This is a genomic window from uncultured Neptuniibacter sp. (assembly GCF_947498015.1).
Taxonomy (GTDB): Bacteria; Pseudomonadota; Gammaproteobacteria; order Pseudomonadales; family Balneatricaceae; genus Neptuniibacter.
Genome location: NZ_CANMIR010000010.1, coordinates 1 through 115,343 on the forward strand (window position 1 = coordinate 1; position 115,343 = coordinate 115,343).

Sequence of the window (115,343 nt, forward strand, 5' to 3'; positions counted from 1 at the left end):
GGAGACTCGAACTCCCACGCCCGTGAAGGCACTAGCACCTGAAGCTAGCGTGTCTACCAATTCCACCACATCTGCGTGTCAACCAAATTGTCTGCGTTTAAAGGGCGCAACCCTTAACTTTCACCACTTCAAATCGATTTGAAGTTGGTGCAGATGGGGAGACTCGAACTCCCACGCCCGTGAAGGCACTAGCACCTGAAGCTAGCGTGTCTACCAATTCCACCACATCTGCGTCAAAAGTGGGGCGCATTATATAGATATGCCTCTACTTTGTGAAGAAAAAGATTTTACTTTTTCACCCGCTATAACCACGCCCAATCTTGGCAAACCGTGATAATGAATGCCTAGTAAGTCCCAGACAAGCTTATCGAAGGCAATGCTCAATACTACGGGTTAACGCCTGCAGATAAGCGGCATACCCAGCATCGACCTGAGCGTCCATAGCAAGAGGATCCAGCTGCCCTAACCGTATAGGAAGCCCCTCTACAATTCGGCGAACCACTGCAGCTTCAAATTGCGGTTCAATAAAGACACACTTAACCCCCGAATCCACAATCAACGACTGGATCTGAGCCAGTTTTCGAGCACCGGGGGCACGTGCAGGATCTACTGTGATATACGCCTGCTGATTTAACCCATAGTGCTCAATCAAACGCCCAAACGCATCATGAAAAACGATAAAACCAATCTGCTTATAAGGCTGTAACAGCGCACGATTTTCATCATCAATCTGTTTCAACTGACTAGCAAAGCGCTCCTGATTCCGCTGAAGTTGAAGCTTATGATCAGGAAATTGCTCAATCAGCTGTTCTGTAATCTCAATTGACGCTGACAGCATAAGCTCCGGATCCATCCATACATGCGGGTCCTCCCCTCCATGGTCATGGTGATGAGCCTCATGCTCCTCTTCCTCATGGTGCTCATGCTCATCCTCTTTGTGCTCCGAGCCGCCCATCAGTTGAATAACTGGCGCATCAGTACTTTTCAGGCTTTTTACCAAAAATCCCTCTAACTCAGGCCCCACCCAAATCGCAAGATCGGCCTGCTGTAACTTCCGAAGATCCGATGGTTTCATACTGTAATGGTGGGGTGATGCTCCTGCAGGAATCAGAGCCTCAACGCTACCGAGATCACCCAGAAGATCCGAGGCGATCAACTGCAACGGTTTGATCGTTGTGACAATCGAGATCTGAGATTGCGCGGATACCGCAGCAGACATGCAGAGTGACAGAAGCAGAACAGCAAGCTTTTTCATTTAAAAAGGGCATCTCTTGAATAATAAAGTTATAATATAACACAAAATATCTGATCGGCAGCCATCCATGGATAATTCTCAGTTAGCGTTTCGCCCCGGGCATAATCACACAGATTGCATCGCACATGCGCTGGAAGATGCACGCCTGTTATGCAAAAACCGAAACCTTCGGTTTACCCCGATCAGAGAACTCGTTTTAAAAACGATCTGGCAAAGTCATAAACCCCTAGGTGCATATGAGTTGCTTCCCGTACTGGCTGAAGCAGGCTATAACTCAGCACCTCCCACGGTCTATCGGGCACTCGAGTTTCTACAGGAGCAGGGCCTGGTCCACCGCATCGCGCTCTTAAACGCCTATATTGGCTGCCCTCACCCCAATGAACAGCATGAAGGCTCCTTTCTGATCTGCCATCTGTGCAATAATGCCGTCGAAATTGATACGCAGGGCATCAGCTCTGAGATCAACAAGCAGGCAGCTCTTCTGGGCTTCACCCCTGAGAAACAATCCATTGAAGTCTTGGGCCTCTGCCCTAGCTGTAAGGCGGGTTCGGCGGCATGACAGAGCAACACACCCCTCTGGTTAAACTTGACCAGATCGATCTGAGTTTTGGACGCAATCACGTGCTGCAGAGCATCAGCACTGAACTCCATCGGGGCTGCATCACAACCTTGATTGGTCCTAACGGCGCGGGTAAGACGACCTTGGTCAGGGTCGTGCTCGGCCTGATCAAACCTGACAGCGGTGAGCTATGGATGGAGAAAGGGCTACGTATCGGCTATATGCCACAGAAGCTTCAGATCGATAACACATTTCCGCTGACCGTCGAGCGTTTCCTGAAAACCGCACAGTGCAGTGACAGAGAGAAGATGCGTTCAGCGCTGGATGATGTCGGTGCGGGCCAACTTTTCAATCAGGCGGTGCACAACCTTTCTGGGGGGGAGATGCAGCGCGTACTCCTTGCCAGAGCACTCTTGCGCGACCCTCACCTTCTGGTGCTTGATGAACCCGTTCAGGGGGTCGATATCAACGGTCAGTTGGAACTGTACAACCTGATCGCCCGCATCCGCGACGAGCGCGGCTGTGGTGTCCTGATGGTCAGTCATGATCTCCATCTGGTGATGGCAGCCACCGATCATGTTGTCTGTATTAACCATCATGTCTGTTGTTCAGGCCATCCAGAACAGGTGACGAATGATCCCTCATTCACTCAACTCTTTGGGATCAAAGGTAGCGAGCAGTTAGCGGTCTATAGCCATCACCATAATCACCGTCACAATGATCACGGTGATGTGATTCATGAACATGACTGCCGGGGAGACTGCTCATGACAGATTTCCTGCTCTTTGCTCTACTAGGTGGCCTCGGGGTTGCCACTGTTGCCGGGCCTCTAGGCTCTTTTATTGTCTGGCGAAGAATGGCCTATTTTGGTGATACCCTCGCTCACTCCGCCCTGCTGGGTATCACTGTCGGGTTTATGCTGGATATCAACCTTAACCTGGCCGTTGTTTTCTGCTGTGTTGCACTGGCACTACTACTCGTTACGATGCAGCGGCAGCGAATGGTCGCCACAGACACGTTACTTGGCATCATGGCGCACAGCGCCCTGTCACTGGGTCTGGTCGCCGTAGCACTGCTTGAGATTCGGGTGGATCTGCTCTCCTACCTGTTTGGCGACCTGCTTGCGGTGGGTGATGAAGACCTTCTCTGGATATACGGTGGCGGCGCACTGGTTCTACTGCTACTGAAACTTCTCTGGCAGCCCTTGCTGGCAATCACTATCAACGAAGAGCTTGCCCATGTCGAAGGGGTCAATGTGCCTTTGACAAGACTGATCCTGATGCTACTTATTGCGGTTGTGATCGCGATTGCGATGAAAATAGTTGGGCTACTTTTGATTACCTCATTGCTAATCATCCCTGCTGCTGCGGCACGACGTTTTGCTCGAACGCCTGAGCAGATGGCTATAGGTGCAGCTCTGATCGGCTATGGTGCAGTAACGGGCGGACTCGGCATGTCCTGGTATCTGGATACTCCTGCAGGCCCCTCAGTGGTTGTGATTGCTCTGGCACTATTCTTACTGCTGTATAGCATCCCGACAAAACAAACATAAACGGGTCAATGATCAGCGTTTCCACAAGGCATTGACCAGCGCCCCGGTCAGAATCAGCGCCCCGCCTATGAGGGTCCAGACCGTTGGAATCTCATCAAAAAAGAGGATCCCCAACAGTGCGGAGAAGATCACCTGCACATAGGCGTATGCACTGGCTTTCCCTGCGGCTTCAGCCGCCATCGCTTTAGTGAGTCCAATCTGCCCCACCTGAGTAAAAATACCCACCAGCAATAATAGCAATAGCGCCTCTGCACCGGGCATAACGAAATCACTTCCCAGCATCAGTAGTGAGGCCGGTAGCGCCACCAACGGGAAGTAAAAGATGATAACGGAGCTGTCTTCCGTCTGACTTAATTTACGGACAATGACGTAGGCAGCGGCACTTCCCAACGCCCCCGCCAATGCAGCAGTCAGACTCAGCGCCGGGATACCAATCAACGCAACATCACCAAACCCAGGGCGCATCATTACGATGACGCCGATAAAGCTCAATAGAATGCAGAGCATAGTCGCCTGTTTTATCCGCTCCCCCAGGAACAGGAGTGCAAGGAGTGCAGTAAAAGCCGGGTAGGTATACTGCAACACAGTCGCATCAGCCAGGGTCAACGTAGTCACCGCATAATACACACACACCAGCGCCAGAGCGCCTGTGACCCCTCGGGCGATCAAGAGGGGCTTGTTATATCCCCAAACAGATATGCGTTTTCGTTTCACATCCAGATAACTCAGGAACAGTGAAACGATGGCTCGCGCGGCAACAATCTCCAGCACAGGAATACCATACTGCCCTACCGCCTTCACACAGGCCGCCATTAAGGAAAAACCCAGTGCGGATAGCAGCATATAGCGGATAGCGGCGGGGATAGAAGCGATCATAGGGTACTCAAGTTCAAGATGGCATTTCAGCGGGATTCACAGCGCGTAATCATACCAGAAATCACTTCCCCTCATGTGAGCCAACCCGAAACCCCGATCCCAGGTGGTGACGATCGCAATGAAGGGCTATGTTTACTTCATAGCAACCGCAAGGCATCAACAATGATTGAGTTTGTTCTTATGTTCTCCCTCTCAGCACCGGCAATAGATCTGGGGCAACTGACACTGCCGGATGATCATCAGATCACCATCGCAGCCCGGGCAACGAATGTGCGTCAGATGGCATTAGGCTCGGATGGCACACTGTTCGCGGGCAGCCGCAAAGAGGGAAAGGTTTACGCCTTTCAGGACAGGGACAACGATGGCCGTTATGAGCAACGCACACTGATCGCTTCCGGCCTGACCATGCCAAGCGGAGTTGCGATTAAAGATAATGACCTATATGTCGCAGCAGTGGATAAAATCTGGCGTTACCGGAACATCACACCGCTTAAAAGCCCACTTCCACAGGCTGAATTACTGTTCGATCAGCTACCCGATAATCGACATCACGGTTGGAAGTACCTTAAATTTGGACCAGACCAACTGCTCTATTTTAATATCGGCGCTCCCTGTAATATCTGCCTGAGTCCCGCCCCTTTTGCCACAATCGCTCGGCTCAATCCGAACAGTACGCTTGAACTGATCGCGCAGGGTGTACGTAACAGCGTCGGATTTGACTGGCACCCCGAGACCCGTCACCTCTGGTTTACCGACAATGGTCGCGATCACCTCGGCGATGACCAACCTTCGGACGAACTCAACCGCCTGACAGCTCCCGGACAGCACTTCGGATACCCTTTCATCCATGCGGCCGATATCCCTGACCCGGATTTTTCGGTCTCATCCATGGATAAGTATCAGCCTCCCGCTTATAACCTGGGGGCTCATGTCGCTCCACTGGGTATGACATTCTACACGGGCAACACCCTGCCCAGAGCGGATCAAAATACCCTTTTTATCGCGGAACACGGCTCATGGAACCGGAGTAAAAAGGTCGGTTACCGCGTTGTAAAGCTACGCATTGCTCAGGGCAAAGTTGTCAGTCATCAGCCCTTCATAAGCGGCTGGCTTCAGGGGGAGGAACACTGGGGGCGTCCAAATGATCTCATTGTGGACAGAGATGGCACCCTACTGATCTCGGATGACTATGCGGGGGTCATCTACCGGGTTTCAAAAAAACAGGGGCCTTAGTAGCCCCTGTATCTTAATGATCTTTGCGTGATGTACCCGGATTAGGGGTAAACAGCAGAGGCTGAGCCCCCTCTTCTATCTGTGGCTTATTTTCGCGATTCACTCGTGTTTCCAGCTCTTCCATTTCAGGTTGGCCATCCAGACGCATCGAATCTTCATAATCACAGCGGATACACTCTTTGTACTCCCGCTCATCATCACGGTAGGTACGGATACAGTCCATCTCACCACATCGGGGGCAAACCGCACCGGCTATAAATCGTTTTATCACTGTCATCGACTTCTACTCTGTAATTCCGCTATGGCGCAATAGTGCATCCACGCTTGGTTCACGCCCGCGGAATGCAACAAACAGCTCCATCGGTTCGCGAGATCCACCCATCTCAAGAATATTATCGCGGAAATCGGCCCCCGTTTCAGTATTAAAAATCCCTTCCTCTTCAAATCGGGAGAAGGCATCCGCAGACAAGACCTCAGCCCACTTATAACTGTAATAACCCGCGGCATAGCCACCCGCAAAGATATGACTGAATCCATGTTGGAAGCGGTTGAAGGAGGGTGGCGTAATCACTGCGACCTGATCCCTGACCTGCTCAAGAACCTTTTGGATAACGGTTTTTCCGGGCTGAAAATCCCGATGCAGGATAAAATCAAACAGCGAGAACTCCAGCTGTCGTACCATCATCATGCCAGACTGGAAGTTACGCGCAGCCAGCATCTTATCCAACAGCTCCTGTGGCAGTGTTTCCCCTGTCTGATAGTGTCCGGAGATCAAAGCCAGTGCCTGCGGCTCATAACACCAGTTTTCCAGAAACTGACTGGGAAGTTCCACCGCATCCCAGGCGACACCGTTAATACCGCTCACATCTGCACACTCAATTTTAGTCAACATGTGATGCAGGCCATGACCAAACTCATGGAACAGTGTTGTCACCTCATTATGGTTTAACAACGCGGGATCATCCCCTACGGGTGAGCTGAAATTACAGACCAGATAGGCAACTGGAAGCTGGAGGGAACCATCATCCAGGCGGCGGCGTACGCGGCAATCATCCATCCATGCGCCACCCCGTTTTTTCTCACGGGCATAAAGATCCATAAAGAAGCGTGCAATCAGTTCACCCTTGCGACGAATCTCGAACAAGCGGGCATCTTTATGCCAGCGATCAAATTGAGCCACCTCTTCGATCTCAATATCAAACAGTTTTCCAGCTACTGCAAACAGCCCGTCCAGCACTTTTGGCAGCGGGAAATAGGGACGGATCTGCTCTTCAGAGATCGCATACTTTGCCTGCTTCAGTTTTTCACTGTAGTAAGCCAGATCCCAGGCCTGAAGATTCTCTACACTATATTCATCTTTGGCAAAGTCACTTAGCTGTTCAAAGTCACGCTGGGCAACAGGCAGGCTTTTCTCCGCAAGATCATTGAGGAACTGCACAACCTGATCAGTATTTTCTGCCATCTTGGTAGCCAATGAGTAATCGGCATAGTTCTCAAACCCTAACAGCAGGGCTAGCTCCAGGCGCAGGTGCAGAATCTCCTCCATCACCTCAGAGTTATCCCACTGCCCGTTACCTGGCCCCTGATCAGATGCGCGAGTTGAAAATGCCGTATAGATCTCTTTACGCAGTTCACGGTCATCCGCATAGGTGATCACAGCCAGATAGGAGGGGAAATCCAACGTGATCAGCCACCCTTTCAGCTCCTTCGCTTCAGCCATCTGTTTAGCTGCAGCCAGAGCCATCGGCGGCAACCCTGCAAGATCCTGCTCTGCGGGTAGTAGCTTGCTCCAGTTATCACTGGCATCCATCACGTTTTCTGAAAATTTAGTGGTAAGTTCTGATAGGCGCTGCTGCAGTTCGGCATAGCGCTGCTTATCCTCATCGTTCAGTGCAATTCCGGATAGTCTGAAATCTCTGAGTGTATTGTTAACCGTTTTCTGTTGAGCCTGATCCAGCTGCTCAAATTGAGCACTCACTGCTAACTGATTAAAGGCTTCATACAAGCCTTGATGCTGTCCCATCTCGGTCCAATATTGTGAGAGCTTGGGGAGGCAAGCGTTGTAAGCATCACGCAGTTCATCACTATTCACAACCGCATTCATATGGGATACCGGAGACCAGGCCTTTGCCAGACGATCATTCATCTCTTCCAACGGTTCAACCAGTGTTTCCCAGCGAGGAGTCGCCAGATTCTGCAGAATCTTCTCTACCATCGCACGGTTATCTGCAAGCAGGTGATCAACAGCAGGCTCTATATGTTCAGCCTTTATCTGACTGAAAACGGGCAGAACCTGAGGTTCAAGCATTGGGTTGCTCATCAATAGGACTCCAGAAGCAAGATAGAATTCTTTAAAGATGGGACTAAATCTTAATTTTTCAATTCCTCTGAGCTATTTCATAATAGAGGCTTACTCCAATTCAAGAGCAGCCAATATGAAAATAAGAACCTATCAGGGCATGACACCTCATCTGGGTGAACGCGTCTTTGTTGATCCCTCTGCCGTAGTTCTCGGTGACGTGGTGCTGGGGGATGATGTCTCCGTATGGCCCCTGACTGTTATTCGAGGTGATATGCACCGGATTAGAATTGGCGCCCGCACTAGTGTTCAGGATGGGTCTGTACTGCATATCACACATGCCGGCCCCTATAACCCTGATGGTTTCCCCTTACTGATCGGAGAGGATGTCACGATTGGCCACCAGGCAATGCTCCATGGTTGCACTATTGGCAACCGAGTCCTGATCGGTATGGGAGCCATGGTCATGGATGGAGCCGTAGTGGAGGATGAGGTGATCATCGGGGCTGGGTCTCTGGTCCCCCCAGGCAAAACCCTCGAAAGCGGCTACCTTTATGTTGGCAGGCCCGCCAAGCAACAGAGAGCGTTAACTGAAAAAGAGCGCTCATTCTTTAGCTATACAGCTGGCAATTACGTCAAACTCAAGGATCAACACCTTGAAGAAGATTACGCTTCTCTGTAGCACGCTGCTGCTGGTTCTCCTGCTCGGGGGGTGTGGCTATAATCTCCACGCCCCCCCACAGAACTGGCTCAAATCAAAACAGCTTTATCCTGTCACCGCTGATAATCATTTAACGCTGTGTCAGGACTTCGGCTGTAGCAAAGTGCAAACGGTTCAGTTTGATCCTGCCAATCTGCAGCCCATCTATAAACTCTTTCATCCAATCTCCTCTACGCCTTCTGAGGAGAGGGCACGTATAGCAGAAGCGGTCGGGCTAATGGAGCAGTTAGCGGGGCCACAACTGCGTACCGAAAATGACCTGCCCAGAAACCAATACTCATTCGACACCCCCACAAACCAGTTGGATTGCATCGCAGAGAGCCTCAACACAACCAGTTATCTATTGCTCTTCGAACAGCATAACCTCCTGCAGTTTCACCGCACCGGCAGCAATATTCATCGCGGCCCGTTAACTCTGAATGCTCCCCACAACAGCGCTACTGTCATCGACAATACAACAAACCAAGCTTACGCCGTAGACTCCTGGTTCTACAAAAATGGTGAGCCCGCATGGGTGATCCCTGTGGATAAGTGGCTCTCCGGTTCAAACCCTCTTTAGTCATCCCTCTATCCATCATATTTAAAAATAATCTATTCATTATTGATATGCATTATCATTTTCATTAAGCTTTAGTAAATTTTGCATCACTCGTTCAAGGAACCCTTTATGAACCTGAGTACTCCATTGAGAGCCTCCATCATTACCGTTTCGGTCTTGAGCTCTGGCTATATGCACGCGGCCGCGCCAACAACCTCCGACATTCTGCAAAACTATGCAGATATTGCTCATGCAACTTACGCAGACTCACTGATCACGGCTAAGGCACTTAACAGCGTAATTGATCAGTTTCTGGCACAACCTACTGCCGCAAATCTGACAAAGGCTCGTAATGCCTGGGTAGCCGCTCGTGCGCCATATCAACAATCGGAAGCATACCGATTCGGTAATGCTCTGGTGGATGCGTGGGAAGGAAAGGTCAACGCATGGCCACTGGATGAGGGCTTGATCGACTATGTAGCAGATTCATACGGCGCCGACTCTGATGAGAACCCTTTCTACACTGCCAACATCATTGCCAATAAAAAGCTGACCATCGGCGGTATTGCAGTTGATGCGACAAAGATCGATAAAAACCTGCTGGCAGAAACACTCCACGAAATCGATGAGGTCGAAGCGAACGTGGCCACCGGGTATCACGCGATCGAATTCCTCCTATGGGGCCAGGACCTGAATGGCACCGCCCCGGGAGCAGGTAACCGTCCAGCAACCGATTATGATCTGCATAACTGTACCGGGGGAAACTGTGACCGCCGCCGTGATTATCTGAAAGCTACCGCAGAGCTTCTGATAGATGACCTTCAGGATATGACAACCAGTTGGGCCGCAAAGGGTGCTGCACGACAGGATCTGCTTGCTAAAGGGCCAGAGGCTGGCCTGGCAACAATCCTTACGGGTATGGGCAGTCTGGCATACGGCGAACTGGCGGGCGAACGCACCAAGCTAGGTCTTATGCTGCACGATCCGGAAGAGGAACATGACTGCTTCTCAGACAATACCCACTACTCCCACTTCTACGATGCTCTGGGTATCAAGAATGTTTACCTAGGCGAATACACACGTGTCGATGGTTCAACAATCTCCGGACCAAGCCTCTCAGATCTGGTGAAAACCGAAGCTCCGGTTGTAGATCAACATCTACGAAATAGATTGGATAACACCCAGCAGGCTGCCCAGGCAATGGTCGACGCCGCGCACAAGGGCAACACCTTTGATGTTCTTATCGGCGAGAACAATCTGGAAGGCAATCAGCTTGTTCAGAGCTTTGTCGACTCACTGGTCGCAGAAGCGGAAGCGATTGAGCATACCATTGCCGTACTCAAGCTGGATAACATTGAGCTGGAAGGATCTGAAAGCCTGGATAACCCATCTGCGGTACTTGCTGAGTAACCCCTAATATCCTAGTGCATAGCTCCGGCAACTAATCCCGGAGCTATATCTGAACAAACAGATGAACAGACAAAGAAGCCCTCACATGCAGTTTCTCTCAACACTTTGCTTACTACTCATCAGCCAGAGTGTTCTTGCAGATAACAACGTCGACAGGTTAGAAGCTGGGGAGATAGCTCAGGGAGGCGCAACGACTCACTCCAAAGCCATCGATGTACATGCATTTACCCACCCTGCCAGCAATGTTCGATTCGAACAACAGCTGGACTTCAAGATGGGTAACGGCATCTTTAAAAAACTCTGGGTTCCGGCACCCTCATCCACAACGGCAAGCGATGGTCTGGGGCCACTCTATAACGCCCGCTCCTGTATGCAGTGCCACCAGCGTGACGGAAGAGGTCATACCCCCAACGGGAACAGACCTGATGATAATGCAGTGTCCATGTTTCTACGTTTAAGCATCCCTCCGCAAACAGCAGAACAGGAACAGGATCTTAAAACTGGGCGGATCGGCTCGGTGCCTGACCCTGTGTATGGGGGTCAGCTACAGGATTTTGCGATTACCGGTCTCAAAGCGGAGGGTCAGATGCATGTGACCTATACCGAGTTTGATGTTGAACTCAGTGGGGGAGAGACAGTTCAGCTACGTCGCCCTGAATATAAGATTGACGCGCTCTCTTACGGCCCGACACATCCCGAGCTAATGCTATCACCCAGAATCGCTCCCGCCATGATCGGTTTGGGCCTGCTTGAAAACATTAAAGAGCAGGATCTACTGGCATTGAGCGATCCTGAAGATCGCAATAAAGATGGGATATCCGGCCGTCCAAATTGGGTGTGGGATCAGGAGCAGGAGCAACTGGTCCTCGGGCGCTTCGGTTGGAAAGCAGGGCACCCAACCCTTAACCAGCAGAATAACGCTGCCTTCAACGGCGATATCGGTATCTCTACACCTTATGTTCCTGATCCTAACGGTGATTGCACTGCGAATCAGCCACGCTGTCTCAACATGCCGAACGGCAACTCCAACCACCTCGAAGGTCTGGAACTATCCAGCAAGATGAACGACCTGTTGCTTTTCTATACGCGTCACATCGCAGTACCTGCGCGTCGGAACGCCGGTACTCCTCACATTCTTGCCGGTAAAAAAGCCTTTTATGATGCCGGCTGCCATCACTGCCATCAACCCAAATTCGTGACAGCGAAAACCCCAGAGCTCCCTTATCTCAGTCAGCAACTGATCTGGCCCTATACAGATCTGCTTCTCCACGATATGGGGGAGGGGTTAGCAGACCACCGTCCCGAATTCCGCGCTACAGGTCGTGAATGGCGTACGCCTCCTTTATGGGGAATAGGGGTGACTAAAACGGTTTCAGGACAGACTCACTTCCTACATGACGGGCGTGCCCGAACGTTACTGGAAGCAATTCTCTGGCATGGAGGCGAAGCTGAAACAGCCAAACAAAAAGTGAAGCAGATGCCGGTGAGCGAGCGGGCAAATCTGATCAAATTCCTGGAGTCCCTGTAATGCCCCCATCAATCACCAAGCACTGGTTTCTTTTAGCCCTGGGATCTATGTTGATTGCCAATAACGCAGCGGCTGAGATTAGCCAGGATAGCTGGCGGCGAATGAACCAAAACATAGTTTCTCAACATATTCTGCCAGGCTATGAAGAGCTTTTATCACAGGCCACCCGGCTCGAGTTGAGTACGACTCAACTGTGTAAAGCACCGACAACAGAAAACCTGGAGACCAGCAGACACGAGTTCCGCTCAACACTGGCGGCCTGGCAGGGGATTCAGCACATAACGTTTGGCCCCATTGAACTCCTGATGCGCAGCTACAGCATCCAGTTCTGGCCAGACAAGAAAAACCTGACCTCAAAACAGCTGAATAAACTCCTACAGGCTGAAGACCCGGACACGCTCACTGATACAGCCTTTCAGACAGCCAGCATAGCGGTCAAAGGGTTGCCAGCTATGGAGCGTATCCTGTTTTCGGACAAGGCAATTGAGCTGATTCAACAATCGCCATTTCGCTGCCAGCTGCTTCACGCCATCAGCAATTACGTAAAAGATCAAAGCGAAGACACCTATAGAGAGTGGCAAGCGTTTCAAACTGAGTTTACCTACCTGGAATCTGAAGAGGGTCAGTATGAGAGCGCACAGGAAGCTTCTATCGATCTTCTAAAGTCCCAGATTGAACCCTTAGAGATTATCCGCGACCTTAAGTTAATACGTCCGTTAGGGAAGCAAAAAGCTAAAACCCGCCGCCTCGAAAGCTGGCGCAGCCAGCACTCCCTCCAGAATATACAGATCAACCTCCAATCCCTTCATCACATGTACAGCGGCTTAGAAGGCGCGAACCTATACGGTCTGTTAAAAGAGCAGGGGGCCATCGATCTTGCCAATAAGATAGAGCAACAGTTTACCGAACTTGAACATCTCATAGAGGGGATCCCGACACCGCTTGAGCAGCATATTCACGATGAAGTTGTTCGAAATAAGCTTCAAATGCTGGCTGAAGGTATCGAGCGTCTGGGCAAATACTTTGAGACGAGCATGAAACATATTCAGATACAGTTGGGGTTCAATAGTCGCGATGGGGATTAACAGACGTCAATTTGGAGCCTTACTGGCCACCAGCCTGTTCGCACCACAACTATTTGCGACCCAAGGCAAACCTCTGATCGCTTCGGCCGCTCAGAATAGGGAGGGTGGCCATTGCCTTGTGATGCTAAACACAGTGGGACAAGAGATCTGGAGCCACCCCCTGCCAGCCCGGGCACATCATGTTGAAGCACATCCAGTTCAACCAGTTATCGCGGTTATAGGCCGAAGACCCGAAACATTTATTGATATTCTGGATTATCAGCAGCAACGCCTGATCAAACGGGTCTACGCAGAAGCAGGGCAGCACTTTTATGGCCATGCCGTTTTTAGCAGTGATGGTCGTTTCTTACTCTCGGCTGAGAATGATATTACCACTGGCAATGGGATGATTTCAGTCCGTGATGTCTATCACGATTATAAAATCATCGGTCAGTTCCACTCGGGCGGTATCGGCCCCCACGAGTTAAAGATGATGAGTGACCGCAAAACGCTGCTGGTGGCAAACGGTGGTATTCTCACCCATCCGGACCAGGGTAGGGCAAAGCTGAACCTTGATAGCATGCAGCCTTCGCTCGCATATATTGATCTGGCCTCTGGGAGAGTGATCGAACAGGTCTATATGCCTGAAGAGCTGCAGCAATTGAGTATCAGACATTTCGATATAAACCCTAAAGACAGGGTTGCAATAGGGCTTCAATATCAGGGAGATAAACGCGACGATGTACCACTAGTCGCATTCCATTCAAGGGGCGAGGCGCTAAGACTTGTCAGAGCCCCGGCCGCTGTCAATTCAGCCATGAAGCAGTATTGTGGCAGCGTACGCTTTGACAAAAGCGGTGAATTTGTTGCGATCTCATCACCCCGAGGTAACCTGATTACATTCTGGGCCCAAGGTAAATCTCAGTACATCGACAAAATAAGCAGTCGTGATGGGTGTGGCATTGCCCGAACCTATCAACCGGGCGAATTTCTTATCAGCACCGGAAGAGGTCACTGCTACCGCTATAACCTCCTAAGGCAAGAGAGGGAAAAGCTATCACTTACTCTGAACACCCCTATCGCCTGGGATAACCATCTACTCAGTTTCTACTAAAAACATCTGCCGTGACCTCATCAGTCACAGAGCATATATCCAACCTCACCACGTTATAACTTTAATTTTTGAAGGGTAAACACTATGAAGAAAACAGTCCTGGCATCACTTATCTCTGCAGCCTTAGCCACTTCAGCACCTGCCGTTGCAGGGGTTTCAGAAGAACTCGCCGCGATGAAAGCACGAATTGCCCAACTGGAGTCTCAGTTAGCTGCACAGCAGGCAACACTCGCTAAGCAGGAAGTCACCGATCAAACGGGAGGCTTCGCCGAAAATGTCTCCGTATCAGGCACCTTAGAACTACTCGCAACCCACGCTGAAGCAGCAGATAACAACTCTTCCAGTGATATTGCTGTAGATACATTTGAGCTGGCAGTTGAAGCAGAGATCAATGATAAGCTATCGATCGCTACACTCATTGAATACAACGGAGACGAGGGTGATATTGAGCTTTCTGAGGCCTTTGCTGTCATCGGTAACGACACAAGCCCGGCTATACTGACAGCTGGTCTGGCCCCTATCCCAGTCGCCGCTATCAACGATGCAGGTTGGACATCGCCTCTGACTGACGATTTCTTTGATATTACTGAAGGGATGGCAATGGTTAGTTTTGGTGGCGAGACCATCGCCGCCGATATTTACGCTTTCAACAATGATGATGGCGATTCCATTAACTCACTGGGCCTGAACCTCTCTGTTACGGCAACAGAAGGTTTCACTTTAGGAGCAGGTTATGTCAGCGATCTCAGTGATGCGGATATGGCTGATCTCGTTGATGGCAATGAAGCTGACGGAGCATGGCGTGTCAACGCGATGGCTGAACTTGGCCCTGCTGCATTTTCAGCAGAATACCTGGAGCTGGATGGTACCAACACTGACCCAACGTTCCTGGCCCTGAATGCAGGCTATAAAGCAGAGCTTGCTACATTTTATCTGGGCTGGAGTGAGATCGATGATACGGATGCTGATGGCGCGGCTGATGCAGAACGAACCGTGCTCGGCCTTGAACGCGAGATCAGTGAGGGCACGTCAATTGCAGCTGAATTTGTGCGAGATGAGGATACAGAGGGATCAGAGACAGATACCGTCAATTTAGTGCTAATCTCGGAGTTTTAAGCGCTACATAAGGCTTGATAATTTAGTGTGACCAACCGGTGGCGAATACCCCTTCAATCATCGCCACCGGTGGTCACAATACTGTTGAGAAGCAGAGTATTGACCTGATTCAGTCTGCTTCTATTTGCGCATCATATCCCCTCATCCCTGATAGGGGAATAGCTACTTTCTGCTGTCACCCCATTGGCTCAGATTAATCCCTGCCCGGTAGATGGTTCCTCTTCTATGACTTATCAGCGCCAGACTTTGCCTGAGACATTTCCCGTAACCGTTTCACCACCTGAGCATTGATACTCCGCTGGGTAAAGCTACCGTCTTCCTTACGCCATCCAGCTTTACGGCCCATCAGTATCTCCAGGCACTGATCCACATGGGCAACCGCATAAACGGAAAACATTCCCTGCCTGACCGCTTCAACAACTTCATCCTTAAGCATCAAATTACGGACGTTTGCCTTAGGGATAATCACCCCCTGCTCCCCATTCAGTCCACGGGTTTTACAAAGATTGAAGAACCCCTCAATCTTCTCATTCACCCCACCAATCGCCTGAACTTCGCCATATTGATTGATAGAACCGGTGGTCGCAAAATTTTGACTGATCGGAATGTGAGTCAATGCGGAAAGTAGGGTACAGACTTCAGCCAGCGAAGCACTATCACCATCCACATAACCATACGACTGCTCCAGGGCGATACTGGCAGAGATAGCCAATTGGAAATCTTGCGCGTAATGATGACCCAGAAATCCAGACAGAATTAACACCCCTTTGGAGTGTATAGGCTGCCCCAAGGTCACTTCACGCTCAATATCCACAATCCCACGGTTACCCGGGTGAACCGTAGCGGTAATACGGGCCGGTGTACCAAATGCGACATCGCCTACCTGCAAAACGGTTAGTCCGTTTGCTTTACCAACCGCTTCTCCCTGAGTGTCGATCAACACGGTTTCATTGAGGATCCCCTCCTCAATTTTTTCAGACATTCGAGACGTTCTGCGCTCTTTAGCATTCAATGCCATCTCAACATGATCCGCATTGATCAGCTCATCTTCCTCTTTTATACGCTTAAAATCAGCTTCACAGAGCAGGTCTACAAGCTCACCGATATGCGCAGAGAGAAGATCCTGATCCTGAGCCTGCCGGGAGCTATGCTCCACCAAACGGGCCACTGCACGTCGAGTCAGAGGGGCTAGATTTTCCTCCTCCGCCAATGTTTTCATCAAACGCGCATAATTACGGATCATCTGAGGGGTACGCTTCACATCCTCATCAAAATCAACCACCACACGGAACATCTTTTCAAAATCATGATCCAGCTCCTGCAGCAGGTAATAGATGTTTCGAGCCCCGATCACCACAATTTTTACGGACAATGGGACCGCCTGTGGCGTCAGTGTGATGGTACTGATACCCGTATACTCACTGGCCGGGCTTTCAATCCGAATCTCATGCGATTTCAACGCGCGTTTCAAGGCACCGTAGACAAAAGGCTGCTCTAACAGTTTCTCAGCCTCAAGGACGAGATAACCACCGTTTGCACGGTGCAGTGCTCCCGGTCGGATCAACTTATACGAGGTCGAAAGTGCTCCCATTTCAGAGGTATATTCAACCCTGCCAAAGAGGTTTTCATAACTAGGATGAGCCTCATAAATGACCGGAGCCCCTTTCACTTTCTCGTTATCAACCAACAGGTTAACGCCGTAGTTACTCTCCATATAACTGCGTCGCGTCGCGTCGGTAACAGGCTCTAAAACTTTCTCTTCACCAACGATCTCTCCGCAGTTCTTTACCAGAGAGGTTTCCATCTCCGTCAGATACTCAGCCGCAGCGGATATATTGGCATACTTATCTTTAAGGGGCTGAAACAGCGGAGAAATCGATTCGCGTGCGGTGTCACGATCAAGGTTTTTCAGTTTTTCTGCAGCTTCCCTACGCCATAGGGGGAGTTCTGTCAGAGCTTCATTCAACTTGTCTTCAAGATCCGAGATCGCTTTTGTGAAGCTGTCACGCACCTCTTCGGGTAGTTGCGAGAAAAGCGCTTCATCCATCGCCTGACCTTCTGCTACCGGCGTAAAACCGATGCTGCCAGCATCACGGTAGACAGCAATACTATGCTCTCGGGCTTCCCGCTCAACCCCTTCGATCGCCTGATCATAATATCGATTCAGATCTCGCTCGATCTTACTCTTTTTCCGTTGATAGGAGGGACTTTCAAAAGCGGCTGGCATCTCGGTCAGAGCCGTACCAATCAGATTTTTAATATCTCGCTTGAACTGTTGGGCTTTACCTGCCGGAAAGGGGATTGCGAGCGGGTTACGATTGTCTTTGAGGTTATTCAGATAAACCCAATCACCCGGTTTTTTCTCTTTTTTGGCAATCGCTTTGAGGTTTTCCATGGCAAATGAAAAACGCCCTGTATGTGGGTTACCCATAACAAACAGGTTGTAACCCGGACGGCGCATGCCAATACCAAAGTCCATCGCCTCAATGGCACGTTCTTGCCCAAAAAAACCAGAAAACGGCTTCAGAGTTGCCGTTGTTTTGAAAGGAAGTAGCTCTGGGTCACAACTACGATAAAGTTGCTCAGTAGAAAGTCGGGTTTCCGTTACCATAAGGTACTCCCGCAGCGGTCTGAAGAAAGTTCACGTTGATACGTGTTTCTTGCAGTTATACGCCGCGAAAGCTCCTCATGCAAGCTTAGAAAAGATAAAGCTCAATGTGGTTACTGCTGTATTAAAATCAAGCAGTTAATGAACTGCGAAGCTGTTGGATAACGGCAGTAGTATCCGGCTCAACCCCCCGCCAGATATAGAATGACTGGGCTGCCTGCTCCACCAGCATACCCAAACCATCTAATGCTTTTACCGCACCTTTTTCGCTCGCCCAACGACAAAATGCTGTCGGCTCAGCCGCATACATCATGTCATAGCACCAGGCATTTTCAGCCAGAATCTGATCAGGAAGGGGAGGCAGCTCACCATGAAGACTTGCAGAGGTTCCATTAATGATCAGATCAAAACATTCCCTGCCCAATGTTTCATAGCCACACCCTTGAACATCGCCAAATTCCTCTACCAGCGCCGCTAATTCTACCGCCTTGGATGCGGTACGGTTTGCGATCACCACCTTTGAAGGCTGCTGCTCCAGAACCGGTTGAAGCACCCCTCGAACGGCACCACCAGCTCCGAGAATTAACACCTTCTTATCTTTGATGATGCCACCGTGGTTGCTGATAATATCCCGGACCATGCCTATTCCATCGGTATTATCACCACAGATTTGACCCTTCTCATTTTGGTAGAGTGTATTTACCGCACCAGCCAGCTCTGCGCGTGGGCTACGCACATCTGACAGCGCCCATGCTCTCTGCTTAAATGGAACTGTAATATTTAAACCACCACCTTCGCTCAGGAAAGCTTTAACCTGCGCCTCAAACTCTGCTTCAGGCACGCAGATCGCTTCGTAAGTCAGCGCCTGCGATGTACTCTCCGCAAAGGCGCGATGAATATCCGGTGACTTTGAGTGCTTAATGGGATTACCAAAGACTGCGTATCGATCGCTCATCGCGACAATGTCCTTTAAGAGTTAAATCCTGGGTTAGATTGCCAGCCAGTTACGTGGCTTCAAATAACGCTCATACAAAACCGCTTCTTCAGTCCCCGCTTCAGGCTTCCAGTCATAGCCCCAACGAACTTCAGGAGGAAGGGACATCAGGATCGACTCAGTACGACCGCCTGACTGCAGGCCAAACAACGTGCCGCGATCAAATACCAGATTGAATTCGACGTAACGCCCTCGTCGATGAAGCTGGAAGTCCCTTTGGCGCTCACCATATTCGCGATCTTTGTTACGTTCTATAATCGGCAAGTACGCCTGAATGTAGGCATTACCGATTGACTGCATCAGCGCAAAGCTTTTCTCAAAACCTAATTCATTCAGGTCGTCAAAGAATAAACCACCGATACCCCGCGGTTCATCCCGATGCTTCAGATAAAAATATTCATCGCACCACTCTTTAAAGCGCGGATAGATATCGGCTCCAAATGGATCGCATGCATCCTTAGCAGTCTGATGCCAGAACTGACAATCTTCATCATTGCCATAATAGGGAGTCAGGTCAAAACCACCACCAAACCACCAAACCGGATCTTCACCCTCTTTCTCTGCGATAAAGAAACGTACGTTCGCATGGGAGGTCGGAATATAGGGGTTGCGAGGATGAATCACTAAAGAAACCCCCATCGCCTGAAAGCTTCTTCCAGCTAGTTCCGGTCGATGTGCGGTTGCTGAACCTGGTAATTTATCACCAAATACATGGGAAAAATTCACTCCCCCTTTCTCAATGATGCCACCATCAGCCAGCACTCGTGTACGTCCGCCACCTCCGGCTTCTCGCTTCCACTCATCCTGGAAGAATGTTCCTTCACCATCAGCTTTTTCAAGTGCGTCACAGATCGCATCTTGCAAACCCAACAGGTACTCTTTTACGGCATCAATATTTGGTGCAGACATAGTATTCACTCACAATTAAATCAGGCACGCACTAAACGATCAGATTGCAGGTCGCGAATCTGTGTAGGCTGGGCCAATTTACCCAAACTTCCCGGAAGAACATAATCAAGCTCATTTCCGAAGTAAGTCTTTACTCTCAATAAATCCCTTGCAGGTTCATGCGCTGCGGGATTTGCAGAAGTCGAAACAAGAAATGAACCATAGGATTCCGTTAGATCCTTAACAAGTGAGTGATCACTCACTCTCACAGCTACAGCGTGATGCTTCCCTTTTATCCAAGCAGGAATTAAGCCTCTACGATCCGGAATAATCCATGTGTAGGGACCAGGCCAGCTAGCCGTCACTTTGTCATATTCTTCAGTCGTGAGATCTTCGAGAAGGAACTCTATCTGCGATAAATTACCGGCAATTAATACCAGTCCTTTATGCATCGGACGCCGCTTAATGTCGAGGAGATGGGACACAGCCTTCTGGTTAAAAGGGTCACACCCTAATCCCCAGACCGCTTCGGTAGGATAGGCGATAACACCACCGCGGCGTATCGCCCTAACTGACTGGTGGACGTGCCACCAGTCGGAAGTCAGATTACAGCTCACCTTTCTGCAGTTTCTCCTGCAAAGCTGCATCTTTAGCAACAACAGCGTCAGTGTTAGCCAGACGCTCCTGCTTCAGTCGTTCAGCCAGATCAGCATCGCCTACAGCCATGATCTGCGAAGCCAGGTAAGCTGCGTTTTTCGCACCAGCTTTACCAATAGCCACTGTAGCAACTGGAATACCACCAGGCATCTGAACAGTTGATAGCAACGCATCCAGACCATCCAAAGAGGAGTTGATTGGTACGCCAATAACAGGCTTAGTTGTGTTCGCAGCAACAGCACCAGCAAGGTGTGCCGCCATACCTGCTGCACAGATGAACACAACAGCACCACGAGCATCGGCATCTTTAACATAGTCGTGAGTCTGAACAGGTGTACGGTGTGCAGAACTAACTTTAATCTCAAACTCAACTTCCAATGAACGCAGAACGTCTACAGCAGCGGTCATTACAGGCAGGTCAGAATCAGACCCCATCAAAATCGCAACAAATGGTTTGCTCATTTTCGTCTCAGATAAATTAATTTAAGAGGGCTGAACACTAAATGTTCAACGCACGATTTGCAACTATTGATAGGTCATAGATATATATAAAAAATCTATAGATAAGCAGGTCGATATTACTTTTTATTTAGCCATGAAAAAACTGTGGATTATTAACACCTTATGTAGCCACCAAAGCTCTGTTCAATCACACCTTTTAGCTCAAGCTCCACCAGACTTACACTTAATGTAGCTATATCAGAGCCGGTGCGCTCACAGAGCGTATCCACTGAGATAGGATCATAGCCCATCTGATCAAGTAGACGCCTTTCCATTTCACTTAATACCAGATCTACAGATCTGCCTAAGGGCTCTTTGGGCTCAGGTGCCATAACTCCCAATAACGACCCAAGCTCACTAACAATATCATCTGCACTCTCAACCAGGTTGGCCCCGGATTTAATCAACTGATTACACCCCCGGCTCATAGGGTTATTCAACCCACCAGGTATTGCAAATACTTCCCGCCCCTGTTCAATTGCCACACGAGCAGTTATCAATGATCCGCTTTTAGGTGCAGCCTCTACCACCAGCACTCCGACACTCATACCACTGATAATACGGTTCCTGCGAGGAAAGTGGCTAGCCAGCGGAGGTGTTTCAGGGAAAAATTCACTGACCCATGCGCCACCTTGCCTAATGATCTCACTCCCCAGACTACGGTTTCGCGCAGGGTAAATCTTATCCGCCCCCGTACCCAACACAGCCACTGTAGGTAGTTTCACGTTTACAGCAGCCTGGTGGGCGGCTGCATCAATACCCAAAGCTAACCCAGAGTTAATGGTGAGCCCTCTCTGAGAAAGGTAGCTGGCAAACTCATAAGCGATTCTAATCCCGCTCGATGAGGCTTTACGGCTTCCAACAATTGCTAGCTGTGGCAGCCCAATCGCTGTGAGGTTCCCCCGGACAAAAAGTAGCGGAGGAGGATCATGAATCTCTTTCAGAAGGGTAGGGTAATCGGAATGAGTGATTGGAATAATGTGGTTGAGGTCACAGCTTTCTGACCACGTCAGAGCTTTACTGATCAAAAGCTCCACTATAGGAGAGGAACCCCACTGTAATTGGTTTAAAGCGGTTATTGTTTCTCTTTTCAGTCCCAGCCGTTGCCAGTCCGCTTCAGACGCATTCAGGAGCGTTTCAGGCGTCCAGCCTTTTTCCCAAAGCCGTTTATATGAAGCAGGCCCCAGATGGGGCAGAGCAGCAACGGCGATCCAGTCCCTTGGATCAGCCGTCATTGTTTATTCCTTAAGGTTCACGTATCTCATCACCGATAGATACGACATCGGTGCTTTCCATAATCAAACCGTAGCTGACCTTTTCAAACACTTTGAAAACCATCAGTTCACCCGAGCGTTCTTGTGGCAGCGTCACCATCTCTTTAGTAATCGGATCCTTGATCACTTCACCCCGACGGTAGATCGCAAATACATGCCCGCTTTCGAGCCCTTCCCGTTCACCACGGTTAATTGCCACTACGTTAAACTGACCCGCATCCTGTACACCGCTCAAGACGGATAAAATGCTGCCACTAACACCTTCAGGTGAAGGTTTAGGATAGAAAATAGAATCGATCCGAGCCTCTTCTGTCGGTACAACACGATCCAGAACCCGGATCTCTTTGTGCGATTTAATCACATCGAGTGTGATGATATCTTCTGCTTGAGTTGCAACATCAGCATCGGCTATTTTCAGCATCTCATAACCCAGAAACTCTTCTGTTTCAGGATCCACATACTCATTTGATGCCCGATAAATTCCCTGTCTCGGTTCATTTTCCAGCAATTTGCCCCGTGCATAGATGCGATCACCGGCACCCGCAATAATACGATTGTTCTGACCGCCAAGCACATACGGAGCATCTTTAAGCAGATCCTCAGACATCACACGGTTGTCGTTCAGGAAGCTATTGATATCTTTCAGAGGGATCGCGGGGATAGGGCGCTCCAATGGAGAAACACGTGCACGTGGGTAGATGTCTCGTTTCAACCCTAAACGCGGTTTGCCATCAACCCATGTTAGGTAGATGATGTCACCAGGGTATATCAGATGAGGATTATCAACCTGCGGGTTCACGCCCCATACTTCAGGCCACTTCCACGGGCTTTGCAGAAATCTGCCGGAGATATGCCACAACGTATCTCCCTTTACGACCACATATTCCTGGGGATGATCATCACGAAGAAGTAGATTGTCTTTCCGTGTTTCCGCCTGAACAGGCGTAAGAGAAATCATCACCAAGGCAAACAAACCGCATAACAATTTTTTCATGTCCAGTTCCCTTATTACCTCAACCCCTAAAACTAGCAGGGGAATGAAGTAACGACAATGCATTGAGCGTTCTAATCAGTATAATAGGCAGAATAATTTATTTCGCTATTGATCTCGATATTATCTTTCGGCTATCAGGCTGAAAAATAGAGCATAAAATCAGAATTCTGCGATGTAGGACTAACTTACCATGTCTTGCACCATGATTCCCATGCAATAGCCCACTGTAACTCGATTAAATAGACTTATCTCATGGCTAAACTGACCATCCTAGAATATCCAGATCCTCGTTTACGCACTATTGCCGAACCTGTTGAATCCGTTGATGACGAGATCCGCAGTCAAATCGACGACATGTTCGAGACCATGTATGCAGCTCCAGGTATCGGCCTGGCTGCAACTCAGGTCAATATTCATAAACGCATCGTCACAATTGATGTTTCTGAAGAACAGAATGAACCACTGGTTCTGATCAATCCAGAATTCGAAGTTCTGGATGATGAGGAGCAAAAATATCAGGAAGGATGCCTGTCTGTACCCGGCTTTTATGAAGATGTGAAACGACCGCAGCGCGTCAAACTCAATGCACTGGATTACAACGGTGAAGCCTATGAACTCGAAGCAGAAGGTCTTCTGGCCGTCTGCATCCAACATGAGCTGGACCACCTGAATGGCAAGCTGTTTGTAGATTATATCTCGATGCTGAAGCGTAATCGTATTAAGAACAAGCTTGAGAAGATCCACAAAATGCAGGAAAAACAGGCGTAAAACTACTTTTAAGCTTTTTAACAGGCTTGCCGGGATTCCAGCAGGCCTGTTTTTCTTTGGAGAAGATTCATGTCGGATAAAGCACTACGCATTATTTTTGCGGGCACTCCAGATTTCGCAGCCGCTAACCTGCAGGCTCTTTTGGATTCAGAGCATGAGGTGATCGCTGTATACACCCAACCTGACAAAAAGGGCAAACGTAAAAATCAGCTGGCACCACGCCCCGTCAAAGAGCTCGCTATTAAACATGAGATTCCCGTTTATCAGCCTGCAACATTAAAAACCGCCGAAGAGCAGCAAGTACTTACCAACCTGAAAGCAGACATCGTGGTTGTAGTTGCCTATGGCATGCTCCTACCAAAAGCGGTTCTGGATATCCCTAGATTGGGTTGCATCAATGTTCATGGATCACTCCTCCCTCGCTGGCGGGGAGCTGCACCTGTTGAGCGATCGATGCTCGCACAAGATAATAAAACCGGTGTCACTATCATGCAGATGGATGAAGGCCTCGATACCGGAGATATGCTTTACAAAGTTGAAACCGCAATTGAAAGCACTGACACAGCAGCCGGCTTGTTCAAACGCCTGGAAACCATTGGGTGTGATGCCCTAATTTCCACCCTAAAACTTTTGCAAACTGATTGCGCTAAACCAGAGCCCCAGGAAGACTCGCTTGCGACATACGCCAGCAAGCTAAGCAAAAACGAGGGCTGCATCGATTGGGAAAACAGTGCCTCTCAGATCGACCTTCAACTCAGGGCGCTCAGCCCACGAATCGCTGTCACCTTTAAACACGGTGACGACCTGATTAAATTACTCGGTTGCGAGATCGTGAATGCGTCAGGCCACCCTGGTGAAATACTCGCTTCTGATAAAAAAAGTATCGTTGTAGCCTGTGGCACAGATGCGATCAAAATGACCCAGCTACAGCTCCCAGGTAAAAAGCCAATGGATACCGCAGCGGTTCTAAACTCCAAACGCGAGCAATTCAGCGCAGGCGTCCGATTAGGGTAACCATAGATGACAACCAATGTTCGCGTACTTGCCGCACAGGTATTAACCCCTTTACTTAAAAATAAAGGCTCACTCAATACGCACTTTGCGGCTGTCGAGCGTCGCTGCCCTGAGAAAGACCGCGGCTTACTACGCGAACTTTGCTACGGCACGATGCGCTATCACCCTCAGCTGAACTGTATTATCAAGCTGTTGCAAAACCGGCCGTTTAAGTTTCGAGATATCGATATTAAAGCGATTGCACTCATCGGTTTGTATCAACTGCAACACACCCGCATACCCGAACATGCTGCCATCAATGAGTGTGTTGAAGCCTGCAAAGAGATTGATAAAGCCTGGGCTGGTAGGGTGATCAATGCCCTGCTGCGCCGCTTTCAACGTGAACAGGATATTCTCGAAACAGAGCTGGCTGAGAATGAATCCTACCGTTATAACCATCCAGACTGGATGATCGCTAAGCTAAAAAATAACTGGCCTCAACACTGGCAACAGATACTTGAAGCTAACAACACACAAGCACCGCTGACACTTCGTATTAATAAGCGCGCCACTGACAGAGCAAGCTACTTAAAACAGCTGCTGCCTATAATCGGAGCCACAGAAACCGAACACAGCTCAGTAGGCATTCGCCTGGATGGCTCTTTAAATGTAGAAAGCCTTCCCGGATATGACGTAGGTGCATTCAGTGTTCAGGATGAAGCTGCACAGCTCGCTACCGAACTTCTTAATCTCCAACCGGGCTTCCGTGTTCTTGATGCCTGTGCTGCTCCGGGTGGCAAGCTGTCTCACATTCTTGAATCCCAAGCCAATCTGAACACTGTTGACGCGATCGAGCTGGAAGGGAAGCGCGCAACCCGTATCAACGAAAATCTGAAACGACTGCGGCTCAAAGCCAATGTTCTGATCGCAGACGCTTCAACACAGGAATGGTGGGACGGTAAACACTATGACCGTATTCTGCTGGATGCCCCCTGTTCCGCCACCGGCGTTATCCGTAAAAACCCGGATATAAAGTACCTGCGGAAAGGAGAGGATATTCATACCATTTCGCAACTTCAGTTTGCTATTTTAAGCAACTGCTGGCCCATGCTAAAACCTGGAGGCCAGCTACTGTATGCAACCTGCTCGATCTTTCCACAGGAAAACGAACGTCTGGTAAAACGTTTTATAGCTGAAACAGATGATGTAACCCATCTGCCGATCAAAGCAGGATGGGGTATTGAAAGAGAAGTTGGCCGCCAACTATTCCCACAAGTGGGTGGTCATGATGGTTTCTATTATGCACTGCTGGAAAAAACAGAGTAAGCTCATAGCGATAGGCTTTACTTTAAGCATCCAAGCAGCAGTAAAAGGCTGATCATGAAGATCATTATTCTTGGTGCCGGACAGGTTGGCGGCACACTGGCTGAAAACCTGGCAAGCGAAGACAACGACATTACCGTCGTCGACACAGACACAGGTCGATTACGAGAACTTCAGGACCGACTCGATATTCGTACGATCGAGGGCAAAGCATCCTATCCATCGGTACTTGATCAGGCCGGTGCCCAGGATGCCGATATGCTGATTGCGGTAACCAACTCCGATGAAGTCAATATGATTGCCTGTCATGTTGGTCAGACCCTCTTCAACACTCCGACCAAGATTGCCCGTGTTCGCGAGCATGATTATCTCAACAAGAACCAGAAGATCTTTGGCGAGAAGGGCATTCCTATCGATGTACGTATCAGTCCTGAGCTTCTGGTAACCAAGCATATTAAACGTCTGATTCAACACCCCGGCGCACTTCAAGTGCTTGATTTCGCCGATGCCAAGGCTCAACTGGTTGCTGTAAAAGCGTATTACGGTGGCCCACTCGTAGGCCGTGAGATCTCCTACCTACGTGCCCATATGCCTTCGGTAGATACCCGTGTAGCGGCTATCTTCAGAAGCGGTAGCCCAATCATCCCGAAAGGGGATACCGTGATCGAGGCGGATGATGAGGTATTTTTCATTGCGGCCCGCAAAGATATCCGTGCGGTGATGAGCGAACTTCGCCGTCTGGATCACCCTTATAAACGTATCATTATCGCTGGCGGCGGTAATATTGGTGCACGCCTGGCAGAGTCCATTGAAGATCACTGTCAGGTTAAGATCATCGAACGCGATATACGTCGCTGTAACCATCTTGCCCGCAACCTCGACAACACCATTGTGCTACAGGGCAGCGCATCAGATCGCGAGCTACTGATTGAAGAGAACATCGAAGACACAGACGTGTTCTGTGCGCTGACCAATGATGACGAGGCCAATATCATGGCCTCTATGCTGGCGAAACGACAGGGCGCTCGTACTGTGATGACCCTGATTAACAACCCCGCCTATGTTGATCTGGTTCAGGGCGGTGCGATCGATATCGCGATATCACCTCAACAAACTACCATTGGCGCACTGCTGACACATGTTCGCCGTGGTGATGTTGTCGCGGTTCACTCTCTGCGGCGTGGAGCTGCAGAAGCACTGGAAGCGGTCGCGCATGGCGACAAATCCTCATCAAAGGTGGTTGGACGTACTATTGAGGAGATTAATCTCCCACCAGGTACAACAATCGGTGCGATTGTTCGTAATGATGAGGTACTCATCGCTCACGATGATGTCGTGGTCGAGAGCGGGGACCATGTAATTCTGTTTCTGGTTGATAAGCGACGTATCAATGAAGTTGAGCGTCTGTTCCAGGTTGGCCTGACATTTTTCTAAGCGGAATCAGCGTAGATGCATTACAAAGTTATCCTTCGTATTCTGGGCATACTGCTGATGATCTTCAGCATCTCAATGTTGCCTCCGCTGGCTATCTCCTATCTGTATAACGATGGCGCTGAACTTGCATTCATCTCAGGGTTTCTCATCACCCTGATGACCGGTTTTTTTATCTGGATACCGGTCTACCGTGTTCGACAAGATTTGCGTACTCGTGATGGCTTCCTGATCACTGTTCTCTTCTGGTCGGTGCTGGGGTTGTTTGGTGCATTTCCGTTTATGCTAACAGAAAGTCCCCACCTCACATTTATCGACGCTCTTTTTGAATCACTCTCAGGTCTCACGACGACGGGAGCGACGGTCATTACCGGAATCGACGCTCTACCTAAATCCATTCTCTTTTACCGCCAGGAGCTACAGTGGCTCGGAGGCATGGGTATTATCGTTCTGGCTGTTGCTATCCTGCCCATGCTGGGAATCGGTGGGATGCAGCTCTACCGCGCGGAAACACCAGGCCCGGTTAAAGATTCGAAACTCACACCCCGTATTACAGAAACGGCAAAAGCCCTCTGGTATATCTACCTCTCACTCACCCTAACCTGTGCAGCGGGGTACTGGCTTGCAGGCATGGATGTTTTCGACGCTATCAGTCATAGCTTTTCGACGGTTGCTATCGGCGGATTTTCAACTCATGACGCCAGTATCGGCTACTTTGATTCTGTTGCGATTGAGCTGATCTGCATCTTTTTTATGACAATCTCAGCAGTCAATTTTGGTTTGCATTTTTTTGCCTGGCGTCAGCATACGCTTATGCATTACCTCAAGGATCCGGAGTTTAAGTTTTACCTATCCACCCTGGCGGGCATCACTCTGATTGCACTGGTCGCTCTGATTGTCACTAACACCTACACTCCGGGCGAGTCACTACGTAAAGCTGCTTTTATGGTGGTATCCATCGCCACTACGACCGGCTTCGCCACTGCCGATTTTGCCCACTGGCCTGTTATGCTGCCTTTTCTATTGTTCGTTGCCGCATTTGCGGGCGGCTGTGCAGGTTCAACCGGTGGCGGAATGAAGGTTATCCGTGTGTTACTGATCCTCAAACAGGGTTACCGGGAGATCCAACGATTGGTTCACCCCAATGCGATCATACCGGTTAAACTGGGTAAAAAGCCGATCTCAGATAAAGTGCTCGAAGCGGTATGGGGGTTCTTTTCGGTCTACCTGATTGTCTTTGTCATCATGCTGATTGTCTTGTTGGCAACAGGACTCGATCAGGTGACGGCCTGGTCAGCAGTCGGGGCAACCCTTAATAATTTGGGGCCGGGGTTAGGTGATGTTTCAGCACATTACGGCGACTTGAATGAACCCGCTAAATGGGTTCTTTGCTTCGCTATGCTTCTGGGGCGCCTGGAAGTATTTACACTACTGGTTCTGTTTACACCCGCTTTCTGGAAGCGTTAAACAGTTTTAGCTTCTGCCACCAACTGATAAGAAGAGTATAGAGATGCGTTACACCGTTTATCTTTCTGGAGAGATCCACACCGATTGGCGCGACAAGATCAAGAAAGCGATCAATCAGAATGGATTACCCATCGATGTTTTAACCCCTAATACCGATCATGGCTCAAGTGACGGCTGTGCTACTGAGATTCTGGGGCCAGAGGCTTCAAATTTTTGGACAGACCACAAGTCCGCAAAGATGAATACGATGCGCCATATGACAGCGATCAAGAGAGCGGATATTGTGATCGTTCGTTTTGGTGACAAATACCGTCAATGGAATGCAGCATTCGATGCCGGTTTTGCTATTGCCAATGGTAAATCACTCATCGTTGAGCATGCCCCCGAACTGACTCACCCCCTTAAAGAGATCGATGCCTGTGCTCACGCTGTCGCAGAAAATACCGAGCAAGTTATCGAAACCCTGAAGTACCTCTGCCTCGATTATTAAGCACCTCCTTCATGGGCAGAACTCCTTTCTGCCCATTATTTCTACAAAAAAGCCTCTATCACCCCTCAAGCCACCACCGACTGGTCATTTTTTGTTGTATAATTGCCGGCTAATTTTTCGGGCTAATCTGGTGCTGTTTCCGCTAATTTTGGGTGATGATAATGGCACTTTTTGTAAAAGGTGAAACGCTGTGACTGACAAGGCGACCCCAGACGTAAGTACATTTCAGGGGCTGATACTTGCTCTGCAGGAATACTGGGCAGAGCAGGGCTGTGTAATCATACAACCGCTTGACATGGAGGTTGGTGCAGGCACCTTCCATCCTGCAACTTTCCTACGCGCAATTGGACCAGAAACCTGGCGCTCTGCATACGTGCAGCCGAGTCGTCGTCCAACGGATGGCCGTTACGGTGAAAACCCTAACCGTCTGCAGCACTACTACCAGTTCCAGGTTGTTCTTAAGCCATCTCCTGACAACATTCAGGAGCTATACCTAGGCTCTCTTGAGCGTATGGGTATTGATCTTGGCGTTCACGACGTCCGCTTCGTAGAAGACAACTGGGAGTCTCCAACACTAGGTGCTTGGGGTCTTGGTTGGGAAGTATGGCTAAACGGCATGGAAGTAACTCAGTTTACTTACTTCCAACAAGCAGGTGGCCTTGAATGTTACCCAGTGACCGGCGAGATCACTTACGGCCTTGAGCGTATTGCCATGTACCTACAAGGCGTAGACAGCGTTTATGACCTCACATGGGCAGTCAACCCAGACGGCACTAAAGTGACTTACGGTGACGTATTCCACCAGAACGAAGTTGAGCAATCTACTTTCAACTTTGAGCACGCAAACGTTGAAGAGCTATTCAAAACCTTCGACAACTGCGAAGCTGAGTGCAACAAGCTACTAAGCTTGGAAACTCCGCTACCGCTTCCTGCATACGAGCAGGTTCTTAAAGCGTCTCACACGTTCAACCTTTTGGATGCGCGTCACGCGATCTCTGTAACAGAGCGTCAACGCTTTATTCTTCGTGTTCGCACACTAGCCCGTGAAGTCGCACACGCATACTTTAATGCCCGTAAAGAACTAGGTTTCCCACTGGCACCTGAAGCCCTACGCCAAGAAGTTCTGGCTAACTGCGAGGAGAGCAAATAATGGCACAACATGATTTTCTCGTTGAGCTAGGTACCGAAGAGTTACCTCCAAAAGCGCTTAAAACCCTTTCTGATGCTTTCACATCGGGCATCACTGCAGGTTTGAAAGAAGCAGGCGTTAACTTTGGCGATGTAAAAAGCTACGCATCTCCACGCCGCCTGGCTGTTTTGATTAGCGCGCTGGACGACAAACAGGCTGACCGCGAAATCGAAAAACGCGGCCCATCTGTAAAAGCACCTGAAAAAGCGGTAGAAGGCTTCGCTCGATCTTGCGGCGTGACTATCGATCAGCTTGAAAAGATCGATACAAACAAAGGTGAGTACTACAACTTCAAGAACACAGAAGTGGGCAACGCGACATCTTCTCTGCTACCTGGGCTTGTAGAAACATCTCTGAACAAACTCCCTATCCCTAAGCGCATGCGCTGGGGTGCATCTCGCGTTGAATTCGTCCGCCCAGTTCACTGGCTCGTCATGCTATTCGGTGACGAAGTTGTAGATTGTGAAATTCTTGGTCTGACATCGGGTCGTAAGACTCGCGGTCATCGTTTCCACTACAACCAAGAGATCGAATTGATCGCTCCATCTGAGTACGCTGAGCGTCTAGAAAATCCAGGCATGGTAATCGCCGATTACGATGTTCGTAAAGCAATGATCAACGAACAAGTTCAAGCTGAAGGCGTTAAGCTGAATGCTGTCGCTCAGATCGACGAAGACCTGCTTGATGAAGTAACCGCACTTAACGAATGGCCAGTAGCATTAACCGGCCGTTTCGAAGAGAGCTTCCTTGAAGTACCAGCGCAAGCGCTAATCTCTTCAATGAAAGAGCACCAGAAGTACTTCCACCACCTGAATGCTGATGGAAACCTGTTGCCTAACTTTACTACGATCTGCAACATCGTTTCTAAAGATCCTCAGCAGGTAATTGAAGGTAACGAAAAAGTCATTCGTCCACGTTTATCTGACGCTGCGTTCTTCTTCGAAACTGACAAAAAGACCACGCTGGAATCTCGTGTTGAGAAACTCAAAACCATCGTATTCCAGAAAGACCTGGGCACTGTTTACGATAAAGCCGCTCGCATTAGCGCACTATCAGGCAAGATCGCTGCGACCCTAAAACAGGATCAAGCGAAAGCAGAACGCGCTGGTCTACTGTGCAAAACCGACCTTCTTACAGACATGGTTTACGAATTCACCGACCTACAAGGTTTGATGGGTTACCACTATGCGCTGAATGATGGTGAAGACCAGGATGTAGCACTCGCTCAGAATGAGCAATACATGCCTCGCTTTGCTGGCGACGAGCTACCTCAGACAGCACCTGGCATCGCTGTAGCAATCGCTGACCGCCTGGACACCCTAACGGGCCTATTCGGTATCAACCAGCCGCCTACGGGCTCTAAAGACCCATTTGCACTTCGTCGTGCAGCGCTAGGCGTACTTCGCATCATCGTAGAGCGCGAATTAGATCTGGATCTGCGTGAGCTATTAAGCATCGCTGCCAACAACCACAACGATCTCCCAGCACGCGAAGGCCTAGAAGATAAAGTTCTAGACTTCATGCTAGAGCGCTTCCGCGCGTGGTACGAAGATGCAGATATCAATGCCGAAGTATTCCTATCTGTATTGGCGCTAAAACCAAGCCGCCCACTAGACTTCGATCGTCGAGTTAAAGCAGTTAACCACTTCCGCTCCCTAGCCGAAGCCGAAGCACTAGCTGCTGCTAACAAGCGTGTATCTAACATCCTGAGCAAGCAGGGTGTAACAGGTACTACCGACGTTAATAACGAACTGCTAACTGAAGCTGCCGAGAAAGCACTGGCTGCCGAGATCGAAGCTCAAAAAGCTGCGCTAGCGCCACTATTCGCAGAAGGTAAATATCAAGAAGCGCTTGAGTCATTAGCCAGTCTTCGCGCATCAACTGACGCCTTCTTCGAAGACGTCATGGTTATGGCGGATGATGAAGCGGTTAAGAGCAACCGCTTGGCTCTTCTTAGCCAGCTACGCGCATTGTTCTTAGGTGTCGCTGACATCTCTGTGCTTGGCTAACTGCCTCATCTAAACATCTAAAGCCGGCCTTTGTGCCGGTTTTTTTTTGTTTCACGTGAAACATCCTTCAGCGAGAACAGAAAAGCCTCGCGCAAGAAATACGGAGGTAAAGAATGTTTGCAGATGGGAGGTCATGGTCATACCCACTCAATCCAAACTTGAGGCAATAGTTATGCGAGATAAAAGCCTGATGATTGAATATCAAGAGGAGAACGAAAACGAATGAAACCACACCTAACTAATATAGATGCACAGACAACAGACCCTGGTAACTGCACTGAAGGAAGAAAATTTACACGAACAAACTATAGGATTTGATGATCGTGGATATTCAACTCAAGAGCCATCAAGTTAAGAGAACGACCGTGAAGCAAGGAAGAATTACTCCTAACAAACGACGCTATTACTGCTGACTTCAAGAGCGGTAAAACCAGGTAGAGCCACCACCCTAGACCCAGGTGCTGACAATCTCATTGCAGGCCCATTCAGGATCACAGCACTAACAGCAGGAATAAAGGCAGCGTTTAGACGAGACGGCCATTAAACAGAAAAGCAGAGCAGACCTAGAACCACCGAACATAGCTCAGGACGACACAGGCAACTCACAACCGCAGTAAGTACAGGGGCCAGGGCAGGCATCTAAAGCACACAGACCCGAGTACCAACTCCTGGTTTCTCCCAACATCAAGATCACATATATAGATTCGATCCTGCTTGGAACTAGGTGCCTCTGGACTTATGGCCACGACGTGTACGAACACATATTAATTCTCATACCGACCGTCAAATGCACATATAGAAATAGATCCAAATAACCTAGCAATCAACGATACCGTCTGGTTGCAGGGTTCAGAACAGATAAGGGAATCCTAACCGCATGAGGACACGTCTAAATCGGCTTTGCACCTTTACTTCCCTCATGCCAAGCAAGACGATTGCATAGGAGTGATTAGCGGCGACCAACTCCTGAATAGCAATCAAATGACTGGATCCAGCAACATAACGAAGAGAATGCACAAACCATCCGGAACGAACATTAGGCCTTCATAGGGTTAAATTAGCGCAATGTGAATTAGAAATTAGCACTCCTAGTATGAGCAGGAGCTTCCTGTTACATGCCAATCAAGCTCGGCTATTGTGCAGTATTTAGATAGAATACGGTAAAACAGATCTTGCTAATAGGCAGCAATATGAACCAAATTGATCCATATAAATTAATTATTCTAGATCGCGATGGCGTTATCAATCAGGACTCTGACGCATATGTGAAAACACTAGATGAATGGATCCCAATTCCCGGCAGCATCAAAGCAATAGCTGACCTCTACAAAGCAGGCTATACAATCTGTATCGCAACTAATCAATCTGGTTTAGCTAGAGAGTATTTCACGCTAGAAACACTGAACGAAATGCACACGGAACTGATCAATCTAGTAGAGAAAGCTGGAGGTAAAATACACTCCATTGAATTCTGCCCACATGGCCCCGACGATAACTGTGACTGCAGAAAACCACTACCAGGCATGTTTAGAAAAATTGCAGACAAGTTTGAGCTTGATGATCTAACCGGTGCTTATACAGTCGGAGACAGCTTGCGTGACCTTGAAGCCGGCAAACAACTAAACTGTACAACCATCTTAGTCAAAACCGGGAAAGGGCAGCGCACTATATCAAGCGGAAAGTCACTGCCTCATGGAACTCTTATTCATGACGACCTACATAGTTTTGCAGCATCAATTATCTAGGTAACATTACTACCAGCAAACAATGTTTCACGTGAAACCACCTGTCTGCACAGCAAAAACAACACAATCATAGTCGCAATAGCCATCCCCAAAGCCTTTCACTTATCCTCAATCCAGAAAATAATTCTTATGCGCTGGATTGAGGTATTAGCCGAAAAGAGACGTACTATTTAAACCGGCCTGACTAGAGCGCTTGAGCTGACACCAACGACGCTTTACAAATCTTTACGCCATCTCTGACCTACATTAGCTGTTATCAATATAAGGCAGTGATATGATGCGGGAAAGCGAAGTCAACACTGAAGAGCTCAGGGAGAAAAGTTAGCAATGAAGCAACTAGCAAAGATCACACTCTGTACAGCAATGCTGGCGACAGTCACTGCACCAGCCGTCGCAGATGAGGTATTTAAAGATGAGATCAATGCCCGACAGGGGTATTACCAGATCATTAAATATAACTTTGGTATTTTGGGTGCGATGGTAAAAGGCAAGAAAGATTACGATGCTGACATTGCGTCAACCGCAGCAAATAACATCTACAATCTGAGCAAACTAAATAACGGCATGCTCTGGCCAAAGGGATCTGATAACAGTCAACTGGATAACACCAAAGCTAAACCTGGTATTTGGGAAAACTTTGCTGATGTCAAACAGAAGCAAAGTGACTGGCAATTAGCTGTTGAGAAATTAGCAAGTGACGCAGGTAATGATCTCGACTCACTGAAAAAGAGTTTTGGCCCTGTAGGTAAATCCTGTAAGTCCTGTCACGACGATTACAAAGCAAAATAAGCTTAATACCCGATAATACCAAGAAGGCCTCAGAAGAGGCCTCTCTTGGTTCTATTAGAGGCTCTCTCAATCATGGACACAATGATGAAAGTCTGGGATCTTCCAACCCGCTTGTTTCACTGGTCACTGGCAATCCTGTTTATCTTTATGATCATAAGCGGTGAAAGTGATGATCTGATGGAGTGGCATTTCTATACAGGTTACCTGCTAACAGGCTTAATCACTTTCAGACTTATCTGGGGTTTCTTAGGAACAAGGTATGCGCGTTTCAGCGCATTTACCCTCAATCCGATAGCATCTATTAGATACACCAATAAACTGCTGAGAGGTCAGCATAAACCGCTATACGGGCACACCCCAGCCGGAAGCATGATGGTCGTTGTATTGTTATCACTATTGGCGGTCCAATTAAGCACCGGCATGCTATCTACGGACGATATTATCTGGAATGGTCCCTTCTATAACTCTATAAGTGAAAGTAGCGCAGAACTGGCAGGTGAGATCCACGAATCCATTCAGCTACTCCTACAGTTCTTAGTCGGATTACACATCCTGGCAATTATTTTGTATAAGGTTAAATTTAAAGAGTCACTGTTACCTGCGATGCTACATGGTAAGAAACCAAAACATGGTAATACTGAGCATAGCAAAGGGGATAAAGCTGGACTGGACGAAGAACGGGAGTCGACCAGCTTAACCAAATTAATAATGAGTACCATACCTGCAGTAGGATTAACCTACTGGCTATTTACCCTGCCAATCTGAGAGATGGGAGTAAAAAATGTTATTCAGCTCATCAGACAGGGTAGAGGTTTTATTCACCTGAATTCGAATAAGAAAGGTATAAAGCATCAATCGAACCTTCGATTACCAGCCCTTAGCAAGTTAGCTATACACTCATAGCTCTAAAACAATATAGGAATTAAAGTGAAAGCGAGTGAAAAATTAGCGACTTGATATAACGCTATACCCTAATCACAAGCCAACCTACAGCTCAAAACTATGAATAAGTCCGATCAGTTCTGGGACAGGAAAGCGGAAGCTTATGCGAAGAGCGCCATCTCAGATGAAGATTCCTATCAGCGTAAACTAGCTGAAACCCAAAAATACTTCACACCCGAGATGCAAATACTTGAGTTTGGATGTGGGACCGGTGCTACAGCTGTCCAGCATGCACCACACGTCAAGCATATAGATGCGATCGATATATCAGGGAAGATGTTGGAAATAGGGCGTAGTAGGGCAGGTGAAGCTTGTATGAAAAATATCACCTTTAGCCAGAATACCCTTGAAGGATTTCAGGCAGAGGCAGAGAGTATGGATGCTGTACTAGGACTCAATGTAATTCATCTTATTACTGATCGGAAATCAGTTCTGGACGAAGTCGCCCGGATACTCAAACCTGGTGGGATTTTTGTCAGTAGTACCGGTTGCCTAGGTAACTCCTACCTACGATTTATCAAATTTCTCGTCCCGCTGGGCAAACGCCTGGACCTGATGCCGGATATATTTATCCTCTCGGAGGAACAACTGACAGAAGAGATCAGAGCGGCAGGCTTTAAGATAGAAACACAGTGGCACCATGGTATAGATAATGTGGATCTATTTATCATTGCACGGAAGATCTGATCTTCATAACAGGGGTACATAGTTCCTCATATGGGAATACCACCCTTGAACCTTAAGAAGCAATAACTATCCCTTACTCTGAATCCATCAATAGCACAGAAACAACACTAAGACCCTTCACAACAAGATTCATGGAGTTTAACAAACTGTCTATTTTGAGGAGCTGACCGTTAGCAACGCTATATTTTTTATGGAGATAATTAATACCGAAAAAAGCCCCGCTATCGCTAGCAGGGCTTTTTTATTGTAGTTTTCTAGAGTCAGTAAGTACTGACAAACAATTATACGTCTAGGTTTGCAACCTGCAGAGCATTGGATTCAATGAAGTTACGACGTGGTTCAACCTCATCACCCATCAGGGTGGTGAACAGCTGATCTGCTGCAATCGCGTCTTCAATGGTGACCTGGAGCATACGGCGTGACTCAGGATCCATAGTGGTTTCCCAAAGCTGTTCCGGGTTCATCTCACCCAATCCTTTGTATCGCTGAATGTAGTGACCACGACGGGAGAGATCCAGCAACCAATTCAGGCCCTCTTCAAAATCAGTTAGCTCCTTGGTGCGTTCACCACGCTGAAGGTAAGCACCATCTTCCAGAAGACCAGACAGGGTATCAGCCATCTTCGACATCTCAGTGTATTCACGTGAAGCGAAGAACTCATCGTTCAGAATGTAATCATGCGCAACGCCGTGCTGCAACATCACCACTTTAGCAACGAAATTGCTGTGTTCTTTATCTTCTTCTACCAGGCACTGATAGCTGATCGCTTTGTCTGAGTAACCAGCAAGGGCATCGTCAAACTGATCACACCAATCTGCAACAGCAGACTGATCCGTCATGTTGTCACGTGGGAACGCAGCTGTATCCAGCAAGGACTTCAGCATCGCATAAGGATAGACACGAGACATACGATTGATTGTGCGAATGACTGCACGATACTGGTAAACCAGCTCCTGTAGTTTCTCACCACCAATACCTGGTGCATCAGCATTAACATGGAGCGTTGTACCATCTAACGCGCCTTGCAATAGGTATGAATCCAGCGCTTCATCATCCTTGAGATACTGTTCCTGTTTGCCTTTCTTGATCTTATACAGCGGCGGCTGAGCAATATAAACATAGCCGCGCTCAATCAATTCAGGCATCTGACGGAAAAAGAAAGTCAGTAGCAGGGTTCGGATGTGCGATCCATCTACGTCGGCATCTGTCATGATGATGATGTGGTGATAACGCAGTTTATCCGGGTTGTACTCTTCACGACCGATACCACAACCCAAGGCTGTGATCAGAGTACCCACCTCTGCAGAGCTAAGCATCTTATCGAAGCGGGCTTTCTCAACGTTGAGTATCTTACCTTTAAGCGGCAGGATAGCCTGTGTCTTACGCGCACGACCCTGTTTTGCAGAACCACCAGCAGAGTCACCCTCCACCAGGTAGATTTCAGAAAGAGCGGGGTCTTTCTCTTGGCAGTCAGCCAGCTTACCTGGCAGACCTGCAATATCCAGTGCACCTTTACGACGAGTCATTTCACGTGCTTTACGCGCAGCTTCACGAGCACGCGCGGCATCAATCATCTTAGAGACGACAGATTTAGCTTCCTGAGGGTTCTCCTGAAGATAGTCTGACAGACGTTCCCCCATAGTCTGCTCAACGGCAGATTTAACCTCTGAGGAAACTAGCTTATCTTTAGTCTGCGAGGAGAACTTCGGATCAGGGACTTTAACAGAGATAATGGCGGTCAGACCTTCACGGCTGTCATCACCAGTCGTACTGATCTTGCCACCTTTATTCAGGCCTTCATTCTCAATATAGGAATTAAGAGAACGGGTTAATGCTGCACGAAAACCAGAAAGGTGGGTACCACCATCACGTTGTGGAATGTTGTTGGTAAAGGAGTGAATGCTCTCCTGATAGCTATCATTCCATTGCATCGCAACTTCAACAGCAACGCCACTCTCATGATCGGCAGTGAAGTGGAATATTTTATTAACTGTTGTCTTGTTGGTATTAAGATACTCAACAAAAGCACTCAGACCACCTTCATATTCGAATACTTCTTCAACGGCTGTACGCTCATCTTTAAGAACGATACGCACACCAGAGTTTAGAAACGAAAGTTCACGCAGGCGTTTAGCCAAAATATCGAACTTAAAGGAGACATTGGTAAAGGTGTCTTCGGATGGCCAGAAACGAACCATGGTGCCACTAGATTCTGTTTCACCTACAACCGCAAGTGGCGCTTCAGGTTCACCGTGGTGATAAATTTGTTCATGCACCCGACCATTACGGCGAATCGTCATCTTCAATTTAACCGAGAGGGCGTTCACAACTGATACACCTACTCCGTGAAGACCACCGGAAACCTTATAACTATTATCATCAAACTTACCGCCTGCGTGCAGAACAGTCATGATCACTTCTGCGGCAGAAACCCCCTCTTCAGGGTGGATATCCGTCGGAATTCCACGACCATTATCCGAAACTGTAATACTCTCATCAGGATGGATAATCACTTTGATTTCACTACAGTGTCCGGCCAGCGCTTCATCGATGGAGTTATCCACGACCTCGAACACCATGTGATGAAGACCGGTACCATCGTCGGTGTCACCAATATACATGCCCGGGCGCTTCCTGACCGCATCAAGGCCTTTTAGTACCTTAATACTTGAGGAATCATAATCTTGATTATCTTCGCCGCTCATCCAACTCTCCTAACTCTTTCGTTACATTGGCGATACAATGTCACCATCTGTGATACGAAAAGTCGCTAATTCCGTTTGCGGATGCCAGAACGCGTTTAGCGAACTGTCATCAACACAGGTTATAAAACACTGGTTAGAACTTTGCTCTAACACTTTACAAAACTGTTCGCCGTGCACGCTATCGAGCTCTGAGGGTAAGTCATCGATCAGATAGATACAGGGCCGGCCGTTCATCCTCTGAAACAACGCTCCCTGAGCAAGCTTCAAAGCACTAACGACTAACTTCTTCTGCCCCCGGGATAAACGTTCAGCTGCATTATGACCGTCAACTTTGAGCCTAATATCAGCGCGTTGGGGGCCGCTCCCAGTGAAACCCTGGCGTAGATCACGTTCAAAGTTGCTCGCAAGAACCTCATCGAGGGGACGCTTTTTATCCCAGCCATAACTAAACCCCAATTGAATATCCATCTCCCCTAAAAGTTGCGAAACAACCGTCTCAAACTCTGGTTTTAGTAGTTTTAGATATTCAATTCTAAGGCGGTTTAATTGCTCAGAAAATGCGATAAATTCACAATCCCAAACCTGGCGTAAACTATTGTCAATCTTACCACATTTCAACAAAGTATTACGCTGTTTTAATACCCGCCTGAAGCCTCTCCAGAGGCGTATGAAAGCTTTGTCTGCATGAAAAACACCCCAATCAAGAAACTGTCGTCTGACGGCAGGAGATCCTTCCAGCAAAAGGAACGTATCAGAATTTATCACCTGGAGAGGAATAAGCTCAGCGAGGGTAGAAAGGTCAATATCGGCTCCTTCAAAACGGATCCGGGCCTCCCCTTCAACAGGGCGCTGAACACCGAGTGACTGTTTCAATCCCTGTGCCATTGGATCTATAGAGGCAAACACGACGGCTGCACACTCGCCGTTTTGAACAAGGTGTCTTGCTTTATTTGTACGGAACGACCGTGTCAGACCGAGCACATTAATCGCTTCCAGAATACTGGTTTTTCCACTGCCATTTTCACCACAGATGATATTGATCGCAGGAGACGCTGTGAGTGTGACCTCACTGAGATTACGAAGGTGCTGGATTTGAAGTTTAGATATGGACATCAGGTGCAGATACAAAACGGGGGCTTCCAGACAACTCTAAAAGCCCCCGTGAATGTTTAGGTACAGATCACATACGCATTGGCATGACAACGTAAAGACTTCCTTCCTCATCAAACCCTTCAACCAGAGCACTGGAGTTTGAATCAGACAACGTTAGTCGTACAACGTCTGAATTGAGTATAGAGAGGCAATCCAACAGATAGTTAACATTAAAGCCAACTTCTAAGGTATCACCTTCATAATCAACAGCCAGAGTTTCTTCCGCTTCTTCCTGCTCAGGGTTATTTGCCATTACCTGAAGATAGCCATTAGTCAAGGAAAGGCGAACACCACGATATTTCTCATTGGATAAAATTGCGATTCGGCTTAATACCTGTCGCAACTCCATACGATCACTCAGAAGAATCTTATCACCATTCTTCGGAATAACGCGCTCATAATCCGGGAATTTGCCGTCGACCAGTTTGGAGGTGAAAGTGAAATCTCCAACATGGGCACGGATATGGCTTGCACCGATTACCAAACGTAACTCTTCATCACCATTTTGAAGAAGTCGCGCAAGCTCCAGAATGCCCTTACGCGGTACAATGATCTGGTGTTGCATTCCCTCTTGAGCTTCAACATTGGTAACACTGGTCGCCAGACGGTGACCATCTGTAGAAACGGAACGCAGCTGGCCGTTAGCAATCTCAAGCAGCATACCGTTCAGGTAGTAACGTACATCCTGCTGCGCCATAGAGAAACCTGTTTTATCAATCAGGTTACGCAGTTGGTGCTGAAGCATCGACAGCTCCAGTGTTTCCGGACTGTCTTCCACATTGGGAAACTCTGCCGCTGGCAGGGTAGAAAGAGTGAAGCGGCTTCGACCGGCTTTAATCACCATCTTCTGGCCTGTCAGGGTCAGCTCAATACGAGCTGAATCTGGCAATGATTTACAGATATCCATCAACTTACGAGCTGGCACTGTAACAGAGCCCGCTTCAGCTGGCTCATCCAGTGTCACACGCCCGACCAATTCGACCTCAAGGTCAGTACCGGTCATCGACAGTTGATCCCCTTCAGCGACCAACAAAATGTTGGATAGCACTGGCAATGTCTGGCGGCGTTCGACCACACCGGCAACCAACTGCAACGGTTTGATCAACGCTTCACGTGAGATGACAAATTTCATCGTTTCCCCACCTACCTTTTATATGGCCGGTCCAGTGATGGCCGGATTGATTACGCCGTCAGATGGCGTAGTAAATTCTTATAATCTTCTCTGATATCCGTATCACTTTCACGTAGCTCCTTAATCTTACGGCAAGCATGGAGCACGGTTGTGTGATCGCGACCACCGAATGCGTTACCAATTTCCGGCAAGCTATGGTTGGTCAGTTCCTTCGACAGACTCATCGCAACCTGACGAGGTCTGGCTACAGAACGACTGCGTCGTTTTGACAGCAGATCAGAAACCTTAATCTTATAATAATCAGCTACAACTCTTTGAATATTATCAATACTAACCTGTTTATCCTGCAAAGCCAGCAGGTCTTTCAGAGATTCTTTAATAAATGGAGTTGTAATCGCGCTACCCGTGAAATGTGCATTGGCAATAACACGTTTTAATGCCCCTTCAAGTTCACGCACATTGGAGCGAATTTTTTGAGCCAGGAAGAATGCAGCATCATCAGGTAGTCTGACGCGCGCTTCATCGGCTTTCTTCATCAGGATCGCAACACGGGTTTCCAGCTCAGGAGGCTCAATCGCAACGGTCAGGCCCCAACCAAAGCGTGACTTAAGGCGCTCCTCAACCCCATTAATCTCTTTCGGGTAGCGGTCACTCGTCAGAATCATCTGCTGACCGCCCTCAAGCAGAGCATTAAATGTATGAAAAAACTCTTCCTGTGAACGCTCTTTACCAGCGAAGAACTGGATATCATCAATTAAAAGTGCATCAACTGAGCGGTAATAGCGTTTAAAGTCGTTAATCGCATTAAGCTGCAGCGCTTTAACCATGTCCGCCACAAAGCGCTCAGAATGCAGATAAACAATCTTTGCATTCGGATTACGCTTTAGCATTTCGTTACCCACCGCATGCATCAAGTGGGTTTTACCTAAACCTACGCCGCCATATATAAAGAGGGGGTTATAGGATACGCCAGGGTTATCTCCCACCTGACGAGCCGCAGCCAACGCCAACTGGTTCGACTTACCCTGAACAAATGAATCAAAGGTAAAGGATTGATTCAGATTAGACTGATGGTGTTTCAACCCACCCTCTACATTAACCATCCGCTCAACAGGCTCAGGCATAGGTGCAGAGGGGGGAGCAGGCGGAATGTCAGACGCTGGAATATGCATCGGCATCTGAATTTGCGAGGGAACAGCAGGTTCAGGAGCTACCGGCTGGAAACTGTCCTCACGTAAATTATCAGAAACAGAGGACACCGCATGAGAGTGAACAGGTGTCGATGATGTCAATGCAGCAGCAACGGGTGCCGATTCAACAGACGCACGCTCCGCTGTGAAAGCCGGCGGGGCAGGGCGTGGTGAGCTTACCGGCGCAGGGGCCTGACGCCGTGGATAATTCGGGTTATGACGAGGCCGAGGAGGTACACCACGATTATTTGCAACCTCTAATTGTACTTCTGTTGAGATATCACCGGTAACGTCACAAACAACCTGTCGTATACGGGAGAGAAACTTATCATTAACCCAGTCACGAACAAAACGATTAGGCGCCACCAGAATTAACTGTTCAGCACTTTCCGGAGCCACCTGAAGTGGTCTAATCCAGGTATTGTATTGCTGAGCCGGAAACTCATCCTGAAGGCTGTGTAAACAACGCGCCCAAAGTTCCGTCGACATAGAGGAGAGGCCCTTCTCTTATCCTGTTGTGATTGTTATAGGTTATGTACTCTGAAGAAGTAAGAAAGAACTGCTTAAAAATATAGTTCAGAGTAGTAGAACGATTCTAACGACTTCCCGCCCACTTATCCACAAAGAATTACGTTTTTTTTTATCTCATTTCACAACAATAAAATTTAATAGAACCCTTATTTCATGCGGCATTGAAACAAAGTTACACACCATATTTAAGCAGCAAAAGCACAGCTAACTCACTTCTTATCCCTAAAGTTATTCAAGGCTGGGTAACGTATATTCACTGGGAAAAGAAGAGTTATCCACAGAATTAACAGAGTTAATAACATTTTCCTTCATCAATGACGTCACTCCTATACATCAGGTCTATGCTCCATGATGAAATTGCCCGATAATCAGTTTCGGAAATAGATCGGTATACTCTGAATTCTTCAGGTAACCTATTAGGTAGCTATACAACCTTCTTAGACCGTAAGTAGAAGGTTGAAAAACCGAGAAAGATGAAAAAACCGTAATTATTCGTAAAAATAGATTGAACCCCGCCTGCAAATTCAATAGAATTCGCCCTCTATTTTTTCGCGTGGTTTATAACTACGTATTCATTTAACAACGCGTTGGCAGGATTGACCGATGAAAAGAACATTTCAACCAAGCGTATTAAAGCGTAAGCGCACACACGGCTTCCGTGCCCGCATGGCTACTAAAGCTGGCCGTCAGGTAATTAACCGTCGTCGCGCTAAAGGCCGTAAGCGCCTGTCTGCTTAATGACTGGCAAAACGGTCTGGTTTATTTGAATGACCGAATTCAGATTCCCCCGCCAGTTACGTCTGCTAACTGGCAGGGACTTTCAAAGTGTGTTTGACGACGTACAGCTGAAAGTACCAGACCAGCCAATCCTCATTCTCTCCCGTCCGAATGATCTAGGCCAGCCCCGGCTAGGATTTGTAATTTCCAAAAAAAATATCCGTAAGGCGGTGAAACGTAACCGCGTTCGGCGTATCATTCGCGAATCCTTTCGTCTGAATCAACATAATTTACCTGCTGTGGACATGATCATCCTCGCTCGACAGGGTCTGGGTGAACTGGAAAATGAAGAGATCCACAAGCTGATGAAGAAATGCTGGTCCCGACTGAAAAATAAATCAAAAAAGTTAAAGTAAACCAGATTGGTCCTTAACCCATGGATGTACAGCGTATTATTCTCATTGGTGCACTCTGCTTAATCAGCTACTTGCTAGTGCTGCAATGGAACCAAGACTACGGTCAACAACCTGAAGCTCAACAAGCAACTACCTCAGTATCCGCCTATCAAAGTCAGCCAGCTGCATCGGATCTTCCCGAAGCAGAGGTTTCTAAACAAGCGGCTGATATTCCAGGTGCTACAGCTCAGGCAACCACCGAAACCACATTGGTTAGTATCAAAACAGATGTTCTTAATGTCTTAATCGATACTAAGGGCGGCGATATCATCGAGGTATCTCTACCTGAATATAAAGCACTACTTGGTTCTGATCTTCCATTTGTTCTTCTGGAACAGACCGTTAATCGTACCTATGTATCTCAGAGCGGTCTGGTCGGGAAAAATGGTCCGGATGCGAGTCCTAAAGGTCGTCCAACCTACTCTGTATCTCAAAGCGAATATGTGTTGGGTGAACAGGATAAAATCTCTGTTGATCTTGTTTACACTGATGAGAAAGGGGTTCAGATAACCAAACGTTATACATTTAGTGCTGGTTCCTATGAGGTCGGTCTGGATTTCATCGTCAACAACCAGTCTGAAGCTCGCTGGTCTGCAAACCTGTTTGGTCAGTTGAAACGTGATCGTAGTGAAGATCCAACCTCCTCAACTGATATGGGTATGCAGTCATACCTCGGCCCTGTGTTTTCTACTGTTGAAAACAACTACGAAAAATATGATTTTGATGACATCGATGACTCTCAGTTTAAGAAAACCAGCCAGGATGGTTGGGTTGCGATGTCTCAACACTATTTCCTGAGTGCCTGGATCCCTGAGAAAGGTGCCGAGTATAACTATCAGACACGTAAGCTTAATGGCAATTACATTGCCGGTTTCCTATCTCCTGAACTTACTGTTTTACCGGGTGAAAGCAATACAGTGAGCGCTAACTTCTATGCGGGTCCTAAAGATCAGGACATCATGGAACAGGCGGATGAAAACCTGAAGCTCACTGTCGATTATGGTGTTCTCTGGTGGATCGCTTCTCCGCTATATATGCTTCTGAAATGGATCTACGGCCTGGTAGGTAACTGGGGCCTGGCTATTATCGGCATTACAATTATTGTCAAAGCGGCTCTGTTCCAGCTGAATGCTAAAGCATTCAAATCGATGGCGAAGATGCGCAAATTCGGTCCGGAGATGACACGACTGAAAGAGCTCTACGGTGATGATCGTCAAAAGATGTCACAAGAGATGATGAAGCTCTATCAGAAAGAGAAGATCAATCCCCTAGGTGGCTGTCTTCCAATTGTTGCTCAGATGCCTATTTTCATCGCACTTTATTGGGTGCTGATGGAATCCGTTGATCTGCGCCATGCCGAGTTCCTTTACCTGGCAGATCTCTCTGTTAAAGATCCATACTTCATCCTGCCAATCATCATGGGCGTGAGTATGTTTATCCAGCAGATGCTGAACCCGACACCTCCAGATCCGATGCAGGCGAAGATCATGAAGATGCTACCAATCATGTTCACATTCTTCTTCCTGTGGTTCCCTGCAGGTCTGACACTGTACTGGGTTGTGAATAACATTCTTTCAATCGCCCAGCAGTATGTGATCAATAAGCAGATTGAAAACGGTACCGATAAGTAACCGTTATGATCGAAAAAAGCCGCTGCAGATGTAGCGGCTTTTTTGTATCTGCTGTTTATGACCTGACAGAGCAAAGTGGTAAACTTCCGCTAAATTATCCAAGCGAGACCCGTTATGACCCTGACCAGTAGTGACACTATAACCGCTCAAGCGACTCCACCTGGACGTGGTGGTGTTGGTATTGTCAGGATCTCAGGCCCACTGGCTAAAACCATATCGCAGGCGATTGTGAAAACAGAGTTGAAACCTCGCTACGCCCATTATGGTCCGTTCTTCGATCAGTCAGGCCAAGAGATCGATCAGGGAATCGCATTATTTTTCCCCGGCCCTAACTCTTTTACAGGTGAGGATGTTCTTGAACTTCAGGGCCATGGCGGTCCAATCATCATTGACCTGTTGTTAAAGCAAGCGATTGAGCTGGGTGCACGGCTTGCTAAACCGGGTGAGTTTTCCGAGCGTGCATTTCTTAACGATAAACTCGATCTGGCCCAAGCCGAAGCCATTGCAGATCTGATAGATAGCTCATCAGAACAGGCTGCCCGCTGCGCTATTCGCTCTCTTCAGGGTGAATTTTCTAACCGTATCCACTCACTTGTTGAATCCCTGATTCAACTACGAATCTATGTTGAAGCTGCGATCGATTTTCCCGAAGAGGAGATCGACTTCCTTGCTGACGGTAAAGTATTGGCGGACCTGAAAACCATATTGACCCATGTCGAAGCGGTCCAGGCTGAAGCAAAGCAGGGTAGTTTGCTCCGTGAAGGGATGAATGTAGTCATTGCTGGTCGGCCCAATGCGGGCAAATCAAGTTTGCTCAATGCGCTAGCCGGAAGAGAAACAGCAATTGTTACCGATATTGCAGGAACCACACGTGATGTTCTGCGTGAACACATACATATTGACGGTATGCCACTGCATATTATTGATACAGCTGGTTTGCGTGATGCACCAGATGAGGTTGAACGTATTGGGATCAATCGTGCCTGGGAAGAGATTCAAAAAGCAGATCGGGTTCTGCTAATGGTTGATAGTCAGACTACTAAGACAGATCACCCCGAGCAGATCTGGCCTGAGTTTGTTCACCAGTTACCTGAGTCCAGCAGAATAACTGTAATTCGTAACAAAGCTGATCTGAGTGGTGAAGCGATCACAATACAAGAAGCTCATGATCATACAACCATTAGTTTGTCTGCAAAATCTCAGGAGGGTATCAACCTTCTACGGGAACATCTAAAAGAGTCGATGGGTTTTCGTGTCACTACTGAGGGCGGTTTTATGGCCAGACGACGGCACCTGGATGCACTAGGTCGTGCTCATGAACTACTAAAAACCGGCCTGGAGCAACTTGAGTTAAATGGAGCCGGTGAGCTTTTGGCAGAAGATCTGCGTCAATCACAGAACACCTTAAATGAGATCACAGGTGCATTCTCCTCAGATGATCTGCTGGGTAGAATTTTTAGCTCATTCTGTATCGGCAAATAAACCAGAACTATAGATCCTTTAACACTCCCCCTACCGGGTAAGCCAGAGATAAGCTGGCTTACCCGCACCTATTATCTATCTGATCAAAATATCACCATCTGATATCCATAAGCGATTGATTAATCATTATAAAGCGGCTTTATAACAAATAACTCAAATGTTATATCCAGCTTATCCACATAAATATCACATTCTCTGTATAGAATAAGTCCTTAGTAACACGTGTGTAATTTATTTATAACTCAAATATTTCCTTTATTTCCAATATGTTGCATAAAACCCTAGGCGTTATTTAAATTCATTATTACACCGATTAAATGGCTAGTGAAAAATGTTATCACCAGAGGGTGTGAATAAACTGTATAGGTGGGCAGATTAATCCTTGGGATAAATCTGTTAATAATCACAACTGTGGACAACCCGCCTATATATACACAGCTTACCGGTGGCTTTCACAGAGAATATCAGCATCATAATCATAGAGTTTTCATTACGCTATTTAGCTGATTTTAATGGAAAAAAGTGGTTTATCACCAGAAAACAGGCTCACCATATATAATCATTAAAATAAGAAAACATATATCTTCTTTATATATTTATATTTTATATAAAGAGAAAAGAGCTGTATAAAAAATGATCATTCCTAAGTGACGCCGCTCAGGGTATAATCACCGACCTTTTCAGATCAGATCCTCTGTCTGCATCCTAAGCAAAGAAAACTTTCATTTAGAGGTATAACAACGGTGGATTTTCCTTCCCACTTTGACGTCATTGTTATCGGTGGTGGTCATGCCGGTACAGAAGCTGCCTTAGCATCAGCCAGAACTGGCGCACAGACATTACTGTTAACCCATAACATTGAAACCTTAGGGCAGATGTCGTGTAACCCTGCAATCGGAGGGATCGGGAAAAGCCATCTTGTTAAAGAGATCGATGCACTGGATGGTGTGATGGCACGCGCCACTGATAAAGGTGGGATACAGTTCCGTACACTTAATTCACGTAAGGGGCCTGCAGTCAGAGCTACACGTGCCCAAGCTGATCGCGTTTTGTATAAAGCGGCAGTTCGTTCTGTCCTGGAAAACCAACCAAATCTGTTAATTTTCCAACAATCTGCGGATGATCTGATCATTGAGGGTGAGAGTGTCCGAGGTGTTGTTACGCAAACTGGCATCCATTTTCATGCCCCCTCTGTTGTACTCACTGCGGGTACTTTCCTCGGCGGTGTAATTCATATCGGTTTAGAGAATCATTCAGGTGGACGCGCCGGTGATCCGCCATCAATTGCTCTCGCTGATCGCTTACGTGAACTGCCGTTTCGTGTGGATCGCTTGAAGACCGGTACCCCCCCCCGTATTGATGCTCGCACAGTAGACTTTTCCGTCATGCAAGAGCAGCCAGGGGATACACCGACACCCGTGATGTCTTTCTTGGGGAAACAGAGTGACCATCCAGAGCAGATCAGTTGCTATATCACTCATACCAATGAAAGAACGCATGAGATACTCAGGAGTGGGCTTGATCGCTCTCCCATGTATACAGGTGTAATCGAGGGGGTCGGTCCGCGTTACTGCCCATCCATTGAAGATAAGATCATGCGCTTCGCAGATAAAGATCAGCATCAGGTCTTTGTCGAGCCGGAAGGGTTGACGACTCATGAACTCTATCCAAATGGAATATCTACGAGCCTGCCATTCGATATTCAGTTAGCGGCAGTTCAATCGATTCGTGGATTTGAAAATGCCCATATTGTCCGACCCGGTTATGCAATTGAGTATGATTTTTTCAATCCGCAGGATCTGAAACATACACTCGAAACCAAGTATATGAACGGCCTCTATTTTGCCGGGCAGATTAACGGTACAACCGGCTATGAGGAAGCAGGGGCACAGGGATTGTTAGCTGGTACAAATGCTGCTCTTAAAGCCTTGGACAAAGAGCAGTGGTACCCGCGCCGGGATGAAGCTTATATCGGTGTTCTGGTGGATGATCTGATCACACTGGGAACATCAGAGCCATACCGAATGTTTACCAGTCGTGCCGAATACCGCCTGATCCTGCGTGAAGATAATGCTGACTTGCGACTCACGGAGAAGGGACGTGAGCTGGGTCTTGTGGGAGAGGATCGCTGGCAGGCGTTCTGCGAAAAGCGTGAAGCTATCGAGCTGGAGCAGCAACGACTGAAATCCACCTGGATTCAGCCAAAGTCACCAGAAGCGGACGAATTAGCACCGAAGCTTAAAACACCACTCACCCGCGAATATAATCTGGCTGATCTGCTGAAGCGTCCAGAATTAGTTTACAGTGATCTGGCTGATCTGAAGGGTGAAGCGGTTTCAGATTTTCAGGTTGCAGAACAAGTAGAGATTCAGAATAAATATGCGGGCTATATCGATCGTCAGCGAGATGAGATCGAACAGATGCGCCGTCAGGAGAATACACCTCTGCCCGAGGCGTTTGATTATGATCAGGTTGGAGGGCTCTCAAATGAGCTCAAGGCCAAGCTAAAAGAGGTGCAGCCTGAGACGATCTCTCAGGCTTCTCGAATTCAAGGTATGACCCCGGCTGCTATTTCACTACTTCTGGTCTATCTGAAAAAACATCAACTCAGCAAAAAACAGAGCAAGGCTGCCAGCTAATGCACCAGTTCACCGAACAGCAGCTGGAAGCTGCACTGAAAAGAGGCATTTCAGAGTTAGATCTGGAACTGTCAGATGAGAAAATAGAGAAACTCATCCGTTACCTCAACTTGCTGATCAAATGGAATAAGGCGTATAACCTGACAGCCGTACGCGATCCGATGGAGATGGTAACCCGCCATCTGATTGATAGTCTGAGTGTCGTCCCTTACATCAAAGGCGCGCGAATTATCGATGTAGGGAGTGGTCCGGGTCTGCCTGGAATACCATTGGCGATCTGCTATCCGCAACTTCCAGTAACAACACTGGATAGCAACGGTAAGAAAACCCGATTCCAGGTACAGGTTAAATCGGAACTTAACCTTGAAAACCTAACAATTATCAATGATCGGGTAGAAAACTGCGACTTCGAGCCCTTTGATCAGGTAATATCTCGAGCGTTTGCATCATTGCAGGATATGATTAACTGGACCCATCAACTGTGTAGTGAAGATGGTGTTTTTCTTGCAATGAAAGGATTGTATCCTCAGGAAGAGCTATCAGCGCTGCCTGATGGTTATGAACTCAAAATCTGTCACCGGCTCAATGTGCCTGGGACGGAAGGGGAAAGGCACCTGCTAGTTTTAGGGAGACGCTAAGCGTGGCAAAGGTCCTGACGATCACAAACCAGAAAGGAGGCGTGGGTAAAACAACCACCTGCGTAAATCTGGCTGCTTCACTGGCTGCAACCAAAAAACGTGTACTCCTGGTGGATCTGGATCCACAGGGCAACGCAAGTATGGGAAGTGGCGTTGATAAGCATACACTTGATAATACTGTTTACGAGGTACTGACCAACAAAGTAGGTATCAGAGACGCGATTATCAAAAACACGGTAGCGGATTACGATCTGATTGGTTCGAATGGTGATCTTACCGCGGCTGAGGTCGAACTCTTACAGATTCCACGTAGAGAGTTCAGGCTTAAAATGGCACTAATGGAGGTGGATGAGGAGTATGACTACGTACTTATCGATAATCCGCCATCGCTCAATCTCTTAACGGTCAATGCGTTAGCATCCTCAGCCGGTGTGATTATCCCAATGCAGTGTGAATATTACGCACTTGAGGGTATATCAGCATTAATCGGCACGATCGAAAAGATCAATAAACGTCTCAACCCCTCACTCAAGATTGAGGGGATATTGAGAACCATGTTTGATCCGCGGATGAGTTTAACCAAAGATGTATCTACCCACCTGGTTGAATATTTTGGTGAGCAGGTATACCGCACCGTAATTCCACGTAATGTCAGGCTTGCTGAAGCCCCAAGTCACGGGTTGCCGGCGTTACTGTACGATAAAAATTCCCGTGGTGCTGTGGCCTATCTGGCCCTGGCAGGAGAGTTGATTCGTCGTACACAACAGGAAGAAAAAGAACAATCACAGGAAGCATAATCAATGGCTAAAAAGCGTGGGCTGGGCAAAGGTCTGGATGCTCTGTTATCCAGTGTCAGTGATGTTGAAGAGAAGGTATCAACTCAGGAAGCAGAGGGACTAGAAGGCTATAAGCTTCTTCCTGTCGATGTGATTCAGCGTGGTCGTTATCAGCCCCGTCGAGACATAGAGCCCCAGGCACTGGAAGAGTTGGCCAATTCGATCAGGGCGCAGGGGGTTATGCAACCGATCGTTGTACGACCAATCGATGCAGACCGTTACGAAATTATCGCAGGTGAACGCCGCTGGCGTGCTACGCAGATGGCTGATCTGCTGGAGATACCGGCGATTGTGAAGGATGTGCCTGACGAAGCTGCCATTGCGATGGCCCTGATCGAGAATATTCAGCGCGAGAACCTCAATCCTATTGAAGAGGCGATCTCTCTGCAGCGTTTACAGGATGAGTTTGAATTGACACAGCAAGAGGTGGCTGATGCCGTGGGTAAATCCCGCTCAGCGGTAACCAACTTACTGCGTCTGATGAATCTGACTGATGAAGTTAAAAAAATGCTCGAGTATGGAGACCTGGAGATGGGGCATGCGCGTGCGATACTTGCATTGGATGCAGCTCAACAACTTGTAGCTGCGCAGGAAGTATCGGGCAAAGGGTTATCTGTACGCCAGACAGAGGCATTGGTCAAAAAAATGCAACAGGGAGATGGATCGGCTTCAGAGAAAGTAAAACCGGAGCCAGACCGCCGATTGAGTGAGTTAGCCGGAGAGCTTTCTATGCGCTTTGCGACCAAAGTTGCCATCAATGAAAATGCCAAAGGAAAAGGTAAAATCACAATCAATTATGATGATTCTGAAACTTTGGACAGTATCCTGCAATTACTGAAATAAAACTCAATAATTACTACTTTCGCATCGAATTAAACGTGATACAGAGCAAGGCGTGCTACGACATTAGTGCAAATGGCGAAACTGACTGTTGTTTCATCACGCCTAAGCTCATATAATCGGCACGCATTTTGGGGTGTGTGCGCTCCAAAATAGAGCAATATCAGGACATAAGTTACAAAAGGTTGCAGGTTGATGGCATTGGGCAAGGGGAACCGTAAACACGGTGTCCATAGTCATAAAACACGTAATCGGATATTTCGCATATACCTGATACAAGCAGTTCTATGTATGGTGTTATCGTCTGCACTGTTGTTGCATGACCTGGTTACAGCATGGTCAGCTCTGCTTGGTGGTGGCTTGTACTTGCTACCCAATCTCTATTTTGCACATAGGGCACTTACCTTTCGCGAGAAACAGAGCGCAAAGATTGCGTTGGCTGAAATGTACTTGAGCCAAATATGGAAAATGGGCATAAGCATACTGGCATTTGCAGCTGTGTTTATACTGGTTCACCCCCTGAATCCATTTTCCCTATTTGGCACATTCATACTGATGCAGATCACAAGTTGGTTGGCTCAGATGAAACTAAATAACAGATTCCTGAAACTTTGAACGAGAGAAACTGAGAATGGCTAGCGGAACTGTCACATCCTCAGAGTATATATCCCACCACCTAACAAACCTTACGTTTGGTAACCATCCTGTTAACGGCTGGAGCTTTGCTCATAGCGGTCAGGAAGCTGCCGAAATGGGTTTCTGGGCAATCAATGTAGATACAATGGGCTGGTCTATTGCACTTGGCCTGTTATTTACATGGTTGTTCCGTAAAGTAGCGAAAACCGTTACTTCAGGTGTACCGGGTAGTACTCAGAACTTTGTTGAAACAATCATTGAATTCGTTGACGACAACGTTAAAGGAATCTTCCATCATAAAAATCCTCTAATTGCGCCTCTGTCGCTAACGATTTTTGTATGGATTTTCCTCATGAACACAATGGATCTGATCCCAGTTGACTGGATTCCATACATTGCAGGTCAGATGGGTATTCACTTCATGAAAGTGGTACCAACTACTGACGTGAACGCGACAGCTGGTATGGCGCTGAGCGTTTTTGCACTGATTATCTATTACAGCATCAAACAGAAGGGTCTGGGCGGCTTCCTGGCTGAACTCTCTTTCCAGCCTCTGGGTAAAGCGATGCTTCCTTTCAACCTGTTCCTAGAACTTGTCGGTCTGATCGCTAAGCCTGTATCTCTGGCACTGCGACTGTTCGGTAACATGTATGCTGGTGAAATGATCTTTATCCTGATCGCTTTACTGCCGTTCTGGATACAGTGGGTACTATCCGTACCTTGGGCAATCTTCCATATTCTTGTAATCACGCTACAGGCGTTCATCTTCATGGTTCTGACGATTGTATATCTGGCCATGTCATATGATCACCACTAAGTGATGACTATAAGATAGAAGAAATTAAAAACCGATTTTTGTAAAACTTTCAATTTTAACTTTAAAACTTAAACTGGAGATAAAACTGATGGAAATGGCATTGCTATACATCGCTGGTGCGCTGATGATGGGTCTAGGCGCTGTGGGTGCTGCTGTAGGTATCGGTATCCTGGGTGGTAAATTCCTGGAAGGTGCTGCTCGTCAGCCTGAACTGATTCCTCTGCTGCGTACACAGTTCTTCATCGTAATGGGTCTTGTAGATGCGGTACCTATGATCGGTGTAGGTCTGGGTCTGTACGTACTGTTCGCTGTTGCGTAAGTAACTACAAGTCGAAAGACTGACTTGTCGATTAACTTAATCAACCGCGAGAGGTAATGGCGTGAATATCAATCTAACCATCATTGGTCAGGCCATCGCTTTCTTTATTTTTGTTGTTTTCTGCATGAAGTATGTGTGGCCGCCAATTACGGCTGCACTGGCAGAACGTAAGAAGAAGATTGCTGAAGGTCTGGACGCTGCTGACCGTGCTGAGCGCGATTTACAGCTGGCTCAAGAAAAAGCCACTGAAAATATGCGTAAAGGCAAAGAGGAAGCAGCCGCCATCATTGAACAGGCCAACAAGCGGGCTAACCAGATCATTGAAGAAGCTAAAGAGAAAGCTCTGGAAGAAGCAGGTCGTGTTAAAGCGGCTAAAGATGCTGAACTAGAGCAGGAAGTTAACCAGGCACGCGAAGCATTGCGTTCCCAGGTGGCTGTTCTTGCATTAGCAGGTGCTGAGAAAGTACTTGAAGCTTCAATTGATGAGAAGGCACACGCGCAGCTTGTTGAAAAACTGGCCGCTGAGCTTTAAAGCGAGGTTTAACGATGGCTGAAGTCAACACTGTCGCTCGGCCTTATACCAAAGCTGCTTTTGAGTATGCAATGGATAAGGGTAACCTCGATCAGTGGTCCGCTACACTTGCTCTGGCTGCTGCTGCAGCAGGCGACGAAAAAGTAGCGCGTGTACTGGGTAACCCTGCACTGACAGATACGCAGAAAGCTGACCTTATGGTTGGCATCTGTGAAGAAGCAGACGACGCGGGTAAGAATTTTCTTAAGCTGCTGGCTGAGAACAAACGTTTGGCACTACTGCCAGAGATCAGTGTTCAGTTCAATAAACTGAAAGCTGATCAGGAGAAGTCACTGGATATCGAAGTGACAACTGCGTTTGAACTGCAGGATGAGCAGCAAGAAAAACTTGCTCAGGCACTGAAAACTAAACTGGGTCGTGAAGTGGCACTGACCTCTCAGGTAGATAAATCTATCCTGGGTGGTGTAGTAGTACGCACTGACGACTTGGTGATCGACGGCTCCGTTCGCGCGCGACTCGCGAAGTTGGCCGAAGCGATGAATTCCTAGGGGAATAAAAGCATGCAGCAACTGAATCCTTCTGAGATCAGTGAGATTCTCAAGAAGCGCATCGAAACTCTTGATGTGACTTCAGAAGCCCGTAATGAGGGCACTGTAGTGAGCGTTTCCGATGGTATCATTACGATCCACGGTCTTGCTGACGTTATGTACGGGGAAATGATCGAATTCCCTGGCGGTATCTACGGTATGGCGCTTAACCTTGAGCGTGACTCCGTTGGTGCTGTAGTACTGGGTGACTATCAGGATCTGGTAGAAGGTGCGACGGCTCGTTGTACTGGCCGTATCCTTGAAGTACCAATTGGTCCGGAACTGCAGGGTCGTGTAGTAGACGCTCTGGGTAACCCGATTGATGGTAAAGGCCCGGTAGAAACTAAATTAACTGACGCTGTTGAAAAGGTTGCACCTGGTGTAATCGAGCGTCAGGGCGTAGACCAGCCAGTACAGACTGGTCTGAAAGCGATCGACTCTATGGTACCAATCGGTCGTGGTCAGCGTGAGCTGATCATCGGTGACCGTCAGATTGGTAAATCTGCGATCGCAATCGACGCTATCATCAACCAGAAAGGTACCGGCGTTAAATGTATCTACGTTGCAGTAGGCCAGAAACAGTCTACTATCGCGAACGTTGTACGTAAGCTGGAAGAGCACGGCGCAATGGATCACACCATTGTTGTTGCTGCGGGTGCGGCTGATCCTGCAGCGATGCAGTTCCTGGCACCATACTCTGGTTGTACTATGGGTGAATACTTCCGTGACCGCGGTGAAGACGCGCTGATCATCTATGATGATCTGACTAAACAGGCTTGGGCATATCGTCAGATCTCCCTGCTACTGCGCCGTCCACCAGGTCGTGAAGCATACCCAGGTGACGTATTCTACTTGCACTCCCGTCTGCTGGAACGTGCTGCGCGCGTTAACGCTGACTATGTTGAGAAGTTTACTAATGGTGAAGTTAAGGGCCAGACTGGTTCCCTGACATCCCTGCCAGTAATCGAAACTCAGGGTGGTGACGTATCCGCATTCGTACCAACAAACGTAATCTCCATCACCGATGGTCAGATCTTCCTTGAAACTGACCTGTTCAACTCTGGTGTACGTCCAGCGATCAACGCTGGTCTGTCGGTATCCCGTGTAGGTGGTGCAGCTCAAACTAAGATCATCAAGAAGCTGGGTGGCGGTGTACGTCTTGCTCTGGCTCAGTATCGTGAACTGGCGGCATTCGCACAGTTCGCTTCTGACCTTGATGACGCTACCCGTGCTCAGTTGGAGCATGGTCAGTCTGTAACTGAGCTGATGAAGCAGAAACAGTACTCTCCGATGTCTATCGCTGACATGGGTCTGAGCCTGTACGCTGCGAACGAAGGTTACCTGAAAGACGTAGCACTGGACAAAGTACTGGACTTTGAAGCGGCTCTGATCGCGTTCTTCAACAGCGAATATGCTGATCTGATGGGCGATATCAACGCGACTGGCAATTACTCTGATGAGATTGCTGCACAGTTCAAAGCTGGTATTGAAAAGTTCAAGTCTACTCAAGCTTGGTAAGAACTCGTTTTGAGTGAATGATCTGCATGAGCTTCATGCAGATCTAACACAAAGCTAAATAGGCGGAACTATGGCAGTCGGAAAAGAGATTAAGACAAAAATTGCGAGCGTGCAGAGCACTCGGAAGATCACCAGCGCTATGGAAATGGTTGCTGCTTCTAAGATGCGTAAAGCACAGGATCGCATGGAGTCATCTCGCCCGTACGCCCGGAGTATCCGTGGTGTAATTCAGCACCTGGCCAAGTCCAACCCTGAGTACAAGCATTTGTACATGCAGGAGCGTGAGACTAAACGCGTTGGTTTTGTTGTTGTAGCAACCGACCGTGGCCTGTGTGGTGGTTTGAACGTTAACGCGTTCAAAGCAGCTGTTAAAAGCATGAAAGAGTTCCATGATCAGGGTGTCGAAATCGACATCTGTGCGCTGGGTAGCAAAGCTGCGTCGTTCTTTAAGAACTACGGTGGCAATGTTGTTGCAGCGAAAACTCACCTGGGTGATGCGCCGGAAGTCGCAGATCTGATCGGTGCAGTTAAGGTCATGCTGGATGCTTATGACGAAGGCAAGCTGGATAAACTGTATATCGTATCTAACGATTTCGTTAATACGATGACGCAGCAGCCTGCAGTCAATCAGGTGCTTCCACTGAAGGCAGAAGATGATGATGACAAGCTCAATCACCATTGGGATTACATCTATGAGCCAGATGCAAAAGAGCTGTTGAACGGCTTGCTGGTTCGTTACGTAGAGTCCCTGGTCTATCAGGCCGTGGTTGAGAACAATGCCTGTGAGCAGGCAGCACGAATGCTAGCGATGAAGAACGCAACAGACAACGCTGGCGATATGATCAACGAGCTTGAAATGATTTATAACAAAGCTCGTCAGGCCGCGATTACTCAGGAAATTTCTGAGATCGTTGGTGGTGCTGCAGCTGTTTAATACAGGTCACAGGTTAAATTTTAAGAGGATCCGAACATGAGTAGCGGAACTATTGTTCAGATTATCGGCGCGGTAGTTGACGTGGAATTCCCACGTGACACTGTACCGAAGGTTTACGATGCATTGACTGTATCGAAAACCGGCCTGACACTGGAAGTTCAGCAGCAGCTGGGCGACGGTGTTGTACGTGCGATTGCAATGGGTCAGACGGAAGGCGTTAGCCGTGGTCTGGAAGTTGCTAACACTGGTGCTCCAGTATCTGTACCTGTTGGTACAGCAACACTGGGTCGTATCATGGACGTACTGGGTAACCCAATTGATGAATGTGGCGAGATCGGTGAAGAAGAGCGTATGCCTATTCACCGTAAAGCGCCTTCTTACGACGAGCAAGCTGCGTCCAACGAACTACTGGAAACTGGTATCAAGGTAATCGACCTGGTATGCCCGTTTGCGAAAGGTGGTAAAGTTGGTCTGTTTGGTGGTGCGGGTGTAGGTAAAACTGTAAACATGATGGAGCTGATCCGTAATATCGCGATCGAGCACTCAGGTTTCTCCGTATTCGCCGGTGTAGGTGAGCGTACTCGTGAGGGTAATGACTTCTACTACGAGATGAAAGAATCCAACGTATTGGATAAAGTATCTCTGGTTTACGGTCAGATGAATGAGCCTCCAGGTAACCGTCTGCGTGTAGCGCTGACAGGCCTGACAATGGCTGAAAAATTCCGTGACGAAGGTCGTGACGTACTGTTGTTCGTAGACAACATCTACCGTTACACACTGGCAGGTACTGAGGTATCAGCACTGCTGGGTCGTATGCCTTCTGCGGTAGGTTACCAGCCAACACTGGCAGAAGAGATGGGCGTTCTTCAGGAGCGTATCACTTCTACTAAGACTGGTTCCATCACGTCTATCCAGGCGGTATACGTACCTGCGGATGACTTGACTGACCCATCTCCAGCGACAACTTTCTCTCACTTGGACGCAACAGTAGTACTGTCTCGTCAGATTGCAGAGCTGGGTATCTACCCTGCGGTTGACCCACTGGATTCTACGTCACGTCAGCTTGATCCTCTGGTTATCGGTCAGGAGCACTATGAAGTTGCTCGTCAGGTTCAGGGTGTTCTTCAGCGTTATAAAGAGCTGAAAGATATCATTGCAATCCTGGGTATGGACGAACTGTCTGAAGAAGATAAGTCTCTGGTAGCACGTGCTCGTAAGATTCAGCGCTTCCTATCTCAGCCATTCTTCGTTGCTGAAGTATTCACTGGTTCTCCAGGTAAATACGTATCTCTGAAAGAGACTATCAGTGGCTTTAAAGGCATCCTGGAAGGCCAGTATGATGATCTGCCAGAGCAGGCGTTCTACATGGTCGGCGGTATCGACGAAGCGATCGAGAAAGCTAAAGGCATGTAATTGCCTTTAGTTAACCTTTACGAGGTATAAATATGGCTATGACTGTTCATTGCGACATCGTAAGTGCTGAAGAGGAAATTTTCTCTGGCCTGATCGAATTCGTATCCGTAACAGGTAGCCTGGGTGATCTGGGTGTATACCCGGGTCACGCTCCGCTTCTGACGGAACTGAAACCAGGCCCTGTCGAGCTACGCAAACAGGGTGGCGAGCAGGATATCTTTTACGTATCCGGTGGCTTCTTTGAAGTACAGCCGCACAAGATCAGCATTTTGGCAGACACCGCTCTGCACGCTGCAGATCTTGATGAGGCTGCTGCTCAGGAAGCACAGAAACATGCTGAACAGGCGATGGCTGACAAAACTTCTGAGTTTGAATACTCGAAAGCAGCCTCCCAGTTGGCCGAAGCTGCAGCGCAGATTCGTACCCTACAGCAGATTCGTAAGAAACTGGGTCGTTAAGACTCTGTTCTTACAATCCACAGTTCTAAAGGCAACCTTCGGGTTGCCTTTTTTGTTTATGGATCGACCCTTATAAAAGCCTCCATAACGTATCGAAGATAATCTTTTGTGCACCTGCAACCTCCGCAGAATCAATCACTACAGCAGTCGGATAATTCTCAGACGCCAGAGAGATAATGGCGCACTTAGGTGGATAGATGGCGATATAGGCAGCATCCACTTTACCCTCAGTTTTAATCCACTTTCGCTCTGAAAGCAGGGCATCTTCACCGCCATCACCTATAGCAATAGCCCGTACGGTTATACCGCGCTGTATACGCTGATTAGTGAAATTCGGGAAGGGTCGATAGAGGTGCTGCCTGATCGGCTTGGAGGAGAATACTGAGTAGCTGTCAGCGTCGGAGTTGGCTACGGTTGTCAGGATATCTTTGAGTACGTGTTCAATCCCGTCATCACCCTCGTAGAAGCTTACATTGGCGGCATTAAAGTCCGGTTTCAGATGTTGCAACTCAGGGATGATATTTTGCTTCAACTCTTCCATCGCACGCTCCAGTCCCTGGCGACGATCTTCTGCCAGTTGCAGTAGAATATCCGGATCCACCGGAGCGAACAGCCGTCGTTTACCCTTGGGCTGATAGGTAACAATGCCTTTCTGCTGCATCTCTTTAAGACTTTCATAGGTACTGCCACGGTTTACACCGGATTTGTCAGCAATTGTTCGTATAGAACTTGCCCCTAGAGAGAGTAGTGCCTTGTAAATAGCTATTTCTCTTGGGCTTAAGCCTAGCAAGTTAAAAATTTCTTCATTCATAATTGTCATAAAATTTGTGACAAAAGGGATTGTGTGAATTCATTTTTACTTTAAAGTGCAGTCAAAATAAAGCGTAACTTACAAGGAAGGAAAGACTATGTCCGTAGACGTTGTCATTCTGGCTGCGGGTCAAGGCAGCCGTATGAAATCAAATCTGCCAAAAGTGCTGCATAAAGTCGGTGGTAAACCGATGGTTCAGCACGTTATCGATACAGCGTCTCAGCTCAATGGGGTGAATACCCATGTGGTGATCGGTCATGGAGCTGACAAATTACGCGATGAATTAGCTGGGCAGGTGGTTAATTTTGCCCTTCAGGCTGAACAGAAAGGGACTGGCCATGCAGTAGCACAGGCGATGCCATCGGTCGCTGGGGACAGCGTGGTATTGGTGCTTTACGGCGATGTACCACTGACCCAAGCTGAAACCATGCAGCAGATGGTAGAAATTGCTGCCACAGGTGATCTGGCACTGCTGACTGTTAATCTTAAAGACCCTACCGGATATGGCCGCATTGTACGTAATGAGCAGGATAGTGTTGTTGCAATTGTGGAGCACAAAGATGCGACGCCAGAGCAACATAAAATCAGCGAAGTGAACACTGGAATCTTGGCGGTTAAAAGCAGTTACCTTAATGATTGGCTGCCCCAACTGTCATCTGAAAATGCCCAGGGCGAGTACTACCTGACTGATATTATTGCGATGGCGGCTGAACAAGGGCTCACCATTAGTGCTATTAATCCTGAAGCAGAAGAAGAGGTTCAGGGCGTTAATAACCGGGTACAACTGGCTGAACTGGAGCGCTGGTATCAGGCTCAACAAGCTGAGTGGTTGATGGTAAACGGGGCGACACTTGCTGACCCAAAGCGTATAGATGTGCGTGGCAATGTAAATATCGGTCAAGACCTGCTGATCGACGTTAACGTTGTACTTGAGGGTGAAGTGTCATTAGGTGATAACGTTGTCATTGAACCTAACTGCTATCTGAAAAACTGTACCATTGCGGCAGGTACAAGGATTAAAGCGAACACAGTGATCGAAGATGCAACGGTCGCAGAAGCTTGTGATATTGGCCCCTTTGCGCGTCTTCGTCCAGGTACTCAACTGGCGGCTAAAGCCAAAGTGGGTAACTTTGTTGAAACGAAAAAGGCGATCGTAGGTGAGGGCAGTAAGATCAATCATCTTTCTTACGTGGGTGATGCAATCTTAGGTAAAGAGGTTAATGTCGGAGCTGGAACGATTACCTGTAACTACGATGGGGTTAACAAGTCCCTCACTGAGATCGAAGATAACGCGTTTATCGGTTCAAACACCTCGTTAGTTGCTCCAGTGAAGATTGGCAAGATGGCCACTGTGGGTGCTGGCTCAACCATCAGTAAGAATGTTGCTGAAGATGCACTTGCCGTGACCCGGGCTAAACAGGCTGAAGTGAAAAACTGGCCCCGTCCACAGAAGAAAGGAAACTGATTATGTGCGGAATAGTAGGAGCAGTAACGGCGCGTCCGGTACAGGAAATTCTGTTGGAAGGTTTGCGTCGTCTTGAGTATCGTGGCTATGACTCAGCAGGTGTAGCCCTACAAACAGACGTAGGAATCCAGCGCTGTCGCCGTACCGGCAAAGTACAGGCGTTGTCTGATGCGTTACAAGCCGAGCCGTTAATTGGTACAACAGGTATAGCACATACCCGTTGGGCGACCCATGGCGTACCTAATGAAGCCAATGCCCACCCACATATGTCAGCAGATCAGTTGGCGGTGGTTCACAACGGCATTATCGAAAACTTTGAAGAGCTCAAAGAGCAGCTTCAGAACGATAGTTATGTTTTTAGCTCAGATACTGATACCGAAGTGATTGCTCACTTACTGGCGAGAGAGCTTAAAGCAACAAGTTCACTGCATACAGCGGTAGCCAATATTATAGGTAAGCTGGAAGGTGCTTATGCACTGGGTGTGATTGAAAAAACTGATCCAAGCCAGCTTGTTACTGCACGTAAAGGTAGCCCTCTGGTAATTGGTGTCGGTATTGGTGAGAACTTTATCGCTTCTGACCAGTTGGCACTTTTGCAGGTTACTGACCGCTTTATGTTTCTGGAAGATGGTGATGTGGCGACCCTGACGGCCAATGATATTACAGTGACGGACATCTCTGGCAACAAAGCTCAACGTGAAATCTCACAGTTTGAGCACGGTATCAGCTCTGCTGATAAGGGTGAGTTTAAGCACTATATGCTTAAAGAGACCTACGAACAGCCAGATGTGATTAAAGCCTGTCTGGAAGGCCGTGTCAGTGAAGATAAACTGCTTGAACAGTGTTTTGGCGTGCAGGCGGGTGAGATCTTCGATCAGGTTAAGCAGGTGCAGATTATCGCTTGTGGTACCAGCTTCCACGCAGGTCTGATCGCTAAATACTGGATCGAAGATCTGGTGGGAATCCCCTGTATGGTTGAGGTTGCGAGTGAGTACCGATACCGCCCTGTCGTCATCCCTGAGGGAACTTTGTTCCTGACAATATCTCAGTCGGGCGAAACAGCGGATACCCTGGCCGCGCTGCGTGAAGTCCAGTCCCGTGTACTGGCATCACTGGTGATCTGCAATGTACCGGGGAGTACGCTGGTACGTGAGTCGGATCTGGCGCTGATGACTAATGCAGGCCCTGAAATAGGAGTAGCCTCAACCAAAGCGTTTACCACTCAATTGGTGGCTCTGATGTTGACCACAATTGCTCTGGGGCGTCGTAATGGGCTTTCAGCTGAGCAGGAAGCAGCCATCATTAAGGCACTGAAAAAACTACCACAACAGGTGCAGCAGGCCCTGGAGATGGACATTGATATCGAGAAGATGTCACAAGCTTTTGCAGAAAAGCAGCATTCGCTGTTTCTGGGACGTGGCACTCTATATCCAGTGGCGAAGGAGGGAGCGCTGAAGCTGAAGGAGATCTCATATATTCATGCTGAATCCTATCCTGCAGGTGAGTTGAAGCATGGGCCACTGGCCTTGGTGGATAAAGAGATGCCAGTTGTTGCGGTTGCGCCGCAGAACGATATGCTGGATAAGTTGAAGGCAAATCTTCAGGAAGTTCGGGCGCGTGGCGGTGAACTGTTTGTATTTGCCGGATCGGACAAGGTGCAGCCTGAAGAGGGGATGCATGTGCTCAATATGCCGGTATGTGATGAGATCATGCAACCTGTACTTTACACGATCCCTCTGCAGCTTCTCTCCTATCATGTCGCGATATTAAAAGGCACCGATGTCGACCAGCCGCGCAATCTGGCCAAGTCTGTGACGGTGGAGTAGCTCTACAGATCCTATCTACTGGATAACGTGCTGTATCTGCAGCACGTTATCCTCCTCTTTTAATTCCTCCAAGAGTTTGATGCATTAAATTTGTATCGGCATCACTGATCTATCAGTGATTTGCTCTTAAACCTCTTAAACGGACTCATTGCTGCGCATCGCTTGATCAGATTGCGGATCAAAGTGGTTTTCGACGTGAAGAGCGTTTTCGCCGGGTTTTCGTGAAACGCTTAAGGATTACACCGGGTCAGTATCGGATCCGTTTTGCCGCGCGTGATCTTTTAGATCGTTTGTGAACTGTTCCTGTAACCATGAGATAGTTGCCTGTATAGCCGGGTGTCCGCGACGATTTAGATGGCAGACCAGATCATAACGACCGCATTGGCTTTGTAAATTAGCCAGTGGGGCGATCAACGTACCCTGCTCCAATGCAGGTTGAATCAACAACATACGCCCCATTGCTAATCCTGCGCCCTGTTGTGCTGCTTGCAGACACAGCGCAGATTGATCAAAACAGTAACTTTGTATCAGATTGATACTGATCCCTGTTTCGTTACTCCAGCGCTCCCATTCTGCAAACCGACCCGCATGAGGCCAGGCATGACTATCGTGAAGCAGCCAGCTCTGCTGAATGTTTTGTGGTTGTTGCTGTAATTGCTTCTGCTCAGCATAAGCTGGGCTACATACCGGCGTGATCAGTTCTTCACCTAGGGGAAAAACCTCAAGCCCAGGATAGCCCCCCTGTCCATAATAGATCGCCAGATCGACGCCCTCACTGGAAAAATCGATCAGGCGGCTATGGGTTTCAATATTCAGGCGAATCTGTGGGTAGTGCTGCTGAAACCCAGCCAGTTTACGGCTGAACCAGCCCAATGCCAGCGAGGGGGGGAGAGAGAGGTTAACCTCGATACTTAGCTCTTTTGCACGTAGGTTCCTTACCGTCTGTTCCAGAGAAAGCAGCGATTGATTGACCACCTGTAGCAGCTGCTCACCCTCTTGGGTCAGCTGAATGCGGCGGTTAAAACGCAAAAAGAGTTGAAACCCCAGGAGCTGTTCTAACTTTTTAATCCGATGGCTGACGGCTCCCTGGGTCAGACCTAATTCGGCGGCTGCAAGGGTGAAGCTCAGGTGATAGGCTGCGCTCCGGAAGCAACTGAGGTTTCCCAGAATAGTAGCATCGTTTAACTGGTTCGGATGAATCATATTAATCCGTCAATTGATTTTTATACTTTGTCAGCGAACGCTAGAAGAATTTTAATCAGTGTTCAGAATAAAACGTAGTTTAGATTATTTATATTAATCCATTAGAGGTGGGTGATGGCAACTGAAACAACTCCGGACTTTGCTTCGCTGTTAGAAGAGGATCCACTATTACAGCAGTTGGCGGCGGCCAACCCCGTGTTTTGGCAAAATCCAGCATTGCAGTTAGGGGCGGATTATAAGCAGGACTTTGCTCTGACCTCTGAAGACACTGCGGAGGCAGCCGCACGGTTACAGCGTTTTGCGTCCTGGATTGCTGACAGCTTTCCGGAAACTCAGGAAGCTCAGGGGTTGATCGAATCACCGCTACGTAAGGTTGCAACGTATAAAGCCGCGTTGGAAAAGCATTATGGGGAACCGCTCAGTGGAAATCTTTTGCTTAAATGCGATAGTCATCTGCCTGTTTCAGGCTCGATTAAAGCGCGGGGTGGGATCTATGAAGTCCTTAAGTATGCTGAAACCGTCGCTTTGGAAGCGGGTTTACTGAAGCCTGAACAGTCCTATCGTAGTTTGGCGGATCCACGGGTGCACAGTTTATTTGCTGAGCATGCGATTGTTGTGGGGTCGACTGGGAATCTGGGGCTCAGTATTGGCATTATTGGGGCGGCGTTGGGTTTTCGGGTCACCGTGCATATGTCAGCAGATGCGCGTGAATGGAAGAAAGCCTTGTTGCGTGAAAAAGGCGTAGAAGTGATTGAGTATGCGGATGATTACAGCCGGGCTGTAGAAGAGGGCCGCAAGCAGGCCTTGACCCAGGCGAATACTCACTTTGTCGACGATGAGAACTCGACCGATCTGTTTTTGGGTTACAGCGTTGCAGGCCAACGTCTAAAGCAGCAGTTTCAACAGCAAGGGATTTCGGTTGATGCAGAGCACCCGCTGTTTGTTTATCTGCCATGTGGTGTCGGTGGTGGCCCCGGAGGTGTTGCGTTTGGTTTAAAGCAGGCATTCGGTGAACATGTGCATTGCTTTTTTGCTGAACCGACCCACTCCCCCTGTATGCTGCTGGGTATGCATACGGGGTTGCAGGACCAGATCTCTGTTCAGGATATTGGTTTGGATAATCACACCGTGGCTGATGGGTTAGCTGTCGGGCGGGCTTCTGGTTTTGTTGGCCGCTTTATATCGCCTATGTTATCCGGCATCTACACAGAAACAGATGAAGAGCTATTTCGTCTGTTAGCGCTGTTAGCCGAGTCTGAAGGTTTGATATTAGAGCCATCGGCACTAGCCGGTGTCGCAGGGATTAAGCATTTGAATCAGGCAAGTAATCCCTACATGGAACAAAACCAGCTTCAGGATAAGCTTGCACAGGCCAATCATCTGATCTGGGCTACTGGCGGCAGTATGGTGCCCACTGTTGAGCTTGATGCTTATCTGCAAAAAGGCCGTGAATTATTGCAAGGCTGAAGAGTGTAACTTTCAGCCATAAAAAAGGCCGCTTATAGCGGCCTTTCTTGTATCGGTATCTGCGATTAGCTGTAATCAGCCGGGCTGTAACCGCCTTCGATACCTTTAGACGCCAGAGCAACAGCATCATGAGCGTGCAGGCTTTCAAAATGTTCTACTTTCAACCAGAAGTCAGTGTATTGTTCCTGGCCCTGCAGTGCTTGCTTAACGCGACGTGCTGCATCTTCACAGAACATCAGGTTATGGCCATTTAACCGGGCAAATTCCTGCTCATCAGCACGTTTTACCGCAGTCTGAACAGGTGTTTTCAGTGAGCCCTCAACCAGATCAATCAGATCGGTCAGTGGGAAAGCGCCCATATTTTTATCCAGTTTGACCCAAGCCGTTGCCTGACTACGCTGACTGTGTGGTGTAGCAAAAGAGCCTTTCTCGGAAAGTAGCCACTTTTCTACGTCTTCACGGCTGAAGCTCTCTTTTTCTGCAAAGTCAGCTGTAAATGCCTGTTGTAGTAGCTGACGGGAGAGTGCAGCTGAACAAGGGCAAGTAGATGAGTAGGGAACACGAGTTGCCAGCTCCAGCGTGACATCATTATCTTTTAGCGTTGCACGCAGGGTCGTCGAGTAGCTTTTCCAGCCACTGTTATCACTTTTCAATGCGTCTCTTTTAATCAGGAAATCAAACTCAAAATTGAGGAATACCTGAGTGGAGATGTCGTGGTGGCTATCAAGAAGGTGAGATAAGAAGTCGGTTAAAGCCGGAACGTTTAACGTCTGGTTTTCAAAGAAATTACTCAATGCCAGATAAAGCCGTGACATATGAATACCCTTAACCTTGGGATTTACCAGGTTAACGTAGGTATTGACGCGCGCTTCAATGCTATTAACACCAAGCTTGTTATCTTCAAACTGCAATGGGACTGTTATCCCATTCATGCCCACCCAGTCCAGTGAACCGTGAATTTCCGGGTTTTGGTGACTGGTTACATCAGGCAAATTAGTCATGAATCTGGTCTTCCAATTAGGGTTTCAACAAATCAGAGCTCAAAACAAGGAAGCGATATTTCAACCCATTCGCTTCAGAAACTACCTAGTAATCTAGGGGTGTACCGTAAAAACATGTACACGCTTAATATATAAATCGCGGAACTCTGGATTCGATATTATGACTTATCAAAAGTACTGTTTCTTTGGCTTAAAGTCTAAAGAAACTTAAGAAGCGACGTACCATACTCCTACCGAAAGGGGTTTTGCAAATCTATGGCGAAAAAATTTACAAATTTAGCCTTTTTTCGGAGAAAAAGGGGGGAAATAGGTGAAAATAGGTAATAAGTCTCTACTTATTAAAGGGTTATTTGCCGTTTTGAAAAGTACAATTTTTTTCGCTATTTTGAATAATTACGTTTTTCCTATTTACTCTTAACTTATAACACCTTACAACAAGGTTAACCTTTCCCGGTGTACTGCTATGTCTATAGGAGGCCCATAGCATGAATGACCCAGTTACTAGCTTTGCAATCAACTTTATTGCATTTGTTGGTATTGCATTCCTTGTTTTGTTCGTGATTGCAGTAATCATCGCATTTGTTATCTATCAGATTGATAAACATCAGACAGCACAAACGATACGTAGGAACTACCCATTAATTGGCCGATTCCGTTATCTGTTTGAACATATAGGTGAGTTTTTTCGTCAATATTTCTTTGCTATGGATCGTGAGGAGATGCCTTTTAACCGGGCACAGCGTTCCTGGGTATACAGGGCTGCGAAGAATGTGGACAGCATGATCGCATTTGGTTCTTCACGTGATCTGCGAATTCCGGGTACCTATTATTTTCTGAACTGCCCGTTTCCAACTCTGAAAGAGGATGCGGTGACTACGCAGAGCCTTCGAATAGGGCCTTACTGTCAGCACCCCTATGATGCGGCTTCATTTCTGAATATCTCAGGCATGAGCTATGGTGCTTTATCAAAGCCCGCTATACAGGCGTTATCACAGGGAGCGAAAAAAGCGGGTTGCTGGATGAATACCGGTGAGGGAGGGGTCTCTGAATTTCATCTGGAATCCGGGTGCGACATTGTTTATCAGATCGGTACCGCTAAATATGGTTTACGTGATGAACAGGGCAACTTCTCTGAAGAGAAACTGAAGGAGAAGGGTGATCTGCCTCAGGTGAAAATGTTTGAGATAAAACTAAGCCAGGGTGCGAAACCGGGTAAAGGGGGAATTCTACCCGGTGAAAAGGTGACTCCTGAAATTGCCGCTGTACGCGGAATACCGGTCGGTGAAGATTCTCTGAGTCCAAACCGGCATCCGGATATCGCCTCTATCGATGATCTGCTGGATATGATTGATAAGGTTCGGCGTATTACCGGTAAACCATGTGGTTTTAAAATGGTTCTTGGGGATTCTGAGTGGCTGGATGAATTTTGTGAAAAGGTTAATGACAGAGGAGTAGAAAGCGCTCCGGACTTCATTACCCTGGACAGTAGTGATGGCGGTACCGGTGCAGCACCTATGCCGCTGATGGATAGTGTTGGTTTGCCGCTTAGAGAGAGTCTGCCAATTCTGGTCAATAAACTGATGGCACACAACTTAAGAGATCGTGTTCGTGTTATTGCCTCGGGTAAGTTGATCAATCCAACTGATGTGGGGGCAGCTCTCTGTATGGGTGCTGACTTTACGGTGACGGGACGTGGCTTTATGTTTGCACTGGGTTGTATTCAGGCCCTGCAGTGTAATAAAAATACCTGCCCAACTGGGATCACAACGCATGACCCAGACCTTCAACGTGGTTTGGTACCCCAGGTTAAGGCTGAACGCGTAGCGAACTACCACAAGCACCTAGTGCATGAGGTTGAGATGATTGCTCACTCCTGTGGTGTGACCGAGCCGCGTAAGCTCAAACGGAAACACTGTGCCATTGTGGTAGAAGGAAGCAGATCGATACCGCTGAATATTCTCTATCCAGAGTATTAAGTGAGTGAAACGACAAACGCCAGTCACATGACTGGCGTTTTTAGTTTTGCTTAGTCGTCAAACCAGCACTCATCAATATTGGAAGCTAACTCTTTCTCTTCCTGAAGTTGTTCAATTGCCCGCCTGGCTCTCAGTGCTCTCCGAGATGCCAGTTTCTTGCGTGAGATCTGTTCCTCTTCTTCAAAGCCTACAAGAAGATCAAAAACTTCAATCTGTGTATCATTCAGGTCTTGTGTCTTTCGCAACATAATAGACTCCTGATCTTATCCTAACGGTCAGAAGCTCATCGAGCTGAGCTGGAATTAGCGCCTCGATGAGGGGCTCTGTCGTGATCGCCTTGAGTGCCAATGAAGCAACAGGCATACGATTTTTTTTACAGCCTAAGTTCAGTTTTATAATAGCCGTGATTAAATATCAAACAGTTTAAGCTGGCCTTTTGTCTAACATATAGAGGGGCAATCCCGATATTATTCGGTACTGCACCTCTAAATTCCGAGGCAAGTTTAGATGGCTGTTATGTCAGCGATATGAAAATAAAGTGTAATAAATGTGACAGCTAGGGCTACGATTTGGGTTCTGTATCCAGAGGTTTTCGGATCGGCAGACGTTTATCGTTCTGGCGTAATGAGCGCAGGCTTCTTTTGATGGTTTTAAGATGGTCAATCAAACCTGGACCCAGCTTCATAGCGACACCCACAGCCAGAACATCGATTGCGACCAGATGCAGAACGCGGGATGACATTAAGGTGCTCAGATCCTTATCCTCTTCAAGATCTATATGGATCGGAATGGTTGCGATCTCCGACAGAGGGGTACTGCTGGGGCAGAGTGAGATAACCGTGGTGCCTGTCTCTTTAACCAGCTTGACGGTATGTAAAAGGTCCTTAGTCCGTCCGGTTTGTGAGATTGCGACAACCACATCGCGCTCATCAAGTGAAACCGCAGAGATTGCCTGCATGTGCGGATCTGAATAAGAGGTGCTTGATACTTTTAAACGGTGGAATTTATGGGCAGCGTCTGTACAAACAGGCGCGGAGGCACCAAAACCATAAAACTCTACTCGGCGGGCTTTGGCCAGAGCTGCGATCGCTTTTTCAACCGTTTCGGTATCCAATTGATCTTTCATGCTCAGTAGGTTGCCGATCATTGAATCAAAGATCTTCTCCTTGAACTCAGTTACGGTATCCTTCGAATTCAGTGAGAACTGCTCGAAATTGGTGTTACTGGCAAGGCCCTGAGCCAGAGTCAGTTTAAAGTCCTGAAATCCGTCATAGTTGAGTGCACGGCAGAAGCGGACCACAGTAGGCTCGCTCACATTTGCTTCAGAAGCGAGATCGACAATACGCATATGTATGACATCATTTGCGTGCGCCAAGACATAATCCGCCACTTTCTGTTCCGACTTCCGTAAGCCTTCTCTTGCCTCGGCAATCGACTTAAGCAGATTGAAGGAATTCAACACCACACCTCACTTCACACCCTATTAGTTAGTACAACTAGTTAGAGTATAACAATCTTCCGTGTGACAGATCACCTACAAGCGTCAATTGCGGTGTACATGGGGGCATGCTATTTTCGTTTTAAAAATAATAACTAAGGTTTCTCACCCGTGAAGCGTCGCCAATTTGTTAAACATGCGAGTGCTCTCCCCTTAGCTGCGGGCTTGATCTCATCAACCCCAGCTGCGAATGCTGCCCTACTGCCGGAATTCAAATGGAAAATGGTTACAACCTGGCCGCGTAATTTTCCAGGCTTGGGTATGGGGGCAAACTATCTGGCTAATCTGATCGATCAGATGAGTGGCGGACGCTTAAAGATCTCAATCTATGGCGCGAATGAGCTGGTGGCCCCGCTGGATGTCTTTGATGCGGTGGCGGAAGGCCGTGCCCAGATGGGGCATGGTGCAGCGTTTTACTGGAAAGACACAATTCGTGCTGCACAATTTTTTGCAGCGGTTCCCTTCGGTATGACGGCACAGGAGATGAATGCCTGGCTATATCAGGGGGAGGGTATGGAACTGTGGCAGGAGCTATATGATCCTTACGGGATTGTGCCTCATGCATGTGGTAATACAGGTGTGCAGATGGGGGGCTGGTTTAATCGTGAGATCAACTCCTCAGCAGACCTGCAGGGCCTTAAAATCAGGATTCCGGGCCTCGGTGGAGAGGTGTTTAAGAGATTAGGCGCTGAACCGGTTTTACTGCCTGGTGATGAGATCTTCCATGCGTTGGAACAGGGTGAAATTGATGCTGCTGAGTGGGCCGCACCGTATAATGATGTGGCGTTAGGACTCTATAAAGCAGCCAAATATTACTACTACCCCGGATGGCATGAGCCCGGAACAACCATCGAGTGCCTGATCAATAAAGATGCGCTGGCTCAACTGCCCAAAGACCTAAAAGCCATCGTTAAAAGCGCCATGAGAGTCGCCAATCAGGAGATGCTGGCTGAACTGACAGCGAAAAATAATAGGGCACTGCAGCACCTGCTTAATGTGCATAAAGTGCAACTGTGCAAATTCCCGGATGAGGTGCTGTCGCAATTGAAACTGGCATCCATCTCTGTACTTCAGGAGGAGCTTGAGAAAGATCCGCGCGCGATTAAAATATTTGAGTCCTATGACCGCTTCCGACAGCAAGCTGCTGCCTGGCACGATCTCTCTGAACTGGCCTATATGCAGGCCCGTGATCTGACCTAAGATTTCACTGCAATTGCCGATAAAACCGGTACAATAGCCACTTTCCAACAGATCTGGTGATTTACATGTCTGATCAACGCTTTGATAAAGAGTTTTACGATCTTAAAGACTGGCAACTGGTAGCATTCTGTGCGGCCATTTCTGAGCGCATGTTTCCTAATTTTGCCCTGTTCTCACGCCTGATGGAGTTCGGTGATGTCAGCAAAATGCGTCAAATACTCGATGCGGTATGGGATCACCTGAACGATACCGGTGCGAAGATGAACTTCGAAGTTCAGCTGGATAAAGTTGAAGTTAACATGCCGGATCTGGATGAATTTGAGATGTATGGTGCATCGCCAGCACTGGATGCGGTAGTGGCGCTCTTCTCAACCTTGAATACAGTGGTTGCTGCGGATGCCGGTGAGGTGCTTAACGTTGCCAACATGTCTCGTGAAAGTGTAGCGACATTCATTGAGCTTAATGCGGATGATCAGATCTCCGATGAAGAGCTTGTGCGCTTTATCAATACCCATGAGCTGATGCAGCAAGAGGATGACTTTCAGGCGGATATTCTTGAGATTATTCAGGATGATCTACCTCGCAGAGAGGCGTTGGCTGAGCTTAGAGAGCTGTCACACAATGATGGCTACAGTAACCTTGGAATCTGCGATAGTGAATGACCCATGCTACGACTTGGTTTAATTCTGTTGATCATTCCATCTCTGGCCTTAATGACCGTTTTTTATATCGATCAATCGGCAGTGGATAGCTGCCTTGACGCGGGTGGTTCTTATAACTATCAGGCGGGTGAATGCGATTTCGAGCAGAAGCATCAGTTCTATCCGATCATGGCTCGTTACCCCTTGTTAGTTAACGGCGCAATGCTGCTATCTGTTATCGGTCTTCTGCTCTGTATGAAGGGATTGCTCTGGCGCCCTGTTAAGGAAAACTAAATGTTAAAAAAGATTATTTGGTCGATCCTGTTTCTGATTGTGGCGGGTATTTTTATCGCCTGGCTGACGCAGGATAAGTGGCTTCCGGGATGGAATCAGGAATTAGCGCAACAGTCTCAGGATTTTACTCAGCGTGGTAGCACGTTTGGTGAAACTGCAGATCAGCAGGCTTGCCTTGAGGAGGCTTTAACCAGCTTCAACCGTTGTTCTGGATTTGCCTGTACGATTAGCCACGGGAAATTCCTTAAAGCCTGCTGGCAGCAGGCAATACCTAGCGAGGGTTTCTGCAATGAGGTCCCGGCATTTAATGAAGAACTGAGTGAAGATGATAAAAGCTGGGCGCGACATGCTTGCTGGGGGCGAGATATCCGAGGGGAGGGGTGTCGATTATTGATGCGCCAGCAGCAGCTATTCTGCTCTAAACAATAGTATTAAAACGGCCCGCAGCGGCCGTTTTTTTATTGCCATATTCAATCAACCCGATCTATGATTGAATTCATACAGCTGTTTTAATTCAGCGTAATTTGATTTGCAGCAAAAATACTGTAGATTAAAAAACGACGTCTCTGACGTCTGAAAATAAAAATAAAAACAGAGTAGTAGAGATGTAAACAGTAGTAGTCCGCACTTGCGGTTTTCTACTGATGTTGCAAACAGATGGTGTTAATCGTCCCGCGCGGTTAAACCAAAGGAATAAGCAGGTTTTGTATTTCCCCTGTCATAGCAGGGATTATACTTGTGTTTGCAAACAGGGACGCACGCCTCCGTCAAATCTCTCTTCGCATGTTGATGTACCCAGGTTATCTCCAAGGATATGGGATTAGTATGCAGATAGGTTCAATTGGTTTTCCCGAAGACCAGCAGGTAAAGCTGGAAAAAATCTTCAAGCTGTCTAAACAGACGCGCTATACATTGGTGAAGTTTGATCCCGCGGATCTGCCGGATCTGCTACTGGTGTTTGGGCGCGATATCGCCTCCCATGAAGCGCTTGGTGAGCTTCCTGTCACCTACCATTCCCGAATTATTCTGGTTTGTCGTGGCAAGCCTGATAGTAAGGGCTACGCCCATTTAGGTTACCCGTTGGTTTCCTCACGGGTGCTCCGTACACTGGACAATATGACCCATGAAAATGAAGAGATGGATATTGTCGAAGAAGCTGAGCAGGAGAACCGGTTTAGTAAATATGAAGCTCCAGTCGAGGCTGAAAGTGATCTGCCTCCGGACTCGGAGCGCAGCTGCTATAAAGTGCTCGTCGTTGATGACAATGAGGTGATGCAACAGGCACTTAATGCCGAGTTGTTGCAGATGGAAACCCCTGTTGAGGTACATTTTTCGTCCACCGGTGAAGATGCGCTCAAGCAGGTCGATGAGACCCTATTTGATTTTGTTTTTCTGGACGTCGTGATGCCTGGTATCGATGGCTTTGAAGCTTGCACAGAGATGCGAAACCGTCCAGATATGAAGAAAACCCCCATTATTATGCTGACCTCAAAAACCTCTCCAATGGATGAAGTGAAGGGGATTATGGCCGGCTGCTCAACCTATCTGACCAAACCGATCGTTCATGAAGAGTTTCAGAAGGTGATAAGTCGGGTCGCAAACTGGGTTGATGAGTTTCAAAACGCTTAGGTAATTGGAGTAATCCGTTGAAAAAAATATTGGTTGTAGAAGACGACATGGTGCAGCAGAAACATATCTGCTCCGTGCTAGCTTCCTGTGGTGTCGAGGTTGTAGTTGCCAATGATGGTAAGCAAGGGCTTGAGAAGGCTAAAAGTGAGCAACCGGATCTGGTCTTTATGGATATTGTCATGCCTGAAATGGATGGTTATTCAGCGTGTCGCCAGATTACCAATGATGATGAAACCAAAGAGATCCCTGTAGTTATCGTGTCGAGCAAGCATGAAGAGGCTGATAAGGTCTGGGCGCAATTACAGGGAGCCGCTGCAATGGTCGCGAAACCCTTTACTGAAGCTGATCTGATGGCGCAGATCGAAGCGTTAACCTGAGGTGATTCTGTGGATACTCAGCAGCAGCTCAATCAGGCATCACCCGCAGAGATTCATACGATCAGGCATGGTTTCGAAGTGGGTAGTTATCACCTGTTGATTGCACCGCAAACCCGGGCAGAAGTGGTGAAGTCGCCTGCAGTATGTCCCCTGCCAGGGACTCCTGACTGGTTTATTGGTGTTATGAATCACCGGGGTGAGGCGGTGCCCGTATATGATCTGGACAAATATCTGGAAATTATCGAAGAGCCTGTGCAAGCAAAGAGATGGGTGCTGTTAATCGATACCCAACCCAATACGGTTGGCGTGATATTACAAACTCCGCCTCTCAGTGTGATCGACCCCGATCGATTGAGTGAGCCTGTGGGTGATCTGCCTGAAGTATTCAAAACAGCCGTGAATGACCTCTATCAGAGGGATGGCGTGCAGTGGCTCGAGATGGATCATCAACAGCTTTTTCTGGCGTTGAAAAAACAGTTTTAAGGATTAGGGAGAGAAAGGTTTATGCAGTCGTTCTGGGAGTTCAAGAATGTCCGGATTCCGATCAAGTTTGCTATCGCATTGATCATGCTTTGCGTGGGCCTGGTTTTCATGGGGGCCTCTTATTATCAATCCATCATTCTCCAGGAAAAGGCACAAAACCGGTCACAGCAGTTGAGTGAATTTCTACTGTTGGTCAGTGATATTCAGGCCAACATTGCTGAGGCAAGGTTCCAGGAGAAGAGCTTTCAGAATGATCTTAGGATTGAACAATTAAATGAGTTTAACGACATCATGGAGCGAGTCGATAGTGATGTTGGGAAACTCCAGGGGTATCTGCGTACCGATCAGGATAAAACGCTGGTTCAGCAGTTTCAGGCGATCATAGATCAGTATCAGGATACCTTTTATGACGGTTCAGAAGCGCGTATGGAGATCGGTCTGAAAGCGGATGAGGGCTTATCAAATGACCTGCGCCTGCTGATGTGGGAGACCGATGCATTGATCGTCTGGCTGGAACGTGGCTGGTTACGGGATCAATTCAACACACTCCGTAAAAATTTGGATGAATACATTAGCAGCAATGGTGAGCGTGTTGGGGTTGAACAGATCAATCGAGAGATCAGCCGTATGCGTAACCAGTTGGAGGCGATCAGCGCCGACAAATTCCCGCAGAACCGTATCGCTGTTCTGGACAATCTGGATAAAACGGAAAGTTACTTTTTTGAACTGTCTGATGCGGTGGAGCGCAGCCATTCAAAATTCACACAGCTGCAGGATATTATCGCCACACTGAATCCGAAAATTGAGGAAGTGAACACCCTGGCGGCGAACTACCGGGTGGGTAATGATCAGATTCAGAAAACCGAAACGACTGAGATGGCAACCTACTTCCTCGGCTCCTTAGGATTGATGATTGTTGCGATGGTGGTTGCGCTGTCGATCGTGAAGTTTGGAGTAATCGATCCCCTGAAGGCGCTGCAAAATACTATCGACCGAGTGCGAGAGGGTGATGTAGATGCGCGCAGTGGTTTAACCTCTAAAGATGAACTGGGTCAGCTTTCGAGCGTATTGGATACGCTGCTTGAGGAGAAGGAGCAGGCGCTTCAGATCAAAGATGAAGAGAACAAAAAACTGAACAGTTCCATCATTGCGCTGATTCAGAATGTGTTCCAGATATCGCAACGTGACCTGACCGTCAGAGTGCCAGTTGCGGAAGATGTAACCGGTGCCGTCTCAGATTCGATTAACCAGTTAGTGGAATCGATTGAATCGGTATTGCAGGATGTAAATAGTGTTTCTTCACGGGTAAATACGGCATCAGAGCAGGTGAAATCTCAGTCTGAAACGGTTCTGAGTTACGCTGAGAAAGAGAAAGAGGAGATTCGGGAAACACTACAGGGTCTGGATTCTGCTATCCGGGCGATGGAGCTGATCTCTAAGCTGGCAGTAGTATCAAATAGCGCTTCTCAAAAAGCTATTAAAACCTCAGAAACTGCGATGGATTCTGTATCGCAGACAATTGGCAGCATCAATAAGATTCGTCAAACCATTCATGAAGCGGAAAAGCGTATCAAGCGTCTGGGAGAGCGTTCCCAGGAGATCGGCGGTATCGTTAACCTGATCAACAATATCTCAGAGCGTACCCATGTTCTCTCTCTGAATGCGAGCATGCATGCTGCGTCTGCGGGCGAAGCTGGGCGAGGCCTGATGGTGGTAGTAGATGAAGTACAGCGTCTGGCAGAGAACTCGCGTGAAGCGACCTCAGAGATTGAGTCTCTGGTTAATAATATTCAGCTGGAAACAGCAGACACGATCAATGTCATCAATAACGTAATCACCGATGTTGTAGAGGGCACGCGTCTGGCTGAGGAAGCTGGAGAGCGTATGGATGAGACCCGTGTAACGACGCAGTCATTGGTCGACTCGGTTGTACGGATTGCGCAAAGCTCAGTGAAGCAGGCAAAAGCAGCTGAAGAGTTGCGTGTTAGGGCGGGCAGCATTAATGAGACGACTCAGGCGACCAACGCTGAGATGAGGCAGCAGGCACAGCTTTCAGATGAACTGGTTGAAGCCGCAGATGAACTGCAGAAGTCGGTTAGCGTATTTAAGCTGGCATCCTCTTCATAACCGATAGGGCTGAGATCAATGTTTGATCCCAAACAAGCCATTGAATGGCTGATTGCAAAGCAGGCGCTTTGTCTGAAAATGGAACTGCCCTTTACGGAACTGGTCGATGAGATCCACGAGTATATTGATCAGTTTAGTGAACAGGACCTAACGGGGTTTGCTGATTTTCTGGCGCTGTATGCCGAGCTGCTTGATTCTGTTGAGGCGGATCAACTGGCGCAGGTAGAGCCCGTTATCTCATTAGTTTCAGAGCAATTAGCTCAATTGGGAGCGATCGAACCTGCGGTAATGGCTCACGCATTGGTGGCTCAGCTGCAGCATCCCGCCTGGCCGGAACCGGTTGAGGAGGAAGATGCTGCTTTTCTACTGGAGATTCTGGAAAGCGACTGTAGCCTTTTCTCCCCGCCACCCTCGGTAGCAGAGCCCATTGCTGAGGAGGAAACAGAGCATTCAGCTGAAGTACAAACTCAGCTCCAACCGGCTGCTAGTATAAAACAGGCATTTCCTGACCTTTACGCCCTGCTAGAAACGATTGGGCGTGTCTCAGATGAGCTTCCCCCCGATACGGCTGAGACACTGTATGAGCTGATAGATCGTTATTCTGAAGAGGATTGGAACGGCGTTGCCGATCTGTTGGCGCTCTATGGTGAGTTATTGATTCAGCTGCCTGAGATGGATGATCTGGCGGTTGCCGATGAACTTAATCAAGCACTGCTGGCTTTACTGAGGGCTCCTTCGGAGGAACTGGTGCAGCCGATCTTGACCGCGATGTCGGTTGCAGGCTGGCCGGAACCTGTTCCGGAGGAAGATACTGAGTTTCTCAAGACGCTTCTGCTTGCAGATGTGGATCGCTTGGATGCTGACGTTGTCAGTATCGGACTGGTAGAAGATGAGGAGACACAACCTGAAGAGAACCCGGTGACGGAAAGTGACGATAGCGAACTGCTCCCGCATCCCCCTCTTTTCTGTCAGATTGACTTCAGTTTACTCGAGATGGAGGGGCCGCAGGTGGATCCTGCTGTTGTCGCGATGCTGTCCCAGTCGATCTTAAGCATTGTCCCTGTATGGCAGTCACCCACAACGGAACAACCGGATCTTCAGCAAACCATAGAGAGCTTACAGCCTGTTTTGAGGGCATTGGAAACGATCAACCTGATAGGTGCAACCCTACTGGTGACCGGGTTGCAGCAAAACCTGGAGTATATTCAAACCCATCAGATCTCTCTTTTACCCGATAGGATCGCCTCCGTTCAGGCCTGCCTGACTGGGTTGGTGGAGTATTTAGAGAATGTAGGAGACTATGAGCGCCAGCAAAATTTGTTGGATCAGTTTGTAGACAGTGAACTGCCCTCTAAACCCGGTTCGGAGGAAGCCTCTTTCATCATGGGGTTGCTGGCGCTGGCATCGCTGCAAACCCCAGAGTCACTGGAGCAGAAACAAGCGGTCGTTGATGATGTTGATCTGACCCCTTCTGCCGATGTTGATCCGCAACTGCTGGAGATGTTGCATAGCGAGCTTCCGCAGTTGTCAGAGGAGTTTCTGAGTAGTGTTCAGCGATTGATCAAGTCTGACGCTGAGGCGCTGCGTACCGCTCAACGAGCAGTGCATACGCTCAAAGGCCTTGCCAATATGGCAGGGATCCGGGGGATGGCTAATCTGGCACACGGCCTGGAGGATCTTATGGATCTGCTGGCCGATGCAGAGCGGGTCTCTGTCGGCGCGATGAAGCATGATCTGCTGGAAGCTGCAGATTGCCTGGCGGCCATGTCTGATGCCATTACCGACTCTCTGCCTGCACCGGATAATGCACTTCAGGTACTTCAGAGGGTGATGGATTGGGATTACCGTCTGAAGACGGAAGGGATCTCTCTGCTAGATAGATCTGAGGCGGCTAATACTAGCAACTCGGAGCCTGAAGATACTGCCCCAGCTGCAGAACTACCAGTCGAGCAGCCTCGCAACGAATCGGCACTGTTTAAGGTGCCAGGTAACATACTGGATAACCTGTTTCGTTTGGCAGGGGAATCCAGCACGTTGAATACTCAGCTTGATGAGGAGATTACTCATCTACGCTCCTATGCTCGTACCAACCGCGAACGGCATCGTAATTTACAGCGGGTACTGTTTGAACTTGAGCAGCAGTTCAGTGATCAGATGAACCTTCAGCCCCAGCTGGATGAACTCGCTGATGAGTTCGATCCACTGGAGATGGATCGCTATAACGAGATGCACTCCACCCTTTCGCGTGTTCAGGAAGCGGTCGCCGATGTCCGTGAAGTGACTCAGGATATGGATGGACATATTCAGTCATTGAGCACTCTTCATATTGCACAATCGGGTTTGCAGAAGGAGACCTTGCAGAATGTCTTAAACAGCCGCCTGGTAGAGGTGCGCAGCATCAGCTCCCGATTACAGCGTATTACCCGTCAGGCGTGTCGCGCGACCGGTAAAGAGGCAGAGCTGATCATCAAAGGGGAAGCGACGCTGGTTGATAGCCATATTCTGAATCAACTAGCTGATCCGCTGCTCCACATTATCCGAAATGCGATCGATCATGGATTGGAATCGAGCCCTGCCCGGGTCGCAGCAGGTAAATCTGAAGAGGGCAGGATCACTCTGAGCTTCTCGCTCAAGGATGATCAGATCCATGTTCACTGTGAGGATGATGGTGGTGGGATTAATACGGAACGGGTGCTTGCCGTTGCTTGTCAGAAGCAACTCATCGACCCGGAAATAACGCTGAGTGAGGAGGATGTTCAGCGACTGATACTGATTCCCGGTTTTTCTACGCGTGATCAGATTAGTCAGCTGTCTGGGCGTGGTATCGGTATGGATGTCGTTTACCAGCAGATCTTGCGATTGCAGGGGACGTTGGATATTACATCAAAGCGCAATCAGGGCACCTGTTTCCAGCTCTCAATGCCTGCCAGCTCATTAATTATCAGGACGCTTCTGGTCAGATGCGGTCATCAGATCTTTGCGCTGGCCGGGCATGGTATTGAGCAGAGTGTGATCTCGCTCGATGGCCGTTTGATGGAGGAGAGTGAGGGCCTGGTCTTTGAATATGAGGGGGAGCACTATCCCACTTACATGCTGGAAAACCTGCTCCAGTCGAGGCCCAATGATTATCAGGCCCCGGGTGCTGTGTACCCAGTCTTGCTGGTGACGCTGGCACAGGGTGAAAAAGTAGCGGTCCTGGTTAAAGAGGTGATTGCGCACCGTGAATTGGCGTTTAAGCAGTTGAGTGAGTATCTGCCTGACCTTCCGGGCATTCCCGGGATGACGATTCTGGCCAATGGTGAAACAGCTCCGATTGTCGATCTACCGGAAAGGATCCGCTATCAGCGGTCCCAACTTACCGAACTGCGATCCTTCTATGAGCATGAGACAGCTGCTGAGTTACCCCGCATTCTGATTGTTGATGATTCACTCAGTGCCCGCAAAACCTTGCAGACTCTACTGGCAGACAGTGGCTATGAGGTGAGTACGGCGATTGATGGTCTGGATGCATTAAACCAGATACGCAAACAACAACCCGATCTGGTGCTTACAGATATGGAGATGCCGAGAATGAATGGCGTGGAGTTGACCCATCTGATCCGGCAGCGGGATGAGACTTCTGCGATACCGGTCATCATGATCACCTCCAGATCGACGGAAAAACATCGTCAGGAAGCGGATGACGCTGGTGTTAGCGTGTATTTGACTAAACCTTGGTCGGAAAACCGACTGCTTGATCAGGTAGATTCCCTACTGACCGAGATGTGTGTCTGACGACAGGAGTGTTGCTATGAAAAGGTTAGGTTTTTTGGGTGTGATATTGATGTTGCTCTTTAGTGTGGCACATGCGGAGATTAAGTCGACGGAGCAGGCAATCAATATCACCTCCAACCAGGGTATGCTGACACAGCAGATGCTGAAAAATTATATTCTGGTGGGTCTGGGGGTGCGCGGACGCAAGGCAGATCAGGAGTTACAACAGGCGATTCGTGACTATGAGACAGCTCAGTCTGAGATTCTGGCGTATGCCAAAACGGATGCAGTCAGAGAGTCGCTAAATCGAGCGTCAGCTCAGTGGAAACAGGTGAAACCGCTCTACCTGAAACAACCTTCGAAAGCGCAGGCCAGTGACGTCAGGCAGCAAACGGAGCTTCTTTTACAACTGTGGAGCGCTGTCACAATGGAGATTGTAGAGAATACTGACACCCGTTTCGGTCGCTTGATCAGTACTGCTGGGTTTGTACGTATGCTTTCACAGAGAGTGAGTAGTCACTACGCCTTAAGGGCTTGGGGATACAATGATCAATATACCGAGGCTTTTATCAGTTCACTGCAGCTTTTTGAACAAAATCGCCGGGACCTCGAGACCAGTGACCTGAATAACACACAAATTAAAAGCGAGTTGGATAAAATACAGAGGGACTTTAAGCGGTTTAAGGGGCTCTCTAATTCCGATTCAAATAAGGCAATGTTGGCTTTGATCGCCCGATCAGCTGAGAAGATTACGAAAAGTATGGATAAAGTGACGGCGATGTATATGTATCAGGGGTTAAGCTTTTAACCCCTGAGTAGAAGAGGGCTTAGATAGTCAGAATCAGCTTGCCCTTGACCTTCCCGGTCTGGCTCTGGCTGAACGCTTCTGCTGTATTTTCCAGCGAGTAGGTGTCCGCAATGAGTAGCTGCAATTTTCGATCGGCATAGAGGCCTGCTAAGCGATCCAGCTGCTCACTACTTGGTTCAACTCGGATTGGTTCCACTGTCACTTTCATCTTCTTGCCTGCAGCGATTACCTCATCTTTTGTAACTGAAGGTAGTGTTACCAATGTGCCACCCGGTTTAACGCAGCGAAGTGCATCGATACCTACCGCTCCACCGACTGCATCGATAACCAGATCGACATTATTCACCTGATCGGTTAGATCCTCACAGTGATAATCGATCACCAGATCGGCGCCCAAGGATGACAACCAGGTGTGATTTTCCGGAGATGCAGTGGCGATAACCCGGGCACCCATCCATTTAGCCAGCTGAACTGCAAGATGGCCGACACCACCGGCACCCGCAAGAATAACCACCTGCTGTGAAGCCTTAAGGTCTCCTTTATCAAAAAGTGCCTGCCATGCCGTCAGTCCCGCCAGCCCGAGTCCAGCAGCAGCTTCTACGGGTAACCCCTCTGGACGCAGGCTGATCTGATCGGCGGGTGCTGCGACATATTCCGCATAGCATCCCGCTCGTTCAGGGAATCGAATGAAGCCAAACACCTCATCGCCGGGTTTGAACTCGGTGACATCTGGGGCAACGGCATCAATGATACCTGCAAACTCCCAGCCGGGGATAAAGGGCAGATCTCCGATAAATGGGGCCGCACCTCCTCCGCTACAGGTTTTCCAGTCGATTGGATTAACACCGGCTGCGTGGTTTTTAACAAGAACCTCTCCTGCGTTAAGTTCGGGTTTAGCCAGTTCGGTGTATGTTAACGCTTCGATGGAACCAAACTTGCTGATCTGTATCGCTTTCATTTACTACTCCAGCAGTTGCATGTTTGGGGGATATGATGGTCACCTTAATTTACGGTTATTTAATACATATCTAGCCCAAGGCAGTGCAGCCGACTACGTTGTTTTTTGATAGGCTTACTGTTTTTGTTGAGCACCAGTCAGCAATAAACTGGTTAACTCTTACTGGCAATAAGTAAAGGCGAATGTGATGTATCTGGCAATATTAGAGCAGTTTTTATTTTGGGGTGGTTTGCTGGTATTTCTGGTTTCACTGGCAATGTATGCTGGCAGAACCAAAGACTATAAATCGCTGGTGGAGTTTTGGAAGCCAACCATGGAGATGACACCACGCGAATTTAATGTCAACCGCATCGGTTTAATCATGATGGTCGTCGCGGTGGCGATCCGTATTATTAATTTTGTTATTAACTGAGTTTAGAGATCTATGAAAGGAAATCCCGTACGTGGGGCAGGTTATCTGTTGCGAGGGCTGCAGATGTTGCCAGAGAAGGAGATCCGCCCCTTTGTATTAGTCCCCCTGCTAACCAATATCGTTTTATTTGTTAGTGCAATCTGGTTGTTGTTCAGTAACTTCAGTGGCTGGGTTGATCAACTGATTAAGGCTTTTCTGCCCGATTGGGAGTGGTTGCAGTTTCTCCATTACGTGCTTTGGCCATTGATGGCGGTGCTGGTGATCATCTTTGTTTACTACAGCTTTTCAATCGTCGCGAATATCATCGCGGCCCCATTTAATGGCTTTCTGTCTGAGAAGGTAGAAAAACGCTTACGGGGTGATGTCCTGACCGATGAGGGGTGGCAGGCCGTTATTGCGTTGATACCCAGAACGATCGCCCGAGAGCTTTCCAAGCTGGCTTACTATCTGCCCCGGGTGCTGTTTCTGCTGGTGCTGTCCTTCGTTCCGGTAATCAATATTATTGCTCCCTTTCTCTGGTTGCTGTTTGGTGCCTGGATGATGGCGATTCAGTACTGTGATTACCCGATGGATAACAACAAGGTTAGCTTCAAGAAGATGAAGCTGATGCTGAAAGGGGATAGGTTAACCTCAATTGGTTTTGGTGGGCTGGTTCAACTTGGAATGATGGTGCCGATTTTAAATCTGATCCTCATGCCAGCAGCCGTTGTCGGTGCGACAATCTATTGGGTGGAAGCCCATGCTACGGTTGAAAAGGATCTTGATCAGAAATACCTGGAATCCTGACAGGCAGCCTCGTTTAAGGGGCTGGCCGCTGGTCAGCGCCTTCATTCTTGGGCAGGGAAGCTTCCAGGTCCTCCACATTCACCTGGGTTACCATCTCTCGTGGGAAGTGACACGCAAAGGTACTGCCCTTTCCAACCTTACTTTTGATGGTCAGCTGGCCACCGTGACGGGCTAAAACGTGCTTAACAATCGCTAGTCCTAAACCGGTACCACCATTGGCTGAAGAGCGGCTTTCATCAACCCGGTAGAATCGTTCAGTGAGGCGTGGCAGGTGAATAGATTCTATTCCGGGGCCATTATCTTTAACTGAGAAGTGTCCCCCCTGTTCATCAACCCACCAGTGAATGCGGATCTTCCCGTCGGCTGGGGTGTAGCGGACAGCGTTGTATACCAGGTTGGAGAAGGCACTATGCAGCTCTATCTCCTGGCCCGTCAGATCATGCTGCTCATCCATCTCCAGTTTTAAGCTATGGCCCTTCTCCAGGGAAAGCTGTTGTGCCCCTTCGAGAATATGCTGGAGAACCGTATGGATTTTTATTGGGTGCTCGTCAGAGATCTGATGACTGGCTTCAAGGCGAGACAACAGAAGCAGGTCGGAGACCAGGTTTTCCATTCTGCGTGCTTGCTGCTGCATTGAGATCAGGCCACGAATAAGAGGCCGGGGTAGTTCCTGATCGAGAAAGGTCTCCAGGTAGCCACGAATGACTGTCAGTGGAGTCCTAAGCTCATGAGAAGCGTTTGCTACGAAATCCTGACGTGTCTGTTCAAGGCGCATCAGGCGCGATACGTCTCGTGCCACCAGCAATCGGTCACCATCACCAAAACGGGTGATCTGATATTGAATCTGAAGCTCATTATGTGCCGGGGAGGGCAGCGTGATGGGATCGGTATATTTACCCCGTTTGTAATAACGGATAAAGCGGGGATCTCGTAGTAAGTTCATCACGGGTCTGCCACGATCCGACTGGTCGCTTAATCCAAGAAGGCGATCAGCCGCTTCGTTCCACCATTCGAGATTGTTGTGTTGGTCAATAATGATAATGGCATCTTGCAGAGCGGAAGTAGAATCCTGAAAGCGGGAGATCACATTACGCAGAAGCGCTTCACGGGTTTGCTGACGGCGCTGCATACGTGAGAGTTCATCAAACAGCTCTCCCCAATGGCCCGCTGTTTCTGGTGGTTCATGCTGACCCTCTCTTAGGGTGAACCAATCCATGAGCCGGTTAAACTGCCGTGCCTGATAGAGGGCCCAACCAAAGGTGCCGACCCCAAATGCCCATCCGGGAATACCGATGACAACACCGACAGCAAGAGAGATCCCACTCACCAGCAAGAGGCTGGAGATAATAGAGTGGCGATTCTGTTGCATATTAGATCCCTTAATGTCTGATGATTCAGGCTACATTGGCTGAAAAACGGTATCCGGTTCCGCGTACTGTTTGTACCAGATAGTCATGCCGTTCGCCAAGGGCTTTACGCAGTCGACGGATATGAACATCCACGGTACGCTCCTCTACGTAGACATTACCGCCCCAGACCATATCCAGTAGCTGACTGCGGGAGTAGGCGCGATCCTGATGCGTCATGAAAAACTGGAGCAGACGAAATTCCGTTGGACCGAGTTCGATCGGATTTTGGTCGGACATCACCCGATGTGAGATAGGGTCCAGAGTTAACCCATCAACAGTGACCGGTTCTTCCACTCCTTTGGGAGTGGTACGGCGTAATACAGTTTTCAGGCGAGCAACCAGTTCACGGGGGGAGAAAGGCTTGGTGATGTAGTCATCAACACCCGCCTCCAGGCCTTTGATCTTGTTATCTTCATCCCCTTTTGCGGTCAGCATGATGATCGGGATATCTGCGGTGGTCTCATCTTTACGCAAGCGCCGGGCAAATTCGATACCACTGGTTCCAGGCATCATCCAGTCCAGCAGGACCATGTCTGGTTTCTCATCCACGATCAGGCCATGGGCTAAATTTGCATTTTCAGCCTCGAAGCATTCATATCCCGCCATCTCAAGCGCTACGGCAATCATTTCGCGAATAGGCGCCTCATCATCAACGATCAGTACTCGTTTTGAAGCAGACATCGTCATTGTCCTTTCTGTATATGCAGATTTATTGTCGCGGATATTAAAAGACAATAGTGTTACACAAATATGACAGGATGACGGAATCTGCAAGTAAAACTAGATCGTGCTCATCTAAAAGTCTCTGCAGTTCAGATAGAGGCGTAGTGCAGTGCCAGACCGATAAAGATAGACAGCCCCGCATAATGGTTATTCAGGAATGCTTTGAAGCAAGGGTCGCGCTGGCGCTTACGGATCAGCCATTGCTGATAGCAGAAGAGGGCAGCCGCCCCGGTGAGTCCGAGATAGTAGAAAATACCCAGTCCGACCTGATTGCCGAGCAGGATCAGGGTTAGCAGTGTCGAGAGTTGCAGGATCGCTACAATCAGCTTATCGGCATCCCCAAAAAGAATTGCCGAGGATTTAACTCCGATACGCAGATCATCATCTCTGTCGACCATGGCGTACATGGTGTCATAGGCAACGGTCCAGAGCAGTGTTGCGATATAGATTAACCATGCATAGGCCGGGACTGTTTCAGTCACGGCGGTAAAGGCCATTGGAACAGACCAGGCAAAGGCTGCCCCCAATACCACTTGCGGCAGATGGGTATATCGCTTCATGAAGGGGTAGCAGGCCGCTAAAAACAGACCGCCGGTCGAGAGCATGATCGTCGTCAGATTGGTAAATAAAACCAGAATAAAGGCGAGTGCCATCAGAGCGGAGAAGAGGAGTAATGCCTCTTTTTCGGTGACCAGACCAGCGGGGAGGGGGCGCATCGCAGTTCGTTTGACGTGGCCATCGATCTTACGGTCTGCATAATCATTGATCACACAACCGGCTGAACGGGTAAGAAAAACGCCCAGTGTGAAGATCACCAGAATCCCCATTGAAGGGAGACCCTCAGCGGCAACCCAGAGTGCCCAGAAGGTCGGCCACAAAAGTAGATAGGTGCCGATCGGTTTCTCTACTCGCATCAATCTCCCAAAGGCATGAAGCTTGTCCGAAGTTGAGAGAGTTTGGCTCTGTGATTCTGGCATTATGGGTTAACTCAATAGATAGGTGAGTCTATTTTACCTGCAGGAGCTCTGGCAGGAAAACCTCGGATACCAGCAATGGTTGTCCGGCTAAGTAAAAAATTGAACGGCGGGCCCATACTCTTCGCTGATCTAGTAGTTTCAGGCTACTGATCTGTAATGGCCCCCGACGCATGGTTGGATCTGTAAATAACAGGGTGCCCAGTGAGCGGTTGCCAAGCATTTTCAGCTGACGGCGATTTCCGGTTAAAGTTTGAGCCGGAATGATCGAACGGGCATAGACCCAGGGCTGATCATTGCCGATCAGTTGTACCTCACGGATCAGTGCAAATTGGCGATGATCCATATTCAGGGCTTTGGCTTCAGAGCGGGTTGGGCGCATCCAGCCCTGCCTGACGACCTCAACCCTGAAGTTGTTATGACTAAGCAGCTTCAAGCGTTGAGTCAAAGAACCTTTATCAGTTAACCATGAGCGCCACTCGGAGGGCGCCACTTGTTGATAGGGGCGTCGGAGGGATCGCCAGCGGGTATCAAAACTTTGTCGTGTTAAGGCTGCTTTTACGGGCACTGCTGTTGATCCTGATAAAGTGAGGGCTCATTTTATCAGAAAGCCGATTCAGCAGCATATGCATGATATCAAGGCTGGGTTACTATGCAGCAATGACAAAACAGATTTTTGCTTTTCCCGCGGAACAGGCTTCCGAACTGATGCAACAGTGGGTTGAAACCATGGTTGTCGGATTAAACCTGTGCCCTTTTGCGGCTCCCGAAGTGCGCAATAATACTATTCGATATGCCGTTTCAGCGGCTGAGCGGTTAGAGACAGCTGCCGAAGACTTTCTGGGAGAGCTTTCCAATATCCAGGCTAAGGAGGAGGGTGAACTATCCACCACGTTGGTTAGCTTTACCCATTGTGTAGCTGATTTTGACGCGTTTCTTGATCTGCTGGACCTGTGTCAGGATCTCCTTGAGCAAGCGGGTTTGGAAGGTGTTTTTCAACTGGCCAGCTTCCACCCCAATTACTGCTTCTCTGGGGTGCCAGAGGGGGATATCAGTAACTGGACCAATCGTGCGCCGTTTCCCACAATCCATATTATCCGTGAGGGGCAGATGAGCCGTGTATTAGTCCACTATAAAAACCCGGATGAGATTCCTGAACGAAATATGGCGTTGATGGAGACGTTGGGAAAAGAGGGCCTGATTAAACGCTTTCCCCCATTGGCGGCTTACTGGGAGTCGTCCTCAGCCGGCGATGATTGAATACAGGTACGGTTTCTGCCGTTCTGCTTTGCCTGATAGAGCAATTGGTCTGCTTGCTCTATCAGTTCGTTAGGAGAGCCCCCCTTTGCCGGCGTTATACTGGCGACCCCCAGGCTGATGGTGACAATGCCATCAGATTTTGAACGGTAGTGCTCAATTTGTAGGGCTTCAACGGCCATGCGTAGTTTCTCCGCCAGAATGGATGCGCCATGCAGGTCTGTTTCCGGCAGGATCACGGCAAACTCCTCTCCCCCGTACCGACAGACCATATCCTGAGCTCGTTTAACGCAGGATTTGATCGTCTGGGCGACGGTACGCAAACAACCATCTCCGGCCAGATGACCGTAAAAGTCGTTAAACTCTTTAAAACTGTCGATATCCATCATGATTAAGTTCAGACGACGTTTGGAGCGCAGCGCCCGGCGCCACTCTGTTTCAATGCTTCGATCAAATTCACTGCGGTTATTAACCTGCGTCAGACCATCGATACGTGCGGAGCGTGCTAGCAGATCCTGCGTTTGCTTGAGCTTCATCAATATCTGGATACGTGACTGCAGAATGGCAGGATTACGGCTTAAAACCAGGAAATCGGCCGCGCCTGCATTGTATGCATCCAGCTCTATCTGATCATCGCTCTCCTGACTGATCATCGCCACGGGAGGGGGAAGCTCCTCCTGATTGGCGGTGGTTTCATGACACAGAGAGAGCATATCGCCCCACTGTTGCTCCGTGCTTAGGAGTAGCAGATCCGGAGGATCTTCAACCAGAAGGTTTTTTAGCTCAGGGAGGTTGGGGGGTAGAAGGATATTGAAATCTTTGCGCAGTATGGCGACCACAGGCCATATTTTTTCAATACTGTGATCACAAAAAATTGCGATCGTCTGCGGTGAGAGTGCCTGGCTGAACTCTGTCGGCTGTACCTGCGAGTGTACCTCTTCGCCCTGAAAAAATGCGGTCAGGTCTTCCGTACTGGACAGTCCGATAAGCGACCTTCCGTCAGTACTCGTGATAACAGGTGTACTGCCGTTGAATCCCCCCTCTTGCCACTCTTTTTGCCACTGGACCAGCAGGGCTTCCTCACTCTCATCAATATCCAGCTCAGGAGATAGACCGGCTTGGGTCAGACAATCAAAAATAACCGACACATCAGCAATATCTTTACTGTCGATCCAAAGTGCTCGATATAAAAGAGTTGTCAGATGCTCGGCTTTGGATCTGTCCTGTTGGCGGGCTTCAATCACGCAGAGGGTAGCGAAGCGGCTGTCGCTGCGGATCTTGGGTAGAGATATCTCAACAGCGGGAGCACGACTCCTTACGATAAATACTTCGCTGGCGAGTTCGGCCTGAAGCTCAGAGGTTTTGTTATAAAGGGCGGTATCAGGTGCATGCTCGATCAGGCGCCAGTCGACCTTATCCAGAAGATCATAGCGGAGTAACTGCTCATGAAGGGCGTAACAGAAGGGGCAGTTCAGATCTGCATAGACAATGTACTGATACATAACGACTCCACAATACGGTGGTACTGTCCTATTAGTATCGACCATTTTTCGTGGAACTTGGAAATTATTAGCTTATCAAGGTGGGCTTTTCGGAGCAGAAGGCAACAAAAAAGCAGCCATTGGCTGCTTTTTATTACATCTGCTGAACCATTATTCGCCGTCAAGAACCGCTTTTTTAATCTGCTTCAAACTGCCATGACGGACATCTGTGCCGCTCACCAGGTAGATTAGGTGGGTAGCCATGGCGCGTGCATGATCGCCTATACGTTCCAGGCTTCGTAAGACCCAGATCACATTCATGACGCTGGAGATTGAGCGTGGATCTTCCATCATGAAGGTGGCAAGGGAGCGCATCGCTGAACGGTATTCCTGATCCACGGACTTATCCATTTTCGCCACTTCATACGCAAGCTCGGTATCATTACGGGCAAACGCAGTCAGCACATCTTTCACCATTGTACGTACCAGGTTCCCTATATGACGGACCTCCTGATAGCCTCGAGGAGACTGACCCTCTTCAACCAGTTCAATAGCGTGGCGGCAGATTCGGCTGGCCTCATCACCCATACGTTCCAGGTTTGTGGTCGCTTTAGAGACTGCAATAATCAGACGCAGATCGCTTGCAGCCGGTTGGCGGCGAGCAATGATTTTAGTGCACTGTTCATCGATCATCACCTCCATCTCATTGGTCTGCTTATCGACCTGACGGGACTGCTCGGCCAGCTCAGAATCACCGTTTAACAACGCATCGATGCAATCGTGGACCTGACGTTCCACGATCCCACCCATAGTCAGAAGTTGAGTGCGGATCTGCTCAAGCTCTTCATTAAACTGAGCGGAGATATGTGTGGAATAGTTTTCTGTATTAATTTCCATGTGACTCGCCCTTTATCCTGTTAACCGTAACGGCCGGTGATGTAGTCTTCAGTCTGTTTTTTCTCAGGGTTGGTGAACAGCGTATCTGTGACACCAAACTCAATCAGATCTCCCATATACATGAAGGCGGTGTAGTCAGATACACGTGCTGCCTGTTGCATGTTGTGGGTTACGATTACGATTGTGAAGTCATTTTTAAGCTCATGGATCAGCTCTTCAATCTTCAGTGTTGAGATCGGATCCAGCGCAGAAGCGGGTTCATCCAACAGCAGGACTTCAGGTTTTACCGCGATGGTACGGGCGATCACCAGACGTTGCTGCTGACCACCGGACATACCCAGTGCGCTTTCATGTAGTCGGTCTTTAACTTCATCCCAGAGAGCAGCTGATTTCAATGCCCACTCAACGGTTTCGTCAATGACGCGTTTTTTGGTTACACCCTGAATTCGCAGGCCGTAAGCGACATTTTCATAGATCGATTTCGGGAACGGGTTCGGCTTCTGAAATACCATACCTACGCGGCGACGCAGTTCAGCAATATCAACACTGCGTTCGTAGATATTGTTTTCATCCAGAAGTATTTCACCGGTGATACTGCAGTCGTCAACCAGATCGTTCATACGGTTGAAGCAGCGTAACAGCGTGGATTTACCACAACCGGATGGCCCGATAAACGCGGTAACGCGATTCTTTGGAATGCGCATATTGATGCCATGCAGCGCTTCATTATCGCCGTAGCTGAGTTTCAGATCATTGACCTTAAGGGCCAGTGTTTCGTCCTCAAGATTAAGGATACGGCTATCGCGTTGCATAGAGGAGATATCAATTGCGTGTGTTTTTGCTTCGCTAGTCATTGTAGCAACCTTTTAATAAATTCAGTCCGTCAGTTACATTTCAAGCGCTTTGTATTTTTCACGCAGGTGGTTTCGAATCTGGATCGCTGAAAGGTTCAGCGCTGCGATTACCGCCACCAGCAGAAGCGCTGTTGCGTATACCAGCGGACGAGCCGCCTCAACATTCGGGCTTTGGAAACCCACATCATAGATATGGAAGCCCAGGTGCATAAATTTCTGGTCCAGATGCAGGAATGGGTAGTTCCCATCCAGTGGCAAACTTGGCGCAAGTTTCACCACACCCACCAGCATCAGGGGAGCTACCTCACCGGCAGCCCGCGCGATCGCCAGGATAACACCGGTCATAATCGCCGGGCTTGCCATCGGAATGACGATCTTGATCAGTGTTTCAAACTTGGTTGCACCCAGTGCCAGAGAGCCTTCACGGATCGCTCGGGGGATACGGGTCAGCCCCTCCTCAGTTGCCACAATAACAACCGGTACAGTGAGCAGTGCCAGGGTAATGGATGCCCACATTAGACCTGGGGTACCAAAGGTTGGAGCGGGCTTCGCTTCCGGGAAGAACAGGTCATCAACATGTCCACCGAGGAAATAAACAAAGAAGCCGAGACCGAAGACACCGTAAACAATGGAGGGCACGCCCGCCAGATTGTTTACTGCGATACGGATCACTCGCGTGATGAAACCCTGTTTAGCATACTCCCGCAGATAAACCGCTGCGACCACGCCGAATGGAGTGACCAGTACCGACATGATGATCACCATCAGTACCGTGCCGTAGATCGCTGGGAAGATACCCCCTTCAGTGTTAGCTTCGCGGGGATCGTCGCTCAGGAACTCCCAGATTTTCGCGAAGTAATGGCCGATTTTTCCGCCAATGCCCATCTCATTAGGTAGAAATGCACGTACGACAGAGGCCACTTTAAACTCAACGATCTTGCCGCTGGAGATCTCAGCAGTGATGCTGTCACGGTTGAAAGCAGTATAAAGATCCAGCAGCGTACCCTGCAGACTTTCATACTCCGCATTCAGTTCTGCACGACGGTCATCAATTGCCTGATAACGAGCGCTGTCGGTTACCTCTTTTAACTGTAGTGAGCGTTCTTTAAGACGCAGGCGTTCCAGTTCGTAATTGATTGAGCCGATCTGGCCTTTCTCAATATCTTTGATCTGATCATGAATGTTCAGAGCACGCTCGATACGCTGCTGAAACTGATTCCACAGTGCTTCATACTCAGCGGATCTATCGTAACCCTGATGCGCAGCAACCTCTTTGCCATCCTCTTTGATACTGCGAAGGTAGCCATAGAAATTACCCCATTCACGGCGCTCCGCCGCAAACAGCATGTCAGGTTTCGAGCTGTCCTGCATAAAGGCATCCAGCACCCAGATAAAGTCAGTACCACCGTGATCGCGGTTACCGACTTTCATCAGAGTACGCTGCATCGTTTCAACGCCTTCGGTGACCTTGATGCCGCTATCGGAGAGCTGTTCAACAGGAACGTCCTGGGTCTGGACTCGCTCGCCGATCAGGCGGGTGGAGTGACCGTTATCAACATAGGTTGTCTGGACGATATCCGCAGGCCAGAAATGGCCCAGACCGCGCACTGCGATAAGGCTTAGCAGGCCGACGACCATGATAAGGCAGATCGCAACGGCACCGGCATTTAACCATACCCAGGGTGCGCCGGATTTTGTCCATTCAGAAAAAGACTGTCGCATTTATTTATCCTCAATACGCACGGTTACAGGGAGCCATATTTCTTACGCAGGCGCTGGCGAACCAGCTCCGCCAGCGTGTTCACCATAAAGGTGAACAGGAACAGTACGAAGGCTGCCAGGAAGAGAATACGGAAGTGGGTGCTGCCTACCTCAGATTCAGGCATCTCCACAGCGATGTTAGCCGCGAGCGTACGCATCCCCTCAAAGATATTTACATCCATGATCGGTGTGTTACCGGTCGCCATCAGTACAATCATTGTTTCACCTACAGCACGGCCCATACCGATCATCACGGCAGAGAAGATACCCGGACTTGCTGTTGGCATGACCACCCGGACAAGGGTTTGCCAGGGTGTTGCGCCCAGTGCCAGTGAACCGTAGGAAAGGTGCTTAGGGACGGCGAATATCGCATCTTCGGTAATGGAAAAAATGGTTGGGATAACCGCAAAACCCATGGCGATACCCACCACCAGCGCGTTACGCTGATCGTATGGGATACCAAGCTCCTGACTCACCCAATAGCGCATCTCTGTTCCAAACAGCATCTCTTCAATTCCGGGAGCGACCCAGAAACTGAACATGGTTGCCAGAATGATAACGGGGACCAGCAGGGCTGCATCCCAGCCATCGGGAATCAGATAGCGCACCGCTTTGGGCGCACAGGACCAGGCATAAGCGAAACCGATAATGGCTGCTGGCAGGAACAGCAAGGTGATAAAGATACCGGCCAGGTTGACCTCCATAAATGGAGCCAGCCACAGACCTGCAAGGAAACCCAGAATCACCGTTGGTAGCGCTTCCATCAGTTCGATGAAAGGTTTCACCTTACGGCGCATCGCCGGAACCATGAAGTAGGCGGTGTAGATTGCACCGCAGATCGCCAGTGGGGTACCCAGTAGCATCGCGTAAAAGGCTGCTTTCAACGTACCAAATGCCAACGGCATCAGGCTGTATTTTGGTTCAAAGTCGTTGGTGGATGCGGAGGACTGCCAGGTAAATTCCGGCTCCTCATAACCTTCATACCAGACCTTTTCCCAGAGCGCACTCCAGGATATCTCGGGATGCTCATTGTGGATCGCCCACAGCATCAGCTTGCCATCCTGCTCCACCAACAGCGCATTAGAACGGGGAGAGAGCGCAATCATCTCGACATTGCCCTTCGCCACGGCTGCACTCAGAGAGTTGCGTTCCGCTGTGGTGTTGTAGAAGGAGAGGTTACCGGTCTCAGATACAGTGACAAACCCCTTACGGCGATGCTCAATCGAGATAAAGTCGATAGGAGAATTTCCATTTTCAAAGCTGCGGACCTGGGTCATGACCCACTCATTATCCGCGTTGCGTACCAGAAACCACTGTGAAGTACGGCCTTTGTCATCGGAGATCAGCAGGGAGTTCCCACCCAACAGAAGTTCAAACGAAGTGATATTGCCGGAGGTAGCTTCGATCAACTGGGAGACTTTAGGACCACCGGCCGCTTTCATATCAACAATGCCGAGTTTGCTGCCCTCACCGGAGATCATCATCCAGCGGCGGTCAGGCATCAATAGCAGCTTATTGGCGGGGATATTCATATCCGGCAGTGCATAAGCGCTGGTATCAGCTTCGATCTCTTCAGTGATGAGATTCTCACTCAAGCTGATATCAGTCGCCGTTAGTTTGGAGTGCTGGCCGCCGATCAGGGTCCACTCCTCTTCAGATCCGTTCAACGCCAGAACTTCAACAGCCTCTTCGCTGAGCTGGAAAGGCTCTGTACCCAGAGGGTACTCCAGAAAAGGGGTGATGACGCGCACGCCATTAGGATAGGTTGATCTGTATTTGTGCTTGAACACCTGAACCTGGCCGTTACTGAACCCCAGAGCAAAGATACCGCTGTATTCAGATGCCAGAGCAAAACTGGTGACTGTAGCACCCTCTGGTATTTCCGCCATCTTCTGCAGGATGACATCGCCATTACGGGTGTTGAAGAAAACCATCTCACCCGCATCTGTAACACGGAAGCCGATCTCTGCCTGCTCTTCCATCGTCAGATAGAGGGTCTTTCCCGCACCAGGGGCAGTATAAGGGGCTACCTGTTCATCATTTTCTGTCCAGCGTTCAATCGATGCGGACTGAAACAGTGGAGCCACTTCATAAAGCAGATAAAAGAAGATCAACAGAATCGCAACGATAACGCTGATACCACCAAAGGCGATGCCTGTAGAGGCAACCTTATCCTTAAGGGCGCGTATATTTCTGTGTCGCTTAGCCGCTGGCGTATTGAAATCCAGTTCGGTGGAAGCTGTATTATTTGTACTCATGGCACAACGGTCCTGAGGTTAACTTAATTTACGGCGCGTACAATATTAAAAGTTTGTTACACCAATATTACAGGGGGTGTCATAAACGAAATAAGGGGGCCATTTCTGGCCCCCTTATCTGGGTCAAGCATCGGCAGGGGGGATTACATACCCAAGGCTGCCATCTGCTTTTTAACAATCGCTGCTGGAAGCGGGATGTAGCCATCTTTAACTACGACTTCCTGACCGATTTTGGACATCACCATTTTCAGGAACTCACGCTCAAGAGGCGCTAGAGGCTGACCTGGCTTTTTGTTTACGTATACGTACAGAGAGCGCGCCAGTGGGTACTTGCCGTTCAGAGCGTTTTCAGGTGTAGCTTCAACGAATGCAGTACCTTCTTTCTTAGTCAGAGGCAGTGCGCGAACGGAAGCTGTCTTGTAACCGATACCGGAGTAACCGATAGCGTTGAGTGAAGTAGAAACAGACTGTACTACAGACGCAGAACCAGGCTGTTCGTTAACGTTGTTTTTGAAATCGCCTTTACACAGGCCTTTCTTCTTGAAGTAACCGTAAGTGCCGGATACAGAGTTACGGCCGAACAGCTGAATGCTCTTGTCTGCCAGAGAACCCGTTACACCTACATCACCCCAAGTTTTAGCGTCTGCAGCAGCGCCACACTTACGAGTAGAAGAGAAGATCGAATCAACCTGAGCGATTGTCAGGCCTTTAACTGGGTTATCTTTGTGTGCGAAAACAGCCAGCGCGTCGATAGCAACAGCAACAGGGGTTGGCTTGTAGCCGAATTTCTTCTCGAAAGCTTCCAGCTCTTTGTCTTTCATCTTGCGAGACATTGGGCCAATGTTTGACGTACCTTCAGTCAGTGCGGGTGGCGCAGTTGAAGAACCGGCAGCCTGAATCTGGATATTAACGTTTGGGTAGCTACGCTTGAACTCTTCAGCCCAAAGCGTCATCAGGTTAGCCAGAGTGTCTGAACCAACAGAAGATAGGTTACCAGATACGCCAGAAGCCTTAGTGTATTCAGGCAGGTTTTTGTCCAGTAGGTCAGATGCATTTGCAGCTACGCAAGTTGCAGAGATAGCAACAGCAGCAAACAACTTTTTCATTGGTTTCATGTAGAGCTCCAGAGAGACTTAATCATTTTGTGAGTTTCAATGGTGGAGAACTATAGGCAGCTTTAATGACAAAACTATGACAGTCAGTGTCTTTTTTCGATCACGCTATATTTTTGGGTGGATGGTTTGCTCAGCTTCTACTTTGGTATAGTCTGCGAATGAAAATAATTAGAAAACAGTGAGAGAGTGCTGCTGTTTGGTCGTTCTTTGAACGATAATTAAGCTGTAAGTGCACTCAATCTCGTTAAGGTAGTACAGATGATGAGTATCGATAAAGCAGAAAGCCTTCAACCTGAAGGTGAATTAAGCCTGTTGTTGCCTGCCGCGGGCGAGGCAACCAATATGTTTGGCGATGTTTTTGGTGGGTGGGTCTCCTCTAAAATGGTTCAGGCAGCGGAGCTTTTCGCAGCCCGACTTTCTCAGGGAAGGGTGTCTACCGTCTCTATTGGGCAGATGGAGTTTATGTCGCCTGTAAGAGAGGGAACTGTGATGTCCTTCTATACCCGTCTGGTCGAGTCAGGGAGAAGTTCATTACGGATCCAGGTCGAAGCTTGGGGCTGTTGCCCAGATGGGACTGAGCTACGTAAAGTCACTGAGACCGAATGTGTACAGGTTGCTATCGATGGCCACGGTCATATCAGAGATCTGGCAGCTTTTGATTAAGAATACAGAGGAGTGGAAATGGACTATACCGGACGTTGCCATTGCGGGGCGGTCAGTTTCAGGTTTACCGGGCCTGAGATCGTTGATGGTTTGCGCTGTAACTGTTCAATCTGTCTGAAGAAAGGGGCGCTGATGAGTAATTTCTTTATCAGTCCCGAAGCACTCCAGATCGAAGCAGAAGAGGGTGTGGTAGCGAGCTATCAGTTTGCGACCCATGTTGCGGCACATCATTTCTGCAAAACCTGTGGCATCTATACGTTCCACCAGACGCGCAGGAAACCCGGTTTCTATCGGGTTAATCTGGGCTGTGTGGATGGCATTGATACGCTGAATCTGCCGGTTGTACTAGCTGATGGCGTGTCTTTCTGATCCTGCTTGCCCTTAACCAAAGAACCAATACCCCACAGTGATCGCCGCAATGATACCCGCCAGGTCTGCGGTGAGTCCGCAGGCGATAGCATGGCGTGTGTGACGTATCCCTACCGAACCGAAATAGACAGCCAGTACATAGAATGTCGTTTCAGTTGAACCCTGTATGACCGATGCCAGATATGCCGCAAAGGAATCAACTCCATGACTGCTCATGGTTTCCAGCATCATCGCTCTTGCTCCTGAACCGGAGAACGGCTTCATAATGGCGGTGGGGAGGGCATCTGCAAAACGGGTATCCGCTCCCAGTGAGCCGATAAGCTCTTTGAGTAGCCAGATAAACCCCTCCAGTGCACCGCTGGCTCTGAGCACACCGATCGCCACCAGCATCGCCAGCAGATAGGGAATAATTTTGATGGCGACATCAAACCCCTCACGAGCTCCCTCGATAAAGGTTTCGTAGATATTGATCCCCTTGAGGTGGGCTACAGCGAGAAAGCCGATAATTGCGCTGAAGATCATCAGGTTTCCCACCAGAGAGGATTGTCGCTGCAGCTCATCGATTGTCAGGGTGGTGAAATAACCGATGAAGGCGAGTAAAAATGCAACAAAGCCGCCCAGATAGAGCAGAGTGACCCGCTCCCAAAGGCGGATCTTCTGTACAAAGCTGACCGCCAGCAGTCCAACGAGAGTGGAGCAACAGGTGGCGATTAGAATCGGGATAAAGACCGATGTTGGATCACTGGCACCCTGTTGCGCTCTGTAAAGAAAGACGGTGATCGGGAACAGGGTAACAGAGGAGGTGTTGAGCACCAGAAACAGAATCTGAGCATTACTCGCCGTATCCTTCTGCGGATTGAGGCTTTGCAGATCCTGCATCGCTTTTAACCCGAGGGGGGTGGCCGCATTATCCAACCCCAGCACATTGGCTGATAGGTTCATCGTCATGGAACCCATCGCGGGATGACCTTTTGGCACTTCGGGCATCAGTCGGGTAAAGAGAGGGCTGATGCCACGGGCAAACTTATCCACAAGCCCCGAACTCTCTGCCAGTTTCATCATCCCCAGCCAGAACGCCAGAGTCCCGATCAGTCCGATTGCAAGCTCGACTGAAAGTTTGGACATATCGAATGTGGATTGCACCATCCGTTGAAATATTGCGGCGTCATCCAGCCATAGCCATTGATAGAGCCCCGCCGCAAAAGCGACCAGGAAAAAGCTGAGCCAGATGCGATGTAGCATGTCGTCCCTATTCGTTGGCTGTTATCGATACTCAACTGAGTATAACGAACCGGTGGAGGTGGACGAAGGGTTAGCAGGAAAATAAAACGGACCTGCCAGCGGATGGCAGGTCCGACTCTCGTTACTTCCGTTTCTTGTTCTGCAGTTTGCGGATGGCCCAGGTACCATCACCATCCTCATTCACTGAGTGTTGGATATTCACAAACAGGGTATGAGGGTCTTTGCCGAAGTAAATTCCTGTGCCCTCCGCCTTGGGGTCGGTCAGAGAGGCAAACAGCTCGACTGTATCAGCATAGCCATCACCGTTGTGGTCTTTACCGGCGATCCAGATATCTGATGGTTTGTTATCTTCAATGATGATCAGTTTGCCGTCAGGGGTTTCACCCAGATTATCCGGATTATCCAGCCCGGAGATCTTCAGGTTCTCCTGCTCAACAGGTACGTTGATGCCTGGCATGACGAAGTTTTTAACCTGCAGGCTTTCCAGATCTACGGAGATCACTCGGCCATCATAATTTTGTGATCCTGCCGCATAGGTACCCTCTGTGATAGCCACATATAGGGTTTCACCAATAATTTCCAGATCTTCGGGACGGTTATATTTTGCACCACCGGCAGCTGTGCCTGACTGACGTGCTGTTGCGGGATCGATAGGACCGACCCACTCCGCCTGACCCAACGCCTCTGCATCGTTTGTATCAACCTTGAGAACATATAGCTCGCCCTGGCTCAGATCTCCAAATGTTCTGGGTACGAACTTATAGATCCCGCCCCCTTCGCCATCTCGCTGGCCACGGAACTCATCAACAACATAGATATTACCCTGAGAATCGATGTCGATGCCTTCGTGTGCCAGACGACCTACAGCGGGGCGATCAAACACTTTTGCCTGAGTTGGCAGGTTGTTCTCATCGTACTCAAACATGACTTCAAACAGGCGACCACCCGTGGTTTCTTCAGCAAATAGCATGCTGCCCCAAGGTGTCCAGCGGATACCATCCAATGCGTTATAGCCATCGTAGTTTTCTGTTTCAGGATCATCGGCGACCTGCAGGAGTTTGATATGTTGACCTGTCTTCAGATCAACCATGGAAACTGCACCCCCTTCAGGTTTGTTACGTACTTCGTGAGTACGAAAAAGGAAACGTCCTGCGTGCGGGCCGTTTTCGTTGACGGTATTCATATCATGCCAGTCATCGTGACCGTCGGCGTAGATATTGAGGCCGGTACCGCCCCACATATCGCTTTTCTCTCCCGACACCAGGTATTGCTCAAAACCGTTCGGGATCAACCAGGGTGCGTTCTGGTCATGCGTGGCATCATATGCGGATCCACTGATCGGTGAGAATGCGAAGGGGCCGGTGTTACTGGACTTCTCAGCCAAAGCAGTACCGCTTGCTGCTACCATCATGGCCAGGGAAATGCATTTAACCATCTGTTTTTTGATCATGCCTGACAATCCTCTTCTCCCCTGAAAGGGTGTTATCGTTTGAAATACAGTTGCGTGAGTTTTACGTGAAGGATCAACAGTATTCAGACGTCATATGTCAGTTACAAAACAGAGGGTTTACAGTTTGGTTATGGTTGCATTACAGACAGCAGTTAATCTAGATGATCAGTTTCTGTCTTGAGGGTGAGTAGAGGCTGCCCCTCTTTTCGAAACTGCAGATCATGGCTGCTGCAGATCACCAGCCGGTCCTGCCAATAACGGGCCAGACGGGTGAAAATCTTTTGTGTGAGATCACTGTCCAGCCCCGCGCTGGGTTCATCGAGCAGGATCAATTGTGGATCCTGTAGAATCAGACGGGCCAGCCCAAGGCGTTTTGCCTCTCCCCCCGAGGGTTGCCACTCACCATCACCGAGCCATGTCTCTAACTTTTGAGGAAGATTATTGGCCCACTCACTTAGTTCAACCAGTGTGAGAGCCTGCCAGATCTGTTGGTCGGTCAAAGGGTTATGAAGGCTGAGGTTATCACGTAAACTGGCGCGTAAGATATCGATCCGCTGTGGCTGCAAGCCGATCTGCGATGGCACGAGATTTTGACACTGAATTTGCCCCATCTGCGGCTGAAGCTCACCACAGATAAGGTGAAGCAGGGTTGATTTGCCCACGCCACTCGGAGCTTGCAACCAGAACCATCCGCCTCCGTGATGCTCAAAGTTGAACTGTACCAGAGTGGGTTTTTCCTGTTGTGGATAAGTATAAGAGAGGTCACGGATCTGAAGAGTGATCTCTCCGCCAGAAATATCCTGTGAAAAAATCCGTTTATCCACAGGGATAATCTCCTGGAAACAGCTTTCCAAACGTTCGAGTGCTGCTATGCCCAGAGCTAAGTTGGCCATCGCCGGACAGCTGTTGATCAGTACATCGGCAGTACCCAGAGTCAACAAAAGCAACATAAACACCTCCGCCCCGGTGAGTAGTTCCTGGGAGTAGGATGCTATGGCCAGCCAAAGTGTACCCAGGCTCATCAACCCAAGCACCAGTTGTGTAAGAAGTAACACCTGTTGTTGGCGCTTTACTGCAATATATTCAGCTTCGTCCGCAGAAGTGGCGATCTGTAATAATGTTTGGCGGTGCTCCGGTAGTCGTCTGGATAGAGTCAGCGTTCGAATACAGCTAAAGGTGGCGCTGCACTGCAGCCAGAGTAGGCTCTCAATCTTATGCTGTTTCTGTTCGGGCTGTTGGACGCGCAGACTGTATAGCCACGGAAAGATAACGGTGACTAACAGGAGTAGGGGCAGGATGATTGGCAGAGCGCCCGGTAGGACCATCCATAATGTGACCATATAGGCCGCGACGACACATAGACTGACAATTGCAGGTACAAGCGCAAACAGGTAGATATGCTCGATATGTTGTATATCTTGTAACAGGCGACTGGAGAATTCATGCCTGTTTAGTTGCTGCTCTTGCCAATTCCTGCGGCTTAGCATCCGGAACAGATTGCTACGCAGGGTAGAGATAATGCGTAAGGTGGCTTCATGGCTGGCAACCCGCTCAGCATAGCGGCCAGTAGTACGAGAGATTGATAGACCACGAACTAAAGCGCCGGGTGTAAAAAAATTGAAGGCATGAGCGCTAGCGGCAGTCAGGCCCGCCAGAGCTGCTGCACTGATAAACCAACCAGAGACCGCCAGGAGGGCGATGCCGGAGAATGCAGTGATCACTGCCAATAGTATTCCCAGCAGCACCATACCTTTATTTTGGAATAGCAGTTTTAGGTAGAGTTTGTGCAGAGAACTCATTGGCCTCGCCCCTGCGGATTGAGCGTCAACTCATGGTTGAAAAAGGAGCGGTCAGTCGGGCGATGGCTTGCCATAATCAGTATCCCTCCGCTCTGACAGTATGCTTCTAGTTGGTGCATAAATTCAGTCGCTGTTTCCGGGTCCAGATTGGCCGTGGGTTCATCCAGCAACAGCAGAGAGGGCTGATGTAGAAAAATCCGCGCTAGGGCGATGCGTTGGGCCTGGCCGCCGGATAGGTAACCACCACTGTCACTGATCTCATAATCGAGTCCTCCTGGCAGGGTTTGGATTAGTGTTTCTGCTCTTGCTTCTCTGAGTGCGGCAAAGAGTTGCGTGTCGTCAAAGTTCTGCCCCAGACAGAGGTTAGTACGAACGCTGGCATAAAACAGTTCCGGTTTCTGCGCCATATAACCCAGGGTGCTCCACCATTGTTTGTTTTGATGAGGTAGAAGGGGAAAGCCATTGAGGAGCATCTGACCAGAATACAGGGGGCGAAGTCCCGCCAGGCTATCCAGCAGGGTGGTTTTACCAGACCCGGATGGACCGTTAAGTAACAGACGGTCTCCTGGTTTCAGAGAGATGGATAGCGATTGGTGCAGGGCATTCTCTGTTCCAGCCTGAAAGTGGTTTAGTGTCAGGTTTTTAAGTGGTTCAGGGCCATTGGAATGTGGCATTTCGGTTAGGTCCAGACTCAGATCCTGCAGGCGAACTACATGTTCAGCCACGCTAATAGCGTCAATTTTGGCATGATAGAGTGAACCCATCCGCCGCAGGGGAAGATAGAATTCCGGTGCCAGCATTAGCAGGAATACGCCATCACCGAGATCAAGATCTCCACCCCAGTGGCCCACTTCGTATTTATCAAGAAAATAGAGGCCCAGATAAACGGCTACTAGAGCAACGCTAATAGCGCTGAAAAACTCCAGAAGTGTGCCGGATAGAAAGGCCATACGAAGTACTTTCATTGTTGAATGGCGGTAAGTGTCTGATTGCTTCTCCAGACAGTCTGCCTCTATCTCAGTCGACCCTGCCAGCTTTATGGCCTGCAAGTTTTTCAGACGATCGGCCAACAGGTTACCGAGGCGGTTCAGTTGTTCGAGATTTTGACGACTGGCCACTGCAGCCTCTCTACCGGCAAGAATCATAAAGAGGGGTATCAGTGGGGCCGTGAGTGCCAAAATCAGTGGCACCAGCCAGTTGATCTGAGCAGATGCAATAATAACGGTGATCGGCATCAATACAGAAAGCTGCTTTTGAGGTACAAAGTCGGCAAAGTATTCGCGCAGGCTATTGATTTCGGTGGTTAGGAGGTTGCTCAATTCAGCAACGTTAAACTGCGGGAACAGGGCAACATTCAGCCGAAAACAGTGCGTTAGAACCTCTTTGCGCAAGTGTCGACGAATCTTAATACTGGCGCGATTACCGAGACGGTTCTGCCAGTTCGCTGCTAGAGTCCGGATCAACAGCGCCAGAGCAAGCCAGAACCAGGTGATTGCATCAGCTCTTTCGGATGAAGACTCATAGACCACCTGGTTCAGAATCTGGCTCACTTGGTAGGCAAATAGAATCACCATACTGACTTGGACCAAACCTAGAATAACCGCCAGAAGATTCTCTCCTTTGGCCTCCCGACTAAGGTGATGTAAAAGCGTCTGGCTTTTCGCTGCGGTACTGGTTCTCATTTATGTTTCATCTAATGTAGGAGTATCTTATGTTGTATGAGTGACACGGACTTGTCATGATTGTCACTGTTACCCTGCTTGTGTGGAGTTATGCCGGAATGACGGATAAATACTGGTTGCAATCGATGAGTAATATTCTGGATTCTTATGCAGATCCGGCAGTACTGATTGATGAGCACTACTATATTGTTGCTGCGAATCGCCAGTATGAACATCGCTTTGGTAGCCATCATGCGACGGGACTCAATAAGTGCTTTGAACTCTCCCATGGTTATCAGCGACCCTGTGATCTGGAGGGTGAAACCTGCCCGATGCAGGCGGCCAACCAGAGTGGAACTACCTCCAGTGTGTTGCATATCCATAATACCGCTCAGGGCAAAGAACATATGGGTATAGAGACAACGCCGGTCACCGATCAGCTGCAACGGCGTTTTTTCATCGAGGTGATGAAACCGATTCGTGAGGTAAGTGCTGAACCGATCGCCAATAAGATGATCGGTCGCAGCCCCGCCTTTAATCAATTGGTGGATCTGATTCAGCGGGTTGGTGCGACAGAGACGAATGTGTTGCTGACAGGTCCTTCTGGCAGCGGTAAAGAGCTGGCTGCGCAGGCCGTGCATGCGGCCAGTGCGAGAACCCGCAAGCCCTTTGTTACTGTCGAATGCTCCGGGCTGACAGATACATTGTTTGAAAGTGAGCTGTTCGGACATGTGAAAGGAGCGTTCACCGGTGCTTCCAGTAATCGTAAGGGGTTGGTCGAATCTGCACGTGGTGGAACGCTGTTTCTGGATGAGGTGGGAGATATCCCGCTGCATCTGCAGGTTAAACTGCTGCGCCTTATTGAAACTCGTACATTTCGCCCGGTTGGTGAAAATCAGCCCTTTGAAGCCGATTTCCGATTGATCTGTGCCACCCATAAAGATCTGCCTGCGATGGTTGAAAAGGAGCTTTTCCGAGAAGATCTGTTCCACCGTATCAGCACTTTTCCTATTCAACTGCCATCTCTTAAAGAGCGTATTGAGGATCTGTCTCTGCTGGTCAAAAGTATTCTTTTGAGAATTGAAGTTTCCCTTCCCCTGACGCTCTCCCCAGCCGCTATGAGGCTGCTGGAGCAACAGCCTTTTAGTGGCAATATTCGGGAGTTGAAGAATATTCTGGAGCGAGCAGTTGTGTTGCGTGAAGGTCTTGAGATCAGCGCAGATGTGATGCAACGTGCACTGGATCTCAGCCCAATCTGCCGACAAACGCAAACCGATGAAGATAAAGCGCTGACGTCTCTGGCTCAGGCAGGTTATAGCCTTGAGAGCCTTGAGCGGGTATATATTAAACAGTTGCTGAGTCATTATCAGGATAAAACCAGAGTCGCGGAAATCGCAGGCTGTAGCCTGCGAACGTTGTATCGAAAATTAAAAGAGGGGGAGTAACCCTCCCCCTAAAGAGCGCGTGGGTGAAACTCAAAACTGCGCTTGTTAAACCTCGTCTTCATCTTCCTTCTGGAAATGATTTTCCAACCACATGGCATTGATAATGCCAAAGCTACAGGCGAGAAGGACGCCAAGAATCCAAGCGAAATACCACATATCTCTCTCCTCAGTAGTTTGACACGCTGTTCTGTTCGATAAATTCTGGCTCAACCCGGCGCCACATTTTGTAATAGCTCCAGAGGGTGTAGCAGAGAATAATGGGCACGAACACCATCGCTACCCAGAACATGATCTCAAGGGTCAACTGACTGGAGGTGGCATCCCATAGAGTCAAACTACTTGCCAGACTCGTTGATGAGGGCATCACAAATGGAAACAGTGTGCTGCCAGCCAGTAGGATTATGCTGCTGATGCTCAGTGAACTGACCACGAATCCCCAACCCGGACGGTTGATCTTGGCCAGTAGGCTGACGCATAGAGGGAGGATCAAGCAGACACCTGCTAGTCCCCATAGCAGAGGATAGTGATCATAATTAGCAAACCAGTCTGCCGTTTTAATGACGGTTTTACTCAATGGATTAGATCCGGCGTCCGAGAGGATTGGAGAGCTGATCGTGTATCCCTCAATACTGGTAACCATTATGGCCCCAGCCACCAGCATTAACACACTTAGCAGGTATCCCAAACGATTTGCATAATGCTGAGCCCGAGCAACAACGGCACCTCCTGCTCGCATCTGCAGCCAGATAGCGCCATGTTGAGCCAGCATTACAACGCTCACGAGGCCGCAAATAAGTGCGAAGGGGTTTAGCAGCGCGAAGAATGAACCTGTGTAGGTCGGTCGGGTTAATTCGTCAAACTGGAACGGTACGCCAAGAAACAGATTGCCAAAAGCAACTCCAAAGACCAGCGCGGGTATCAATGATCCCAGGCATAGTCCCAGATCCCAGCTCTTGCGCCAGCGCGGATTATCCATCTTACTGCGGTATTCAAAGCCGATCGGGCGGAAAAACAGCGCAAACAACACCAGCAGCATCGCCCAGTAAAAACCGGAGAAGGCGGTGGCATAAACTAACGGCCAGGCTGCAAAAATTGCCCCCCCAGCGGTAATAAACCAAACCTGATTACCATCCCAGTGGGGGCCGATTGTATTAATGATCACACGACGTTCGGTGTCAGTTTTGCCAATCAACGGCAGGAGCATTGCGCTGCCCATATCAAACCCATCGGTGATCGCAAAACCGATCAGGAGAACGCCGATCAGTAGCCACCAGATCAGACGAAGCGATTCATAATCAAACATGTTGTACTGCTCCTTCTGCTTGTTCATTTGCGTAACGGCCAGTTGCCAGTGCGCTGGGGCCTTTTCTGATGTATTTCACCATCAGAAAGACTTCGACAATCAGGAATAGTGTGTAGAGGCTCACAAATCCTGTGATACTGAGCCAGAGGTCTGTTTCTGTCAGATTGGAAGTCGCGACATAAGTTGGCAGAATCTCACCAATGGCCCAGGGCTGGCGGCCAAACTCAGCAACAAACCAACCTGTTTCGCAGGCAATCCATGGGAGTGGTAGGCAGAACAGAGCAAACTTCTGTAACCAGCGCGTCTGATGCTCTTTACGTTTAGCGGTGTAATAGAACGACAGTATAAAGAGTAGTAGCATGGTAAAACCTGAAGCTACCATCAGACGGAAGGTCCAGAACATAGGGGCTACCTGTGGAATCGTATCCTGAGCCGCGGCTTTGATCTGTTCCTCAGTGGCATCGACCACATTTGGAGTAAAACGTTTGAGCAGCAATCCGTAGCCGAGATCATCGCTGACGGTGAGGAATTCGCTGCGATGGGCGGGTGTATCTTCACCGTTTCGCAGTTTCATCAGCAGATCGTATGCTTTGATGCCATTGCGTATTCTGAGCTCAGCGCGGTCGACTAAATCATTAATCCCCATGACCTCCTCATCCAGAGATCGGGTAGCAATAAGGCCTAAAGCATAAGGGATCTTGATAGCCATATCAGTGGTATGCGTTTCCTGATTGGGTAATCCAACCAGCGTGAAGGGAGCTGGTGCAGGGTGGGTTTCCCACTCCGCTTCCATGGCTGCGAGTTTAACTTTCTGGACTTCACCGACTTCATAACCGCTCTCATCCCCAAGGACGATGACAGACAGTGCTGAGGCAAGACCAAATGCTGACGCGATGGCGAATGAACGCCGTGCAAAGTCGATATCTTTCCTCTTCAGTAGATAAAGTGAACTGATCGCCAGAACAAAAATAGCCCCCGTGACATAGCCAGCAGAGACGGTATGTACAAATTTAACCTGAGCAACCGGATTGAAGATGACTTCAGAAAAACTGTCCATCTCCATGCGCATTGTCTCAAAATTAAAGTATGCCCCGACCGGGTTCTGCATCCAGCCATTTGCGATCAGAATCCATAGTGCTGAGAAGTTGGAGCCGATTGCTACCAACCAGGTCACACTAAGATGCTGAACTTTAGAGAGACGATCCCAACCGAAGAAAAACAGACCGATAAAGGTGGATTCCAGGAAGAATGCCATCAGCCCCTCGATCGCCAACGGTGCTCCAAAGATATCCCCGACATAGTGTGAGTAGTAAGCCCAGTTGGTACCAAATTGAAACTCCATGGTGAGACCGGTGGTCACACCCAGAGCGAAATTAATACCAAAGAGCTTACCCCAGAATCGGGTCATATCTTTGTATACCTGCTTATTGGTCATCACATAGACCGATTCCATAATGGCCAGCAGGAAAGAGAGTCCCAGAGTGAGAGGGACAAATAGAAAGTGGTACATCGCGGTTAATGCAAATTGCCAGCGCGATAGCTCCACAACAGTTTCAGATACCATATCGCTTACCTTTAACTTCAGCTTTACAAGGCTGATCCATAAATGACGATTAGCTACAGGCAGTATTGCAGGAGCTATGCCAAAAACTTCTTGTTTTTAACTGTATGTTTTTATTAGGTTAATTGGATCGAACTGGTGGGGTTCAGACCGATCCGTCTTTATATTTGTCATAATTGTCACTATTAATGACAAATTTTGCTGTTGTGGCGGGCCCCGCAAAAGGAGTGCGGTAAACCATGCCAGGTTTGAACGGAGCGTTAGACCGGTGTATAGCCATGAAGCATGATGTCATAGACCGGACGGATGAGAGATTTCTCCATAACCCAGGCTAGTTCGCTGACTGCAAGGGGATCAACGACCTCAAAGGGTAGGGCTGTCATCGGTTGCATACTGTAATCGAACTCCCAAAGCATGGCGTGACCAACATCCAGAATCATTGGGCAGGAGGTGTACCCTCCCCATGCGGCGGTGGGCTCCCGGCCTTCGATGAGGCTGCGGATGTTTTCTGCTACAACAGGGATTTGGGATTTGACGGAGGCCGCTGTTTTTCCGATAGGGGTCCCAACTGTATCACCAACGCCAAACACATTTGGATAGCGGGTGTGTTGCATGCTGTGTTTATCGACTTCCAGATACCCCTTAAATCTTACGTTATCAGCCAGTTCGGATTCACGAAGGCTCTTGACTGCACTCATGGGAGGAACTACATGGATAAACTCCCAATCCAGCGAACGGCTTTCGCCCTCCGAGTTACGGAAAGTGGCGGTTTTGGCAGCGGAATCGATGCCGATGAGGGTATGTTCGAAGTTGGCGTTGATCTTTCGGGTCTGCCAGATCTCTTTGAGACGTTCATTAAAGGCCTGAACTGAAAATAGGAAGGGTTCAGAGGTGAGGTATTCAAAATTAAAGGCATCACGGTTTCCCGCCTGACGTACAAAGAATTCAACTAGGTTAGTTGCTTTCATCGGCGCGCCAGCGCATTTCATTGCTCCTTGTGGGCGGGTAAAGAGTGCCTGCCCCCCCTTACTTTGAGCAAAAGCTAGCGCTTGTTTATGGCTAGTGATACCCGCCTCAGGGCTGTAATAGATACTGGCAATATTGTCCTGTCCGATCTGGGTTGTATCCAGTCCTTCAATTTTGTCGTATCGGAGTTCCAGGCCGGTTGCGACAATCAGGTAGTCATAGCTGAGGGTTTGTCCCTGGCGTGTCTTAACCTGGTTGCTATCAGGTTGGTACTCTACAACCTCATCGCTAAGCCAGTTTATCTCGTTGCTCAGATATTGTTGGTTGCTGCTTATAACATCCTCACGGGTTTTATACGCACCAGCCAGCAATAGGGTTTGGCCAGGTTGGTACCAATGGTGATTTCGCGGGTCGATCACCGTGATATTTGCCCCATTCAGATGGTGTAGCAGCTTATTCGCAATCCCGATGCCTGCGGCACCACCGCCACTGATGATGATATTTGCTTTGGTTTTTACTTTGCTCAGTTCCCAGGCTCCGCCGCCAACTGCGCTCGCGATACCTAAGGCTAGCCCCGCTTTGAGTACTCCTCTACGACTATTCGGCATTCATGTCACCCTGTGCTTTTTCAGACCACGATGGTCTAAATTAAAAAACATCCGAGCTCTATTATGGTTGTTACATTAAACCGGTTATCCGGTTGATACTCAGATGGCCTGAGAGGGGAGAAGCATAAAACACGCCAATATTAGTTATTGCTAATATCTTGTCTTATCTGCTTGAAGTATTGAATATTTTTGGGAGATCTATCTATTTACGTAAAACGCAGTCGGCTTAATGTCTGCCAAAGATGACATTCTGTTGTCACCTTTGGCATTGTTTGAAAATGGGGCCCTATTTGATTTTGCTTTTATATTGCCTGTAGGTTGGCAAAGCCAACGACCAGCCACTTACTGCCCTCATCATCAAAGTTAACCTGGACACGTGCTTTTGCCCCGGAGCCTTCAAAGTTCAGCACGGTACCTTCCCCAAATTTACTATGCATCACGCGCTGACCGAGTGCGAGATTAGTGTCTGGAACATCGCTGCTACTCAGTGAGCTGTTGCCGAATAAGCTACTACCGCCGTTGTCGTTATAGCGGCTGGTGACCGGCCGGCTGACACTGGCATTAAGGCGAACCTCTTCGAGTAGTTCGTTAGGAATTTCGGCGATAAAGCGTGATGGACGGTTGTAGTTATCCTGACCATGCAGACGCCGGGATTCCGCATAGCTGATAAACAGTTTCTGCATCGCACGGGTGATACCTACGTAACAGAGACGACGTTCCTCTTCCAGTCGACCCGGTTCTTCAATCGACATCTTATGCGGGAACAGACCCTCTTCAACCCCAGCGAGAAACACCTGTGGAAACTCCAGACCCTTGGCGGAGTGGAGGGTCATCAGCTGGACGCTATCCTGATATTCATCGGCCTGAGCATCGCCTGCATCCAGGGCAGCCTGATCCAGAAAGGCGGAGAGAGGGGAGTTAAACTCCTCATCAAGAAACTCATCCCACTGACTATTAAACTGTTTCGCTGCTGTGACTAGCTCCTCCAGGTTTTCGATCCGGGACTGGGCCTTTTCACCCTTCTCCTTTTTATGGTGATCGATCAGTCCTGAGTGCTGAATGATATGTTCGGTCTGTTCATGAAGCAGGGTGTCTTCAGTATCCTGAGCCATCTGATTAATCAGGTCGAGGAATGCCTGTAGGGCGTTGCTTGCTCTGGCTGGTAGACGTTTGAGCTCAACGATCTCATTTGATGCCCGCCACATTGAGATCCCCTGGCTTCGGGCATGCTCACGAATCACTTCAATGGTGCGGGTGCCGATACCTCGGGTGGGGACATTAATAACACGCTCCATCGAGGTGTCATCATCGCGATTACTGAGCAAGCGCAGGTAGGAGAGCGCATTTTTGATCTCAAGACGCTCATAGAAGCGCTGGCCGCCATAGATTCGGTAGGGAACACCACTACGAATCAGGGCTTCCTCAAGGACTCGGGACTGGGCGTTGGAGCGGTAGAGGATTGCGCACTCTTTACGAAGGTTACCCTCCTGAGCCCACTTCCCGATCTGGTCAACAATAAAGCGTGCTTCATCCTGCTCATTGAAGGCAGCATACAGAGAGATTGGCTCCCCTTCGCCCAGATCCGTATGTAGTTCTTTGCCTAAGCGGCCCTGGTTATTCCGAATGACCTCATTGGCAGCGCGCAAGATGGTTTCGGTGGAGCGGTAGTTCTGTTCCAGCTTGATCGTTTCTGTGCCGGGAAAGTGGACAGGTAGATTCTGGATGTTTTCAATCTTGGCGCCGCGCCAGCCATAGATCGACTGGTCATCATCACCAACAGCCATCAATTTGCGCTGACCGCCACACAACAGCTGCAGCCAGCCGTACTGAATGGTGTTGGTATCCTGGAATTCGTCGACGAGGATATAGCGAAACCGTTCCTGGTAGTGAGCCAGAAGGGAGGGGTTCTTATCTCTCAACAGCTCGAGCGAACGCAGAAGGAGCTCGCCAAAGTCGATCATACCGCCGCGCTCACAGGCCTGTTCATAGGCTTCGTACATCGCCAGCATCTGGCGGTCATTGAGATCATGACGTGGTTCGATATGTTTGGCGCGCAGCCCTTCATCTTTCTTGTCGTTGATATACCACTGGAACTGACGCGCCGGCCAGCGTTTGTCATCCAGATTCATCTCTTTTGCAAGACGTTTAATCAGCCGTAGTTGATCATCACTGTCCATAATCTGGAAGTTTTCAGGTAAACCTGCATCTTGCCAGTGTGCGCGTAGCAGTCGATGTGCCAAACCATGGAAGGTGCCGACCCACATCCCCTGCGGATTGATGCCGAGCAGCTCTTCTATTCGGCCGCGCATCTCTTTAGCGGCTTTATTGGTGAAGGTAACCGCCATAATCGAATAGGGAGAGAGCCCTTCGGTCTGAATTAACCAGGCGATACGGTGGACCAGCACACGGGTTTTACCGGAACCAGCTCCGGCGAGTACTAGAAGGTTCTGTACCGGGGCGGTTACCGCTGTGCGTTGGGCATCGTTCAGCGAATCGATGATATGGGTTACGTCCATTGCTACTCTTCAGTCACTGTATAAATAATCAGTGAGAGATTATAGCGAGAGTTAAGCAAAGAGGGCAGTGCTGATTTGTAAGGCAGGCTCCGATACCTGACGGAGCCTATTTTTATGGCAGTGAGCTGGGGTTAAGGCGGCGGTAGTTCAGAATCTGCTTTAACTCATCCGGGTCCTTCAATTTCTGTTCGCTCTGCTCATCCAGCCAGGGGATCAGACGTGACAGCCAGAAGCGCATCGCTGCAGTACAGGTTAGAACCGGCCAGGCAGCATACTCATCGGTAGTGAACGGCCGCGCACTGGCATAAGCTTCCAGCAGCGCTTTTTCGCGCAAAGGATCGATCGAACCATCGGCATTGCAACACCAGTCATTAGCAACGATGGCTAAGTCATAGAGTAGGAAGGCGGTGGCTGCATTGTATAGATCTAGTACAGCACTGACCTTCGTGCCCTGAAATAGCACGTTGTCATGGAAAAGATCCCCATGAATGGTGCCGACTTTAATATCCCCGGGGCATTCCCGAAGCTGATCAAAGCGGGCGACCTCCTCTCTTAAGATGGCAGCATCATCAGCAGGGAGTTTTGCGGCGATCAGTTCGCTTTCGCGGCGCCACCAGAAAACGCCCCGGTGCGCCTGCCGCTGCAGGTAAAAATTGTCTGCGGCAACATGAAACTCACCCAGGACTTTACCGATCGCCGCACAGTGTGCAGGGGTCAGTGATTGTTGCCCGACATGCTTGCCATAGAAACGAGGCTGTATAACGGCGGGACGATTTTTAAGTTTTTTAAGACCGATCCCATGTTTGTCTTTAATCGCGAAAGGCACTGCAATCTGCCTTTCCGAGAGCCACTGACAAAGCTCTACAAAGTAGGGAAGCTCCTCATAACTGAGTTCCTCAAACAGGGTCAGGACATACTCCCCCTGCTGACCCGCATTGTTGAGGGAGATGAAGTAGTTGGTGTTCTCTATGCCACCATCGATACCCTGATATCCTGCCAGCGTGCCCAGATCATAATCTGTAAGCAGCTGGTTCAGGTCGGCATCATTGAGTTGTGTATATACAGCCAAAGTTAGTACTCAGTCTTTACCAGCGGAACAAAACCCATTTTGGAATCAACATCTGTGACTCTTCATGTCGAATGAAGTCTCCTTCACCCGGTGCGGGTACCAGATAATACTCTTTACCGTTACGCGGTACGACTTTGATCTCCTTTAACTGGCCGTTGATGCGATATTCGTAATAGGTTTTATCGGCTTCGTGATGAATGGTGATTTGAGGTTCATTTTCATCAACCAGCGGAGGGACCTCTGCCTGTGCCAGTGGTGTAATGACTAACAGAGCAGACAGCAGCAGCTTTTTCATGGTTAATCCTTCTTTATTCGGTACTTTTCTTTTGGCGGCGATGCTTATCGACTATGATCTGTTTCTCGAAGAATAACCAACCCGGATTCACAGATGAGCGAACAGCGCCAAGCCTCCACCTCTCCTCTCATTTTAGTCGACGGCTCCTCGTATTTATACCGTGCATTTTTTGCTTCCCAGCAAGCGGACCTGAGAAACACAGCGGGCGTACCCACCGGAGCTATCCGTGTGGTGACCTCCATGCTGAAAAGCCTGATTAAACAGTATCCGGACAGCCCGATAGCGGTGATCTTCGATGCGAAGGGGAAAACCTTTCGTGATGAGATCTACAGTGACTATAAAGCACAACGCCCACCGATGCCGGATGATCTGCGCAGTCAGGTTGCTCCGATTCATAAAATTGTGAAAGCGTTGGGTATGCCCTTGATTGTTGAAGAGGGTGTGGAAGCCGATGATGTGATCGGAACCCTGGCGCGCGAAGCAAGCCGTAAAGGGGTGGATACTCTGATCTCTACCGGTGATAAGGATATGGCGCAGCTGGTGGATCAGCATGTCACACTGATTAACACCATGACAGATACCGTTATGGATGTTGAGGGGGTGAAAGATAAGTTTGGCATCCCTCCTGAACTGATTATCGATTATCTGGCACTGATGGGGGATAAGGTTGATAACATTCCAGGCGTTCCCGGCGTGGGTGAAAAAACGGCGCTGGCACTGCTACAAGGGATAGGTGGGTTAAACGCACTCTATGCCAATCTGGATAAGATCGCAGA

General features: G+C 48.8%; 103 protein-coding genes and 1 tRNA gene (1 of these 104 running past the window's edge). 61 read left to right on the forward strand and 43 right to left on the reverse strand.

Annotated elements, in window-relative coordinates:
- Window positions 1–145: 145 nt before the first annotated feature.
- Together Q0882_RS12500 and Q0882_RS12505 are read right to left on the reverse strand one after the other, a co-directional pair.
- Window positions 146–232: transfer RNA gene (locus Q0882_RS12500), tRNA-Leu, on the reverse strand.
- 132 nt (window positions 233–364) lie between these two features.
- Window positions 365–1,255: a zinc ABC transporter substrate-binding protein gene (locus Q0882_RS12505; protein WP_299182221.1), complete on the reverse strand. Its 891-nt coding sequence runs from the start codon at window positions 1,253–1,255 to the stop codon at window positions 365–367.
- 67 nt (window positions 1,256–1,322) lie between these two features.
- Here Q0882_RS12505 and Q0882_RS12510 point away from each other — a divergent pair, with 67 nt between their 5' ends.
- From Q0882_RS12510 to znuB, 3 genes are read left to right on the forward strand one after another with little or no spacing between them, the layout of a single operon-like run.
- Entirely contained in the window at window positions 1,323–1,814 is a 492-nt protein-coding gene (locus Q0882_RS12510; RefSeq protein ID WP_299182224.1) for a Fur family transcriptional regulator, read from the forward strand.
- Window positions 1,811–2,584, forward strand: a complete 774-nt coding sequence (gene znuC / locus Q0882_RS12515; protein WP_299182225.1) for a zinc ABC transporter ATP-binding protein ZnuC — start codon at window positions 1,811–1,813, stop codon at window positions 2,582–2,584. The genes Q0882_RS12510 and znuC overlap by 4 nt, the downstream gene beginning before the upstream one ends.
- Complete coding sequence (gene znuB, locus Q0882_RS12520) at window positions 2,581–3,366, forward strand: zinc ABC transporter permease subunit ZnuB (protein WP_299182227.1); 786 nt, start codon at window positions 2,581–2,583, stop codon at window positions 3,364–3,366. Before znuC ends, znuB begins: the two co-directional genes overlap by 4 nt.
- Window positions 3,367–3,378: 12 nt before the next feature.
- Here znuB and Q0882_RS12525 read toward each other — a convergent pair whose 3' ends face one another.
- The gene (locus Q0882_RS12525) at window positions 3,379–4,242 is read right to left on the reverse strand and encodes a DMT family transporter (protein ID WP_299182230.1); all 864 of its coding nucleotides are present in this window, start codon (window positions 4,240–4,242) and stop codon (window positions 3,379–3,381) included.
- Between the two features lie 162 nt (window positions 4,243–4,404).
- On the opposite strand from Q0882_RS12525, the gene Q0882_RS12530 reads away from it, so the two are divergent.
- Window positions 4,405–5,475, forward strand: coding sequence for a PQQ-dependent sugar dehydrogenase (locus tag Q0882_RS12530; RefSeq protein WP_299182233.1), 1,071 nt, complete (start codon window positions 4,405–4,407; stop codon window positions 5,473–5,475).
- 13 nt (window positions 5,476–5,488) lie between these two features.
- Here the strand turns inward: Q0882_RS12530 and Q0882_RS12535 are convergent, their stop codons facing one another.
- Both Q0882_RS12535 and prlC read right to left on the reverse strand, forming a co-directional pair.
- Window positions 5,489–5,752, reverse strand: coding sequence for a YheV family putative zinc ribbon protein (locus Q0882_RS12535; RefSeq protein WP_299182235.1), 264 nt, complete (start codon window positions 5,750–5,752; stop codon window positions 5,489–5,491).
- Between the two features lie 6 nt (window positions 5,753–5,758).
- On the reverse strand, window positions 5,759–7,795 hold the full coding sequence (prlC, locus tag Q0882_RS12540; RefSeq protein WP_299182238.1) for an oligopeptidase A: 2,037 nt from the start codon (window positions 7,793–7,795) through the stop codon (window positions 5,759–5,761).
- Window positions 7,796–7,910: 115 nt separating this feature from the next.
- On the opposite strand from prlC, the gene Q0882_RS12545 reads away from it, so the two are divergent.
- From Q0882_RS12545 to Q0882_RS12575, 7 genes are all read left to right on the forward strand, one after another.
- On the forward strand, window positions 7,911–8,456 hold the full coding sequence (locus tag Q0882_RS12545; RefSeq protein WP_299182241.1) for a gamma carbonic anhydrase family protein: 546 nt from the start codon (window positions 7,911–7,913) through the stop codon (window positions 8,454–8,456).
- Window positions 8,431–9,054, forward strand: a complete 624-nt coding sequence (locus Q0882_RS12550) for a hypothetical protein (RefSeq protein WP_299182244.1) — start codon at window positions 8,431–8,433, stop codon at window positions 9,052–9,054. The genes Q0882_RS12545 and Q0882_RS12550 overlap by 26 nt, the downstream gene beginning before the upstream one ends.
- A 108-nt stretch (window positions 9,055–9,162) precedes the next feature.
- Window positions 9,163–10,443 (forward strand): imelysin family protein, encoded by a 1,281-nt coding sequence (locus tag Q0882_RS12555; RefSeq protein ID WP_299182246.1) that lies wholly within the window; start codon window positions 9,163–9,165, stop codon window positions 10,441–10,443.
- Window positions 10,444–10,528: 85 nt separating this feature from the next.
- Window positions 10,529–11,971: a di-heme oxidoredictase family protein gene (locus Q0882_RS12560; protein WP_299182248.1), complete on the forward strand. Its 1,443-nt coding sequence runs from the start codon at window positions 10,529–10,531 to the stop codon at window positions 11,969–11,971.
- Window positions 11,971–13,056 carry an imelysin family protein gene (locus Q0882_RS12565; RefSeq protein WP_299182250.1) on the forward strand — a complete coding sequence of 362 codons (1,086 nt, stop codon included), beginning with the start codon at window positions 11,971–11,973 and terminating at the stop codon, window positions 13,054–13,056. Before Q0882_RS12560 ends, Q0882_RS12565 begins: the two co-directional genes overlap by 1 nt.
- A complete protein-coding gene (locus tag Q0882_RS12570; protein ID WP_299182252.1) occupies window positions 13,046–14,149 on the forward strand; it encodes a DUF1513 domain-containing protein in 1,104 nt (367 codons plus the stop codon). Before Q0882_RS12565 ends, Q0882_RS12570 begins: the two co-directional genes overlap by 11 nt.
- Before the next feature lie 84 nt (window positions 14,150–14,233).
- Window positions 14,234–15,265: an LbtU family siderophore porin gene (locus Q0882_RS12575; RefSeq protein ID WP_299182253.1), complete on the forward strand. Its 1,032-nt coding sequence runs from the start codon at window positions 14,234–14,236 to the stop codon at window positions 15,263–15,265.
- 223 nt (window positions 15,266–15,488) lie between these two features.
- On the opposite strand, the gene Q0882_RS12580 is transcribed toward Q0882_RS12575, so the two are convergent.
- The 7 genes from Q0882_RS12580 to Q0882_RS12610 form a co-directional block, all read right to left on the reverse strand.
- Window positions 15,489–17,876 carry a Lon protease family protein gene (locus Q0882_RS12580; protein ID WP_299182254.1) on the reverse strand — a complete coding sequence of 796 codons (2,388 nt, stop codon included), beginning with the start codon at window positions 17,874–17,876 and terminating at the stop codon, window positions 15,489–15,491.
- Between the two features lie 127 nt (window positions 17,877–18,003).
- A complete protein-coding gene (aroE, locus tag Q0882_RS12585) occupies window positions 18,004–18,828 on the reverse strand; it encodes a shikimate dehydrogenase (protein WP_299182255.1) in 825 nt (274 codons plus the stop codon).
- Between the two features lie 33 nt (window positions 18,829–18,861).
- Window positions 18,862–19,776 carry an oxygen-dependent coproporphyrinogen oxidase gene (gene hemF, locus Q0882_RS12590; protein ID WP_299182256.1) on the reverse strand — a complete coding sequence of 305 codons (915 nt, stop codon included), beginning with the start codon at window positions 19,774–19,776 and terminating at the stop codon, window positions 18,862–18,864.
- Window positions 19,777–19,796: 20 nt separating this feature from the next.
- Window positions 19,797–20,372: a Sua5/YciO/YrdC/YwlC family protein gene (locus Q0882_RS12595; protein WP_299182257.1), complete on the reverse strand. Its 576-nt coding sequence runs from the start codon at window positions 20,370–20,372 to the stop codon at window positions 19,797–19,799.
- Window positions 20,362–20,874, reverse strand: coding sequence for a 5-(carboxyamino)imidazole ribonucleotide mutase (gene purE / locus Q0882_RS12600; RefSeq protein WP_299182259.1), 513 nt, complete (start codon window positions 20,872–20,874; stop codon window positions 20,362–20,364). The genes Q0882_RS12595 and purE overlap by 11 nt, the downstream gene beginning before the upstream one ends.
- A 152-nt stretch (window positions 20,875–21,026) precedes the next feature.
- Window positions 21,027–22,148 (reverse strand): DNA-processing protein DprA, encoded by a 1,122-nt coding sequence (dprA, locus tag Q0882_RS12605; RefSeq protein ID WP_299182260.1) that lies wholly within the window; start codon window positions 22,146–22,148, stop codon window positions 21,027–21,029.
- A 10-nt stretch (window positions 22,149–22,158) separates the two neighbouring features.
- Window positions 22,159–23,181, reverse strand: coding sequence for a LysM peptidoglycan-binding domain-containing protein (locus tag Q0882_RS12610; RefSeq protein ID WP_299182262.1), 1,023 nt, complete (start codon window positions 23,179–23,181; stop codon window positions 22,159–22,161).
- A gap of 252 nt (window positions 23,182–23,433) precedes the next feature.
- Here Q0882_RS12610 and def point away from each other — a divergent pair, with 252 nt between their 5' ends.
- From def to Q0882_RS12670, 12 genes are all read left to right on the forward strand, one after another.
- Window positions 23,434–23,949, forward strand: coding sequence for a peptide deformylase (def, locus tag Q0882_RS12615; protein ID WP_299182265.1), 516 nt, complete (start codon window positions 23,434–23,436; stop codon window positions 23,947–23,949).
- Between the two features lie 69 nt (window positions 23,950–24,018).
- A complete protein-coding gene (fmt, locus tag Q0882_RS12620; protein WP_299182267.1) occupies window positions 24,019–24,963 on the forward strand; it encodes a methionyl-tRNA formyltransferase in 945 nt (314 codons plus the stop codon).
- 6 nt (window positions 24,964–24,969) lie between these two features.
- Window positions 24,970–26,268 carry a 16S rRNA (cytosine(967)-C(5))-methyltransferase RsmB gene (gene rsmB / locus Q0882_RS12625; RefSeq protein ID WP_299182270.1) on the forward strand — a complete coding sequence of 433 codons (1,299 nt, stop codon included), beginning with the start codon at window positions 24,970–24,972 and terminating at the stop codon, window positions 26,266–26,268.
- Between the two features lie 54 nt (window positions 26,269–26,322).
- The gene (gene trkA / locus Q0882_RS12630) at window positions 26,323–27,699 is read left to right on the forward strand and encodes a Trk system potassium transporter TrkA (protein WP_299182273.1); all 1,377 of its coding nucleotides are present in this window, start codon (window positions 26,323–26,325) and stop codon (window positions 27,697–27,699) included.
- A gap of 15 nt (window positions 27,700–27,714) precedes the next feature.
- Window positions 27,715–29,163 carry a TrkH family potassium uptake protein gene (locus tag Q0882_RS12635; RefSeq protein ID WP_299182276.1) on the forward strand — a complete coding sequence of 483 codons (1,449 nt, stop codon included), beginning with the start codon at window positions 27,715–27,717 and terminating at the stop codon, window positions 29,161–29,163.
- Between the two features lie 43 nt (window positions 29,164–29,206).
- The gene (locus tag Q0882_RS12640) at window positions 29,207–29,653 is read left to right on the forward strand and encodes a YtoQ family protein (protein ID WP_299182279.1); all 447 of its coding nucleotides are present in this window, start codon (window positions 29,207–29,209) and stop codon (window positions 29,651–29,653) included.
- Between the two features lie 190 nt (window positions 29,654–29,843).
- Window positions 29,844–30,803, forward strand: a complete 960-nt coding sequence (glyQ, locus tag Q0882_RS12645; protein ID WP_299182282.1) for a glycine--tRNA ligase subunit alpha — start codon at window positions 29,844–29,846, stop codon at window positions 30,801–30,803.
- Window positions 30,803–32,851 (forward strand): glycine--tRNA ligase subunit beta, encoded by a 2,049-nt coding sequence (glyS, locus tag Q0882_RS12650; RefSeq protein WP_299182285.1) that lies wholly within the window; start codon window positions 30,803–30,805, stop codon window positions 32,849–32,851. The genes glyQ and glyS overlap by 1 nt, the downstream gene beginning before the upstream one ends.
- Before the next feature lie 1,190 nt (window positions 32,852–34,041).
- A complete protein-coding gene (gmhB, locus tag Q0882_RS12655) occupies window positions 34,042–34,596 on the forward strand; it encodes a D-glycero-beta-D-manno-heptose 1,7-bisphosphate 7-phosphatase (protein ID WP_299182288.1) in 555 nt (184 codons plus the stop codon).
- A gap of 327 nt (window positions 34,597–34,923) precedes the next feature.
- Window positions 34,924–35,385: a cytochrome c gene (locus Q0882_RS12660; protein ID WP_299182291.1), complete on the forward strand. Its 462-nt coding sequence runs from the start codon at window positions 34,924–34,926 to the stop codon at window positions 35,383–35,385.
- Between the two features lie 72 nt (window positions 35,386–35,457).
- Window positions 35,458–36,150, forward strand: a complete 693-nt coding sequence (locus Q0882_RS12665) for a cytochrome b/b6 domain-containing protein (RefSeq protein ID WP_299182296.1) — start codon at window positions 35,458–35,460, stop codon at window positions 36,148–36,150.
- Window positions 36,151–36,387: 237 nt separating this feature from the next.
- Window positions 36,388–37,014, forward strand: a complete 627-nt coding sequence (locus Q0882_RS12670; RefSeq protein ID WP_299182299.1) for a class I SAM-dependent methyltransferase — start codon at window positions 36,388–36,390, stop codon at window positions 37,012–37,014.
- A gap of 281 nt (window positions 37,015–37,295) precedes the next feature.
- On the opposite strand, the gene gyrB is transcribed toward Q0882_RS12670, so the two are convergent.
- From gyrB to dnaA, 4 genes are all read right to left on the reverse strand, one after another.
- Window positions 37,296–39,719 carry a DNA topoisomerase (ATP-hydrolyzing) subunit B gene (gyrB, locus tag Q0882_RS12675; protein WP_299182301.1) on the reverse strand — a complete coding sequence of 808 codons (2,424 nt, stop codon included), beginning with the start codon at window positions 39,717–39,719 and terminating at the stop codon, window positions 37,296–37,298.
- Between the two features lie 21 nt (window positions 39,720–39,740).
- Entirely contained in the window at window positions 39,741–40,832 is a 1,092-nt protein-coding gene (recF, locus tag Q0882_RS12680; protein ID WP_299182303.1) for a DNA replication/repair protein RecF, read from the reverse strand.
- A 67-nt stretch (window positions 40,833–40,899) separates the two neighbouring features.
- Window positions 40,900–42,003: a DNA polymerase III subunit beta gene (dnaN, locus tag Q0882_RS12685; RefSeq protein ID WP_299182306.1), complete on the reverse strand. Its 1,104-nt coding sequence runs from the start codon at window positions 42,001–42,003 to the stop codon at window positions 40,900–40,902.
- A gap of 50 nt (window positions 42,004–42,053) precedes the next feature.
- Entirely contained in the window at window positions 42,054–43,682 is a 1,629-nt protein-coding gene (dnaA, locus tag Q0882_RS12690) for a chromosomal replication initiator protein DnaA (RefSeq protein ID WP_299182309.1), read from the reverse strand.
- 645 nt (window positions 43,683–44,327) lie between these two features.
- Between dnaA and rpmH the strand changes: the two genes are divergently transcribed.
- From rpmH to Q0882_RS12775, 17 genes are all read left to right on the forward strand, one after another.
- Window positions 44,328–44,462 carry a 50S ribosomal protein L34 gene (rpmH, locus tag Q0882_RS12695; RefSeq protein ID WP_007021587.1) on the forward strand — a complete coding sequence of 45 codons (135 nt, stop codon included), beginning with the start codon at window positions 44,328–44,330 and terminating at the stop codon, window positions 44,460–44,462.
- Between the two features lie 29 nt (window positions 44,463–44,491).
- Entirely contained in the window at window positions 44,492–44,857 is a 366-nt protein-coding gene (gene rnpA, locus Q0882_RS12700) for a ribonuclease P protein component (RefSeq protein ID WP_299182312.1), read from the forward strand.
- Window positions 44,858–44,877: 20 nt separating this feature from the next.
- Window positions 44,878–46,527, forward strand: a complete 1,650-nt coding sequence (gene yidC / locus Q0882_RS12705) for a membrane protein insertase YidC (RefSeq protein WP_299182314.1) — start codon at window positions 44,878–44,880, stop codon at window positions 46,525–46,527.
- A gap of 114 nt (window positions 46,528–46,641) precedes the next feature.
- On the forward strand, window positions 46,642–48,009 hold the full coding sequence (mnmE, locus tag Q0882_RS12710; protein ID WP_299182316.1) for a tRNA uridine-5-carboxymethylaminomethyl(34) synthesis GTPase MnmE: 1,368 nt from the start codon (window positions 46,642–46,644) through the stop codon (window positions 48,007–48,009).
- Between the two features lie 743 nt (window positions 48,010–48,752).
- Complete coding sequence (mnmG, locus tag Q0882_RS12715) at window positions 48,753–50,648, forward strand: tRNA uridine-5-carboxymethylaminomethyl(34) synthesis enzyme MnmG (RefSeq protein ID WP_299182318.1); 1,896 nt, start codon at window positions 48,753–48,755, stop codon at window positions 50,646–50,648.
- On the forward strand, window positions 50,648–51,286 hold the full coding sequence (gene rsmG, locus Q0882_RS12720) for a 16S rRNA (guanine(527)-N(7))-methyltransferase RsmG (protein WP_299182321.1): 639 nt from the start codon (window positions 50,648–50,650) through the stop codon (window positions 51,284–51,286). The genes mnmG and rsmG overlap by 1 nt, the downstream gene beginning before the upstream one ends.
- A 2-nt stretch (window positions 51,287–51,288) precedes the next feature.
- A complete protein-coding gene (locus tag Q0882_RS12725; protein ID WP_299182324.1) occupies window positions 51,289–52,083 on the forward strand; it encodes an AAA family ATPase in 795 nt (264 codons plus the stop codon).
- A gap of 3 nt (window positions 52,084–52,086) precedes the next feature.
- On the forward strand, window positions 52,087–52,965 hold the full coding sequence (locus tag Q0882_RS12730) for a ParB/RepB/Spo0J family partition protein (RefSeq protein WP_299182326.1): 879 nt from the start codon (window positions 52,087–52,089) through the stop codon (window positions 52,963–52,965).
- Window positions 52,966–53,157: 192 nt separating this feature from the next.
- Complete coding sequence (locus tag Q0882_RS12735; RefSeq protein WP_299182329.1) at window positions 53,158–53,577, forward strand: ATP synthase subunit I; 420 nt, start codon at window positions 53,158–53,160, stop codon at window positions 53,575–53,577.
- A gap of 16 nt (window positions 53,578–53,593) precedes the next feature.
- Entirely contained in the window at window positions 53,594–54,415 is an 822-nt protein-coding gene (gene atpB, locus Q0882_RS12740) for a F0F1 ATP synthase subunit A (RefSeq protein ID WP_299182332.1), read from the forward strand.
- A gap of 79 nt (window positions 54,416–54,494) precedes the next feature.
- Entirely contained in the window at window positions 54,495–54,734 is a 240-nt protein-coding gene (atpE, locus tag Q0882_RS12745) for a F0F1 ATP synthase subunit C (protein WP_299182476.1), read from the forward strand.
- Between the two features lie 61 nt (window positions 54,735–54,795).
- Window positions 54,796–55,266 (forward strand): F0F1 ATP synthase subunit B, encoded by a 471-nt coding sequence (locus tag Q0882_RS12750; RefSeq protein WP_299182335.1) that lies wholly within the window; start codon window positions 54,796–54,798, stop codon window positions 55,264–55,266.
- A 14-nt stretch (window positions 55,267–55,280) separates the two neighbouring features.
- Window positions 55,281–55,814 carry a F0F1 ATP synthase subunit delta gene (locus tag Q0882_RS12755; RefSeq protein ID WP_299182338.1) on the forward strand — a complete coding sequence of 178 codons (534 nt, stop codon included), beginning with the start codon at window positions 55,281–55,283 and terminating at the stop codon, window positions 55,812–55,814.
- Window positions 55,815–55,826: 12 nt separating this feature from the next.
- On the forward strand, window positions 55,827–57,371 hold the full coding sequence (atpA, locus tag Q0882_RS12760) for a F0F1 ATP synthase subunit alpha (RefSeq protein WP_299182340.1): 1,545 nt from the start codon (window positions 55,827–55,829) through the stop codon (window positions 57,369–57,371).
- A gap of 70 nt (window positions 57,372–57,441) precedes the next feature.
- Complete coding sequence (atpG, locus tag Q0882_RS12765) at window positions 57,442–58,305, forward strand: F0F1 ATP synthase subunit gamma (RefSeq protein ID WP_299182342.1); 864 nt, start codon at window positions 57,442–57,444, stop codon at window positions 58,303–58,305.
- 36 nt (window positions 58,306–58,341) lie between these two features.
- A complete protein-coding gene (atpD, locus tag Q0882_RS12770; RefSeq protein ID WP_299182344.1) occupies window positions 58,342–59,718 on the forward strand; it encodes a F0F1 ATP synthase subunit beta in 1,377 nt (458 codons plus the stop codon).
- A 32-nt stretch (window positions 59,719–59,750) separates the two neighbouring features.
- A complete protein-coding gene (locus tag Q0882_RS12775; RefSeq protein ID WP_299182346.1) occupies window positions 59,751–60,176 on the forward strand; it encodes a F0F1 ATP synthase subunit epsilon in 426 nt (141 codons plus the stop codon).
- 70 nt (window positions 60,177–60,246) lie between these two features.
- Here the strand turns inward: Q0882_RS12775 and Q0882_RS12780 are convergent, their stop codons facing one another.
- On the reverse strand, window positions 60,247–60,987 hold the full coding sequence (locus Q0882_RS12780) for a TrmB family transcriptional regulator (RefSeq protein ID WP_299182348.1): 741 nt from the start codon (window positions 60,985–60,987) through the stop codon (window positions 60,247–60,249).
- Window positions 60,988–61,084: 97 nt separating this feature from the next.
- On the opposite strand from Q0882_RS12780, the gene glmU reads away from it, so the two are divergent.
- Window positions 61,085–62,452: a bifunctional UDP-N-acetylglucosamine diphosphorylase/glucosamine-1-phosphate N-acetyltransferase GlmU gene (glmU, locus tag Q0882_RS12785; protein ID WP_299182351.1), complete on the forward strand. Its 1,368-nt coding sequence runs from the start codon at window positions 61,085–61,087 to the stop codon at window positions 62,450–62,452.
- A 2-nt stretch (window positions 62,453–62,454) separates the two neighbouring features.
- Window positions 62,455–64,278 (forward strand): glutamine--fructose-6-phosphate transaminase (isomerizing), encoded by a 1,824-nt coding sequence (gene glmS, locus Q0882_RS12790; protein ID WP_299182353.1) that lies wholly within the window; start codon window positions 62,455–62,457, stop codon window positions 64,276–64,278.
- 237 nt (window positions 64,279–64,515) lie between these two features.
- Here glmS and Q0882_RS12795 read toward each other — a convergent pair whose 3' ends face one another.
- On the reverse strand, window positions 64,516–65,481 hold the full coding sequence (locus Q0882_RS12795; RefSeq protein ID WP_299182355.1) for a LysR substrate-binding domain-containing protein: 966 nt from the start codon (window positions 65,479–65,481) through the stop codon (window positions 64,516–64,518).
- Between the two features lie 114 nt (window positions 65,482–65,595).
- Here Q0882_RS12795 and Q0882_RS12800 point away from each other — a divergent pair, with 114 nt between their 5' ends.
- Window positions 65,596–66,948, forward strand: a complete 1,353-nt coding sequence (locus Q0882_RS12800) for a D-serine ammonia-lyase (RefSeq protein WP_299182357.1) — start codon at window positions 65,596–65,598, stop codon at window positions 66,946–66,948.
- Between the two features lie 65 nt (window positions 66,949–67,013).
- Here Q0882_RS12800 and folE2 read toward each other — a convergent pair whose 3' ends face one another.
- Window positions 67,014–67,949, reverse strand: coding sequence for a GTP cyclohydrolase FolE2 (gene folE2 / locus Q0882_RS12805; RefSeq protein WP_299182359.1), 936 nt, complete (start codon window positions 67,947–67,949; stop codon window positions 67,014–67,016).
- Window positions 67,950–68,434: 485 nt separating this feature from the next.
- Here folE2 and Q0882_RS12810 point away from each other — a divergent pair, with 485 nt between their 5' ends.
- Entirely contained in the window at window positions 68,435–69,925 is a 1,491-nt protein-coding gene (locus tag Q0882_RS12810; RefSeq protein ID WP_299182361.1) for an FMN-binding glutamate synthase family protein, read from the forward strand.
- Between the two features lie 50 nt (window positions 69,926–69,975).
- Here the strand turns inward: Q0882_RS12810 and Q0882_RS12815 are convergent, their stop codons facing one another.
- A complete protein-coding gene (locus Q0882_RS12815; protein ID WP_299182363.1) occupies window positions 69,976–70,173 on the reverse strand; it encodes a PA3496 family putative envelope integrity protein in 198 nt (65 codons plus the stop codon).
- A 314-nt stretch (window positions 70,174–70,487) separates the two neighbouring features.
- On the reverse strand, window positions 70,488–71,384 hold the full coding sequence (locus Q0882_RS12820) for an SIS domain-containing protein (protein ID WP_299182366.1): 897 nt from the start codon (window positions 71,382–71,384) through the stop codon (window positions 70,488–70,490).
- A 150-nt stretch (window positions 71,385–71,534) separates the two neighbouring features.
- Between Q0882_RS12820 and dctP the strand changes: the two genes are divergently transcribed.
- The 10 genes from dctP to Q0882_RS12870 all read left to right on the forward strand — a co-directional run bounded on the left by dctP (window position 71,535) and on the right by Q0882_RS12870 (window position 82,735).
- A complete protein-coding gene (gene dctP, locus Q0882_RS12825) occupies window positions 71,535–72,623 on the forward strand; it encodes a TRAP transporter substrate-binding protein (protein ID WP_299182369.1) in 1,089 nt (362 codons plus the stop codon).
- A 65-nt stretch (window positions 72,624–72,688) separates the two neighbouring features.
- Window positions 72,689–73,285 (forward strand): YjaG family protein, encoded by a 597-nt coding sequence (locus Q0882_RS12830; protein ID WP_299182372.1) that lies wholly within the window; start codon window positions 72,689–72,691, stop codon window positions 73,283–73,285.
- A 3-nt stretch (window positions 73,286–73,288) separates the two neighbouring features.
- Window positions 73,289–73,558: a hypothetical protein gene (locus tag Q0882_RS12835; RefSeq protein ID WP_299182374.1), complete on the forward strand. Its 270-nt coding sequence runs from the start codon at window positions 73,289–73,291 to the stop codon at window positions 73,556–73,558.
- On the forward strand, window positions 73,559–73,987 hold the full coding sequence (locus tag Q0882_RS12840) for a hypothetical protein (protein WP_299182376.1): 429 nt from the start codon (window positions 73,559–73,561) through the stop codon (window positions 73,985–73,987).
- 396 nt (window positions 73,988–74,383) lie between these two features.
- The gene (locus Q0882_RS12845; protein ID WP_299182378.1) at window positions 74,384–75,187 is read left to right on the forward strand and encodes a response regulator; all 804 of its coding nucleotides are present in this window, start codon (window positions 74,384–74,386) and stop codon (window positions 75,185–75,187) included.
- 17 nt (window positions 75,188–75,204) lie between these two features.
- Complete coding sequence (locus tag Q0882_RS12850; RefSeq protein ID WP_299182380.1) at window positions 75,205–75,564, forward strand: response regulator; 360 nt, start codon at window positions 75,205–75,207, stop codon at window positions 75,562–75,564.
- Window positions 75,565–75,573: 9 nt separating this feature from the next.
- Window positions 75,574–76,047 (forward strand): chemotaxis protein CheW, encoded by a 474-nt coding sequence (locus Q0882_RS12855; protein WP_299182383.1) that lies wholly within the window; start codon window positions 75,574–75,576, stop codon window positions 76,045–76,047.
- 21 nt (window positions 76,048–76,068) lie between these two features.
- Window positions 76,069–78,174, forward strand: a complete 2,106-nt coding sequence (locus Q0882_RS12860) for a methyl-accepting chemotaxis protein (RefSeq protein ID WP_299182385.1) — start codon at window positions 76,069–76,071, stop codon at window positions 78,172–78,174.
- A gap of 18 nt (window positions 78,175–78,192) precedes the next feature.
- Window positions 78,193–81,948, forward strand: a complete 3,756-nt coding sequence (locus Q0882_RS12865; RefSeq protein ID WP_299182388.1) for a response regulator — start codon at window positions 78,193–78,195, stop codon at window positions 81,946–81,948.
- Between the two features lie 16 nt (window positions 81,949–81,964).
- Entirely contained in the window at window positions 81,965–82,735 is a 771-nt protein-coding gene (locus tag Q0882_RS12870) for a hypothetical protein (RefSeq protein WP_299182390.1), read from the forward strand.
- A gap of 19 nt (window positions 82,736–82,754) precedes the next feature.
- On the opposite strand, the gene Q0882_RS12875 is transcribed toward Q0882_RS12870, so the two are convergent.
- Window positions 82,755–83,693: an NADP-dependent oxidoreductase gene (locus Q0882_RS12875; protein ID WP_299182392.1), complete on the reverse strand. Its 939-nt coding sequence runs from the start codon at window positions 83,691–83,693 to the stop codon at window positions 82,755–82,757.
- A 187-nt stretch (window positions 83,694–83,880) separates the two neighbouring features.
- Between Q0882_RS12875 and Q0882_RS12880 the strand changes: the two genes are divergently transcribed.
- A complete protein-coding gene (locus tag Q0882_RS12880; protein WP_299182395.1) occupies window positions 83,881–84,105 on the forward strand; it encodes a hypothetical protein in 225 nt (74 codons plus the stop codon).
- 12 nt (window positions 84,106–84,117) lie between these two features.
- Window positions 84,118–84,891 carry a sulfate transporter CysZ gene (gene cysZ / locus Q0882_RS12885; RefSeq protein ID WP_299182397.1) on the forward strand — a complete coding sequence of 258 codons (774 nt, stop codon included), beginning with the start codon at window positions 84,118–84,120 and terminating at the stop codon, window positions 84,889–84,891.
- A gap of 13 nt (window positions 84,892–84,904) precedes the next feature.
- Here cysZ and phoR read toward each other — a convergent pair whose 3' ends face one another.
- The 4 genes from phoR to Q0882_RS12905 form a co-directional block, all read right to left on the reverse strand.
- Window positions 84,905–86,260, reverse strand: a complete 1,356-nt coding sequence (gene phoR / locus Q0882_RS12890; RefSeq protein WP_299182399.1) for a phosphate regulon sensor histidine kinase PhoR — start codon at window positions 86,258–86,260, stop codon at window positions 84,905–84,907.
- Between the two features lie 25 nt (window positions 86,261–86,285).
- On the reverse strand, window positions 86,286–86,981 hold the full coding sequence (gene phoB, locus Q0882_RS12895; RefSeq protein ID WP_299182401.1) for a phosphate regulon transcriptional regulator PhoB: 696 nt from the start codon (window positions 86,979–86,981) through the stop codon (window positions 86,286–86,288).
- A gap of 131 nt (window positions 86,982–87,112) precedes the next feature.
- Window positions 87,113–88,000: a 4-hydroxybenzoate octaprenyltransferase gene (gene ubiA / locus Q0882_RS12900; RefSeq protein ID WP_299182404.1), complete on the reverse strand. Its 888-nt coding sequence runs from the start codon at window positions 87,998–88,000 to the stop codon at window positions 87,113–87,115.
- A gap of 28 nt (window positions 88,001–88,028) precedes the next feature.
- A complete protein-coding gene (locus tag Q0882_RS12905; RefSeq protein ID WP_299182407.1) occupies window positions 88,029–88,565 on the reverse strand; it encodes a chorismate lyase in 537 nt (178 codons plus the stop codon).
- A gap of 92 nt (window positions 88,566–88,657) precedes the next feature.
- Here Q0882_RS12905 and Q0882_RS12910 point away from each other — a divergent pair, with 92 nt between their 5' ends.
- Complete coding sequence (locus Q0882_RS12910) at window positions 88,658–89,257, forward strand: DUF1415 domain-containing protein (protein ID WP_299182410.1); 600 nt, start codon at window positions 88,658–88,660, stop codon at window positions 89,255–89,257.
- On the opposite strand, the gene Q0882_RS12915 is transcribed toward Q0882_RS12910, so the two are convergent.
- From Q0882_RS12915 to Q0882_RS12940, 6 genes are all read right to left on the reverse strand, one after another.
- Window positions 89,224–90,756, reverse strand: a complete 1,533-nt coding sequence (locus tag Q0882_RS12915; protein WP_299182412.1) for a diguanylate cyclase — start codon at window positions 90,754–90,756, stop codon at window positions 89,224–89,226. The two genes, Q0882_RS12910 and Q0882_RS12915, sit on opposite strands and share 34 nt — an antisense overlap.
- A 150-nt stretch (window positions 90,757–90,906) precedes the next feature.
- Window positions 90,907–91,632, reverse strand: coding sequence for a phosphate signaling complex protein PhoU (gene phoU, locus Q0882_RS12920; RefSeq protein ID WP_299182414.1), 726 nt, complete (start codon window positions 91,630–91,632; stop codon window positions 90,907–90,909).
- 20 nt (window positions 91,633–91,652) lie between these two features.
- Window positions 91,653–92,486, reverse strand: coding sequence for a phosphate ABC transporter ATP-binding protein PstB (gene pstB / locus Q0882_RS12925; RefSeq protein ID WP_299182416.1), 834 nt, complete (start codon window positions 92,484–92,486; stop codon window positions 91,653–91,655).
- A 33-nt stretch (window positions 92,487–92,519) separates the two neighbouring features.
- Window positions 92,520–94,208 carry a phosphate ABC transporter permease PstA gene (gene pstA / locus Q0882_RS12930; RefSeq protein ID WP_299182419.1) on the reverse strand — a complete coding sequence of 563 codons (1,689 nt, stop codon included), beginning with the start codon at window positions 94,206–94,208 and terminating at the stop codon, window positions 92,520–92,522.
- Between the two features lie 23 nt (window positions 94,209–94,231).
- Window positions 94,232–96,505 carry an ABC transporter permease subunit gene (locus Q0882_RS12935; protein ID WP_299182422.1) on the reverse strand — a complete coding sequence of 758 codons (2,274 nt, stop codon included), beginning with the start codon at window positions 96,503–96,505 and terminating at the stop codon, window positions 94,232–94,234.
- A 143-nt stretch (window positions 96,506–96,648) separates the two neighbouring features.
- Complete coding sequence (locus tag Q0882_RS12940; RefSeq protein WP_299182425.1) at window positions 96,649–97,620, reverse strand: phosphate ABC transporter substrate-binding protein PstS family protein; 972 nt, start codon at window positions 97,618–97,620, stop codon at window positions 96,649–96,651.
- A gap of 258 nt (window positions 97,621–97,878) precedes the next feature.
- Between Q0882_RS12940 and Q0882_RS12945 the strand changes: the two genes are divergently transcribed.
- The gene (locus Q0882_RS12945; RefSeq protein ID WP_299182428.1) at window positions 97,879–98,283 is read left to right on the forward strand and encodes a hotdog domain-containing protein; all 405 of its coding nucleotides are present in this window, start codon (window positions 97,879–97,881) and stop codon (window positions 98,281–98,283) included.
- An 18-nt stretch (window positions 98,284–98,301) separates the two neighbouring features.
- Window positions 98,302–98,652 (forward strand): GFA family protein, encoded by a 351-nt coding sequence (locus Q0882_RS12950; protein WP_299182431.1) that lies wholly within the window; start codon window positions 98,302–98,304, stop codon window positions 98,650–98,652.
- Between the two features lie 12 nt (window positions 98,653–98,664).
- Here Q0882_RS12950 and Q0882_RS12955 read toward each other — a convergent pair whose 3' ends face one another.
- The 4 genes from Q0882_RS12955 to cydD all read right to left on the reverse strand — a co-directional run bounded on the left by Q0882_RS12955 (window position 98,665) and on the right by cydD (window position 104,825).
- On the reverse strand, window positions 98,665–99,894 hold the full coding sequence (locus Q0882_RS12955) for a nucleoside recognition domain-containing protein (protein ID WP_299182433.1): 1,230 nt from the start codon (window positions 99,892–99,894) through the stop codon (window positions 98,665–98,667).
- A gap of 121 nt (window positions 99,895–100,015) precedes the next feature.
- Window positions 100,016–101,344: an alkaline phosphatase PhoX gene (locus Q0882_RS12960; RefSeq protein ID WP_299182436.1), complete on the reverse strand. Its 1,329-nt coding sequence runs from the start codon at window positions 101,342–101,344 to the stop codon at window positions 100,016–100,018.
- Window positions 101,345–101,496: 152 nt separating this feature from the next.
- Entirely contained in the window at window positions 101,497–103,143 is a 1,647-nt protein-coding gene (locus Q0882_RS12965; RefSeq protein ID WP_299182439.1) for an amino acid ABC transporter ATP-binding/permease protein, read from the reverse strand.
- Window positions 103,140–104,825 (reverse strand): thiol reductant ABC exporter subunit CydD, encoded by a 1,686-nt coding sequence (cydD, locus tag Q0882_RS12970; protein WP_299182441.1) that lies wholly within the window; start codon window positions 104,823–104,825, stop codon window positions 103,140–103,142. The genes Q0882_RS12965 and cydD overlap by 4 nt, the downstream gene beginning before the upstream one ends.
- A gap of 56 nt (window positions 104,826–104,881) precedes the next feature.
- Here cydD and Q0882_RS12975 point away from each other — a divergent pair, with 56 nt between their 5' ends.
- Entirely contained in the window at window positions 104,882–106,249 is a 1,368-nt protein-coding gene (locus Q0882_RS12975; RefSeq protein ID WP_299182442.1) for a sigma-54-dependent Fis family transcriptional regulator, read from the forward strand.
- A 45-nt stretch (window positions 106,250–106,294) separates the two neighbouring features.
- Here Q0882_RS12975 and cydX read toward each other — a convergent pair whose 3' ends face one another.
- The 7 genes from cydX to Q0882_RS13010 all read right to left on the reverse strand — a co-directional run bounded on the left by cydX (window position 106,295) and on the right by Q0882_RS13010 (window position 114,567).
- On the reverse strand, window positions 106,295–106,405 hold the full coding sequence (gene cydX, locus Q0882_RS12980) for a cytochrome bd-I oxidase subunit CydX (protein ID WP_299182445.1): 111 nt from the start codon (window positions 106,403–106,405) through the stop codon (window positions 106,295–106,297).
- A gap of 10 nt (window positions 106,406–106,415) precedes the next feature.
- Complete coding sequence (cydB, locus tag Q0882_RS12985; RefSeq protein WP_299182448.1) at window positions 106,416–107,552, reverse strand: cytochrome d ubiquinol oxidase subunit II; 1,137 nt, start codon at window positions 107,550–107,552, stop codon at window positions 106,416–106,418.
- Window positions 107,545–109,116 carry a cytochrome ubiquinol oxidase subunit I gene (locus Q0882_RS12990; protein ID WP_299182450.1) on the reverse strand — a complete coding sequence of 524 codons (1,572 nt, stop codon included), beginning with the start codon at window positions 109,114–109,116 and terminating at the stop codon, window positions 107,545–107,547. Before Q0882_RS12990 ends, cydB begins: the two co-directional genes overlap by 8 nt.
- 257 nt (window positions 109,117–109,373) lie before the next feature.
- A complete protein-coding gene (locus Q0882_RS12995) occupies window positions 109,374–110,687 on the reverse strand; it encodes an FAD-dependent oxidoreductase (protein WP_299182453.1) in 1,314 nt (437 codons plus the stop codon).
- Window positions 110,688–110,989: 302 nt separating this feature from the next.
- Window positions 110,990–113,203 carry a DNA helicase II gene (uvrD, locus tag Q0882_RS13000; RefSeq protein ID WP_299182455.1) on the reverse strand — a complete coding sequence of 738 codons (2,214 nt, stop codon included), beginning with the start codon at window positions 113,201–113,203 and terminating at the stop codon, window positions 110,990–110,992.
- Between the two features lie 112 nt (window positions 113,204–113,315).
- Entirely contained in the window at window positions 113,316–114,272 is a 957-nt protein-coding gene (locus Q0882_RS13005) for a homoserine kinase (RefSeq protein ID WP_299182458.1), read from the reverse strand.
- Window positions 114,273–114,288: 16 nt separating this feature from the next.
- Window positions 114,289–114,567, reverse strand: coding sequence for a DUF2782 domain-containing protein (locus Q0882_RS13010; protein ID WP_299182460.1), 279 nt, complete (start codon window positions 114,565–114,567; stop codon window positions 114,289–114,291).
- 93 nt (window positions 114,568–114,660) lie between these two features.
- Here Q0882_RS13010 and polA point away from each other — a divergent pair, with 93 nt between their 5' ends.
- On the forward strand, window positions 114,661–115,343 hold the start of the coding sequence (gene polA / locus Q0882_RS13015; RefSeq protein WP_299182463.1) for a DNA polymerase I. It continues 2,086 nt past the right edge of the window; the window shows 683 of its 2,769 coding nt (coding positions 1–683); its start codon is at window positions 114,661–114,663; the stop codon falls past the right edge of the window.

Bases quoted from the DNA above. Each gene is read 5' to 3' on its own strand.
- prlC (WP_299182238.1), bottom strand. From the start codon at position 7,795: ATGAGCAACCCAATGCTTGAACCTCAGGTTCTGCCCGTTTTCAGTCAG.
- dnaA (WP_299182309.1), bottom strand. From the start codon at position 43,682: ATGTCGACGGAACTTTGGGCGCGTTGTTTACACAGCCTTCAGGATGAG.
- fmt (WP_299182267.1), top strand. From the start codon at position 24,019: ATGTCGGATAAAGCACTACGCATTATTTTTGCGGGCACTCCAGATTTC.
- folE2 (WP_299182359.1), bottom strand. From the start codon at position 67,949: ATGACTAATTTGCCTGATGTAACCAGTCACCAAAACCCGGAAATTCAC.
- Q0882_RS12965 (WP_299182439.1), bottom strand. From the start codon at position 103,143: ATGAGTTCTCTGCACAAACTCTACCTAAAACTGCTATTCCAAAATAAA.
- gmhB (WP_299182288.1), top strand. From the start codon at position 34,042: ATGAACCAAATTGATCCATATAAATTAATTATTCTAGATCGCGATGGC.
- Q0882_RS12560 (WP_299182248.1), top strand. From the start codon at position 10,529: ATGCAGTTTCTCTCAACACTTTGCTTACTACTCATCAGCCAGAGTGTT.
- Q0882_RS12505 (WP_299182221.1), bottom strand. From the start codon at position 1,255: ATGAAAAAGCTTGCTGTTCTGCTTCTGTCACTCTGCATGTCTGCTGCG.
- Q0882_RS12640 (WP_299182279.1), top strand. From the start codon at position 29,207: ATGCGTTACACCGTTTATCTTTCTGGAGAGATCCACACCGATTGGCGC.
- Q0882_RS12670 (WP_299182299.1), top strand. From the start codon at position 36,388: ATGAATAAGTCCGATCAGTTCTGGGACAGGAAAGCGGAAGCTTATGCG.
- def (WP_299182265.1), top strand. From the start codon at position 23,434: ATGGCTAAACTGACCATCCTAGAATATCCAGATCCTCGTTTACGCACT.
- Q0882_RS12975 (WP_299182442.1), top strand. From the start codon at position 104,882: ATGATTGTCACTGTTACCCTGCTTGTGTGGAGTTATGCCGGAATGACG.
- cysZ (WP_299182397.1), top strand. From the start codon at position 84,118: ATGAAAGGAAATCCCGTACGTGGGGCAGGTTATCTGTTGCGAGGGCTG.
- znuC (WP_299182225.1), top strand. From the start codon at position 1,811: ATGACAGAGCAACACACCCCTCTGGTTAAACTTGACCAGATCGATCTG.
- ubiA (WP_299182404.1), bottom strand. From the start codon at position 88,000: ATGCCAGAATCACAGAGCCAAACTCTCTCAACTTCGGACAAGCTTCAT.
- Q0882_RS12800 (WP_299182357.1), top strand. From the start codon at position 65,596: ATGGCAACTGAAACAACTCCGGACTTTGCTTCGCTGTTAGAAGAGGAT.
- purE (WP_299182259.1), bottom strand. From the start codon at position 20,874: ATGAGCAAACCATTTGTTGCGATTTTGATGGGGTCTGATTCTGACCTG.
- Q0882_RS12575 (WP_299182253.1), top strand. From the start codon at position 14,234: ATGAAGAAAACAGTCCTGGCATCACTTATCTCTGCAGCCTTAGCCACT.
- Q0882_RS12565 (WP_299182250.1), top strand. From the start codon at position 11,971: ATGCCCCCATCAATCACCAAGCACTGGTTTCTTTTAGCCCTGGGATCT.
- Q0882_RS12995 (WP_299182453.1), bottom strand. From the start codon at position 110,687: ATGCCGAATAGTCGTAGAGGAGTACTCAAAGCGGGGCTAGCCTTAGGT.
- Q0882_RS12960 (WP_299182436.1), bottom strand. From the start codon at position 101,344: ATGATCAAAAAACAGATGGTTAAATGCATTTCCCTGGCCATGATGGTA.
- Q0882_RS12570 (WP_299182252.1), top strand. From the start codon at position 13,046: ATGGGGATTAACAGACGTCAATTTGGAGCCTTACTGGCCACCAGCCTG.
- aroE (WP_299182255.1), bottom strand. From the start codon at position 18,828: ATGAGCGATCGATACGCAGTCTTTGGTAATCCCATTAAGCACTCAAAG.
- Q0882_RS12525 (WP_299182230.1), bottom strand. From the start codon at position 4,242: ATGATCGCTTCTATCCCCGCCGCTATCCGCTATATGCTGCTATCCGCA.
- phoB (WP_299182401.1), bottom strand. From the start codon at position 86,981: ATGTCTGCTTCAAAACGAGTACTGATCGTTGATGATGAGGCGCCTATT.
- gyrB (WP_299182301.1), bottom strand. From the start codon at position 39,719: ATGAGCGGCGAAGATAATCAAGATTATGATTCCTCAAGTATTAAGGTA.
- Q0882_RS12865 (WP_299182388.1), top strand. From the start codon at position 78,193: ATGTTTGATCCCAAACAAGCCATTGAATGGCTGATTGCAAAGCAGGCG.
- glyS (WP_299182285.1), top strand. From the start codon at position 30,803: ATGGCACAACATGATTTTCTCGTTGAGCTAGGTACCGAAGAGTTACCT.
- Q0882_RS12510 (WP_299182224.1), top strand. From the start codon at position 1,323: ATGGATAATTCTCAGTTAGCGTTTCGCCCCGGGCATAATCACACAGAT.
- glmU (WP_299182351.1), top strand. From the start codon at position 61,085: ATGTCCGTAGACGTTGTCATTCTGGCTGCGGGTCAAGGCAGCCGTATG.
- Q0882_RS12910 (WP_299182410.1), top strand. From the start codon at position 88,658: ATGACAAAACAGATTTTTGCTTTTCCCGCGGAACAGGCTTCCGAACTG.
- Q0882_RS12840 (WP_299182376.1), top strand. From the start codon at position 73,559: ATGTTAAAAAAGATTATTTGGTCGATCCTGTTTCTGATTGTGGCGGGT.
- dprA (WP_299182260.1), bottom strand. From the start codon at position 22,148: ATGACGGCTGATCCAAGGGACTGGATCGCCGTTGCTGCTCTGCCCCAT.
- trkA (WP_299182273.1), top strand. From the start codon at position 26,323: ATGAAGATCATTATTCTTGGTGCCGGACAGGTTGGCGGCACACTGGCT.
- glmS (WP_299182353.1), top strand. From the start codon at position 62,455: ATGTGCGGAATAGTAGGAGCAGTAACGGCGCGTCCGGTACAGGAAATT.
- Q0882_RS12935 (WP_299182422.1), bottom strand. From the start codon at position 96,505: ATGAGTACAAATAATACAGCTTCCACCGAACTGGATTTCAATACGCCA.
- Q0882_RS12775 (WP_299182346.1), top strand. From the start codon at position 59,751: ATGGCTATGACTGTTCATTGCGACATCGTAAGTGCTGAAGAGGAAATT.
- pstA (WP_299182419.1), bottom strand. From the start codon at position 94,208: ATGCGACAGTCTTTTTCTGAATGGACAAAATCCGGCGCACCCTGGGTA.
- Q0882_RS12660 (WP_299182291.1), top strand. From the start codon at position 34,924: ATGAAGCAACTAGCAAAGATCACACTCTGTACAGCAATGCTGGCGACA.
- Q0882_RS12990 (WP_299182450.1), bottom strand. From the start codon at position 109,116: ATGGTATCTGAAACTGTTGTGGAGCTATCGCGCTGGCAATTTGCATTA.
- Q0882_RS12635 (WP_299182276.1), top strand. From the start codon at position 27,715: ATGCATTACAAAGTTATCCTTCGTATTCTGGGCATACTGCTGATGATC.
- rnpA (WP_299182312.1), top strand. From the start codon at position 44,492: ATGACCGAATTCAGATTCCCCCGCCAGTTACGTCTGCTAACTGGCAGG.
- Q0882_RS12810 (WP_299182361.1), top strand. From the start codon at position 68,435: ATGAATGACCCAGTTACTAGCTTTGCAATCAACTTTATTGCATTTGTT.
- Q0882_RS12730 (WP_299182326.1), top strand. From the start codon at position 52,087: ATGGCTAAAAAGCGTGGGCTGGGCAAAGGTCTGGATGCTCTGTTATCC.
- Q0882_RS12610 (WP_299182262.1), bottom strand. From the start codon at position 23,181: ATGAAAAAATTGTTATGCGGTTTGTTTGCCTTGGTGATGATTTCTCTT.
- cydD (WP_299182441.1), bottom strand. From the start codon at position 104,825: ATGAGAACCAGTACCGCAGCGAAAAGCCAGACGCTTTTACATCACCTT.
- Q0882_RS12860 (WP_299182385.1), top strand. From the start codon at position 76,069: ATGCAGTCGTTCTGGGAGTTCAAGAATGTCCGGATTCCGATCAAGTTT.
- Q0882_RS12780 (WP_299182348.1), bottom strand. From the start codon at position 60,987: ATGAATGAAGAAATTTTTAACTTGCTAGGCTTAAGCCCAAGAGAAATA.
- yidC (WP_299182314.1), top strand. From the start codon at position 44,878: ATGGATGTACAGCGTATTATTCTCATTGGTGCACTCTGCTTAATCAGC.
- cydX (WP_299182445.1), bottom strand. From the start codon at position 106,405: ATGTGGTATTTCGCTTGGATTCTTGGCGTCCTTCTCGCCTGTAGCTTT.
- atpD (WP_299182344.1), top strand. From the start codon at position 58,342: ATGAGTAGCGGAACTATTGTTCAGATTATCGGCGCGGTAGTTGACGTG.
- hemF (WP_299182256.1), bottom strand. From the start codon at position 19,776: ATGTCTGCACCAAATATTGATGCCGTAAAAGAGTACCTGTTGGGTTTG.
- Q0882_RS12945 (WP_299182428.1), top strand. From the start codon at position 97,879: ATGATGAGTATCGATAAAGCAGAAAGCCTTCAACCTGAAGGTGAATTA.
- phoU (WP_299182414.1), bottom strand. From the start codon at position 91,632: ATGGAAATTAATACAGAAAACTATTCCACACATATCTCCGCTCAGTTT.
- Q0882_RS12795 (WP_299182355.1), bottom strand. From the start codon at position 65,481: ATGATTCATCCGAACCAGTTAAACGATGCTACTATTCTGGGAAACCTC.
- cydB (WP_299182448.1), bottom strand. From the start codon at position 107,552: ATGTTTGATTATGAATCGCTTCGTCTGATCTGGTGGCTACTGATCGGC.
- Q0882_RS12665 (WP_299182296.1), top strand. From the start codon at position 35,458: ATGGACACAATGATGAAAGTCTGGGATCTTCCAACCCGCTTGTTTCAC.
- Q0882_RS12735 (WP_299182329.1), top strand. From the start codon at position 53,158: ATGGCATTGGGCAAGGGGAACCGTAAACACGGTGTCCATAGTCATAAA.
- Q0882_RS12545 (WP_299182241.1), top strand. From the start codon at position 7,911: ATGAAAATAAGAACCTATCAGGGCATGACACCTCATCTGGGTGAACGC.
- Q0882_RS12955 (WP_299182433.1), bottom strand. From the start codon at position 99,894: ATGCTACATCGCATCTGGCTCAGCTTTTTCCTGGTCGCTTTTGCGGCG.
- Q0882_RS12535 (WP_299182235.1), bottom strand. From the start codon at position 5,752: ATGACAGTGATAAAACGATTTATAGCCGGTGCGGTTTGCCCCCGATGT.
- Q0882_RS12875 (WP_299182392.1), bottom strand. From the start codon at position 83,693: ATGAAAGCGATACAGATCAGCAAGTTTGGTTCCATCGAAGCGTTAACA.
- rsmG (WP_299182321.1), top strand. From the start codon at position 50,648: ATGCACCAGTTCACCGAACAGCAGCTGGAAGCTGCACTGAAAAGAGGC.
- Q0882_RS12530 (WP_299182233.1), top strand. From the start codon at position 4,405: ATGATTGAGTTTGTTCTTATGTTCTCCCTCTCAGCACCGGCAATAGAT.
- Q0882_RS12830 (WP_299182372.1), top strand. From the start codon at position 72,689: ATGTCTGATCAACGCTTTGATAAAGAGTTTTACGATCTTAAAGACTGG.
- Q0882_RS12555 (WP_299182246.1), top strand. From the start codon at position 9,163: ATGAACCTGAGTACTCCATTGAGAGCCTCCATCATTACCGTTTCGGTC.
- recF (WP_299182303.1), bottom strand. From the start codon at position 40,832: ATGTCCATATCTAAACTTCAAATCCAGCACCTTCGTAATCTCAGTGAG.
- atpB (WP_299182332.1), top strand. From the start codon at position 53,594: ATGGCTAGCGGAACTGTCACATCCTCAGAGTATATATCCCACCACCTA.
- pstB (WP_299182416.1), bottom strand. From the start codon at position 92,486: ATGACTAGCGAAGCAAAAACACACGCAATTGATATCTCCTCTATGCAA.
- Q0882_RS12870 (WP_299182390.1), top strand. From the start codon at position 81,965: ATGAAAAGGTTAGGTTTTTTGGGTGTGATATTGATGTTGCTCTTTAGT.
- phoR (WP_299182399.1), bottom strand. From the start codon at position 86,260: ATGCAACAGAATCGCCACTCTATTATCTCCAGCCTCTTGCTGGTGAGT.
- Q0882_RS12940 (WP_299182425.1), bottom strand. From the start codon at position 97,620: ATGAAACCAATGAAAAAGTTGTTTGCTGCTGTTGCTATCTCTGCAACT.
- Q0882_RS12815 (WP_299182363.1), bottom strand. From the start codon at position 70,173: ATGTTGCGAAAGACACAAGACCTGAATGATACACAGATTGAAGTTTTT.
- rpmH (WP_007021587.1), top strand. From the start codon at position 44,328: ATGAAAAGAACATTTCAACCAAGCGTATTAAAGCGTAAGCGCACACAC.
- znuB (WP_299182227.1), top strand. From the start codon at position 2,581: ATGACAGATTTCCTGCTCTTTGCTCTACTAGGTGGCCTCGGGGTTGCC.
- Q0882_RS12845 (WP_299182378.1), top strand. From the start codon at position 74,384: ATGCAGATAGGTTCAATTGGTTTTCCCGAAGACCAGCAGGTAAAGCTG.
- dnaN (WP_299182306.1), bottom strand. From the start codon at position 42,003: ATGAAATTTGTCATCTCACGTGAAGCGTTGATCAAACCGTTGCAGTTG.
- Q0882_RS12835 (WP_299182374.1), top strand. From the start codon at position 73,289: ATGCTACGACTTGGTTTAATTCTGTTGATCATTCCATCTCTGGCCTTA.
- Q0882_RS12915 (WP_299182412.1), bottom strand. From the start codon at position 90,756: ATGTATCAGTACATTGTCTATGCAGATCTGAACTGCCCCTTCTGTTAC.
- mnmE (WP_299182316.1), top strand. From the start codon at position 46,642: ATGACCCTGACCAGTAGTGACACTATAACCGCTCAAGCGACTCCACCT.
- rsmB (WP_299182270.1), top strand. From the start codon at position 24,970: ATGACAACCAATGTTCGCGTACTTGCCGCACAGGTATTAACCCCTTTA.
- Q0882_RS12580 (WP_299182254.1), bottom strand. From the start codon at position 17,876: ATGGTAACGGAAACCCGACTTTCTACTGAGCAACTTTATCGTAGTTGT.
- uvrD (WP_299182455.1), bottom strand. From the start codon at position 113,203: ATGGACGTAACCCATATCATCGATTCGCTGAACGATGCCCAACGCACA.
- Q0882_RS12950 (WP_299182431.1), top strand. From the start codon at position 98,302: ATGGACTATACCGGACGTTGCCATTGCGGGGCGGTCAGTTTCAGGTTT.
- Q0882_RS13010 (WP_299182460.1), bottom strand. From the start codon at position 114,567: ATGAAAAAGCTGCTGCTGTCTGCTCTGTTAGTCATTACACCACTGGCA.
- atpA (WP_299182340.1), top strand. From the start codon at position 55,827: ATGCAGCAACTGAATCCTTCTGAGATCAGTGAGATTCTCAAGAAGCGC.
- atpG (WP_299182342.1), top strand. From the start codon at position 57,442: ATGGCAGTCGGAAAAGAGATTAAGACAAAAATTGCGAGCGTGCAGAGC.
- Q0882_RS12755 (WP_299182338.1), top strand. From the start codon at position 55,281: ATGGCTGAAGTCAACACTGTCGCTCGGCCTTATACCAAAGCTGCTTTT.
- Q0882_RS12880 (WP_299182395.1), top strand. From the start codon at position 83,881: ATGTATCTGGCAATATTAGAGCAGTTTTTATTTTGGGGTGGTTTGCTG.